Origin of the sequence: Schaalia odontolytica, assembly GCF_002847525.1 — a bacterium.
In the GTDB taxonomy this organism is placed as follows: domain Bacteria; phylum Actinomycetota; class Actinomycetes; order Actinomycetales; family Actinomycetaceae; genus Pauljensenia; species Pauljensenia odontolytica_B.
The window spans coordinates 1-115,343 of sequence record NZ_PKKM01000003.1; the positions used below are offsets into that span (position 1 = coordinate 1).

General features: G+C 65.9%; 110 protein-coding genes. 26 read left to right on the top strand and 84 right to left on the bottom strand.

The genetic code is table 11. The features are described from left to right. Positions 1-19 precede the first annotated feature (19 nt). From CYJ22_RS10225 to CYJ22_RS02200, 6 genes are all read left to right on the top strand, one after another. A complete protein-coding gene (locus tag CYJ22_RS10225; RefSeq protein WP_243390441.1) occupies positions 20-445 on the top strand; it encodes a hypothetical protein in 426 nt (141 codons plus the stop codon). A 113-nt stretch (positions 446-558) separates the two neighbouring features. Next, positions 559-1,098: a hypothetical protein gene (locus CYJ22_RS10150; RefSeq protein ID WP_165782116.1), complete on the top strand. Its 540-nt coding sequence runs from the start codon at positions 559-561 to the stop codon at positions 1,096-1,098. A gap of 3 nt (positions 1,099-1,101) precedes the next feature. Beyond that, positions 1,102-1,551 (top strand): hypothetical protein, encoded by a 450-nt coding sequence (locus CYJ22_RS02185; protein WP_243390438.1) that lies wholly within the window; start codon positions 1,102-1,104, stop codon positions 1,549-1,551. Between the two features lie 69 nt (positions 1,552-1,620). Then, positions 1,621-2,073 carry a hypothetical protein gene (locus CYJ22_RS02190; protein ID WP_101600762.1) on the top strand — a complete coding sequence of 151 codons (453 nt, stop codon included), beginning with the start codon at positions 1,621-1,623 and terminating at the stop codon, positions 2,071-2,073. 46 nt (positions 2,074-2,119) lie between these two features. Then, positions 2,120-2,584 carry a hypothetical protein gene (locus CYJ22_RS02195; protein ID WP_101600764.1) on the top strand — a complete coding sequence of 155 codons (465 nt, stop codon included), beginning with the start codon at positions 2,120-2,122 and terminating at the stop codon, positions 2,582-2,584. Positions 2,585-2,677: 93 nt separating this feature from the next. Continuing rightward, positions 2,678-3,232 carry a hypothetical protein gene (locus CYJ22_RS02200; protein ID WP_101600766.1) on the top strand — a complete coding sequence of 185 codons (555 nt, stop codon included), beginning with the start codon at positions 2,678-2,680 and terminating at the stop codon, positions 3,230-3,232. 157 nt (positions 3,233-3,389) lie between these two features. On the opposite strand, the gene pgi is transcribed toward CYJ22_RS02200, so the two are convergent. The 4 genes from pgi to CYJ22_RS02220 all read right to left on the bottom strand — a co-directional run bounded on the left by pgi (position 3,390) and on the right by CYJ22_RS02220 (position 9,436). Then, a complete protein-coding gene (gene pgi, locus CYJ22_RS02205; protein ID WP_101600768.1) occupies positions 3,390-5,069 on the bottom strand; it encodes a glucose-6-phosphate isomerase in 1,680 nt (559 codons plus the stop codon). 150 nt (positions 5,070-5,219) lie between these two features. Then, entirely contained in the window at positions 5,220-7,475 is a 2,256-nt protein-coding gene (locus CYJ22_RS02210) for a 6-phosphofructokinase (protein WP_101600770.1), read from the bottom strand. Between the two features lie 171 nt (positions 7,476-7,646). Beyond that, complete coding sequence (locus CYJ22_RS02215; protein WP_101600772.1) at positions 7,647-8,978, bottom strand: dicarboxylate/amino acid:cation symporter; 1,332 nt, start codon at positions 8,976-8,978, stop codon at positions 7,647-7,649. 167 nt (positions 8,979-9,145) lie between these two features. Beyond that, entirely contained in the window at positions 9,146-9,436 is a 291-nt protein-coding gene (locus CYJ22_RS02220) for a hypothetical protein (protein WP_034497225.1), read from the bottom strand. Positions 9,437-9,621: 185 nt separating this feature from the next. Between CYJ22_RS02220 and pta the strand changes: the two genes are divergently transcribed. The 3 genes from pta (at position 9,622) to CYJ22_RS02235 (ending at position 13,240) form a co-directional block, all read left to right on the top strand. Next, on the top strand, positions 9,622-11,100 hold the full coding sequence (gene pta, locus CYJ22_RS02225; RefSeq protein WP_101600775.1) for a phosphate acetyltransferase: 1,479 nt from the start codon (positions 9,622-9,624) through the stop codon (positions 11,098-11,100). A gap of 96 nt (positions 11,101-11,196) precedes the next feature. Then, positions 11,197-12,396 (top strand): acetate/propionate family kinase, encoded by a 1,200-nt coding sequence (locus tag CYJ22_RS02230; protein ID WP_101600778.1) that lies wholly within the window; start codon positions 11,197-11,199, stop codon positions 12,394-12,396. A gap of 88 nt (positions 12,397-12,484) precedes the next feature. Then, positions 12,485-13,240 carry an NAD-dependent protein deacylase gene (locus CYJ22_RS02235; protein WP_101600780.1) on the top strand — a complete coding sequence of 252 codons (756 nt, stop codon included), beginning with the start codon at positions 12,485-12,487 and terminating at the stop codon, positions 13,238-13,240. Between the two features lie 482 nt (positions 13,241-13,722). Here CYJ22_RS02235 and CYJ22_RS02240 read toward each other — a convergent pair whose 3' ends face one another. Beyond that, on the bottom strand, positions 13,723-14,628 hold the full coding sequence (locus CYJ22_RS02240) for a hypothetical protein (protein WP_101600782.1): 906 nt from the start codon (positions 14,626-14,628) through the stop codon (positions 13,723-13,725). A gap of 2 nt (positions 14,629-14,630) precedes the next feature. After that, a complete protein-coding gene (locus CYJ22_RS02245) occupies positions 14,631-15,641 on the bottom strand; it encodes an SPFH domain-containing protein (RefSeq protein ID WP_101600784.1) in 1,011 nt (336 codons plus the stop codon). 104 nt (positions 15,642-15,745) lie between these two features. On the opposite strand from CYJ22_RS02245, the gene CYJ22_RS02250 reads away from it, so the two are divergent. From CYJ22_RS02250 to CYJ22_RS02285, 8 genes are all read left to right on the top strand, one after another. After that, positions 15,746-16,501 carry an NUDIX hydrolase gene (locus tag CYJ22_RS02250; protein WP_101600785.1) on the top strand — a complete coding sequence of 252 codons (756 nt, stop codon included), beginning with the start codon at positions 15,746-15,748 and terminating at the stop codon, positions 16,499-16,501. Positions 16,502-16,521: 20 nt separating this feature from the next. Then, complete coding sequence (locus CYJ22_RS02255; RefSeq protein ID WP_101600787.1) at positions 16,522-18,603, top strand: NAD(+) synthase; 2,082 nt, start codon at positions 16,522-16,524, stop codon at positions 18,601-18,603. A 178-nt stretch (positions 18,604-18,781) separates the two neighbouring features. Then, complete coding sequence (locus CYJ22_RS02260) at positions 18,782-19,657, top strand: hypothetical protein (RefSeq protein ID WP_101600789.1); 876 nt, start codon at positions 18,782-18,784, stop codon at positions 19,655-19,657. 297 nt (positions 19,658-19,954) lie between these two features. After that, the gene (locus CYJ22_RS02265) at positions 19,955-20,980 is read left to right on the top strand and encodes a siderophore ABC transporter substrate-binding protein (RefSeq protein ID WP_101601017.1); all 1,026 of its coding nucleotides are present in this window, start codon (positions 19,955-19,957) and stop codon (positions 20,978-20,980) included. A 58-nt stretch (positions 20,981-21,038) separates the two neighbouring features. Further along, positions 21,039-22,064, top strand: a complete 1,026-nt coding sequence (locus CYJ22_RS02270; RefSeq protein ID WP_101600791.1) for an ABC transporter permease — start codon at positions 21,039-21,041, stop codon at positions 22,062-22,064. Beyond that, entirely contained in the window at positions 22,061-23,146 is a 1,086-nt protein-coding gene (locus CYJ22_RS02275) for an iron chelate uptake ABC transporter family permease subunit (protein ID WP_101600793.1), read from the top strand. The genes CYJ22_RS02270 and CYJ22_RS02275 overlap by 4 nt, the downstream gene beginning before the upstream one ends. Continuing rightward, positions 23,143-23,898 (top strand): iron ABC transporter ATP-binding protein, encoded by a 756-nt coding sequence (locus CYJ22_RS02280; RefSeq protein ID WP_101600796.1) that lies wholly within the window; start codon positions 23,143-23,145, stop codon positions 23,896-23,898. Before CYJ22_RS02275 ends, CYJ22_RS02280 begins: the two co-directional genes overlap by 4 nt. Before the next feature lie 134 nt (positions 23,899-24,032). Beyond that, positions 24,033-24,389: a permease gene (locus CYJ22_RS02285; protein WP_101600799.1), complete on the top strand. Its 357-nt coding sequence runs from the start codon at positions 24,033-24,035 to the stop codon at positions 24,387-24,389. A 109-nt stretch (positions 24,390-24,498) separates the two neighbouring features. On the opposite strand, the gene CYJ22_RS02290 is transcribed toward CYJ22_RS02285, so the two are convergent. From CYJ22_RS02290 to CYJ22_RS02360, 15 genes are all read right to left on the bottom strand, one after another. Next, complete coding sequence (locus CYJ22_RS02290; protein WP_060565730.1) at positions 24,499-24,870, bottom strand: cupin domain-containing protein; 372 nt, start codon at positions 24,868-24,870, stop codon at positions 24,499-24,501. Then, on the bottom strand, positions 24,867-25,688 hold the full coding sequence (locus CYJ22_RS02295) for a class I SAM-dependent methyltransferase (protein ID WP_101600801.1): 822 nt from the start codon (positions 25,686-25,688) through the stop codon (positions 24,867-24,869). Before CYJ22_RS02295 ends, CYJ22_RS02290 begins: the two co-directional genes overlap by 4 nt. Positions 25,689-25,769: 81 nt before the next feature. Next, complete coding sequence (locus CYJ22_RS02300) at positions 25,770-27,443, bottom strand: phospho-sugar mutase (RefSeq protein ID WP_101600804.1); 1,674 nt, start codon at positions 27,441-27,443, stop codon at positions 25,770-25,772. 4 nt (positions 27,444-27,447) lie between these two features. Beyond that, a complete protein-coding gene (deoC, locus tag CYJ22_RS02305; protein ID WP_007590280.1) occupies positions 27,448-28,101 on the bottom strand; it encodes a deoxyribose-phosphate aldolase in 654 nt (217 codons plus the stop codon). A 20-nt stretch (positions 28,102-28,121) separates the two neighbouring features. Next, entirely contained in the window at positions 28,122-28,829 is a 708-nt protein-coding gene (gene deoD, locus CYJ22_RS02310) for a purine-nucleoside phosphorylase (RefSeq protein ID WP_007590289.1), read from the bottom strand. Positions 28,830-28,941: 112 nt separating this feature from the next. Beyond that, positions 28,942-29,925, bottom strand: a complete 984-nt coding sequence (locus CYJ22_RS02315; protein WP_101600806.1) for a sugar-binding transcriptional regulator — start codon at positions 29,923-29,925, stop codon at positions 28,942-28,944. Between the two features lie 36 nt (positions 29,926-29,961). Then, positions 29,962-31,248, bottom strand: a complete 1,287-nt coding sequence (locus CYJ22_RS02320) for a thymidine phosphorylase (RefSeq protein WP_007590310.1) — start codon at positions 31,246-31,248, stop codon at positions 29,962-29,964. Beyond that, the gene (locus tag CYJ22_RS02325) at positions 31,235-31,690 is read right to left on the bottom strand and encodes a cytidine deaminase (RefSeq protein WP_007590313.1); all 456 of its coding nucleotides are present in this window, start codon (positions 31,688-31,690) and stop codon (positions 31,235-31,237) included. The genes CYJ22_RS02320 and CYJ22_RS02325 overlap by 14 nt, the downstream gene beginning before the upstream one ends. Before the next feature lie 8 nt (positions 31,691-31,698). Then, the gene (locus tag CYJ22_RS02330; protein ID WP_034497217.1) at positions 31,699-32,979 is read right to left on the bottom strand and encodes an ABC transporter permease; all 1,281 of its coding nucleotides are present in this window, start codon (positions 32,977-32,979) and stop codon (positions 31,699-31,701) included. Further along, positions 32,966-34,105 (bottom strand): ABC transporter permease, encoded by a 1,140-nt coding sequence (locus CYJ22_RS02335; RefSeq protein ID WP_101600809.1) that lies wholly within the window; start codon positions 34,103-34,105, stop codon positions 32,966-32,968. Before CYJ22_RS02335 ends, CYJ22_RS02330 begins: the two co-directional genes overlap by 14 nt. Then, complete coding sequence (locus CYJ22_RS02340; protein WP_101600812.1) at positions 34,102-35,667, bottom strand: ABC transporter ATP-binding protein; 1,566 nt, start codon at positions 35,665-35,667, stop codon at positions 34,102-34,104. Before CYJ22_RS02340 ends, CYJ22_RS02335 begins: the two co-directional genes overlap by 4 nt. 92 nt (positions 35,668-35,759) lie before the next feature. Beyond that, the gene (locus CYJ22_RS02345) at positions 35,760-36,854 is read right to left on the bottom strand and encodes a BMP family lipoprotein (RefSeq protein ID WP_101600814.1); all 1,095 of its coding nucleotides are present in this window, start codon (positions 36,852-36,854) and stop codon (positions 35,760-35,762) included. A gap of 151 nt (positions 36,855-37,005) precedes the next feature. Beyond that, complete coding sequence (locus CYJ22_RS02350; protein ID WP_101600816.1) at positions 37,006-39,309, bottom strand: bifunctional metallophosphatase/5'-nucleotidase; 2,304 nt, start codon at positions 39,307-39,309, stop codon at positions 37,006-37,008. A 68-nt stretch (positions 39,310-39,377) separates the two neighbouring features. After that, the gene (locus CYJ22_RS02355) at positions 39,378-41,624 is read right to left on the bottom strand and encodes an ExeM/NucH family extracellular endonuclease (RefSeq protein ID WP_101600819.1); all 2,247 of its coding nucleotides are present in this window, start codon (positions 41,622-41,624) and stop codon (positions 39,378-39,380) included. A 256-nt stretch (positions 41,625-41,880) separates the two neighbouring features. After that, positions 41,881-43,005, bottom strand: a complete 1,125-nt coding sequence (locus tag CYJ22_RS02360) for a GuaB3 family IMP dehydrogenase-related protein (RefSeq protein ID WP_034465977.1) — start codon at positions 43,003-43,005, stop codon at positions 41,881-41,883. Between the two features lie 100 nt (positions 43,006-43,105). Here CYJ22_RS02360 and CYJ22_RS02365 point away from each other — a divergent pair, with 100 nt between their 5' ends. Continuing rightward, a complete protein-coding gene (locus CYJ22_RS02365) occupies positions 43,106-43,858 on the top strand; it encodes an exonuclease domain-containing protein (protein ID WP_007590269.1) in 753 nt (250 codons plus the stop codon). A 787-nt stretch (positions 43,859-44,645) separates the two neighbouring features. Here the strand turns inward: CYJ22_RS02365 and CYJ22_RS02370 are convergent. From CYJ22_RS02370 to CYJ22_RS02385, 4 genes are all read right to left on the bottom strand, one after another. Next, positions 44,646-45,335, bottom strand: a complete 690-nt coding sequence (locus CYJ22_RS02370) for a transaldolase family protein (protein WP_003790462.1) — start codon at positions 45,333-45,335, stop codon at positions 44,646-44,648. Positions 45,336-45,440: 105 nt separating this feature from the next. Next, positions 45,441-46,964, bottom strand: coding sequence for an IMP dehydrogenase (gene guaB, locus CYJ22_RS02375; RefSeq protein ID WP_007587911.1), 1,524 nt, complete (start codon positions 46,962-46,964; stop codon positions 45,441-45,443). 100 nt (positions 46,965-47,064) lie between these two features. Continuing rightward, positions 47,065-48,339: an AGE family epimerase/isomerase gene (locus tag CYJ22_RS02380; RefSeq protein WP_007587910.1), complete on the bottom strand. Its 1,275-nt coding sequence runs from the start codon at positions 48,337-48,339 to the stop codon at positions 47,065-47,067. A 117-nt stretch (positions 48,340-48,456) separates the two neighbouring features. Next, positions 48,457-49,377: a MerR family transcriptional regulator gene (locus CYJ22_RS02385; protein ID WP_101600822.1), complete on the bottom strand. Its 921-nt coding sequence runs from the start codon at positions 49,375-49,377 to the stop codon at positions 48,457-48,459. Between the two features lie 292 nt (positions 49,378-49,669). Between CYJ22_RS02385 and CYJ22_RS02390 the strand changes: the two genes are divergently transcribed. Both CYJ22_RS02390 and CYJ22_RS02395 read left to right on the top strand, forming a co-directional pair. Continuing rightward, positions 49,670-49,966: a WhiB family transcriptional regulator gene (locus CYJ22_RS02390; RefSeq protein WP_003790481.1), complete on the top strand. Its 297-nt coding sequence runs from the start codon at positions 49,670-49,672 to the stop codon at positions 49,964-49,966. Between the two features lie 90 nt (positions 49,967-50,056). Next, positions 50,057-50,869, top strand: coding sequence for a DsbA family protein (locus CYJ22_RS02395; protein WP_101600824.1), 813 nt, complete (start codon positions 50,057-50,059; stop codon positions 50,867-50,869). Between the two features lie 108 nt (positions 50,870-50,977). Here the strand turns inward: CYJ22_RS02395 and groES are convergent, their stop codons facing one another. Continuing rightward, the gene (gene groES / locus CYJ22_RS02400; RefSeq protein ID WP_003790486.1) at positions 50,978-51,274 is read right to left on the bottom strand and encodes a co-chaperone GroES; all 297 of its coding nucleotides are present in this window, start codon (positions 51,272-51,274) and stop codon (positions 50,978-50,980) included. A 233-nt stretch (positions 51,275-51,507) separates the two neighbouring features. Here groES and CYJ22_RS02405 point away from each other — a divergent pair, with 233 nt between their 5' ends. From CYJ22_RS02405 to CYJ22_RS02420, 4 genes are all read left to right on the top strand, one after another. After that, positions 51,508-52,749, top strand: coding sequence for a class I SAM-dependent methyltransferase (locus tag CYJ22_RS02405; protein ID WP_101600826.1), 1,242 nt, complete (start codon positions 51,508-51,510; stop codon positions 52,747-52,749). Positions 52,750-52,814: 65 nt separating this feature from the next. Further along, complete coding sequence (locus CYJ22_RS02410) at positions 52,815-53,984, top strand: glutamate--cysteine ligase (RefSeq protein WP_009053857.1); 1,170 nt, start codon at positions 52,815-52,817, stop codon at positions 53,982-53,984. A gap of 145 nt (positions 53,985-54,129) precedes the next feature. After that, positions 54,130-56,793, top strand: a complete 2,664-nt coding sequence (locus CYJ22_RS02415) for a bifunctional lysylphosphatidylglycerol flippase/synthetase MprF (protein ID WP_101600828.1) — start codon at positions 54,130-54,132, stop codon at positions 56,791-56,793. After that, positions 56,790-58,361 carry an alpha/beta hydrolase gene (locus CYJ22_RS02420; RefSeq protein WP_101600830.1) on the top strand — a complete coding sequence of 524 codons (1,572 nt, stop codon included), beginning with the start codon at positions 56,790-56,792 and terminating at the stop codon, positions 58,359-58,361. The genes CYJ22_RS02415 and CYJ22_RS02420 overlap by 4 nt, the downstream gene beginning before the upstream one ends. Positions 58,362-58,376: 15 nt before the next feature. On the opposite strand, the gene tsaD is transcribed toward CYJ22_RS02420, so the two are convergent. The 12 genes from tsaD to glmS all read right to left on the bottom strand — a co-directional run bounded on the left by tsaD (position 58,377) and on the right by glmS (position 71,681). After that, on the bottom strand, positions 58,377-59,432 hold the full coding sequence (gene tsaD, locus CYJ22_RS02425; RefSeq protein ID WP_101600833.1) for a tRNA (adenosine(37)-N6)-threonylcarbamoyltransferase complex transferase subunit TsaD: 1,056 nt from the start codon (positions 59,430-59,432) through the stop codon (positions 58,377-58,379). A 65-nt stretch (positions 59,433-59,497) separates the two neighbouring features. After that, positions 59,498-59,752 carry a hypothetical protein gene (locus tag CYJ22_RS02430; protein ID WP_101600835.1) on the bottom strand — a complete coding sequence of 85 codons (255 nt, stop codon included), beginning with the start codon at positions 59,750-59,752 and terminating at the stop codon, positions 59,498-59,500. 205 nt (positions 59,753-59,957) lie between these two features. Next, positions 59,958-60,701, bottom strand: a complete 744-nt coding sequence (locus CYJ22_RS02435) for a succinate dehydrogenase/fumarate reductase iron-sulfur subunit (protein ID WP_003790501.1) — start codon at positions 60,699-60,701, stop codon at positions 59,958-59,960. After that, positions 60,698-62,677, bottom strand: a complete 1,980-nt coding sequence (locus CYJ22_RS02440; protein ID WP_009053913.1) for a fumarate reductase/succinate dehydrogenase flavoprotein subunit — start codon at positions 62,675-62,677, stop codon at positions 60,698-60,700. The genes CYJ22_RS02435 and CYJ22_RS02440 overlap by 4 nt, the downstream gene beginning before the upstream one ends. A gap of 16 nt (positions 62,678-62,693) precedes the next feature. Further along, positions 62,694-63,407, bottom strand: coding sequence for a succinate dehydrogenase cytochrome b subunit (locus CYJ22_RS02445; protein ID WP_009053897.1), 714 nt, complete (start codon positions 63,405-63,407; stop codon positions 62,694-62,696). Positions 63,408-63,638: 231 nt separating this feature from the next. Then, positions 63,639-64,088 carry a ribosomal protein S18-alanine N-acetyltransferase gene (gene rimI, locus CYJ22_RS02450; protein WP_101600837.1) on the bottom strand — a complete coding sequence of 150 codons (450 nt, stop codon included), beginning with the start codon at positions 64,086-64,088 and terminating at the stop codon, positions 63,639-63,641. After that, complete coding sequence (gene tsaB / locus CYJ22_RS02455) at positions 64,085-64,780, bottom strand: tRNA (adenosine(37)-N6)-threonylcarbamoyltransferase complex dimerization subunit type 1 TsaB (protein ID WP_009053895.1); 696 nt, start codon at positions 64,778-64,780, stop codon at positions 64,085-64,087. Before tsaB ends, rimI begins: the two co-directional genes overlap by 4 nt. Positions 64,781-64,789: 9 nt before the next feature. Further along, on the bottom strand, positions 64,790-65,365 hold the full coding sequence (gene tsaE / locus CYJ22_RS02460; RefSeq protein ID WP_101600839.1) for a tRNA (adenosine(37)-N6)-threonylcarbamoyltransferase complex ATPase subunit type 1 TsaE: 576 nt from the start codon (positions 65,363-65,365) through the stop codon (positions 64,790-64,792). After that, positions 65,358-66,632 (bottom strand): alanine racemase, encoded by a 1,275-nt coding sequence (gene alr / locus CYJ22_RS02465; protein WP_101600842.1) that lies wholly within the window; start codon positions 66,630-66,632, stop codon positions 65,358-65,360. Before alr ends, tsaE begins: the two co-directional genes overlap by 8 nt. Before the next feature lie 67 nt (positions 66,633-66,699). After that, positions 66,700-68,481 carry a bifunctional ADP-dependent NAD(P)H-hydrate dehydratase/NAD(P)H-hydrate epimerase gene (locus CYJ22_RS02470; protein WP_101600844.1) on the bottom strand — a complete coding sequence of 594 codons (1,782 nt, stop codon included), beginning with the start codon at positions 68,479-68,481 and terminating at the stop codon, positions 66,700-66,702. Positions 68,482-68,550: 69 nt separating this feature from the next. Beyond that, positions 68,551-69,450, bottom strand: coding sequence for a GRP family sugar transporter (locus CYJ22_RS02475; RefSeq protein ID WP_101600847.1), 900 nt, complete (start codon positions 69,448-69,450; stop codon positions 68,551-68,553). Between the two features lie 317 nt (positions 69,451-69,767). Then, positions 69,768-71,681 (bottom strand): glutamine--fructose-6-phosphate transaminase (isomerizing), encoded by a 1,914-nt coding sequence (glmS, locus tag CYJ22_RS02480; RefSeq protein WP_101600849.1) that lies wholly within the window; start codon positions 71,679-71,681, stop codon positions 69,768-69,770. An 87-nt stretch (positions 71,682-71,768) separates the two neighbouring features. Here glmS and coaA point away from each other — a divergent pair, with 87 nt between their 5' ends. Then, positions 71,769-72,809 carry a type I pantothenate kinase gene (gene coaA, locus CYJ22_RS02485; protein ID WP_101600851.1) on the top strand — a complete coding sequence of 347 codons (1,041 nt, stop codon included), beginning with the start codon at positions 71,769-71,771 and terminating at the stop codon, positions 72,807-72,809. Positions 72,810-72,880: 71 nt separating this feature from the next. On the opposite strand, the gene CYJ22_RS02490 is transcribed toward coaA, so the two are convergent. From CYJ22_RS02490 to CYJ22_RS02510, 5 genes are all read right to left on the bottom strand, one after another. Beyond that, positions 72,881-76,597, bottom strand: coding sequence for a cadherin-like beta sandwich domain-containing protein (locus tag CYJ22_RS02490; RefSeq protein WP_101600853.1), 3,717 nt, complete (start codon positions 76,595-76,597; stop codon positions 72,881-72,883). A gap of 159 nt (positions 76,598-76,756) precedes the next feature. Beyond that, entirely contained in the window at positions 76,757-77,686 is a 930-nt protein-coding gene (locus tag CYJ22_RS02495) for a carbohydrate ABC transporter permease (RefSeq protein ID WP_009053898.1), read from the bottom strand. Next, on the bottom strand, positions 77,683-78,594 hold the full coding sequence (locus CYJ22_RS02500) for a carbohydrate ABC transporter permease (protein WP_009053917.1): 912 nt from the start codon (positions 78,592-78,594) through the stop codon (positions 77,683-77,685). The genes CYJ22_RS02495 and CYJ22_RS02500 overlap by 4 nt, the downstream gene beginning before the upstream one ends. Positions 78,595-78,700: 106 nt before the next feature. Then, a complete protein-coding gene (locus CYJ22_RS02505; protein WP_101600856.1) occupies positions 78,701-80,113 on the bottom strand; it encodes an extracellular solute-binding protein in 1,413 nt (470 codons plus the stop codon). Positions 80,114-80,277: 164 nt separating this feature from the next. Continuing rightward, positions 80,278-83,001 carry a glycoside hydrolase family 2 TIM barrel-domain containing protein gene (locus CYJ22_RS02510; RefSeq protein WP_101600858.1) on the bottom strand — a complete coding sequence of 908 codons (2,724 nt, stop codon included), beginning with the start codon at positions 82,999-83,001 and terminating at the stop codon, positions 80,278-80,280. Positions 83,002-83,212: 211 nt separating this feature from the next. On the opposite strand from CYJ22_RS02510, the gene CYJ22_RS02515 reads away from it, so the two are divergent. After that, positions 83,213-84,295 (top strand): LacI family DNA-binding transcriptional regulator, encoded by a 1,083-nt coding sequence (locus CYJ22_RS02515; RefSeq protein ID WP_009053860.1) that lies wholly within the window; start codon positions 83,213-83,215, stop codon positions 84,293-84,295. 130 nt (positions 84,296-84,425) lie between these two features. Here the strand turns inward: CYJ22_RS02515 and CYJ22_RS02520 are convergent, their stop codons facing one another. From CYJ22_RS02520 to CYJ22_RS02720, 41 genes are all read right to left on the bottom strand, one after another. After that, entirely contained in the window at positions 84,426-85,328 is a 903-nt protein-coding gene (locus CYJ22_RS02520; RefSeq protein WP_101600860.1) for a DUF4862 family protein, read from the bottom strand. Positions 85,329-85,500: 172 nt separating this feature from the next. After that, a complete protein-coding gene (gene glmM, locus CYJ22_RS02525) occupies positions 85,501-86,853 on the bottom strand; it encodes a phosphoglucosamine mutase (protein WP_101600862.1) in 1,353 nt (450 codons plus the stop codon). Positions 86,854-87,034: 181 nt separating this feature from the next. Then, the gene (gene rpsI, locus CYJ22_RS02530; protein ID WP_009054763.1) at positions 87,035-87,526 is read right to left on the bottom strand and encodes a 30S ribosomal protein S9; all 492 of its coding nucleotides are present in this window, start codon (positions 87,524-87,526) and stop codon (positions 87,035-87,037) included. Between the two features lie 38 nt (positions 87,527-87,564). After that, a complete protein-coding gene (rplM, locus tag CYJ22_RS02535) occupies positions 87,565-88,008 on the bottom strand; it encodes a 50S ribosomal protein L13 (protein ID WP_009054754.1) in 444 nt (147 codons plus the stop codon). A 203-nt stretch (positions 88,009-88,211) separates the two neighbouring features. Continuing rightward, positions 88,212-89,120, bottom strand: coding sequence for a tRNA pseudouridine synthase A (locus CYJ22_RS02540; RefSeq protein WP_101600864.1), 909 nt, complete (start codon positions 89,118-89,120; stop codon positions 88,212-88,214). Next, positions 89,117-89,866 carry an ROK family protein gene (locus tag CYJ22_RS02545; protein WP_060565770.1) on the bottom strand — a complete coding sequence of 250 codons (750 nt, stop codon included), beginning with the start codon at positions 89,864-89,866 and terminating at the stop codon, positions 89,117-89,119. The genes CYJ22_RS02540 and CYJ22_RS02545 overlap by 4 nt, the downstream gene beginning before the upstream one ends. Positions 89,867-89,951: 85 nt before the next feature. Further along, entirely contained in the window at positions 89,952-90,521 is a 570-nt protein-coding gene (gene rplQ, locus CYJ22_RS02550) for a 50S ribosomal protein L17 (protein WP_101600867.1), read from the bottom strand. Between the two features lie 43 nt (positions 90,522-90,564). Next, a complete protein-coding gene (locus tag CYJ22_RS02555; protein WP_009054765.1) occupies positions 90,565-91,560 on the bottom strand; it encodes a DNA-directed RNA polymerase subunit alpha in 996 nt (331 codons plus the stop codon). Positions 91,561-91,684: 124 nt separating this feature from the next. Further along, positions 91,685-92,095, bottom strand: coding sequence for a 30S ribosomal protein S11 (gene rpsK / locus CYJ22_RS02560; RefSeq protein ID WP_003790556.1), 411 nt, complete (start codon positions 92,093-92,095; stop codon positions 91,685-91,687). Between the two features lie 61 nt (positions 92,096-92,156). After that, positions 92,157-92,531 carry a 30S ribosomal protein S13 gene (gene rpsM / locus CYJ22_RS02565; RefSeq protein ID WP_005872704.1) on the bottom strand — a complete coding sequence of 125 codons (375 nt, stop codon included), beginning with the start codon at positions 92,529-92,531 and terminating at the stop codon, positions 92,157-92,159. Between the two features lie 148 nt (positions 92,532-92,679). Then, entirely contained in the window at positions 92,680-92,793 is a 114-nt protein-coding gene (gene rpmJ / locus CYJ22_RS02570) for a 50S ribosomal protein L36 (protein ID WP_003790577.1), read from the bottom strand. 40 nt (positions 92,794-92,833) lie between these two features. Further along, entirely contained in the window at positions 92,834-93,055 is a 222-nt protein-coding gene (infA, locus tag CYJ22_RS02575; RefSeq protein ID WP_003790580.1) for a translation initiation factor IF-1, read from the bottom strand. Positions 93,056-93,942: 887 nt separating this feature from the next. Beyond that, a complete protein-coding gene (locus CYJ22_RS02580) occupies positions 93,943-94,851 on the bottom strand; it encodes a type I methionyl aminopeptidase (RefSeq protein WP_034497653.1) in 909 nt (302 codons plus the stop codon). Positions 94,852-94,854: 3 nt separating this feature from the next. Continuing rightward, positions 94,855-95,433 (bottom strand): adenylate kinase, encoded by a 579-nt coding sequence (locus tag CYJ22_RS02585; protein WP_009054742.1) that lies wholly within the window; start codon positions 95,431-95,433, stop codon positions 94,855-94,857. Next, the gene (gene secY, locus CYJ22_RS02590) at positions 95,430-96,722 is read right to left on the bottom strand and encodes a preprotein translocase subunit SecY (protein WP_009054737.1); all 1,293 of its coding nucleotides are present in this window, start codon (positions 96,720-96,722) and stop codon (positions 95,430-95,432) included. The genes CYJ22_RS02585 and secY overlap by 4 nt, the downstream gene beginning before the upstream one ends. 256 nt (positions 96,723-96,978) lie before the next feature. Beyond that, positions 96,979-97,443, bottom strand: coding sequence for a 50S ribosomal protein L15 (rplO, locus tag CYJ22_RS02595; protein ID WP_003790587.1), 465 nt, complete (start codon positions 97,441-97,443; stop codon positions 96,979-96,981). 2 nt (positions 97,444-97,445) lie between these two features. Then, entirely contained in the window at positions 97,446-97,631 is a 186-nt protein-coding gene (gene rpmD, locus CYJ22_RS02600) for a 50S ribosomal protein L30 (protein ID WP_101600869.1), read from the bottom strand. After that, positions 97,631-98,320, bottom strand: coding sequence for a 30S ribosomal protein S5 (gene rpsE / locus CYJ22_RS02605; protein WP_009054680.1), 690 nt, complete (start codon positions 98,318-98,320; stop codon positions 97,631-97,633). Before rpsE ends, rpmD begins: the two co-directional genes overlap by 1 nt. A 28-nt stretch (positions 98,321-98,348) precedes the next feature. After that, entirely contained in the window at positions 98,349-98,720 is a 372-nt protein-coding gene (gene rplR, locus CYJ22_RS02610) for a 50S ribosomal protein L18 (RefSeq protein WP_101600872.1), read from the bottom strand. Further along, on the bottom strand, positions 98,720-99,262 hold the full coding sequence (gene rplF, locus CYJ22_RS02615) for a 50S ribosomal protein L6 (protein ID WP_009054657.1): 543 nt from the start codon (positions 99,260-99,262) through the stop codon (positions 98,720-98,722). The genes rplR and rplF overlap by 1 nt, the downstream gene beginning before the upstream one ends. Before the next feature lie 15 nt (positions 99,263-99,277). After that, the gene (gene rpsH, locus CYJ22_RS02620; RefSeq protein WP_009054660.1) at positions 99,278-99,676 is read right to left on the bottom strand and encodes a 30S ribosomal protein S8; all 399 of its coding nucleotides are present in this window, start codon (positions 99,674-99,676) and stop codon (positions 99,278-99,280) included. A 62-nt stretch (positions 99,677-99,738) separates the two neighbouring features. Next, entirely contained in the window at positions 99,739-99,924 is a 186-nt protein-coding gene (locus CYJ22_RS02625; protein WP_003790603.1) for a type Z 30S ribosomal protein S14, read from the bottom strand. A 3-nt stretch (positions 99,925-99,927) separates the two neighbouring features. Then, entirely contained in the window at positions 99,928-100,473 is a 546-nt protein-coding gene (gene rplE, locus CYJ22_RS02630; RefSeq protein ID WP_101600874.1) for a 50S ribosomal protein L5, read from the bottom strand. 2 nt (positions 100,474-100,475) lie between these two features. Next, positions 100,476-100,907, bottom strand: coding sequence for a 50S ribosomal protein L24 (gene rplX / locus CYJ22_RS02635; protein ID WP_009054686.1), 432 nt, complete (start codon positions 100,905-100,907; stop codon positions 100,476-100,478). Positions 100,908-100,910: 3 nt separating this feature from the next. Next, a complete protein-coding gene (gene rplN, locus CYJ22_RS02640; protein ID WP_003790609.1) occupies positions 100,911-101,279 on the bottom strand; it encodes a 50S ribosomal protein L14 in 369 nt (122 codons plus the stop codon). An 88-nt stretch (positions 101,280-101,367) separates the two neighbouring features. After that, positions 101,368-101,634: a 30S ribosomal protein S17 gene (gene rpsQ, locus CYJ22_RS02645; RefSeq protein ID WP_003790611.1), complete on the bottom strand. Its 267-nt coding sequence runs from the start codon at positions 101,632-101,634 to the stop codon at positions 101,368-101,370. Between the two features lie 5 nt (positions 101,635-101,639). Beyond that, positions 101,640-101,873, bottom strand: a complete 234-nt coding sequence (gene rpmC / locus CYJ22_RS02650; RefSeq protein WP_003790613.1) for a 50S ribosomal protein L29 — start codon at positions 101,871-101,873, stop codon at positions 101,640-101,642. Next, positions 101,873-102,292, bottom strand: coding sequence for a 50S ribosomal protein L16 (rplP, locus tag CYJ22_RS02655; RefSeq protein WP_003790615.1), 420 nt, complete (start codon positions 102,290-102,292; stop codon positions 101,873-101,875). The genes rpmC and rplP overlap by 1 nt, the downstream gene beginning before the upstream one ends. Positions 102,293-102,297: 5 nt before the next feature. Continuing rightward, positions 102,298-103,110 carry a 30S ribosomal protein S3 gene (gene rpsC, locus CYJ22_RS02660; RefSeq protein ID WP_009054672.1) on the bottom strand — a complete coding sequence of 271 codons (813 nt, stop codon included), beginning with the start codon at positions 103,108-103,110 and terminating at the stop codon, positions 102,298-102,300. 1 nt (position 103,111) lies between these two features. Beyond that, positions 103,112-103,483, bottom strand: coding sequence for a 50S ribosomal protein L22 (gene rplV, locus CYJ22_RS02665; protein WP_003790620.1), 372 nt, complete (start codon positions 103,481-103,483; stop codon positions 103,112-103,114). Positions 103,484-103,512: 29 nt separating this feature from the next. After that, entirely contained in the window at positions 103,513-103,794 is a 282-nt protein-coding gene (gene rpsS, locus CYJ22_RS02670) for a 30S ribosomal protein S19 (protein WP_003790621.1), read from the bottom strand. 16 nt (positions 103,795-103,810) lie between these two features. Continuing rightward, positions 103,811-104,647 carry a 50S ribosomal protein L2 gene (gene rplB / locus CYJ22_RS02675; protein ID WP_009054709.1) on the bottom strand — a complete coding sequence of 279 codons (837 nt, stop codon included), beginning with the start codon at positions 104,645-104,647 and terminating at the stop codon, positions 103,811-103,813. A gap of 22 nt (positions 104,648-104,669) precedes the next feature. Next, entirely contained in the window at positions 104,670-104,975 is a 306-nt protein-coding gene (gene rplW / locus CYJ22_RS02680) for a 50S ribosomal protein L23 (RefSeq protein WP_003790626.1), read from the bottom strand. Then, on the bottom strand, positions 104,972-105,616 hold the full coding sequence (gene rplD, locus CYJ22_RS02685) for a 50S ribosomal protein L4 (RefSeq protein WP_009054699.1): 645 nt from the start codon (positions 105,614-105,616) through the stop codon (positions 104,972-104,974). Before rplD ends, rplW begins: the two co-directional genes overlap by 4 nt. Before the next feature lie 2 nt (positions 105,617-105,618). After that, positions 105,619-106,284, bottom strand: coding sequence for a 50S ribosomal protein L3 (rplC, locus tag CYJ22_RS02690; RefSeq protein ID WP_009054692.1), 666 nt, complete (start codon positions 106,282-106,284; stop codon positions 105,619-105,621). 11 nt (positions 106,285-106,295) lie between these two features. Next, positions 106,296-106,604: a 30S ribosomal protein S10 gene (gene rpsJ / locus CYJ22_RS02695; protein ID WP_003790631.1), complete on the bottom strand. Its 309-nt coding sequence runs from the start codon at positions 106,602-106,604 to the stop codon at positions 106,296-106,298. A 607-nt stretch (positions 106,605-107,211) separates the two neighbouring features. Continuing rightward, positions 107,212-108,399 (bottom strand): elongation factor Tu, encoded by a 1,188-nt coding sequence (tuf, locus tag CYJ22_RS02700; protein ID WP_003790633.1) that lies wholly within the window; start codon positions 108,397-108,399, stop codon positions 107,212-107,214. 147 nt (positions 108,400-108,546) lie between these two features. Then, positions 108,547-110,670, bottom strand: coding sequence for an elongation factor G (gene fusA, locus CYJ22_RS02705; protein ID WP_101600876.1), 2,124 nt, complete (start codon positions 110,668-110,670; stop codon positions 108,547-108,549). Positions 110,671-110,750: 80 nt separating this feature from the next. After that, positions 110,751-111,221, bottom strand: coding sequence for a 30S ribosomal protein S7 (gene rpsG / locus CYJ22_RS02710; RefSeq protein WP_003790637.1), 471 nt, complete (start codon positions 111,219-111,221; stop codon positions 110,751-110,753). Then, a complete protein-coding gene (gene rpsL / locus CYJ22_RS02715) occupies positions 111,221-111,595 on the bottom strand; it encodes a 30S ribosomal protein S12 (RefSeq protein WP_003790639.1) in 375 nt (124 codons plus the stop codon). The genes rpsG and rpsL overlap by 1 nt, the downstream gene beginning before the upstream one ends. Before the next feature lie 507 nt (positions 111,596-112,102). Then, a complete protein-coding gene (locus tag CYJ22_RS02720; RefSeq protein WP_101600879.1) occupies positions 112,103-115,054 on the bottom strand; it encodes a glycoside hydrolase family 3 C-terminal domain-containing protein in 2,952 nt (983 codons plus the stop codon). Positions 115,055-115,343 lie beyond the last annotated feature (289 nt).

The following is a 115,343-nucleotide window of genomic DNA, read 5'->3' on the forward strand; positions in this document are numbered from 1 at the left end:
CGGTGTCGCAACCCCCATCATCGGAAGACCTCGACCTCTACCCGGCCACGACACGCCCAACCCCGCATACCACCCCCACACCCTCAATTATGAAGAGCCGGATAAGGACGGAAGCACGTTCTTCTCCTGGTCGGAGAGACAGCCATCGACGGGTTTCGACCTTGATACTGATTGCGATTCTGTCGCTGCCTACGTATTAACGACGCAGCTGGGAGCGAAGCGTGCCATGGCACTGCATTTCGACTTACCGAGATTCCCTAGAAAGATCGATCAACTCCACCCGTCATGGGTAGCTGAGAAGACTCAGTGGCCACAGACCTTCCTGTACCACCGCATTGAAGATCCGAGCGTCCGCTTTTATTCGAACACTCCATCCATTGCCGTTCCCACCACCCACGCGATGCAATACGACCTCGAAGACCTCCTCAAGAAATACATGGCCTAAGCCAACAGTCGGAGCGCTTCGGAGTTCTCTCCCTCCAGTGCACACGCTTTGTCGGGCCAGCCAGCCTCAAGTCCTCGACAAACGACTCAGGAAAGCATGAGACACTACAGACTATGACAACAATCAGCGACGACGAGTTCATCAATACCCTAACCTCACTCATGAACAGGCCTGTGAAGGCACTGAGCGAGGAACACGTCTACTTCCACGGTTCAGATCCTCAAATCATGATGCACGTCTGGCGTGAGGACGGCTTTTATTTCGGAGGCACAAGCGAGCGATCATACGATCCGGGAGCTGATGTTCGCGCCAACGACCTCATCCCAGTTAAACAATGGCTCGTGATGGAATTGTTTGACTTTCTCCGAATCAGCCAGCACCTGGAAGACATCGGGATCGCATTCAGGCGCCTATCTCCCGCCCCAAAGTGGTCTCAAAATCTCGAGACTGGGGAGCTATTTTACGAGGAGACACCCACGGGAATCGTCACGAATGACTTATCACGTGCGGCTGCGAATCTTCCTTGGTTCCTCAACCACTCGTCCGAACGAATCCTCGAGATCGCCCACATCGAAAGCACCAAGGAAGCCTGCCAGGCCCTGTTCGGCATGCCACGCGTCCCCTTCGCTAAGCCCACGGACAGACGGAAGTAACACATGCTGTGGGAACAGTTTCATAGCCACGCACTAGCGCTCCTCGGCCAGCACTTTCCCCCGAATCTCGTCAAAGATAACGGTGACAGTCTCGTCTTTATCGATAGGCGTAGTCTGGCAAGCTTTTTCGTCACCGAGAACGCACGAGGACTTACCATCGGCCGCCACGAAGAACGCAATACCGTCGGTATTATCTTCACGAGCCCTTCCATTGAGTTGGCGACCATAGCACTGACACTCCTCGCACGCGAGGGGCTCGGCAAGCTCGTCGATATGCACTATCCTACGGACGAGCTTCTAGGCCCCGTACCAGGCACCGACTACAGCATCGCTGATGAAGGTACCGATGGTTATTATCTGACGCACAAAACTGACAGCACACTGAGCGCAGATTGCGACTATTTTACATACGCCCGCGCAATTGCAGTCGCTGCTTCAGCACGCGGTGCCTAGGTAGGATGAGGGTAGCCTGCCTCGATGGCACAATCGGAGCAGGCCCCAACTGATCGAAGGGAGCCAGTCATGTGGGAAGAGTTTCGTAGCCTCGCGCTCCCACTCCTCGGCGAGCACTTTCCCCCGGAGCTCATCGAAGACAACAGTGACAGCATTGTCTTTACCGATAGGCGTAGTTGGGCAAGCTACCTCCTCACCGAGAACGCACGAGGAATTACCATCGGCTACTACGGTGAACGCAACACCATCGAGACCTTCTGCTCAACGCCCTCAATTGAGCTTGCTACCGTGTGCCTCGAGCTTCTTGTACGCGACGGCATGGATAAGTTTGTGGATATTACGTATACGCCGCACGAGCTCTTGGGCCCAGTGCCCAACACGGTATTCACCATTTCGAAGAATTCCCTACCGTTCTTCGATCTCACCTCGACTACCGATCCCACCCTATCTGCGCAGTGTGAATCATTCGCATGCGCTCGTGCTCTCGCCGAGGCCTACTGCCTGCAACACCCACAAGCGTAAACTTCTCAACCACGGTGCTAGACGACACCCAGGAAGGACCGCCACCATGCTCGACCAGCACACCGACCTCATCGAACGCCTCCTGCGTGGCTCATCGACCAGGACACGGGAGTTCAACCAGGGTTGGTCTTTCACGAATGACGGCACCCTCTATTTCTCCGTCTGGGACAAGGACGGAACCACGTTCTTCTCATGGTCGGAGAGACAGCCATCGACTGCTTTCAGTCTTGATACTGATTGCGATTCCGTCGCTGCCTACGTATTAACGACGGAGCTGGGAGCGAAGCGCGCCATGGCACTGCATTTCGACCTGCCGAGATTCCCTGAAAGGCTCGAACAACTTCACCCGTCATGGGTAGCCGACGAGACCCCATGGCCACAGACCTTCCTGTACCACCGCATCGACGATCCGAGCGTCCGCTTTTATTCAAACAGCCCATCCGATGCCGTGCCCGTCACTCACGCGATGCAATACGATCTCGAAGACCTCCTGAAGAAATACATGGCCTAGGCCCACGACTACACTGACGAGGCCCTCAGCCTCGCGACACGCAACTTCGAATGCACTTCCGACTAGCCGAGAAACAGCGAGGCGCTCCCAGCTATGACGACATCAATTGCCCGAGACACATTCATCCAGTCTCTCGTGACTTCGCTGAAGAGAGAGCTGTATATAGAAACCGAGGACCACATCCGCTTCCCGAGCTACGACCCTCTCATCCAGCTTCACGTGTGGCGCGAGGGCGGGGAGTACTTAAGCGGGTTCAGCGAACGACTCAGTGGCCCTAGCACCGAGATCTGGGCGAACTCTCTAACACCGATTAAGCAGTGGCTCGTCATGGATAACATCGATCTGTTGCGCTGGCACCTAGGCCTTGAACGATTCGGAATCCGATTCCGAAATCTGCTTGTCGCGCCGCATTGGTCTCACCGTCCCGGCACGACCGACTACTCCGTCGAGCTGCGCCACAACGACGAGCCCACCGGCATCTACGCGGGCAAGAACTCGCCCGAAGCTACCACGCTCACCTGGTTCCTCAACCACCCGCCCGAACGACTCCTCGAGATCGCCCACATCGAAAGCACCAAGGAAGCCTGCCAGGCCCTGTTCGGCATGCCACGCATCCCCTTCGCTAAGCCCACGGACACACGGCAGTAACACCTGCCGTGGGAAGAATTGGCGGCACAGGCCATACCCCGGCCTCGTCCCCACAAACAGCGAGGCGGCGGGGGCTACACGCTCCCACCGCCTCACCCAGATACACGTCGGGGGCCGCACCAAGCCAGCGCGGCCCCCGAGCACAGCTCAGATGCGATTACTTCGTGCGATTCGCACGGTAGTACTCGATGAGAGCGCGGGTGGACTGATCCTGCGCGTCCAGGGCCTCGGACGAGCCCTCGATGGCGGGGAGGATCTGCTTGGCCAGGACCTTACCCAGCTCGACGCCCCACTGGTCGAAGGAGTCGATGCCCCACACGGCACCCTCAACGAAGGTGATGTGCTCGTACAGGGCGATCAGCTGGCCCAGAACCGACGGGGTCAGGGACGGAGCCATGATCGAGGTCGTGGGACGGTTGCCAGTGAACACGCGGGCGGAGACGATGGCCTCGGGCGTACCCTCGGCGCGCACCTCCTCGCTGGTCTTACCGAAGGCCAGGGCCTTGGTCTGGGCGAAGAAGTTCGACAGGAACAGCTCGTGCATGTCGGCGTCGCCGTCACCCAGCGCCCACGTCGGGTTCGCAAACGCGATGAAGTCGGCGGGAACCATGCGGGTGCCCTGGTGGATCAGCTGGTAGAAGGCGTGCTGACCGTTGGTGCCAGGCTCGCCCCAGAAGACCTCGCCGGTCTCGTAGGTGACGGGGCTGCCGTCGCGGCGCACGGACTTGCCGTTGGACTCCATGGTCAGCTGCTGCAGGTACGCGGGGAAGCGGTGCAGGTACTGGGAGTAGGGCAGGACGGCGTGCGTGTCGGCGCCCAGGAAGTTCGAGTACCACACGTTGAGCAGGCCCATCAGCAGGGGCACGTTCTTCTCGGGCGCGGCCTCGGCGAAGTGGCGGTCCATCGCGTGGAAGCCGGCGAGGAAGTCGGCGAAGCCCTCGGGGCCGATCGCGACGGCCAGGGAGGTACCCACGGCGGAATCCACGGAGTAGCGGCCGCCCACCCAGCTCCAGAAGCCGAAGGCGTTGGCGGGGTCGATGCCGAACTCGGCGACCTTGTCCAGGGCAGTGGACACGGCGACGAAGTGCTTGGCGATGGCCTCCTTCTCGGAGGCCTCGTCGGTGACGATGCCGCGCTCACGCAGGCCGTCCAGCAGCCAGGCGCGCACGACCTTGGCGTTCGTGATGGTCTCAAGCGTCGTAAAGGTCTTGGAGGCGACGATCACGAGGGTCGTCTCGGGGTCCAGGTCCTTCGTGGTCTCGCCCGCGTCGGTGGGGTCGATGTTGGAGATGAAGCGGCACTCCAGGCCCTCCTGGACGTAGGGCTTGAGGGCCTCGTACGCCATGACGGGGCCCAGGTCGGAGCCGCCGATGCCGACGTTGACGACGGTCTTGACGGGCTTACCGGTGATACCGACCCACTCGCCGGAGCGGACGCGACGGGCGAAGGCATAGACCTTCTCGAGGACCTCGTGCACGTCGGCGATCGCATCCTGGCCGTCGACCGTCAGGGAGTCGGTCGCGGGGCGGCGCAGCGCGGTGTGCAGGACGGCGCGGTCCTCGGTGACGTTGATGTGCTCGCCCGCGTACATGCGGTCGCGCAGCTCCAGGACGCCGGTCTGCTCAGCGAGGGCGAGGAGGTGGCCCACCAGCGTGGGGCACACGAGGTTCTTCGACAGGTCGACGTGCAGGTCGGCAGCGTCGAAGGTGAAGGTCTGGGTGCGGTTGGGGTCGTCCGCGAACAGCTTGCGCAGGTCGGGATCGAAGTTGTCGGCCAGCTGGTCGAGCGTGTCCCACGCGGGGGTCATCGTCGGGTCGATCACGGGGATATCACTCATGGGGTCTCCTGACAGTAGAGATTGGTTCGCACTTTAGTTTAGCGGGGTCTGCGCCCCCGGTCACCCTCGTTTCTCGCTTCTGAAACGACGAGGCCGTGGCCCGCAAGTGCTCACGGAACCACGGCCTCGTACGGCGTCGGGAGAACCCGGTCAGGCGACCGGATCGTCGATGGGGATGGGAGTGGCTTCGATGCCCGGGTTCTGCAGCGACACGATGCGCTGGACGGGGACGAGGTCACGCCACCACTGGACGAAGGGACGACGATTCTCGATGTCGAGGTCGTCGAACATGTTCTTGACCGGCCGCGCCTCGACGGCGTTGCCGACCTGGCCGATGTAGTAGGCGCCGCGGTCGCCGCGATCGAACTGGTCGAGGAGCTGCTCGAAGGCGCGCGCTACGAGGCGCGTGGCGAGCAGGCGGTCGTACGGCGAGGGCGAGCCGCCCTGCTGCATGTGGCCGAGGGCCTGGTGCCGCACGTCGTAGATCCCCTCGGACTCGGCGTTGAACACGTCGGCCAGGAAATCGCGGTCGTAGTACTGGGACGCCGACTCGTTGAGCAGCGTGAGGAACAGGCGTCGGCCGGACTTGAAGGAGGCGACCATCCGATCGGCGTCCGCGGCGATCTGCTCGAGTGAGGGGGACTCCTCGTTGATGTACATGTACTCCGCGCCGCTCGACAGGGCGCTCATGAGAGTCAGGTAGCCGCAGCGGCGCCCCATCGTCTCGGCGATGAAGCAGCGCTTGGAGGCCGCCGCGCTCTCCTTGATGCGGTCGATCGCCCACGTCGCGTTGTTGATCGCCGTGTCCGTGCCGATCGCGAGCTCGCAGCCCGGCAGGTTGTTGTCGATCGAGGCGGGGATGAGCAGCATCGGGATCTGGAACGCCGGGTAGCGGTCCTTCTCCGAGGTGATCGCGTGGACACCCAGGTAGGCGTTCATGCCGCCGATAATCAGGAGGGCGTCGATCTCGTTGCGCTCGATGGCGCGACCCAGCGCGTAGAACTGCTCGACCGGCGGAATGTCGCGCTTCGTCCCAAGCTCTGCGCCACCCTTGAAGGCCCAGCCTTCCACGTCGGACCAGCTCAGTTCACGCACGCGGTCATCCGCAAGCCCGCTCCACGAGCCTTCGACACCGAGCATCGTCCAGCCGCGCGCGATACCCAGGCGCACGGCCACGCGCGCCGCCGTGTTCATGCCGGGGGCCAGACCGCCCGCGTGCAGGATCGCGACGCGCTTGATCTCGCCCGTCGGCTCGGGGGTGAGCTGCGGGGGCGTGGACAGGATCTGGTTGATGCCCACCATCGACGAGAAGGACGAGCCGCGCGAGGCCTGGGCTGCGGCGTAGTCTCCGGCCGCGATGAGGTCCTTGACCGCGCGCGTGTCATGCACGGCCTTCATGAGGGGGATGCGGGTGATGCGGTTGCGGCGCACGCCCAGGATGACGGGTTCATCCTCAGCCGAGGACGCCAGGATCTCCTGGACGGCGGCGTAGCCCAGCAGCGTGGACATCCAGCGGTCGTAGGCCGACGGAGTGCCGCCGCGCTGCACGTGGCCGAGGATCGTCACGCGGGCATCCTCGCCCGTGCGCTCCTCGATCGTGTCTGCAATCAGCTGCGTGGACAGCTCGTTGCCGTCGCGGTCGTGGGCGCCCTCAGCCACCAGGACGATAGACTCGCGACGGCCGGCCTCGCGGCCGAGGCGCAGGTGCTCCGCCAGCTCGTCCTGCCAACCCGGGCCCGCCGGATCCTCGGGCGTGAACACGTAGTCGGCGCCGCCCGCGACAGCCGCCATGAGGGGCAGGTAGCCGCAGTGGCGGCCCATGACCTCGACGACGAACGTGCGCTGGTGCGAGGCCGCCGTACTGGTCAGCTGGTCGATGGCATCCAGGATGCGGTGCAGCGCGGTATCCGCGCCGATCGTCATGTCCGTGCCCACGAGGTCGTTGTCAATCGAGCCGACGAGGCCGACGATGATGAGAGCCGGGTGCTCGGCGGCGGTCTCGGGCGAAATCACGCCCTCGGCAGCCAGCTCAGCGACGTGCTGCGCCCACTCGCCGCGGAACTCGTTCGTACCCGACAGGGAGCCGTCGCCACCGATCACGACGAGGTGATCGATGCCGTGCTCGAGCAGGTTTGCGGCCGCGCGGTGGCGCCCCTCGTACGTGCGGAAGTCAGCACTGCGAGCCGTGCCGATCACCGTGCCGCCTTCGGCCAGGATCGAGGACACGTCCGACCACTCCATCTTCTTAATGGAATCGCCACCCACGCAGGCGCCCTGCCAGCCTTCGTAGATCGCATAGGGCTGTGCGCCACGCGCCAGCGCCGTACGCACGACGGCTCGAACAGCCGCGTTCATTCCCTGGGCGTCACCGCCCGACGTGAGGACACCGATACGAACTGTGCTCATTTTTCTGCCATCTTTCGTTGACGGAGCGGGCCACGAGGCCCAGTGTGCCTATCGTTTCCTATTCTACGTGACCTGTGCCTCCGCTACTAGGGCCTTACTCCCATTTACTGAGCAAACGACAAGCGCGCGCCCGCCACAATGGCGGGCGCGCGCTCACGCAGTCTGAAGAGACTAGGCGACAGTTTCGGCACCGTTAAGCGCCGCGGACTCGGCCAGCTCCTCGGGGCTCACGACACCCTCAACGGAGACGCGGTCCAGGTAGGCCATACCGTCAAACGCCAGCTCGCGAGCGTTCTCCGGGTCACCCTCGTTGCCGATGGAGCCGTGGGCCATGCGGTCCACGATGAGCGCGATCGCACCGTCGCCCGTCACGTTCGTGGCGGTACCGAAGGAGTCCAGGGCGATGTAGGTGGCGATCATGAGCGCGACCTGGGCATCGTTGAAGCCCAGCATGGAGCTCAGCAGGCCGGTGGCGGCCATGATGGCGCCGCCGGGAACGCCGGGGGCGGCGACCATCGTGATGCCGAGCATGAAGATGAAGCCCACCCACTGTAGGGACGAGACCGTCAGGCCCTGGGTCAGGACGATGGCGAACGCGAAGGAGAAGATCTTCGAGGTCGAGCCAGCCAGGTGGATCGTCGCGCACAGCGGAATCGTGAAGGAAGCAACCGCGTCGGACACTCCATTCTTCTTCGTCTGACGCAGCGTCACCGGGATGGTGGCCGCGGACGAGGAGGTGCCCAGAGCCGTCAGGTAGGCCGGCATCATGGTGAGCAGGGCCTTGATGGGGTTGCGACGCGCGACGACGCCAGCGAAGCAGAACTGGGTCAGCAGGATGACGACCTCGAGGAGGATCACCACGACGACGACACGCAGCAGCGTGCGGATAACCGAGGCAGCCTCGCCCGTGTAGGTCAGGTTCAGGAAGATGCCGAAGATGTGCAGCGGCAGCAGCGGGATGATGATCGTCTCAATAAGGCGCGTGATGATGGCGCGGAACTCGATGAAGCCCTTGCGCAGCACGCCGCGCGGAACCATCGACAGGCCCAGGCCCACGACGAAGGACAGGAGCAGCGCCGTCATGACCTGAAGCGGCGCGGGCATCTCGATCGTGAAGTAGGACTCCAGGGCGCTACCCGGCTCAGCCACATCGCCCAGCTGGGTCGAGGCGAGGATGCGCGGGAAGAGCGTGGCGCACACCAGGTAGGTGAGGAAGCCCGAGAACAGCGTCGACGCGTAGGCAATTGCCGTCGTGATGCCCAGCCACTTGCCCGCGCCTCGGCCCAGGTCCGCAATAGCGGGGGTCACGAGGCCGATGATGATCAGCGGGATCGAGAAGGACAGGAACTGGCTGAAGATCGCCGAGAAGGTCGCAAAAATACGGCCGATCTCGACGGGAACCAGGTGGTCGCCGCCAATACGGACGGATCCGAGGACGGTCGCGAGGATGATCGCAGCGATCACCCACACGAGGATTCCGGATTTACGCAGGAACTCGCGCATGTGTTTCACCTTGATAATAGGGATGATGGGTCACGCATAGCATGCCCGAACTTTACGAATACTTGAAGCGGTGGCCATGATTCGGGATAGATGCGGCAAAAATCACGTGATAAATAAAGCGCGGTAGCGAGGACGTTATCCCCGTTCAACGGCCATTTTCCGGGGATTTAACGCACCGCAAGCGTCGACACGTACGGGGCAAACCACCAAATTATCGCGGCGAGGATCACGTACACCGCAACATCCATGAGGCGAGCACGCGACGCGAACCAGGGGCGTCCCGGCGTCCACAGGCGCAGCGCCGCCATGCCGACGAGCACAGCAACCATCAACATGACCGCTCGGTGGCGATGATCGGTCACAGCCAGCGCAATCACACCGAGAACACCACCCGCGCTGAGGGCGCCGCCGAGCCAGCCGCCCAGCCGGGCGCGCACGGTCCTCTCCTCAATATTCACGCCCCTACCCTATCGCACGAGCACGCGCGACCATACGATCGTACGCGCCCACACCACCACCCCAGCCCCATCCTCGTCCATACAAAGGAACGCAAACGAATAGGAATAAGAGGCATGCGGGTTTAATATTGGTCCAAAGGTCCCTGAGACCCGCAACATATTTCTCGCACCAAAGGAGCATTCGAGTGTCCCGCTTTATTGTCGTCGCCCCCGGTTCGTCGGAGGCAGCCACCCTCGCTACTGACGAGCTGGCCCGCGTTCTCGGCGTCGCCACCGTCGACGCCCTGGCTGGCACGACGGCCACCGACGCCGCCCTCCGTCCCGCCTCCGCTCTGCCCGCCGCGGTCGAAGCCGTCCGCGCCGTCGGCGACGACGCGCTCATCGCCCCCGCCCGTGAGGCCTCGAACCGTGCCTTCGACCACGTGGCCTGGAACCTGAACCTCGCCGCCTCCACCCGCGCCGGCGTGATCCTCGCCTTCGACGCCGAGGGTGCCAGCGCCGAGCTCCTCGCCGAAGAGATCGCCGCCGCCCGCCTGCGCGCCGAGGCCGCTGCCGCCTCCGTCGTCGCCGTCGTCCTGACCGGTGGTGCCCCCGCGCTCGAGGCCGACGTCCCCGTCCTGACCCTGCCGCTGGGCGAGGAGGCCGCCGCCACCCTGCGCGGTACCGCTGCCCCCACCGCGGTCACCCCCCTGGCCTTCCAGGCGGACCTCATCGAGCGCGCCCGCGCCGACCGCAAGCGCATCGTCCTGCCTGAGCCCGACGACGACCGCGTCCTGCAGGCCGCCGCCCAGGTTCTCGCCGCCGGCATCGCCGACATCACCTTCGTGGGCGACGCCGACTACGTCGCCAAGCGCGCCGGCGAGCTCGGCCTCGACCTGAGCGCCGCCCAGGTCGTCTCCGTGAACGACCCCGCCTACCTCGAGCGCTACGCCGAGGAGTTCGCGCGCCTGCGCGCCAAGAAGGGCGTCACCCTCGAGCAGGCCCGCGAGAAGGTCACCGACGTGTCCTACTTCGGCACCATGATGGTCCACATGGGCGACGCCGACGGCATGGTCTCGGGCGCTGCCCACACGACCGCGCACACGATCGTTCCCTCCTTCCAGATCATCAAGACCGCTCCCGGCGTCTCCGTCGTCTCCTCCATCTTCCTCATGGCGATGAAGGACCGCGTGTGGGCCTTCGGCGACTGCGCCGTCAACCCCAACCCCACCGCCGAGCAGCTGGCCGACATCGCTGTGACCTCCGCGCGCACCGCCGCCCAGTTCGGCGTCACCCCGCGCGTCGCCATGCTCTCCTACTCCACCGGCACCTCCGGCTCCGGCCCCGACGTTGACGTCGTCGTCGAGGCCACCCGCCTCGCCCACGAGAAGGCCCCCGAGCTGGCCATCGAAGGCCCCATCCAGTTCGACGCAGCCGTCGACGAAGCCGTCGCCTCCAAGAAGCTGCCCGGCTCCGAGGTCGCCGGCAAGGCCACCGTCTTCGTCTTCCCCTCGCTGGAAGCCGGAAACATCGGCTACAAGGCGGTCCAGCGCTCCTCCGGCGCCGTCGCCGTCGGCCCCGTCCTCCAGGGCCTCAACAAGCCCGTCAACGACCTGTCGCGCGGCGCCCTCGTCGAAGACATCGTCAACACCGTCGCCCTGACCGCCGTCCAGGCCCAGGGCTGAACGGGACCGAGGTCCCGGGGTCCGGTTACCATTGAACGTAAACGGGCCCCGGCCTCGTTCTTTTACTCCCAACCCCACAACACGAAAGGCGAACGCGTGTCCTCGTCCTCCGTCCTCGTCATTAACTCCGGCTCCTCCTCCATCAAGTACCAGCTCGTCGACCCCGAAACCGGCGACGCCATCGCCAAGGGCATCGTCGAGCGCATCGGCGACACCACCGGTCTCATCAAGCATGAGCATGGCGACGCCGTCACCCAGGAAGAGCTCCCGGTTCCCGACCACACCGTCGGCATGCGTGAGGTCCTGCGCCTCTTCGACACGGAGGGCCCGTCCCTGGCCGAGGCCAACATCCTCGCCGTCGGCCACCGCGTCGTTCAGGGCGGCCGCTACTTCGACGGCCCGGCCCTCATCACCGACGAGGTCCGCAACCTGATCGAAGAGCTGTGCCCGCTGGCTCCTCTGCACAACCCCGCCCACCTCAAGGGCATCGACGTGGCGCGCGAGCTCATGCCCGACGTCCCCCACGTCGCCGTCTTCGACACCGCGTTCTTCCAGCAGCTGCCCGACAAGGCCGCCCTGTACGCCCTCGAGACCGAGACCGCCGAGAAGTACTCGGTGCGCCGCTACGGTGCCCACGGCACCTCCCACCAGTTCGTCTCCCAGGAAATCTCGAAGATGCTGGGCCGCGACGACCTCAAGCAAATCGTCCTGCACCTGGGCAACGGCGCGTCCGCCTCGGCCGTCAAGAACGGCAAGCCGATCGACACCTCCATGGGCCTGACCCCCCTCGAGGGCCTCATGATGGGCACCCGCACCGGCGACATCGACCCCGCCGTCGTGTTCCACCTGCAGCGCGTCGCCGGAATGACCGTCGACGAGGTCGACACCCTCTTCAACAAGAAGTCCGGCATGAAGGGCATGACCGGCGAGTCCGACATGCGCTCCGTGTGGGAGGTCATCAACAACACCTCCGACCCCGAGGCCTCCAAGCGCGCCCGTACCGCCATGGACGTGTACATCAACCGCCTGCTGAAGTACGTGGGTTCCTACGCCGCTGAGCTGGGCGGCCTGGACGTCATCACCTTCACCGCCGGCATCGGCGAGAACGACGACGACGTGCGCCGCGAGCTGGCCGAGGCCCTCGCCCCCTTCGGCGTCAAGATCGACGTCGAGGCCAACAAGGGCCGCATCAAGGAACCGCGCATCGTGTCCGCTCCCGACTCGGCCGTCACCCTCGTCGTCTACCCGACCAACGAGGAGCTGGCGATCGCCCGCCAGGCGCTGACCTTCGCCTGATTCTCAGGTAATCACGAGGCCGGGGTTCCCACGTGGGGCCCCGGCCTCGGGCGTATCCTGAGAGAGTAGCGCGAGCGAGGAGGGCCTCATGAACGACGATGTTTCTACCCTGGCGGAATGGATCGCCACGTCACCGTCGACCGTGTTTTTCGGCGGCGCGGGCGTGTCTACCGAGTCGGGGATCCCCGATTTTCGCGGGGCAAACGGCTTCTACTTTCAGGAGCGCGAGATTCCCCTGGAGACGGTGCTGAGCATCGACTTCTTTGAGCGGCATCCGCAGGCCTACTGGGAGTGGTTCCACGAGATCTACCGTCCCGTAGAACCCAACGGCGCGCACAGGGCACTGGCGTCTCTGGAGGCCGCGGGGCGCCTGGACGCGGTCATCACGCAGAATATCGACGGCCTGCACCAGCGGGCCGGGTCGCGCACCGTCTGGGAGCTGCACGGCAACTGGGAGCGGCTCGTGTGCACGAGCTGCGGGACCGTCGCCCCGTTGGGTGACGCCGTCACGGTTGACGGGGATCCCGTGCCCGCGTGTCCCTCGTGCGCCTCGCAGATGCGCCCGGACATCGTCATGTACGGGGAGGGCCTCGACCAGGGCGTCATCGAAGCCGCCATCACCGCTATTTCTCGGGCGTCCGTTCTCATCGTCGCCGGGACGTCCCTCGTGGTGTATCCGGCGGCGGGCCTCATCGACTACTTCTCCGGGGACCACCTGGTGCTCATGAACGCCACCCCAACCTCGGCGGATGCGCACGCCGACCTGATCATCCGCGAGCCGGTGGGCGCGACCCTCGACCGCGTCATGGACCAGCTACGCGTGCGGGGCGTCGTTCCCGCGTAGGGCTTGCGGCACGCGGGCGTTCACTCACGGGACCCAACGCCCAGGTGCCCCTGCCCTGCGCACATCCGGATAGGTTGTGCGCATATGGATAGGTTATGCACATCCGGATAGCTTATTTTCCTATCCACATCTTCATAACCTATCCGGATGTTCGTAACCTATCCGCGTATGCGCGCCTTGCGCCACCCCGCTGCCCTGCGCGATGTCATCAACCCCATCGGCACGCTCTCAGACATCCCCCGACACAGTGAACGAGGTGTGCGCGCGAGTAGCACGTAGTCTCAGCGCGATTATGCATACCCCAACTGTTTCGACGAGAAACAGAGATGACTTTGGGCGGCCCCCTGTTCCACAGCAGCATACAAGTAAGAGAACTGGATAGGAAACATTGTTCTGGATAGGAAGAACTCTTCTGGATAGCTTAGTAACCTATCCAGAAATCCATAACCTATCCAGAAAACGCCGCACGCACGCCCACAGGATCACCCCTCCCCCAGGCCGGCGGGGTCGACGAGGGACAGGGCACGCGGGGCGCGCGAAATCCGCACACTTTGGCCCCACGTCAGGGTCAGGCGGTCGGACTCCATGCCATCGCCGAACAGGACGAGGGATTCGGAAGCAACGACGAGGCCGAGGTCTTCGCCCTCGTCCAGGATGCCCTCGGTGTACTCGACGCCGGTGAAGGGCGAGGGCCATGCCTCGCGCACGAACCACGCGAGCGAGCGCGAGGTCGGAGCGGGCAGGTCCCCCATGCGGCGGCCACGCTTGAGGGATGCTCCCCACCCGGTCGCCCCGGTCCCGGTGGAGACAACGACGCCCGAGGAGGACTGCCGCTCGACGGTGGCCCCCAGGGCCAGCTCGTAGCGGGCGCTCTGGTGGCTCGGGTGCCCAACAAATACCTCGTTGAGGGCGGTGAGCGTGCGCGAGTCGTCGGCGGTTGCCCGGACCATCGTCAGCTGATCCACTCGCAGGTCGGTGCCCGCCTCGATGCGCCCGAGGGCCGCGACCCCCTGGTCGGGAGTGCATCGGACAAGGACGCCGGCGTTCGACTGAGGGACGGAGTTGACGCCGACCACGGTCTGGTCGCCCGCATACTTGGCGACGTTGGCGACCAGACCGTCGGGTCCCACGACGACGATGACGTCCTCGGGGGCGAAGAGGAAGCGCGACAGGGAGTCGCGCTCCACGTCGGCGCTCGCCCACCCGTCCGGGATGCCCGCACGCACGCGAGCCAGGGCAGCCACGTGAGACTCGTGCGCACGCTCGACGGACTCGAGGGTGCGACCGCGGCTGCGCAGGACGAATTCGACCTGGCCGCGCGTGGAGTAGCGGTCCATGAGCTCGTCGAACTCGGTGGGGCGTCGGACGATGACGGCGCGGCGGCGCATGACTACTGTCCCGCCTTTGCGGAGCCGGTGAAGGCTGCCACGAGATCACTGAGCACGTCGGCGGTGATGGTGATGTTCCCGAAGGAGGGCATGTTCTTCGCCATTTCCTTGAGTGCGAGGGCACGCGCCACTTCGGGCCCGGCCTCAGCGAGCGCCTGGATGTATGCGGCGTCGTTCGCGATCCTGGCGCGCCCCGCAGTGTTCCAGTCTGCCTCGTATGCCTTGCCTTTTTCGACGATGCGGCGAACTTCCGCTTCCACCTCGATCGCGTCTGCCGCAGCCTTCTCTTCGGCCTCACGCCGGGCGTTGTGGCCCTCCTGATCGACCAGGTCAGCGCGTTTACGGGCCAGGTCGAGCTTGGACTGCATCTCGTTTTCGGAGATCTGAGATTCACGCTCGACGGCGAGGGCACGGCGCTCGTAGAGGGCGCGGTCGGCCTCGGCCTGAAGCTGCTCGAGGAGCGGGGCGCGCAGGGAGGACTCGACCCCCTCGTCCGGGCGCAGGCTCAGCAGGCGCGCATCGACGACGGCAACGCCGGTGGTGCGCAGCTGATGATCATCCGCGAAGGCTTGGGCCAGCACGCTTCCGACCCGTTCGAGGGATCCGGAAATGGCGTCGGTCAGCGTCATCTCGCCAATTGCCGAGGCCAGGGCGGAGAACGCGATGCGGGTGACGGTCTCGTCGATCTGCCACAGTCCCTGGGCGTCGGCTCCCGCTTCGCGCGGGTACAGGCCGAAGTCGTAGTGCGCGGCGGCGGCTTCTGCATCCTCGATGTGGTAGGTGACGGCAACCTGCGCGTTGATGTTCTGCTGGTCGGCGGTGGTCGCCTGCACGAGGAAGCTGTGGGCGCGGTTGGCGGTGGGAACCTCCGCGAGCGCGCAGCGGCCGGCTCGCAGCCAGAAGGACTGGCCAACTCCGGATCGGATCGTGCGTCCGGATCGGATCTGGACGACGTGGTCACCGGCGCCGCCCTGGTAGCGGATGACGAAGGGGTGGTGGTGAAGCGTTCCCATGATGACTCCTTGGTTGGGTGATGAACCACTTGTTTATGTTAGACTGACGATAACTCCATATTGCATTTAATGTCAACTCGACACAAATAGGCTAGGCTTGCACCATGACCTCACCCCTGACCATTCCCGTCGCGGTCGACATCGTCGCCCTGACGGTCATCGACCACACGCTCCACGCCCTCGTCGTGCGGCGCGGAATTGAGCCTTTCAAGGACCATCTGGCACTCCCCGGCGGCTTCCTGCGCGAGGGCGAGCAGACCGAGGAGGCAGCAGCACGCGAGCTTGAGGAAGAAACGGGCATTACACCCCCAGGACATCTCGAACAGCTGCGTTCCTACGGACCGGAAGGCCGCGACCCGCGCGGGCCAATTCTCTCCGTCGCCTACCTCCTCCTCGCCCCCTCGTTCTCACCAACCGAAGCGGGAGGTGACGCCGCGGGTACCCTGTGGCATCCCGTCGACGCGCTCCTTGCACCCTCCTCACCCCTCGCCTTCGACCACGCACGGATCCTCGCGGACGGCGTGGAGCGCGCCCGTTCCAAGATCGAATACTCACCCCTGGCCACATCCTTCTGCGGCCCCGAGTTCACGATCACACAGCTGCGCACCACATACGAAGCCATCTGGGGATCGGCGCTCGACCCGCGCAATTTTCATCGCAAAGCAACAAAAACCGCATCTTTCATCGAGCCAACGGGAGGCACGGTGCGCGAGGGTGCCGGGCGCCCGGCCGCCCTCTACCGCCTCGTCCCGGGCGTCGATGCTACGGCCTTCGTCCTCGACCCACCCCTGCGCCGCCCACCCGCTCCAGCCCCGGCCTCGTCAATGAAGAGCACGAGCGCTCCGAGTGCGCAAGAATAGCCCAGTACCAAAGGAGAACCATGAACTTCCATTCCCTCTACGACCAGGGCTTCGCGCGCGTTGCCGCCGTGACCCTGCCCGTGCACCCCGCCCGCCCGTTCGAGAACGCGCGCGAGATCATCGACGCCGCCCGCGAGCTTGATACCCGCGGCGTCGCGATGGGCGTTTTCCCCGAACTGTGCATCTCCGGCTACGCCATCGACGACCTTTTCCTGCAGGACGTGCTGCTCGATAACGTCGAAAAGGCCCTCGCCAACATCGTCGAGGCCAGTGCCGACCTGCTGCCCCTCCTCGTCGTGGGTGCGCCCCTGCGCAAGGACAACGCCCTGTACAACTGCGCCGTCGCCATCCACCGCGGCCGCGTGCTGGCGATCGTCCCCAAGTCCCACCTGCCCAACTACCGCGAGTTCTACGAGAAGCGCCACTTCGTCACCATGCCCCCGCGCGCCAGCGAGCGCATCGAAGTGCCGTGGGGCGGCGTCGAGGAATTCAGTGGCGGCCCCGTGTGGGTTCCCTTCGGCCAGGTCCTCCTGTCCGCCGACGACGTGCCCGGCCTGACCATCGGCATCGAGATCTGCGAAGACATGTGGGTCCCCGTCACCCCGTCGACGGAGCTGGCGCTCGCGGGCGCGACCGTCCTGGCCAACCTGTCGGCCTCCCCCATCACCGTGGGACGCGGCGCCGACCGCGAGCTCATGGTGCGCTCGGTGTCCGCGCGCTGCTGCGCGGCCTACGTGTACACGGCCGCCGGCATCGGCGAGTCCAGCACGGACCTCGCCTGGGACGGCGAAACCATGATTTACGAGGCCGGGGAACGCCTCGCAATCGGCGAACGCTTCCAGGAGGGCACCCACATCACGATCGCCGACGTGGACCTGGAGCGCCTGCGCACCGAGCGCAAGCGCCAGAACTCGTTCACGGACAACGCACAGCGCTACTTCGCGGGCGATGAGCGCATGGCCCCACAGGAGGTCGAGTTCACGCTCGACCCGCCGCGCACCGACCTGGGCCTGGAGCGAGCAGTCAACCGCTTCCCCTTCGTCCCCAACGATCCCACGCGCCTGGAGCAGGACTGCTACGAGGCCTACAATATTCAGGTGGCCGGCCTGGTCCAGCGCCTGCGCGCGATCGGCAACCCGAAGATCGTCATCGGCGTCTCGGGCGGCCTGGATTCGACGCACGCGCTGGTCGTCGCCGCGCACGCGATGGACCTGCTGGGCCGTCCGCGCACGGACATCCTGTGCTACACGCTACCCGGCTTCGCCACCTCCGAGCGCACGAAGAAGAACGCGACCCTGCTGTGCCAGTACCTGGGCACGTCCTTCGAGGAGATCGACATCCGCCCGGCGGCCACGCAGATGCTGGCCGACATCGGTCACCCCTACGGCGAGGGCGAGGCCACCTACGACGTGACCTTTGAGAACGTCCAGGCGGGCCTGCGCACCGACTACCTGTTCCGCCTGGCCAACCACCTTGGCGGCATCGTGCTGGGCACGGGCGACCTGTCCGAGCTGGCGCTGGGCTGGTGCACGTACGGCGTGGGCGACCAGATGAGCCACTACGCGGTCAACACGGGCGTGCCCAAGACCCTCATGCAGCACCTGATCCGCTGGGTCGTGGCCTCCAAGCAGTTCGACGACCGCGTCGGCGAGGTCCTCCTGTCGATCCTGCACACGGAGATCTCCCCCGAGCTGGTTCCCGCCAAGCCGGGCGAGAAAATGCAGTCCACGCAGGACAAGATCGGCCCCTACAACCTGCAGGACTTCACGCTCTACCACGTACTGCGTCGCGGCGCGCGCCCCTCGAAGATCGCGTTCCTGGCGGAGAAGGCCTGGTCGGACGCCTCGGTCGGCTCCTGGCCGGTCGGCTTCCCCGAGGAGGACAAGGTCGCGTACTCGCTCGAGGAGATCGTCAAGTGGGAGCGCCTGTTCCTCTGGCGTTTCTTCAGCCAGCAGTTCAAACGCAGCGCCCTGCCCAACGGCCCGAAGGTCATGGCCGGCGGCTCCCTGTCCCCGCGCGGGGATTGGCGCATGCCCTCCGACGTGTCGGGGGCGGATTGGGTCGCCGAACTCGACGAGGCCGTGAAGGGCCTGGTCGACTAAAGCACCGCGTCGCTCGGGCCGATTGCCCAGGCGCGAGCGAATGCGATCATCACACATGCCGTCGAGGTCCTTGGGAACAACGGAGACAGCGATCCGTTGCGTCCCGAGGGCCTCGACTCACACCTCCGTCATATCCCTCTCAGCCATAGCACTCGCCCATTAGTCAGGAGGCGACACGATGCCCATCGCTATCAACGGAAACGTCAACGGAACTCAGATTTGGATACCCGACCACCACTGGTGGGATAACCCGTTCCTCTGGCCTCTCCCCAAGCGGCCCGAGGACGGGCAGCTCGACTGGGAGCGCCTCTTCCCCCATCAACGCGACGTTGTCCGTCGTTTTTCGTCGATCTTGCGCACGCTGTGGGGACTGCCCCCGGAGCTGCCGCCGGTTCCCTACCAGCCCTTCGGCACGCCGAGTCCGCAGGGGTGGGTGATGCCCCTGCGCATGAGCGCCCAAGCCTACCTACAGATTGGCGGGATGAACTGCGGCGGCTTTATCCGATCCCATCACCCCGTTCGAGGAACGGGCACATTTGCGCTGCTCATCGACTTCGGGGGCGGTTATCCTTGGTTCGTTCTGCGCGCGGATGGCCGTCCCTGGCACGACAATCCGCGCGCTAATCACACACGAGCAGCCTCCGTACAAGTGAACGTTCTCGCGTGGCAGGCCACCACAAAACGGGTCTTGCCTGATAGCACGATCGACATCATCCCCCAGACCCTCCCTACGTGGGTGCGCACCATCTACCCAGAGCGGAACCGCGACGACTCATCTCTCTACGGCACTCTCGAGTCTCTGCCTGCACCGGTCGAGGAGCGTATCGAGGTTCAGGATGTCCCCGTGTGGTGGAAGGGATTGCACAACCAGCTCTGGAAGCACTTCCTGCGACCAGATCCCCAGAAACCAGAGAGCCTCCCCTACGGAGCAAACTCGATCGAGGAGGAGAATGCCTTCCAATGCATCACCCAGTACGGGTACCTCGTCAAGGACTGGACGGAACCCTACGAACCCCATCCTCGTTTGGCGGCGCGCTTCGAGGAGCAGGATTAATAATGAGCCAATAACCCGTCATGGCATATAACGGGCCTGGTCGACTGACCTGACACACGCTCGGCAAGCCGAGCTGTTTCCTGAGGGGCGGTGCTCACGCGAGCACCGCCCCTTGGCATACTCGCAGCGCTCAGTTCCGGGCCTCATCAGGCCATACACTCCTGCACCTCATCCTCGAAACTATGCAGGTTTTCACACGCACGGAGCTCAAAACATCTGTAAGGTTGGTTTTGGCAGTTAGGTAAGCCTAGCTTTTCCTATTTCAGCCCCAGCACAGCTAACCTCTACGGAGAAATGATGTCTCGTACGACCACCTCCCTGGCCGCAATCGCCGCCGTTGCCGCCCTCGGTCTGGCCGCATGCTCTTCCGGCGCCACCACCTCGTCCTCTCAGTCCTCCTCCGAGCCCTCCGCTGCCGCGAGCGAGACCATGCAGGCCACTCAGCCCTCGTCCGTGACGGTCGAGGCGAACGATGGCACGGTGGAGATCAAGCTGCCCGTGACCCGCGCGGCCTCCCTTGACAACCGCACCTTCGAGGTGCTCCAGCAGTGGGACGTGCAGCTCGTCGCCGCCCCCAAGAAGCTGATCCCCACGACCGTCACCGCGTTCAACGGTGAGGGCGTCGCCGACGTGGGCATGCACCGCGACCCCAACCTGGAGGCCCTGGTCGCTGCCGAACCCGACCTCATCATCTCCGGTCAGCGCTTCTACAAGTTCGACGCGCAGATCAAGGAGCTGGCGCCCGACGTCCCGCTCATCAACCTCGAGCCGCGCGATGGCAAGCCCTTCAACGAGGAGCTTATCCGCGAGGTCACCACCCTCGGTGAGATTTTCGGCAAGCAGGACGAGGCCAAGAAGCTCGTCGACGACTTCAACGCCTCGATCGAGCGCGCGAAGAAGGCCTACGACGGCTCCTCGACCGTCATGGCGGTTGACGTCTCCGGCGGCAACATCGGCTACGTGGCGCCCGGCAAGGGCCGCACGTGGGGCCCGGTCTTCGACCTGCTCGGCCTGAAGCCGGCCCTCGAGGTCGAGGGTGCGACCGACTCGCACACCGGTGACGACATCTCCGTCGAGGCTATTGCCGAGGCGAACCCGGCGTGGATCTTCGTCCTCGACCGCGACGCCGCCATCACCAAGGACGGTTCCAACACCCCGGCCGAGACCGTGATCTCCGGCAACGCCGCCCTGCAGAACGTCGCCGCGCTGCAGAACAAGCACGTCGTGTACGCGCCCAACGATACGTACACCAACGAGTCCATCATCACCTACACGGAGATCTTCAACTCCATCGCGGACGCCTTCGAATCCGCAAAGAAGTGACCCTCTGACACATAAGCGGGTGCCGCCTTTCGGGGCGGCACCCGCGCCCCGTTTTGTTATGACGCACTCCCCCACCACCGCCACGCCCGCAGACGCGGCGCTCGAGCGAGAGGCCGCCCCGGCCTCGTCGAAGCGCCGTCCCCTGGCGCTCGCCCTGGCCACGCTCGCCGTGGCTGCGCTCCTCGTCCTGTCGCTCTCGACCGGCGAATACTCGATCCTCTCCCAGGACGACGGTTGGCAGATCTTCCTCGCCGTGCGCGTCCCGCGCACGATCGCGCTCGTCCTGTCAGGCGCCGCGATGTCGATGAGCGGCCTCGTCATGCAGCTCGTCACCCAAAACCGCTTCGCAGAGCCCTCCACGACGGGCACGACCGAGTGGGCGGGTCTGGGCCTGCTCGTCATCATGATCGTGTGGCCCGGCGCCCCGATCCTGGTGCGCATGACCTGCGCGATCGTCTTCGCGTTCGTGGGCACGATGGTGTTTTTCGCGCTGCTGCGCCGCGTCTCCCTGCGCTCCTCGCTGCTGGTGCCGATCATGGGCATGATGCTCGGCGCGGTCGTCTCCGCGATCTCGACGTTCCTGGCGCTCGAGACGAACACCCTGCAGAGCGTCTCCGTGTGGTTCCAGGGGTCCTTCACCTCGGTGTACGAGGGCCAGTACGAGGTCCTGTGGATCGTCACCATCGTCGTGGCCATCGTGTTCATCATGGCGGATCGCCTGACGGCCGTGTCCCTCGGCGAGGACATCGCAATCTCCCTCGGCGTCAACTACCACCGCATGGTCCTCATTGCGACGGGGCTCGTAGCCGTGGCGACCGGCGTCGTCACTGTCGTCGTCGGTTCCCTGCCATTCCTGGGCCTCATCGTCCCCAACCTCGTGTCCCTGTCGATGGGTGACAACCTGCGCACGAACCTCCCCTGGGTATGCCTGGCGGGCATCTCCCTCGTGACGGTCACGGACCTGCTGGCACGCACGATCATCTCCCCCTTCGAGATGCCCGTGTCGGTCATCCTGGGCGTCCTCGGCGCCTTCGTCTTTATCGCGCTCGTGCTGCGCCAGGCCAAGAAGGGAGCCGTCCTATGAGCGTCCTGACTTCCCCCGCGCACCGCGAGGCCTCCTCCCCGACACCCGCCCCGGCCTCGTCCGCGCGCACGAAGCGCCCCGCCCGGCGTACCGGTACCTTCACGTCCTCGGCCGCCCGTCGACGCTGGTGGATCCTCTTCGGGGTCGTGTGCGCGGTGGCGATCCTCGCCTGCATCGGCCTCATCGCCTGGAAGAATCCCGCGGAGTTTGGAAGCCCGGTGTTCTGGAGGCTGGCCCGTCGGCGTGCCTTCGCGGTCCTCGCGATCGCCATCGTCGCGGTGTGTCAGGGCATGGCGACGGTCGCTTTCCAGACGGTGGCGAACAACCGCATCATCACGCCCTCGATCCTTGGTTTCGAGTCCCTGTACCGGGCCATCCACACCTCGACGATCTTCTTCCTGGGCGTCGCCGGCCTCAACGCGTCGGCGACGGTTGGCAACTTTGTCGGGCAGCTCGCCCTCATGATCGCCCTGACCCTCGTGCTGTATTCGTGGCTGCTCACCTCGCAGCGCGCCTCGATGCACGCGATGCTCCTCATCGGCGTCATGCTGGGCGCGGGCCTCGGGTCGATCTCCACCTTCATGCAGAGGCTGCTCACGCCCTCGGAGTTCGACGTGCTGACCGCGCGCCTTTTCGGGTCGATCGCGAACGCCCAGAAGGAGTATTTCCCCATCGCGGTTCCCCTCGTCGCGGCCGCGGCCATCGCCCTCGTGTTGCTCACGCGCCAGCTGTCGGTGCTCTCCCTCGGCCGCGAGACAGCCACCAACCTGGGACTCAATCACCGTCGCACCTCCGTGCTCGTCCTCGTCCTGGTATCGATCCTCATGGCCACGTCGACCGCTCTCGTGGGTCCCATGACGTTCCTCGGGTTCCTCGTCGCGACGCTGGCCTACCAGTTCTCGGACACGCACGATCACCGCTACATCTTCGCGATGTCCGTCGCCCTGGGCACCGCGATCCTGGCCAGCGCATACTTCGCCATGAATCACGTGTTCAACACGCAGGGCGTCGTCTCCATCATCATCGAGTTCGTCGGCGGACTCGCGTTCATCGTCACTATTTTGCGGAAGGGCCGCCTGTGATCTCCATCGATTCCGTCGTCAAGCAGTACTCGCCGTCGGTGCGCATCGGCGAGGTCTCCCTCGACATCCCCACGGGCGGCATCACGGCGCTCGTGGGCCCCAACGGCGCGGGCAAGTCCACAATCCTCACCATGATCGGGCGCCTCCTCGGCATCGACGAGGGCACGATCGAGGTCGGCGGCCTCAACGTGGCCACAACGAAGTCCTCCGAGCTGGCGCGCACCCTGTCAATCCTGCGCCAGGAGAACCACTTCATTTCACGCCTCACGGTGCGTCAGCTGGTAGGTTTCGGACGCTTCCCCCACTCGAAGGGACGCCTGAGCGCCGAGGACGAGGCGATCATCGACCGCTACATCGGCTTCCTCGACCTGGAGCAACTCGAAGGGCGCTACCTGGACCAGCTGTCGGGTGGCCAGCGTCAGCGCGCCTACGTCGCCATGGTGCTCGCCCAGGAGACGGAGTACGTCCTGCTGGACGAGCCCCTCAACAACCTGGACATCGCGCGCAGCGTCGAGATGATGCGCATGCTGGAGCGAGCGGCCCGCGAGTTTTCGCGCACGATCGTCATCGTCCTGCACGACATCAACTTCGCGGCGCGCTACGCCTCGCAGATCTGCGCGCTCAAGGACGGGAAGCTCGCCTTCATGGGCACGCCCGAGGAGATCATGCGCGACGAGGTCCTCACCAACATCTTCGACACCCCCGTCACCGTCGTGCCGGGCCCCAACGGCCCGATCGCCTGCTACTTCTGAGCGGGGCTGGGTCGGGCGCTCGGCTTGGCCGCCGCTCGTCGCTGCCTTCGCGGTGACGAGGCCCGGGCCGGGTAGAATGGGCGCGCGGCCCTTCGTGAAACGGCCGTGAAACGCTTATCTTTCGAGGGGTTCCCGTGCACGTCGGACTGATCGCCGTCTTCCTGATTCTCGCCGTCGCTCTCATCGCGGGCGGGCTCTACCTGTTCGCATCGGGCCTGACCGCGCGCGTCGGCGTGTGCCGTCCTCCCCTGGGGCTGCGCCTTCAGGGCGTTGAGCCCGGATCGCAGGAATGGGAGCGCGCGCACCGCGCCGCCTGGCCCATCCTCTTCGGCGGCGGCGTCCTGGGCACCGCCCACGGCATCGCCCTGGCCGCCACCACTCTCATGGACGCGCGCATCTCCGTGCCCATCGTCTTCATCGTCTCGGGGATCATCGTCGAGGCCGGCCTCTGGCTGGTCGCGAAGGGCGCCGGCAGGGCGTCGCTGAAGTAACGCTTCGTGGGGCGCCGATGCCCCGACCACCCCGCGCGGATACGACAAACGGGCCCCGGCCTCGTGCATCACCTCACGAGGACGGGGCCCGCCGCACAGTGTCGGAGCCTCAGGCCTTGGGGCGCTCGCGACGATCCAGCATGTACAGGGCCATCTTCGAGGGCTCGAGCGCGCGCACGGCGTGCGGCAGGCGCGTACCGAAGTGGATGACGTCGCCGGGCTTCAGGACAACGGTGCGACCGTCGGCCTCGATCTCGAGGGCACCCTCGAGGGTGTGCAGGATGACGGGCATCGCGGCGGTGTGCTCGCTGAGGATCTCGTCCTTGTCGAAGCTGAAGAGGACCAGGCGCACGCCCTCAGCGTGCATGACGGTGCGCGAGACCGTGGCTTCCTCGTTGATCTGGATCATCGAGGCGATGTCCTGCAGGTCCGTCATGATGGGCGTGGGGACCTCGGTGTTCGATTCGGGCGACAGGCTCATTGGCTCTCCTTGGGTTTGCGCGCGACGATGGCGACGCCGCACAGGTGTCGATCATATTTCTTAAACGTGCGCGCCATCGTCGTGACGCGTTCACGCAGGTCTTTGTCCCGCGCGACGTTGCGCATGATGCGCAGCGCTCCGAGCACGCCCTCGTCGGCGATCATGCGGCCGGGCTTGAGGAGCGCCATGGGGGCCGTGCGTGTTTCTTCCACGACGAGTCCGACCTCTTCGAGCGCGCGCCTCCAGTCGGCGACCGTGAGGGGGCGGGCGTTGACGTTGATGGCGCGGGCGAGCGCGCGGCGAATCTCGGTGGCAGGCTCTTCCGCGATCGCATCGGGGCGCATTGCCAGCTCGTGGATGACGTAGCGGCCGCCGGGGCGCAGGATGCGCGCGGCCTCGCCCATGATGGCGCGCTTGGCTTTCTCGCCCTGCATGGAGAGCATGGCTTCGCCGACGACGACGTCCGCGCTCTCGTCCGGCAGGCCGGTCTCGGCGGCATCAGTATTCACGCAGCGCCCCACGCCCGAGGCGATGGCATCCACGCGCGCGGAGGCGTTCGGATCACGCTCCACGCCGACGTAGGAGGCGGGGCCTACCTCAATAATCGCCGAGGCCGTGACGCCCAGGCCGGGCGCGAACTCGACGACGTCCGAGCCGGGCAACACGGCGCGCTTGAGCGCCCACGTACTGAGTGCGAGGCCTCCGGGGCGCAGCACCGTCTTTCCGGCGCGCGCGAGAACCCAGTGGCCGGGCGCCTTCTCGACGGGCCGGTCGGCGAAGGGTAGGGTCTCCGCCAGCGATTCACTGTGAGTTGCCATATACGCAAGTATAGCGTTATCTATTTCTTCACGCAGGGCTTTACCCGCACAAAATGCGCCGACGGAGTCCCCGATTCGCTTCTACAGGCCGATAATCTCGGCGAAAGCTCCCTTAATTGCATCGAGGCGCTCGTGTGCCTGCTCCCAGGGCAGCGGCTCCCCCTCGGCGACCGGCAGGATCACCTCGAGGTAGCACTTGAGCTTGGGCTCTGTGCCCGAGGGGCGCGCGATGACGCGGTCCCCCGCCTCGGTGAGCACGAGGACGCCGTCCGTGGGCGGCAGGCCACGGTACCCCTGCGACAGGTCCGAGACCTCGACGACGGGAGAACCAGCCAGGACACTCGGCGGCTGGGCGCGCAGGCGTGCCATGCCGCTGGCGATCTGCTCGATCTCCTCGACGCGGAAGGTCAGCGGTGAGCTCACGTGCAGCCCGTGCAGCCGTGCCAGGCGCTCCAGCTCGTCCCACACGCTGCGCCCCTGCGCCTTGAGGGCGGCCACCAGGGAGGCTGCGACGACCGACGTCGCGATGCCGTCCTTGTCGCGCACGTGGGCCGGGTCGGGGCAAAAACCGATGGCCTCCTCGTAGCCGAAGCCGAGGCCCGGGGCACGGGCGATCCACTTAAAGCCCGTAAGCGTCGTGTGATGCTCCAGGCCATGCACGTGAGCGATGCGCGAGAGCAGGCGCGAGGACACGATCGAATTCGCGAGCGAGCCCGTCAGACCGCGCGCAGCCAGGAACTCGCCCAGCAGCGAGCCGGTCTGGTCACCGCTCAGCGGACTCCATCCCCTCTCCGAGGAGGGGTCGGGCACCGCGAGCGCGCAGCGGTCCGCGTCGGGGTCGACCGCGATGATGAGGTCGGCCCCCTGCTCGCGCGCCTGCTCGATCGCCATGTCGAGGGCGCCGGCCTCTTCGGGGTTGGGGAAGGGAACGGTCGGGAAGTCCGGATCGGGCTGGGCCTGTGCCTCCACAAGGGAGACGTTGGAGAAACCAGCCTCAGCCAGGACACGCGAGGTGATCGCGGCGCCCACGCCGTGCATGGCGGTCAGGACGATGCGCAGATCCTCACGCGCAGAGGCCTCGCCCGAGGCCAGGGCGGATGCGCAGGCCACGTACTCCTCGCGAGGATCCACGGCCTCGACGAGATCGTCGTTCATCGGGACCTCGTCCGCGGGCGGCGCGGCCTCGATGGCGGCCGCGATCTCCGCGTCGAAGGGCGGGACGATCTGGACGCCGCGCCCGTCGCCCTGCGCGACGGTGCCGCCCAGGTAGACCTTGTAGCCGTTGTCCGGGGCAGGATTGTGGGAGGCGGTCACCATGACGCCCGCGTCTGCGTCGAAGTGCAGCATCGAGAAGGCGGTGAGCGGGGTCGGGTTGGCCTGCGGCAGGGCGAGAACGCGCACTCCGGCGGCCGAGGCGACGCGGCATGCGGCGGCGGCGAACTCGGAGGACCCGTAGCGGGCATCGCAGCCGACGACCAGCGTGGGCGTGCCCGTCGCGTGGCGCTTGACGACCTCGCACAGGCCGGCAGTCGCGCGGATAACGACCGCGAGGTTCATGCGTGACTCGCCCGGACCCACGACGCCTCGCAGGCCGGCGGTGCCGAACTGGAGGGGGCCGTTCATGGCCGCACCCACGCGAGCCGCAGCCTCCTCGTCGCCGCGCTCCGCCGCCTCGATGTCGGCGCTCAGGGCCGAGGCCGTGGCGGGGTCCGGGTCGTGGCTCGCCCACTGGCAGGCGCGCTCGAGCAGCTCCATCGTCTCAGTCCTCCAGTCCTGCCAGGATGGCATTCGTTGCGGACACTCCCAGGCGAGAGGCTCCGGCCTCGATCATGGCCAGGGCGGTCTGCGCGTCTCGAATGCCGCCCGAGGCCTTGACTCCCAGGGCATCGCCGACCGTGGCGCGCATGAGCGCGACCGCGTGGGTCGAGGCGCCGCCCGCGGGGTGGAATCCGGTGGAGGTCTTGACGAAGTCCGCGCCCGCCGCCATCGAGGCCGTGCAGGCGGCGACGATCTCGTCGTCCGTCAGCGCGGCGGACTCGATGATGACTTTGAGGATACGCGGGGGAGGGACGACGCGGCGCACGGCCGCGATCTCCTCCTCGAGCTCGTGGAGGCGCGCGTCCTTCACCAGCTCGATGTTGATGACCATGTCGATCTCGTCCGCGCCGTCGGCGACGGCCTGGGCGGCCTCGAAGGCCTTGACCTGGGGCTTGACCGCGCCCGAGGGGAAGCCGACCACGCAGGCGACCTTCAATCCCTCGGGAACGTCCAGGGGCAGCATCGAGGGGGACACGCACACCGAGAAGGTGCCGGCCGCGGCGCCCTCCTCGACGATGCGGGCCACGTCCGCCTGGGTGGCCTCGGGCTTGAGGATCGTGTGGTCAATCATCGCGGCCACGTCACGCTTGTTCATGGAACTACTTTCTTGTCGCATCACAGCTGGGCCAGGGGCAGGGCCAGCTCCATCATGGTGGTAAAGGACGTCTGACGCGCCTGAGCGTCGGTGGCCTCGCCCGTCACCAGGGAGTCCGAGACCGTAAAGATACCCACGGCCTCGACGCCCGCATGGGCGGCGGTCGCGTACAGGCCGGCGGACTCCATCTCGACCGCGAGCACGCCCATGCGCTGCCACGCCTCGTTGAAGGTCGGGTTCGCGTTGTAGAACGTGTCGGAAGAGAGGATGTTGCCCACGTGGATCGGCACGTCAGCCTCGCGGGCGCGGCGCACGACGTCGTCGATGAGACGGAAAGAGCCGATCGGGGCGTAGGAGCCGGGGATCTGGTACTGATCGAGGAACGCCGAGTTCGAGCACGCGGCCTGGGCGACCACGACGTCGTACAGGTTGACGCCGGGCTGCAGGGCGCCGCACGTGCCCACGCGCACGAGGCGCGTGCAGCCGAACTCGTGGATCAGCTCGTGGGCGTACAGCGAAATCGAGGGGATGCCCATGCCCGAGCCCATGACGGACACCGGGGTGCCGCGATACGTGCCGGTGTAGCCCAGCATGTTGCGCACGGCGTTGAACTGCTGGGCGTCCTCCAGGTAGGTCTCGGCGATGAATTTCGCGCGCAGCGGGTCTCCGGGCAGGAGGATCGTCGGCGCGATGGGAGCGGTGGGATTGATGTGCGGTGTCGAGCGCATGTGTCCTCCTGTGGTGTCGAGGAGCTCGGGGCTCCGTCGAGGCTTCTGTACCCTTGTCGCAAGGCTATGCCGTGCAATTGAAATGTGTCAACGAGTGGTTTGACAAATGTTCTCATCCGCGTGGGGTGCCATCACGCACCCCGCGCGGGGTTGCCCCACGTGGCCGTTCCAGCAGCGCGAGGGCCAGGTCCTGGTCGACCACCAGGTGCGTGGCCAACCCCATGTGAAGCGCCGTGTCCAGCGCCTCCGCTTTCACACGCCCGCCAGCAACGAGCACCCGCACGGGGCGAGAGCGCAGCTCGTCGAGCGTGATGCCAACCGTCCTGCGGTCGACCGACGCCAGGGCGACGCCGCCCTCGCGCGTGAAAAATCGCGAGCATGCGTCCCCGACTGCGTCGCGCAGGAGCGCCTCCACCTCGTTGTCCTCGAGCTGGCCGAGGTTGAGCGAGAGGGCCTCGCGCCCCAGGGAACCAACGGTAAACACCGCCACGTCCACGCCGCGCCCCTCCTCCAGGATCCGCTCGATCGACCGGTCGCGGCGCACTATCGAGAGCATCGCGGTGTCCTGGAAAATGACGGGAAGCGGCAGGTACCGCGGCTCCGCACCGAAGGCCTCGCAGAAGGACCGCATGATCTCGAAATCGTGCGTCGCACGCTCGGAGAAGGACGCCCCGCCCTTGAGTTGAACGACGCGCACACCCACGCGAGGGGCGCGGGTCAGGTGGGCCGCGAGCGCACTCATCGTGCGCCCCCAAGAAATCCCCACGCTCATGCCGTCGCGCACGAGCTGGGTAACCACATCGGCACCGACGCGACCGACCTGCTCGATGGCCTCGTCCTCAGTCGCGCCCGTGCCGTGGGCGACACGCGCGCAGGCCAGTCCAAAGTGCTGCTCCAGCCGCAGGGCAATCTCCGAGGCATCCTCGCGCGGATCGTGGATCTCGATGGTCACGAAGCCGCGCTCGCGGCCGTGCGCGAGGAGTTTGGCGACCGTGGGGCGCGACAGACCCATGCGAGTGGCGACCTCGGCCTGGCTGAGGCCCTGCTGGTAGTAGAGCTTGACCGCCTCGATCGACTGTTCGTCGCGCCGTTCCACGACTCCTCCTCCCTGTTCGCTCGCGCCGCTCCGCCGTTAGGACACCGTCTCCAGGACGACGCTGCGCAGCTCGGGGGTGACCCCGTCGGCGATCTCGATGGCGCCGGAGAGGGACTCCAGGGCGCGCTCGATGCGCCACTCGTCGTCGGTGTGGAGCGTGAGCAGGGGCTGGCCCGCCGCAACGCGCTCGCCCGGCTTGGCGTGGATCTCGATGCCGGCGCCCGCCTGCACGGGATCCTCCTTGACTGCGCGGCCAGCGCCCAGCCTCCACGAGGCCACGCCCACGGACAGGGCGTCCATGCCGACCACGGTTCCCCCGGCCTCGGCGAGGACCTGGTGGGTGTGCGCGGCGCGGGGCAGCGGCGCATCCGGGTCTCCGCCCTGCTCGCGGATCATCGCGCGCCAGCGGTCCATCGCGCGCCCATCCGCCAGCGCGGCCTCCACGTCGGCATCGCGCACCCCCGCGAGGTCGAGCATGTTGCGCGCGAGCTCGCACGTCAGCTCAACAACGTCGGAGGGGCCACCACCGGCGAGGACCTCGACGGATTCCTCCACCTCGAGGGCGTTGCCGATCTTGCGCCCCAGTGGCACAGACATGTCGGTGAGGAGGGCGCGCGTGGCAACACCCGCGTCGCGTCCAAGGTCGACCATCGTGCGGGCGAGCTCGCGCGCGGCGTCCAGGTCCTTCATGAAGGCACCCGACCCGACCTTGACGTCCAGGACGAGGGCTCCCGTGCCCTCGGCGATCTTCTTACTCATGATGGAACTAGCGATCAGCGCGATCGACTCGACGGTCGAGGTGATGTCGCGCAGGGCGTAGAGCTTCTTATCCGCGGGTGCCAGGCCCGAGCCCGCCGCGCAGATGACGGCGCCGCAGCCGGAGCCCAGCTGAGTCATGATCTCGTCGTTACTCAGCTGCGCGCGCCACCCGGGGATCGCCTCGAGCTTGTCGAGGGTACCGCCCGTGTGCCCCAGGCCTCGGCCCGACAGCTGCGGGACGGCCACGCCGAAGCACGCGACCAGCGGGGCCAGGGGCAGCGTGATCTTGTCACCGACGCCGCCCGTGGAGTGCTTGTCGGCGGTCGGCTTGCCGATGCCGGAGAAGTCCATGCGCGCGCCCGAGCGGATCATCGCGTCCGTCCAGCGGGCGATCTCGCCCCGGTCCATGCCGCGCAGGAAAATCGCCATGGCCAGGGCGGCCATCTGCTCGTCCTTGATGACGCCCTTCGTGTAGGCGTCGATCGTCCAGTCGATCTGGTCGGGGGTCAGTACTCCCCCGTCTCGCTTGACGCGAATGATGTCAACGGCATCAAAGAGAGCCATCGTGTCCTTCTTTCTCTTCCGACGAGGCCGGGGTCGCCTGGGCGAGGCTCGACAGGTCATGGGGTCCGAACGCGCCGGGCAGCACCTCGGTCATGGGCGCGACGCCGTCAGGCATGAGGACCAGGCAGGAGGGCCCGCCGTGCTCGTAGATGAGCTGACGGCAGCGCCCGCACGGGGCCACCGGCTCCTCGTTGCCGTTGACGGCGACGACCGCGACGAGGGTGCCTCCGCCGGAGCGGATGAGGTCGGAGACCATGCCGCACTCGGCGCACAGGGTGACGCCGTATCCGGCGTTTTCGACGTTGCAGCCGCTGACGAGCCAGCCGTCTGCCGTCAAGCCCGCGGCCCCCACGGGGAAGTTCGAGTAGGGGCAGTACGCGTGCTTCATCGCGTCGATGGCCTCAGCCAGCAGGGCATCCCAGTCAATTTCTGTTGGATCCATGCGGGTTCTCACTTCACGTAGGGGATATTTTCAGCGGCCGGTGCACGCGACTTGCCGACAAATCCAGCGACGGCCACAATCGTGACCACGTAGGGGATCATCGAGACGAGGTCGGCGGGGATCGCGGGCTCGATATTGGGCAACATGCGGGCCAAGGCCTGCGCGAAGCCGAACATGACGGCCGCACCCATGGCTCCCAGCGGGTTCCACTTGCCCAGGATCATGGCGGCCAAGGCGATGTAGCCGTTGCCCGCCGAAATGTTGTCCGTGAAAGCCAGGCCGGAACCGATCGTGAAGAACGCGCCACCCAGGCCGGCGAAGGACGACCCCAGGATCGTGTTGAGGGTGCGCGTACGCCCCACGTTGATGCCCACCGTGTCAGCGGCGCGCGGGTGCTCGCCGCAGGCCCTCAGCCGCAGGCCCCACCGGGAGCGGAACAGGAAGAAGGCCAGGGCGATGACGGCCGCGTACATCAAGTACACGAGGATCGACTGGTTGAACAGAACCGGGCCGATGACCGGGATCTCGGCGAGGCCGGGAATCTTGATGTCGGACAGCGAGAACTGGTTGGTGTTCAGGCTCCCGGGAGCATCCTTCATGATCGTCCCGTAGAAGAACGTCGTCAGGCCCAAAGCCAGGACGTTCAGGACGACGCCGACGATGATCTGATCCACCCCGTACTTGACGGAGAAGAGGGCCAGGAGGGATCCCAGGAGGGCACCCGCGAGGGGAGCCGCGACGAGGCCCGCGTAGGGGGTCTGGAAGTACGAGGCCGCCATGACGCCCGCGAAGGCACCGACCAGGAGATCGCCCTCGATCGCGATGTTGACGACGCCCACACGCTCCGAGATAACACCCGAAAGGGAGCCGAAGATCAGCGGCGTCGAGATCGCCACGGTGGACACCAGGGTCGAGGTCAGCGTGACGACGCCCGACGACCCGGAGCCCGCGTAGAACAGGAACCCCAGGATCGTGGACAGCCCGACGACCGCCATGCCGCCGACGCGTGCCCACTCGGGCTGGGTGATGCGCCGCAGGGTCGCCACGACCGTCCATGCGGTGATGGCGATCGTCAGGGCGGCGAGCACCCACACGATGGGCGCGCCCGCGGTGACGATGTCGGGAATTGAGTAGGACTGCGACTTGTCGTTCAGGCGCAGGGTCATGTCACCTCGCGCAGCGGCCGCGAAGACCACGAGCAGCACGCATGCAGCCGCGTAGATGCCGGGAAGCTTCCAGGAGCGCTTGGCCTCGACCTGAGCGACCATGCCGGACTCACTTGTGCTCATCGGCGTTCCCCTTTCGCGTGTTAGCCGCGAACGCGCGGACATCGGGCAGACGGAACAGCCAGCGCACGAGCGCAGGCGCTGCGATCAGCAGAACGATGACCGACTGCAGGATGAGGATCATGTCGATCGGCACGCCCTTGGCCTGCATCGTGTAACCGCCCGCCTTGAAGGCGCCGAAGAGGAGCCCCGCACCGAAAGTTCCCCACGTCTTATTACGGCCCAGGAGTGCCACCGTGATCGCATCGAAGCCAATCGAACCGGCCACGTCACGCGAGACGTACCCGATGGTCCCCAATGCCTCGTTCGCCCCGGCCAGGCCGAGGAACGCACCCGAGAGAACCATCGTGATCGCCGTGATGCGCTCGACCGAAATACCGGCCGTGCGGGCGGCGGCCGCGTTGGCACCGACCGCGCGGATCTGGAATCCCAGCGTGGATCGCTCGATCAGCCACCAGAAGGCGACGAGGGCGACCAGGGCAACCAGGAAACCGACGTGCAGCTTGAAGGGGGCGGGAAGCAGCCGCGCGAACGCCGCACTGTCCGCGACCTTGGGAGTCACCGGCTGATTCGTTCCGGGCACCTGCCATGCCTTCTGCGCGAGCGTGTATCCCAAGCCCAGCGTCGCAATCGCGTTGAGCATGATCGTCACGATCACCTCGTTCGCGCCCGTCTTCGCCTTCAGCACGCCCGCGATGCCGCCGTAGAGGCCGCCCGCAATCACCGCGACGAGGAGGGCCACCAGCGTGTGCACAACCGGCGGCAGGCTCACCGCGAAGCCCACCCACACGGCAGCGAGCGCTCCAACGATGATCTGGCCCTTGCCGCCAATGTTGAACAGGCCGGCCCGGAAGCCGAGCGCCAGGCCCAGGCCCGAAATAATCAGCGGGATCGAATAGAAGAGAGAGTCCGTCAACGGCTTGATCATGCGAACAGCGTTCGCCGCGTTCGGATCCACGATAGAGCCGCGGAACATCGCATAGTAGGCATCCACCACGGACGCCCCCGACAGCGCGATGAGGATCGCTCCGATCACGAATGCGATGAGGACGGCCAGCACCGACACAAACCACTGGGAGCCAAAGACCCGGGTCGCGATGCCCGGCCCGTTACTCGAACGTGCGCTCATTGCTCCTCCTTTCCAGGCACCCCGGCGTCCCCAGCGGATCCGGAGGAAGCCGCCACGGCCTCGTCCAGGGGGACGCCGGCCATCATGAGGCCGAGGACGTCGCGTCCCGTGTCCGCCGGAACGATGCCAACGATGCGGCCGCGGTACATGACGGCGATACGGTCTGCGAGCGAAACCACCTCGTCGAGCTCCGAGGAGATGAGCAGGACCGCGCAGCCCTGGTCCCGCACGTCCACAATCCTGCGGTGAATGAACTCAATCGAACCGACGTCGACGCCTCGCGTCGGCTGATTCGCGACCAGCAGCGTCAGGTCACGCGACATCTCGCGGGCGACGACGACCTTCTGCTGGTTGCCGCCCGACAGGGAGGAGACCGGGTCCTCGATCGACGTCAGGCGAATGTCGTATTCCTTTTCCTTGTCGCGGGCATTGCGCGCGATCGCGCCGCGCTTGAGGGAGCCCGCGGCCGAGAAAGACGAAGAGCGGAACTGGTCGAGCACCAGGTTGTCCGCAATCGAAAACGAGGCGATGATGCCGTCCGTCGACCGGTCCTCGGGGATAAATCCGACGCCCGCATCCAGGGACTCGCGAGGCTTCGCGCGGGTAATGTCCGTGTCCTCGAGTCGGATGACCCCGCTGTCGGGCGTCTGCAGGCCCAGGATCACCTCGGCGAGCTCCGTCTGCCCGTTGCCCTGCACGCCTGCGACCGCGAGGATCTCGCCGCGGGGAACGTCGAAAGACACGTGATCAAGCAGCGGGACGCCGCCCGCACCCAGCAGCGACACATCCTCGAAGGACAGGCCGCCGCCAGCGGGACGCGCGGGATCCTTCTCGACGCGCATCAGCACCTCGCGCCCGACCATCTGCGTGGCCAGCGAGGCCTCGGAATCACTCGGGGACGCATGCCCCACGACCCGACCACGGCGAATGACCGTGATCTCGTCGGCCACCGCGCGCACCTCGCGCAGCTTGTGGGTGATAAACACGATCGAGGTCCCGGCGTCGGCGAGCTGACGCATGATCGTCATCAGCTCATCCGTTTCCTGCGGGGTGAGCACCGCAGTCGGCTCATCGAGAATGAGGACCTTCGCCTGACGCGACAGCGCTTTGACGATCTCCACGCGCTGCTGGGCGCCCACCGGCAGGTCTTCGATGAGGGCGTCGGGGTCCAGGTCGAAGCCGAAACGCGCCGAGACCTCGCGCACCGTCTGGCGGGCGCGCTCGCGGCTGATGATTCCGGCCGGGCCCGTCGGCTCGAAGCCCAGGGCGATCGACTCGGCGACCGTGAAGACGGGGATGAGCATGAAGTGCTGGTGCACCATGCCAATGCCCGCCGCGACCGCGTCGCCGGGGCCCTTGAACGTCACGGGCTCGCCGTCGATGAGGATCTGTCCCTCGTCGGGGGCGTGCATCCCATACAGGACGTTCATGAGCGTGGACTTACCCGCTCCGTTCTCTCCCAGCAGGGCATGAATATGCCCTTCCTCGATCGTTAAATCAATCGAGTCGTTGGCGATGAGGGGACCAAACCTCTTCGTGATCCCCCGCAACTCTAATTTCATACCTTCGACCTTCCCCAGCAGGTGGGCTCACCCCGCCCCGATGCCCGTGTGGGGCTGGCAGCGTCACCGCCACCAGCCCCACACGCATCGCATCACTTCGGGGCGTTCTGCGATTCGATGACGAGCTTGCCGGACTTGATGTCGTCCGTCAGCTTGGTCAGGTCCGCCTTGAGCTCGGCGGACACCTTGTCGTCGAAATCGTGGAACGGGGCAATCGAGACACCGCCGTTGGCCAGCGTGCCCACGTACGGGGTCGGGCTGAACTTGCCGTTCACCGAGTCCTGGATTGCCTGCTCGACAGAGGCGCCGATCTCCTTCATGACCGAGGTCAGCACGATCGAGGAGTAGTCGGGGTTGGCCTCGTACCAGTCGGAGTCAACGCCGATGATCCAAGTGTTGCCATCCGCCTTGGCCGCCGCGGCAGCGCCCAGGCCGACCGGGCCCGCGACGGGCATGATGATGTCCGCGCCCTGCGAGATGAACTGCTGGGCCTGCTCCTTGCCGAGCGTCTGATCGTCGAAGGACTGCGTGAAGGAGCCGTTCTGCGAAGCCTTGTCCCAACCGATCAGCTGCACGTTCGTGCCCTTGGCCTTGTTGTAGGCCGCGACGCCGTCAGCGAAGCCATCCATGAACACCGTCACCGAGGGGATCTGGATACCGCCGAAGGTCGCAACCTTGCCGGTCTTGGTCATGCCCGCGGCCACGTAGCCGGCCAGGTAGGCGGCCTCAGCGGTGTTGAACAGCAGCGGACGCGCATTGTCCAGCGTCACCGTGTTGTTGTTACCGTCGTTGAAGCTGGAGTCGATGAGGGCGTAGTGCACGTCCTTGTTCTCGTCGGCGGAGGTGTGGACGGCCTTCTCCAGGTTGAAGCCCACGCCAATGATCAGGTTGCAGCCGTCGGAGACCATGGACTCCACGTTCGGGTTGAAGTCCGCATCCGAGTTGGACTCGGCCGTGTTGATCTGGATTCCGAGGCTGGACTGGGAGGCCTTGAGGCCGTCGTAGGCGGACTCGTTGAAGGACTTGTCGTCCCAGCCGCCGGCGTCAGAGACCGCGCAGGCCTTGAACGAGGTGGCATCCTTCGCCCCGCCGGACTGGCTGGTGGCGGTTCCTCCGCCGCCGCCACAGCCGGCCAAGGCGAGCGTTGCAACCCCCGCCGCGGCGAGGAGCTTCGTGAGGTGCTTCATGAGTGTTTTCCTCCGTTGATGTGAATTCTTCCTTGAACCGGTGGCGGCGCGGGCCGCGGATCATGTCCACGCAGCCGCTGCGCGAACATTTGTCATGATCGACTTTTACGTCTGATCCGAGTCTCCCGCGCCACCCCTCCCCTGTCAAGGTCTACTTGTTTTCGCTTTGGTAACGATTGAAGCGGCGCCGGGCGAACACCCCGGCAACGCCGATCGCTCCGACAAACATCGCCCCGACCAGGCCACCGAAGTCTGCGCCCGTACGAGCCAGGGAACCCTTGGGTGCCTTCGTGTTCTTACGGGGAGTCTGAGCTGCCGCCTGGTTGCCGGATTGTGTGTCACCCGCCGCGTCGGCCGACGGACTCGGGTCGGGCGCCGCCGTGCCCGCGCAGGTCACGGGGATCGTCAGGCCATCCCCGGCCTCGACGACCGTCGCGAAGTCAGTGGCGACCGTGACGGGGACGTTCACGACCTCGCCGGTCGCCTTGCCCTCGCAGGCACCGACGACCGTCACGTCCACGCTCGCCTGTCCCGCGCCATCCGTCGTAATCACCGAGGCAGCGTCGGAGGCGTGCGCGTCCACGAGAGAGTTGTCAACCTCGGCCACGGCCTGCGCTCCCCCGGCGCTCACGCGCACCTTCGAGGTGATGGAGGGACCTTCGGAGAAGGACAGGCCGCGCAGCGGGATCGTCACCGTCGAGCCGTCAGCAACGGGATCCGTGGGTAGGGTCAGGCCGATGGAGGACTTGGCCTCACGCGGCGTCAGGCCACCCGCAGCCTGGATCGAGCGGGCCGCCGCACCCGAGTGCGCACCCAGGTAGGCGTTGAAGGAGTCGCGGTCCAGGTTTCCGTTCGTCGTGGCCGCTCCCCCACGGGTCAGGGCCTCGAAGGAGTCGCCGCCGGCCAGCAGGAAGGTCACGGATCCGACCGTGTACGTCGCGTCGGCCTTCAGCGGCTCACCATTGATCGTCACCGACGTGATGCGCTCCCCGTAGGGCCTCGCCGGATCGTAGGTGTAACGCACGTTCGAGGAGAGGCCGAGCTTGAGCATGGGCCGAGAGTTCTGCGAGTTCAGGTCCGTCTTCCACTGCTGCTCGAGCGCGTCCTTGACGTCCGATCCCTTCAGGGTCACGTACCCCAGCTCGTTGGAGAAGGGCTCGACCTCGTAGGTCTGCGCGTAGGTGATCGTCCCATCCTCGTTCGGCACCAGGTCGGCGCGCAGGCCGCCCGCGTTAATCATGCCGATGTCGACGCTCTTTCCGTCCGGGGTGAGGATAGTTTCGCGCAGCGAGTCAGCCACCAGGTCCCCCAGTGAGGATTCGATGCCTCGGTTCGACCCGGGGTCCGTCGCCCCCTCGGGCGTCGTGAAGACGCCGCGCCTGAAGGGCTCCGTGTACCCGGTGGCGACGACGCGCTTGCCAGCTTCCTTCGAGTCAGCCTCGGCCTTATCGACAATCGCCTGGGTATCGGGATCCGCGCCGCACTGGGCGACCTCGGCGGCCGGGATGAGAATCGAGTCGGCGCTGGTCACCTGACGCGTGGCCGGGTCGATCGTCAGGCGGATGAGGCCCAGGTTGTCCGTGTAGGAGCCCGAGGCGATGCCCGCCAGGCGCGGGTTCGCGGAGTTGAAGGCCTCGACCGAGTTGACGTGGTCGAACTCGTAGGGCACGTGCGTGTCCCCACCCATGAGGCCGTCGACGTCCTTACCGACCTTCGTGTAGTTGTTCTTCACGTCGTCGTCCAGCATGGCAATAACGACGTCCGCCTTGCCACTACTCTTAAGCTCCGCGGCTAGGGAGTTGATGCGCGCAATCGGGTCCGTGAAGGTCAGGCCCGCCGTAGTTCCGGGGCTCAGCTTGTAGGGCACGTCCTGAGCAATTGCGCCGATAAAGGCGACCTTCATGCCCGAGGGCGACGTCCACACCTTGTAGTCCCCCAGGTAGGGGGTGCCGTCCCCGTAGGTACCCATGCCCTCGATGTTGGCCCCCAGGTACGGGAAGGTCGCCCGCACAAACTCGCTCGGGTTGGATCCGTCGACGCGCTGCTTGAAGACGGCCTGACCCATGTCCAGCTCATGGTTGCCGATCGTGGAGGCCAGCGGATCCATCGTGTTGAGGGCCGCGATGGTCGGGTTGTCCTTGAGCGCGCCGGAGATGTAGGGGGACGCGCCGATGTTGTCTCCCAGCAGGGTGAACGAGGAGTTGGGGTTCGTCGCGCGCGCCTTCTTCAGGTAGCAGTTCATCGCGGGCAACCCGGCCTCGCGCACGACGCCCTTCTTGGCGACCTGCTGGATGTGTCCGTGCACGTCCGTGAGGGTGTAGAGGTCCAGGGTGATGGGCGTGGCCTCGTTCCGTGAGGCTTCATCCTGCGGTGCCGCGAGCGCTGTGGCTGGCAGGGACGCCAGGGAGAGTGCGGCCGCCGAGGCGAGCGCGAGTCGAGTCCATGGTCTGCGCATGGGTGTGTTCCTTTCATCGGGGCGGCACCGAAGCCGCGTCCTGCGTGGTGAGTGTGGAGTTCGTGGTGTCAGCCGCGGCGGCGAAGCCGGCGCGAGAGGAGGATGAGTCCGCCGCCCGCTGCGGCGAGGAGAATGCCGATGCCAATTGCCGGGCCGGCGTCCGCACCGGTGCGCGCCAGGCCGCTGACCGTGGCAGCGCGCGCGGGCGCCTTACGGGACGAGGCCGTGGCCGCCCTCGAGGGAACCGGCGCGGCTGACGCGGACGGAGCCGCTGAGGGTTCAGCGCTCGGCGATGGGGCCGCGCTGGGGGCGGCGGACGGCTCGGCGGACGGCGTCGGGGCCGGGGCGTCCCCACCGAGCAAAGTGAGGCCAATCAGCTCCGGGTTGTGGTCCGAGGAGCGGTAGGGGTTGTCGGCCTCGACGGACAGGTGGGCGTTCATACCGGCCCTCGAGTATTCGAAGGCGATGGACTCCTGGGCGTTGACGGCCCAGCTGGTGACCCCCGCGAGGAGTGGCTTCGCAGCCGCATTGGCGAAAACGTGGTCGAGGGATCCGGAGCGTCCCGCGTAGACGTAGGAGGCCTCGCCCGCGCCGGAGACGCGCTCCCAGCCCGCGGCCTCGAGGGCCTTGATCGGGTCCTCCTGCGAGTAGGAGTTGAAGTCACCCACGAGCAGGGTCGGCTTAGCCGCGAATCGGGCAGCGAAGGATGCCAGGGCGGACGCCTGGGCGACTCGGATCGCGTTCGCGTTGCCCTGACCGTCCCCGCTGTCAACGTTGCCGGTGGGCGCGCCCTCGGGCACGGATCCCTTCGACTTGAAGTGATTGGCGATGACGACGAAGTAGGCGGGCGCGGCCCTCTCGGCGCTCACCCGCGCGAACTCTTGGGCGAGGGGCTGGCGCGCCAGGCCCGTAAACGCCGGGTCGTCGTGGATCAGCGAGGGGCCGACCGGGGCGACGGTCGCAGGCTTGTAGATGAAGGCGACGCGGATAACATCCTCGGCCTCGGGCACGGCCACGGGCGATGGCACGTACGCCCACGTTCCGGCGCCCGCATCCTTATTAAGGGCATCGACGAGGCGCGCGAGGGACGCGTCGCGATCCGTCCCAACCCCTACGGCGACGGGATTTTCGATCTCCTCGAGGGCAACCACATCGGCCCCCAGAGCGTTGATCGCAGAGACGATCTTGGCCTCCTGGTTGGCGAAGGCCTCGCGCGAGAATGCGCCACGCACCTTGCACTTCTTGGCCGTCACGAAGGCGCCCGTGCGGTCCGGGTAGCCCGCGCATCCGACCTCGTCGACGCCCAGGTCGGAAAAGTAGTTGAGGACGTTGAACGTCGCCACGCGGGTGTCGCCACCGACCGTGGGGGCGCTCGGGCGCTCCCCGGTGATGGTCACGGGAGAGCGGTCGGGGTGCCCGGCGACCATGGAGGTCGGCTGGAATACGAAGGACCCGTGCCGGGGCTCGAGGACCACGGGCTTGGTGAAGGCCACGTGGTAGCCGACGCGGGCGGGTGAGCCGTTCGCCAGGTAGGCGTAGGCGACCTCGGTGGCAGTCCCCTTCTGCAGGTTCGTGTTGGTGCCATCGTCGAGCGCGATCGCGCGGGCCGCGTTGGCGGCCTCGTAGTCGCGGGCGGCCTGCCCGGGAGCCACCACGTCCGTGGCCGAGCGCAGCGGGCTCTCACCCGGGGTGAGGGTCAGGGTGCCGTACTGGTTCGCCTGGTAGTTGTCGGTGATGGTCCACGTGCCCTGGGGCGCGAGGAGCATAGACTCGAGGGCCTCGGCCTCGTCGGGGGTGGGGACGCGGGGCGCCGGGATGGGCGTCGGTGCCTGGCATCCCTCGACCATGCTGACGGAGGTCGCGGCCAGCTGGGTGAGGCTCTGGGGGTTGTCCTTCGCGCTCGTCGCTGGGAACTCGCCGACCGTGCCGGTCACGCGCACGCAGGTACCCGGGGCCGGGATCTCGCCCTTCTTGCCCGCGTAGATGAAGAGGCCGTCGGAGCGTGTGCGCCCCGGCTCCCACGCGCCGCCCGATCCGGGGGTCTGGATCGTGTAGCCGTCGAGGGTCGCGCCCAGCCCAGATTCGGCGGCCGGGTAGGCGGCCGTCACGACGCCGAGAGTCGTCACGGTGGCCCCCACCATCGCGGAATCGTCCCCCTCGCCCACGGCCTGGATGTCGGGGATCGGCGTATCGACGAGGCCGGGGCTGGCCTCGCCCGATTGGCCCACATCAGCCGCCCAAGCGGCAGGCACAAGCCCCATCGCAGACAGCGCGAGCGCGCCGAGTACAGCTAGTGATCGTGTCCCGCACTTCATCGGGATGTCCTCTCAACCTCACCTCACCGTGAGGGGCCGGCGAGCCCCGTGCCGCAGGCGTCTTTACCAACGGCAACACGCGTTATGACAAGTGTAACCTCACGCACAAACGTGCGGAAGCTATTGAGAATATTCCCGAAAATACAAGGTGCAAGCGGGCGGGCGTGCACCCGCGAGCGCGCGGGCACCCCGGCCTCGTCAAACTCAACCCAACCCCGCTGCGTTCCCCAGCCTCGTCAAACTGGGTAAGCGAAGCTCAGGACGCCGAGTACGGGGAGACGACCACCTGGGCGCGCTGCAGGTCCTTGACCTCCGAGTATCCCGTCGAGGCCATGGTTCGCTTGAGGGCACCCACGAAGTTCAAGGAGCCGTCCGCGCGCGTCGAGGGGCCGTAGAGGATCTGCTCGAGCGTGCCCGTCGTGCCAACGTGGACGCGCTGGCCGCGCGGCATGTCCGGGTGGGTCGCCTCCGACCCCCAGTGCCAGCCGCGCCCCGGAGCCTCCTCCGCACGGGCGATGGCGGCGCCAAGCATGACGGCGTCCGCGCCGCACGCGATCGCGCGCGACAGGTCTCCGCTGCGACCGATGCCGCCGTCGGCGATGACATGCACGTAGCGGCCGCCGGACTCGTCCATGTAGTCGCGCCGGGCCGCGGCCACGTCCGCAATCGCCGTCGCCATGGGCGCGTGCACGCCCAGGGACTGGCGCGTCGAGTGGGCCGCTCCCCCACCAAAGCCGACGAGGACACCCGCCGCACCCGTGCGCATCAGGTGCAGGGCCGCTGTGTCCGTGCAGACGCCGCCCACGATGACGGGGACGTCCAGCTCGTAGATGAAGCGCTTGAGGTTGAGGGGCTCGCGGCGCGAGGACACGTGCTCGGCGGACACGGTCGAGCCACGAATGATGAACAGATCGACGCCCGCGTCCACGACCGCGCGCCAGTACTTCTGCACGCGCTGGGGCGAGAGCTTGCCGGCGACAACCACGCCAGCCTCGCGCAGCTGCTTGAGACGCGCGGTGATCAGCGAGGGCTTGATCGGCTCGGAGTAGACGCGCTGGAGGGTCGCGATCGACTCCTCCTCGCCCAGGTGAGCGATGTGGTCGAGGATGGGCGTGGGGTCCTCGTAGCGGGTCCACAGGCCGTCCAGGTCAAGCACGCCGATGCCGCCGAGGCGGCCGAAAGCGATCGCGGTCTCCGGGCTCATCACCGAGTCCATCGGGGCCGCCATCAAGGGGATATCGACGTGGTAGGCGTCGATCTGCCAGCCGACGTTGACATCCTCGGGGTCACGGGTGCGCCGCGAGGGCACGAGGGCGATATCGTCCAGCGTGTAGGCGCGGCGTCCGCGCTTGCCACGACCGATTTCCACTTCGTCGCTCATGACCCAATTCTACTGCCTACTTCCCGCTTCTACCGCCTCCGGGACGCAGATGTGCCCACCCTCTGCCACACTGGAGTCACCGGCAAGGCTAGGAGCAATCATGAGCTGGATCGATGACCCGTGGATGGGTTTTGACACCGAGACGACGGGCGTGCGCGCACTCAAGGATCGCCTCGTCACCGCCGCGCTGGTGCTGCGCATCGACGGCGCGTCCTACCGCAGCGGTGTCAGCTCCCCCGACCAGGTGGCCACCTGGCTGACCGACCCGGGCGTCGAAATCCCCGAGCAGGCCACGGCCGTCCACGGCATCACGACCGAGCAGGCGCGCCGCGACGGACGCCCCATCGAGGAGGTCCTCCACGAGCTGGCCGGCTCCATCGTCGAGCACTGGCTGCGCGGCTACCCGGTCGTCGCCTTCAACGCGACCTACGACATCACGCTGGTCAACCAGGAGCTGCGCCGCCACCGCCTGGGGTCTTTCGAGGAGCGCCTGGAGGGCGCACCGATGCTGGTCGTCGACCCGTTGGTGTTGGACCGCAAGCTCGACCGCTTCCGCAAGGGCAAGAAGACGCTGACGGAGATGGCGCCGGTCTACGGGGCGGTCGCTTCCCCCGACGCTCACACGGCCGAGGTCGACGTGGCCATGACGCTCGACGTGCTCGCCGGCATGGTGGACAAGTACCCGCAGCTGGCGTCCATGAGCGCCCTGGAGCTCATGGACTACCAGCTCCAGGCTCACCAGGATTGGGCTGAGGACTTCGAGAAGTACCTGCGCAAGCAGGGCAAGGACGCGAACATCGATCGCGAATGGCCGCAGATCACGCCGCGAGGCCGCGGCGACGACCAGGAGTAAGAACGCTTCGGGCGGGGGCCGGCGGCCGGCGGCCGTTTTCGTTGCGCCTGAGATGTCCTCCGCGCACAGCGGGCCCGAATGAGCTGTGTGGAGAGGCCTGTATGAGGCAGTGGCGGGGTTCCGGTAGATTCCTGGGGCGCCGGCGGGGCCGCGGCCTGGCCGGGCTTCGAGCCGACAACGCAGCCACCCAATCAGGACAAGTACCACTGGGCAATTTCGCGACTGAATCCTACAGGTCATGCACCAGTTAGGGAGCATTACACCAGTTAGGGAGCATTGCACCACCTCCGAAGTAGTGTAATACCTACCTAAGTGGTGTCACACCACTTAGCAACAAGCCTAAATGCGGCACGGTCAGGGGGAAAGGGAGCCGAGGCCCCACGGATACCATCACACACGCGGATAGGTAACGAACATCCGGATAGGTAACGAACATCCGGATAGGTAAGCAACATCCGGATAGGTAACGAACATCCGGATAGGTAAGCAACATCCGGATAGCTTAATAACCTATCCAGATACGCATAACCTATCCGGATGCGCACAACCTATCCGGATAGCACTGAGACAGGCAGCTAGCAAGGGCCCGGATAAACATCTGCCGCGCCGGGGGCGCGGTAAGGGCAGGACAGACACCAGCCACCACACACCACCCGTGTGGAGGGCGCCGGCGGGGCCGCAGGGCCTGGCCGGGCTTCGAGCCGACGCGCCGAGCGAAGCTCGTGGCGCGGACGGCGAGCGGGCGGGCGGGCCCGACGGTGCCCGGAACACTGGTGGCGCTACAGCCTCACTTTTCCTTGATGAGATCCAGCCACGTGCGGCGCTCGCCCACGAGGAAGCCGAAGTCGCGGTTCTGGTCTGCGATAGCGGCGTCGGTCGCCGGGTTCTTGATGAGCGCGGCCAGCACGTCGGGGGCGGCAGTGATGGCACCTACGCCCTGGCGGACCAGCTCAAGGACCTGCTCGGAGTTCTTGAAAGACGCGGCCAGGACGTCGGCCTTCAGGTCGTAGGAGCGCAGGGTGCGGTGGATTTCCGAGGCGACGCGCACGCCGTCGATGCCGTAGTTGTCCATACGGTTCACGTAGGGGGCGACGTAGCGGGCACCGGCCTTGGCGGCCATGAAGCCCTGCATGGAGGAGTGAATACCGGTCGCGGTCACCTGCATGCCTTCGCGCACGATGCGCGGGATGGCGGCGAAGCCCTCGCGCGTGACGGGAAGCTTGATGAAGAGGTTGCCGCCAATCTCGCCGCGCAGCGCGCGGGCCTCGGCGACCATGTCGTCGGCGCGCTGGGAGACGATCTGGACGTGCAGCTGAGCGCCGTCGGGCAGGAGCTGCTTGATGGCGTGGAGAACCTCGAGAGGCTCCTTGCCCTCGCGGTACAGGATCGTCGGGTTGGTCGTCACGCCGTCGATGGGCAGGTATTCCAGGGTCTTGGCGATGGAATCGACGTTCGCGTGATCGATGAGGATGAGCATGTGAGCAGCTCCTTTGCGCTGTTGTGAGTTTTCGCACCCCTAGGATAGCGCGGGCGGGAGCAGCCCACCGACTGCTCCCGCCCATTCCGAATGCTCTGTCTGCGATTACCTCGCCGAAGAGGAGTGGTAGTTCGGCGCTTCCGTCGTCATCTGCACGTCGTGCGGGTGCGACTCGCGCAGGCCCGCGCTCGTGATGCGCACGAAACGGCCGTTGGCCTTGACCTGGGAGATCGTGGAGGCACCCAGGTAGAACATGGTCTGGTGTAGGCCGCCGACGAGCTGGTAGATGACCTGGGCAAGGGAACCGGTGTAGGGCACCTGGCCCTCGATGCCCTCGGGGACGATCTTGTCGTCGGAGGTGACGTCGGCCTGGAAGTAGCGGTCCTTGGAGTAGGACTTGCGCCCGCGCGAGCTCATTGCTCCGAGCGAGCCCATGCCGCGGTAGCGCTTGAACTGCTTGCCGTTGGTGAAGACGACTTCGCCCGGGGACTCCTCGCAGCCGGCGAGGAGGGAGCCGAGCATGACGGTGTCGGCGCCGGCCACGAGGGCCTTGCCGATGTCGCCGGAGTACTGCAGGCCGCCGTCCGCGATGAGCGGGACGCCGGCGGGGCCGCAGGCCTTGGCGGCCAGGTGGATCGCGGTGATCTGGGGGACGCCGACGCCGGCGACGACGCGGGTCGTGCAGATCGATCCGGGGCCCACGCCGACCTTGACGGCGTCGACGCCCGCGTCGATGAGCGCCTGTGCGCCCTCGGTCGTGGCGACGTTACCACCGATGATGTCGATGCCCTCAAACGTCGGATCGGCCTTGATACGGCGGATCATGTCGAGAGCGAGCTGGGCACCGCCGTTCGCGGTATCGACGACGAGGACGTCCACACCGGCCTCGGCCAGCGCGGTGGCGCGCTCCCAGGTGTCGCCCCAGTAGCCGACGGCCGCGCCGACGACGAGACGTCCGCGCGAGTCCTTCGTAGCGTTGGGGTACTGCTCGGTCTTGACGAAGTCCTTGACGGTGATGAGGCCGGTCAGGTGGTCGTTGTCGTCGACGATGGGCAGCTTTTCGACGCGGTGCTCGGCCAACAGGTGCTTGGCGTGTTCGCGGGAGATGCCGACCTGGCCGACGACCAGCTGGTCGCGCGGAGTCATGCAGTCGCGCACGCGCAGGGTAGCCCACTCGTCCTGGGGGACGAAGCGCAGGTCGCGGTTCGTGATGATGCCCAGGAGGGTGCCGTCCTCGTTCACGACGGGCAGGCCGGAGACGCGGTAGTGGCCGCAGAGGCTGTCGAGTTCGTCGATGGTGGCGTCGGGACCGACGGTCACCGGGTCCTCGACCATGCCAGATTCGCTGCGCTTGACCTGGCGGACCTGCGCGGCCTGTTCCTCGATGGAGAGGTTGCGGTGAAGGATGCCGATGCCGCCCTGGCGGGCCATGGCGATGGCCATGCGCGCCTCGGTGACGGTGTCCATGGCGGCGGACAGGAGCGGGATGCGCAGCGAAATGTTCTTCGTCAGGCGACTGCTCGTGTCAACGGATGAAGGAACGACGTCCGTGAGCTCGGGTAGGAGCAGGACGTCGTCGTAGGTGAGGCCGGTCAGGCCGAAAGGATCATGTGTAGCGAGTTCTCCCATGGGCCAATTGTAGGCGGTCGGTGGTGCTTTCGCGTAGTCGCTTCCACGCACGCCTCGAAGCCGGGCATCGTGGGACGAGGCCGGAGCCCCTCAGGGACCGTCAGGAGGACGCGCTGCGGCTGGCCTGGGAGGCGTAGCGGGCGGCGGTCGCTCCGGTGACTGTGAGATGGATCGGGGCGGCGCCGCGTGCCAGCATACGGGCGGCGGTAAGGGCGTCGGGGCGCCCCTCCCACACGAGCATGGAGACGGAGCCGTCAGGGGCGACCTCGTGGATCCAGCGGCCCATGCCGGCGCGGGCGTGGGAGTCGGCCCAGGCGATGGCGCGGGCGTAATCGACGGCGAGGTCCGCGGCGCGCGAGGGGTCCACGACCTCGGCGAGGACGCGGGCAGCGCTGGCTGCCTCGCACACGACCCAGTGCATGCGCTGGGGGGCGGCGACACTGCCGGCGGGGTCGAGGGTGTAGACGATGCCGCCCACGCCCTCGTCCGTCCATCCGTCGGCGAGGGCGCGGTCGTAGAGGGCGGTCGCGGTGTCGATCATCCAGGGGCCGGGTTTTTCGCCCATGTGGGTGATGATCGCGTAGGTCTGCCCGATGAGGCGGGCGGCCTTGAAGCCGAGGCCGGGGAGCGTATCTCCGGGTCGGATGAGCTCAACGGGAGCCTGATCGGAGGAGGCGGGCAGGGGGCGCCATTCCTCGTCGTAGAGGTCGGGCAGGGCGAAGGCACAGCGCGCAGCGATCTCTCCGACGAGGCGCAGGATCGAGCGCGCACGGTCGAACCAGACGCGCTCCCCCGTCGCCTCCCAGGCGGCCAGGTAGGCCTGCGCGGTATCGAGGTTGGTGGAGAGGCGACGCAGGGGCGAACGAGCGCCGGTCGCGGCATCAATCTCTTCGCGCACGGCTCCGGCGCACGGGTCCCACCAGCGCTGATCTTGGTCGGCTTCGAGGTCAGCGAGGAGGTCACGCGCCTCCTCGTGCCCGACCATGGCGGCAGCGGCGGCCGCACCGATCATCGCGGACTGCGCGCGCTGGGAGAAAACCGCTCGGGGAACGGGGGTGGCGCTGTTCTCTGACGTGGGAACGACCTCGGCGTACCAGGAGCCATTCGGAGCGCGCAGGGGGCCTGCGAGGGCGGCCAGGCCGTGGCTGACGAGGTGCGCGGCGCCCTCAATGCCCCGCATCTGCGCGAGAGCAAAGACGTGGGTCATTCGGGCGCTGATGCGCGCGTCGAGGGGACGCCCGAGGTCGACCTGACCGTCGGCGCGCAGGAAGGCGAAACCGACCCGCGCCTTCGACCGGGAAGCGAAGGCGACGAGCGCGTCAAAATCAGCGTCAAAAGCGCGGCGCAGATCTTCGTTGTTCCAGGGGGCGTTCATGACTGTTCTCCTGCCGGTACGTGCCTTCACGGTATCACCTGTCCAGGTGCTGCGGGCGGAGGTGGGGGCCGCGTGCGCGCAGTTGAGGGCACAATTGCGCGTCAGCCGCCAAGGGCGTCAGGAGCGGCCGACGAGCTCCAGGTCGGCCTGGGGCGCGAGGAGGGCGAGGGCCTCCTCGACGCAGGCGCTGTTGGTGCGCACGCGCTGTACCTGGGGCGAGAGGATCTCGGGGGCGTCCGCTCCCACCATGATCGTGGGCACTCCGTAGCGCGCGACGAGGTTTTCCACCGTTTGCGCGCACTCGGAACCGCATCCGAGGACGACGGTGAGGGCGGGGACGCCTCCGCGCACGTACTCGCGGAAGCGTTCGGTGGTGCTGACGCCGCCGTAGTTTTCGCTGGAGAGCATGCGCACGTCGCAGCCGTACCAGGCCAGGGCGATGCCGATGACCTGGGCGGCGGTCTCGTGGAGCGAGTCGGAGATGAGTGCGACGCGGTCCCCTCCGACGAGGGAGCGGGCGGGGCGGGACTGATAGACAGAGCGGCACACGCGCTGGAAGGCGTTGATCAGCATGAGGGCGGGCGCGCTGCCGATGGGCTCACCGCCCGGAGCGGAGCGCAGGGATTTGAGTGTCGGTTCGACGAATCGCGACCAGGTGTGGACGAGGCCGTGGCTTGCGACGGCGGCCTCGATCACTTCTTCGAGGCGATGGTAGTCGTCGGAGAGGGCGACGGAGCGCAGCTGGGCGGCGTTCGCCGGGCCTCGACGAGGCAGGAGCGTACTTTCTGCGAGGGCGCGCTTGGCGGCCTCGGCGGCGGACATACCGGCACGCACGTGGTGGATCATGGCGCGCAGACGGTCAACGTCCTCGGGCTGGTAGCGGCGTCGCTCACCGGCTTCACGCTGCGCGGGACCGAGGCCGTAGCGCCGTTCCCACGTGCGCAGAGTGGAGGGGGATACTCCCAGCTCATCGGACACCGAGGACATGGTGCGGGAGCGGTCAGCGTGCGCCGACTGCGCCAGTATGGCTCGTGGCATGTCCGCTCCCTCCGGTCCTTGTCCGTGCCCTGCTCTGATTCTTGCGTGTTCGCAGCGCGCACGCCACAGGAAGGGATAAGACGCTCACCCCCAAGTTGTTCAAAAAGTTATTCACAATCTGTTCACTCTGCGCACCATACGTTTCTCCACGTTTTCACAGCACGGGCACGCTCAATCTGAGAACTGGCTCATAATTCGAGAAAGATCCTTGAATAACTACCGCACAAGTGTCTATTCTTGCCGACATCGTGTGCCGAAAGTGTCGGCACGACAGACATGAAGGAGGCACCCAATGACTGACGTCTCCCGTCTGCCCGGACCCATGATCGACGCGTGGGAATGGCAGTACGAAGCGGCGTGCCGAGACCTGGACACCGAGCTGTTCTTCCACCCCGAGGGTGAGCGCGGCTCCACGCGCCGTCGCCGCGCGGCAAACGCCAAGGCGATCTGCGCGACCTGCCCGGTTATCGAGCAGTGCCGGTCCTACGCTCTGGCCGCTCAGGAGCCTTACGGCATCTGGGGTGGAATGACTGAAGAAGAACGACGCGAAGAGATCCGCTCCTCTGGACGCGGTCGCCGCGTCTCCTAACGCGCATCCATTTTTCCGGTGCGGCATCGCCACCGCGGTGCCGCACCTTTTTACTGCCCGCCACAACGCCCATCCTCTCCGGGAGCTCGCATGACCAGCAACGACACCAAGGCCTCGCAGAAAAAGGCTGAGGACACCTCCACCAACCTGTACAAGACCCTGTTCTTCGTCACCGCACCGATCACCGCGGTCCTCGCGGGCGTGTGCGTGTGGATGGGTGTTCAGCTCTCCTCCACCTCTCCGGCGAGCCAGGCAACCCCGGCGGCCTCGCCGACCGCGGCCGAACAGATGCCGCAGAACACCGAGACCGCGGCCCCCAGCCAGACGAATCCGAAGAACCTGGAGATCATGAAGTCTTTCATGCGCCACCAGGCTGACGACCCGCAGGCGAAGGGCGACGTGAACGCTCCCGTGACGATGGTTCTTTTCTCTGACTTTGCGTGCCCCTACTGCACGAAGTACGCCCAGGACGTCGACCCGGCACTCGCCGATCTCATCGCGGATGGCACCCTGCGCGTGGAGTGGTACGACCTGGCTCAGATCACCGAGACCTCGCCCCTGGCCGCGCAGGCGGGTATCGCCGCTGGCGAGCAGGGCAAGTTCTGGGAGTTCCACGACGTGGTGTACGCGGCGGCCGACCCGACCGGTCACCCCCAGTACTCCGAGCAGGCGCTTGTCGACTTCGCGGCCAAGGCGGGCGTACCCGACCTGGACAAGTTCCGCGAGACGATGCTCGCCGACCACACCGCCTCCAAGGTGAAGGCAGCCAAGGAGCAGGCCCACCAGTCCGGCATCACGGGCACGCCCACGATGTTCATCAACAAGGCGTTCGTCAGCGGCTACCGCGACGTCTCCTACATCCGCAACACCATCCTCGAACAGGCGGCGCAGTCCGCGTCCTGACGTGAGGACCCGCACCGCAAGGAGGCTCGGCGCGGGAGAGACGAACAAAAGGGGCGGCCCGGAAGGATTCCTTCCGGGCCGCCCCTGTAGCTTTCAGGTGCGAAGCGCTCAGCGCTCCACGACCGCCAGCACGTCACGCGAGGACAGGATCTGGAACTCCTGACCGTCGTACTTGACCTCGGTGCCGCCGTAGCGCGAGTAGATGACGACGTCGCCGACCTTGACGTCGACGGGGATACGGTTACCGTTGTCGTCCACGCGGCCGGGGCCCACGGCGATAACTTCGCCTTCCTGCGGCTTCTCCTTGGCGGTGTCCGGAATAACCAGGCCGGAGGCGGTGGTCTGCTCGGCCTCAACCTGGCGGATGACGATGCGGTCCTCGAGGGGCTTGATGGAGATCGACATTGTCGCTCCCTTTCTTCTTTGTCACGAAGGTGCTCGTCCTTTCCCTGCCGTCGCGGGGGTCAGGTGCAGGACCGGTCGCGGGTGTTCCCGCGCTTCCTCCACGAGTGTAGGCGCGGTCCTGGCACTCGGGCAAGCTGAGTGCCAGGCGCGTTCACCCTGGGCGAGATGCCGCCCGCGCCTCGCACCGCAGGCCCCGCACGGCCTCGTCCCTGAAGAGATGGGACAATGAGCGGGTGAGCGCCCTGACCCCCATTCTGTCCTCCCCCGGCTGGGAGCTGCTGGAGTCCCTGCAAGCGAAGCAGGCCACCAACCCCATCCCGCTGCCCGAGCTCGGATCGGCACTGCGCGCCGCCGGCCTCGACGCAGACCTCGTGGTCGCAGTCCTCACCCAGCTGGCCCTGCGCCAGGCAGCGCGCTCAAAATTTGGCCCGTTTGCCTCCCACATGGTGTTCACGCGCGACGGCCTCGAGCAGGCGACGCGCCTCGTCGTGGCAGCCCGCCACGCCCAACGATTCAGGGATTGCGGCGCGACACGCGTCGCCGACCTGGGCTGCGGCATCGGGTCGGACGCCATGGCGATCGCTGGCCTGGGCATGAACGTGCTGGCGGTCGACATCGATCCCGATACCGCCGGCGCCGTGGCCGCGAACCTGCGAGCCTTCGAGGGGGCGGAGGTGCGCCTGGGGGACGTCACGGACCTCGACATGGACGAGCTGGCCGCCGAGGGCGTCGACGCGATCTTCGCCGACCCGGCCCGTCGCACGGGAGCCTCGCGCGGGTCGGCGCGCATCACGGACCCGGAGCAGTGGTCCCCTCCCCTCTCGCTCGCCCTCGGCTGGGCCTCCACGATCGACCGTGTCGGCATCAAGGTGGCGCCGGGCATCGCGTACGAGCACATCCCCTCCTCCTGGCACGCGCAGTGGGTAAGCGTGGGCGGCGACCTTGTCGAGGCCTCCCTCTGGTCCCCCGCGCTGTCCCCCGAGGGTCGCGGGCGCTCGTGCCTCCTCTTGGACGAGGCCGGGGCCGCCCATTCGCTCTCCACACCCGAGGGGTACGCGCCCAACGCTCCCGCGCCTCGCGTGGAGGTCGCGCCCCTGGGTGCGATAATCGCCGAGCCCGACAGCGCGGTCATCCGATCGGGTCTCCTGGGACGCCTCGCGGACGAGGTCGGCGCGGGCATCGTGTCCGAGAAGATCGCCTACCTGACGGGGGATGACCTGCCCGATTCCCCCTTCTACGACCGCTTCGAGGTCCTCGCGGTGACCAACCTGCGGGCAAAGGCGATTTCCGCCGAGCTGCGCGCCCGAGACGCGGGCAGCGTCGAGATCAAGAAGCGCGGAGCGGACATCAGCCCCGACGACCTGCGTAAATCGTTGAAACTGGGCGGAGGCGACGAGCAGCTGACCATCATCGCGACGCGCGTGGACGGGCGCCATCGCGCGATCATCTGCCGACGGTTGGCTAAAAACCTGTAAGGAAGCTCTCCGCCGACACCGCTCGCTGCCCTGCCACAATGGAGGAAGCCAGCGAAAGGATCGACATGTCTTTGCCCTTCGGTTCCTCCCAGCGTTCCACGATCGGTGTCGAGTGGGAGCTCCAGCTCGTTGACCGCGACTCCCACGACCTGCGCCAGAGCGCGGACGCGATCATCGACCGCGCCACGACTGATGGCAAGCTCTACCCGGGCGTCCACCGCGAGATGCTGCTGAACACGATCGAGGTCGTCTCCAAGCCGCGTTCAACCGTCGCCGAGTGCATGGCCGACCTGATGGACTGCGTCGACTACCTGACTCCCCTGGCCTCGGACCTGCGCATTGACCTGGCGACCGCCGGCACGCACCCCTTCGCGCGCCCCGGCCGCCAGCGCGTCACCGATTCCGAGCGCTACGCGCAGCTGGTGGAGCGCACCGCCTACTGGGGGCATCAGATGCTCTTGTACGGCGTCCACGTGCACGTCGGCGTCGAAGACCGCGCGAAGATCCTCCCGATCCAGGCAGCCCTGACCGCCCATCTGGGCCACCTGCAGGCCATCTCCGCATCCTCCCCCTTCTGGGCGGGCGAGGACACCGGCTACGCATCCAACCGTGCGATGGTCTTCCAGCAGCTGCCCACCGCCGGCATCCCTCGCCAGTTCGCGACGTGGGAGGATCTCGAGGCCTACACGGACGACATGATCCGTACGGGCGTCATTGAGGGCTTCGACGAGGTCCGCTGGGACATCCGCCCCTCGCCTGCCTTCGGCACGATCGAGAACCGCGTGTATGACGCTGCGACCAACGCGACCGAGGTCGCCACCTTCGCGGCCTTCACCCACGTCCTCGTCGAGCACTTCTCGCGCCTGTACGACGCGGGCGAGCCCCTTCCCTCCCTGCCGGATTGGTTCGTCGCCGAGAACAAGTGGCGCTCGGCGCGCTACGGCATGGACGCGACGCTGATCGTGTCTCGTGACGGCGCCACCGAGAGCGCGCGCGACGGCATCGCGCGACTGAAGGAAGAGCTGGCTCCCGTGGCCGCCGACCTGAACTGCGCGCGCGAGTTCGCAGGCCTGGAGACGATCCTGACGATCGGTGCCTCCTACGAGCGCCAGCGGGCCGTCGCGGCAGCCGCGCGACCCGGCCAGGGCCTCGACGCGGTGGTGGACCTCATGCGCGCGGAGATGAGCGCGGGGCGCCCCCTGGCTCTCGCCGAGTTCGCGACCCTGAACGTCTGACGCTTTTAAACCGTTGCCCCGCGTCTTCACCGGCGCGGGGCACTGTCGTCACCACCACACACTCACAGATAGCATTCAGGCGACTCTCAGAACGCCGCCGTATCCTTGAGGTGGCTCGAAACTGACGCTGAGAGGACACTCGCCCGTGGTACAGGAAGCAACACAGACACCCGATACCGGCGGCGCACCATCGACGCTCGTCAGGATCATGTCCCCCATCGGGGCGACCCTGCAGACCATCTGGCTTCTCCTCTCCTCGCTGACACGCCTCACCATCCGCTGGCTGTCACGATGCCCGGCTACCGCCGTCCTTACGGTCGCCCTGACGATCGTGTCGGCGACCTACTGGGTGTGGCGCGATCAATTCACGGCCCTCGAGGCCGACCCGTCCAGCCCGCACTGGTGGTCGATTCTCTCCTCCGTCGGCGCGGTTCCCGGCAATTTCATCGCCACAGCCGTGCTTGGCATCGCCACTATGATCATTGCGGGCGGCGCCGCCGAGAGGCACCTCGGTACACGCGCGTGGGTAGCCGCTGCGGCCGCGGGACAGATCGTCGGTGTCGCAGCCACCTGGTTGACGCTCCCGCTGCTCACCAAGGTGTTCTCCATGTGGGGGCAAACGATCGACGAGGGCAGCCTGTGGGGTACAAGCCTCATCCTCGTCGCCCTCGTGGGCGCCGCAGCGCAGTCGCTGGCCTCTCACTGGCGTTGGCGCGCCCATTTCCTCCTCATCGGAATCCTCCTCCTGTCGGCGGCTATCCTCGGATCGGCGATCTCGTATGCGCGCGTGTGGGCCCTCCTCGCGGGCATCGTGGCCGCGCGGCTGGCGGGGGTTCGCGGGGCGCGCAGCGGGTCCGGAAACGACATCACGATCGGACGCCAGCTCGCCTCCGTCGCCGCCCTGTGCTGGGCCTGCGCTGCCGCGCTGACCGTCGTCTCCTCGGCCCCCGAGGGACCACTCGCGCAGATGCGCTGGTCGCTGGGCCCCGCGTGGTGGCTCGAGGGCCGCACCGGCGTCATCACGACTCTGCTGTGCCTGGCCCCCATCACTCTTCAATTGATCTTCGCCTACGGGCTGCGCAAGGGCAGGCGCGCCGCCTACTTCGGCACTCTTATCCTCCAGCTGGTCCTCGGTCTGTCAACGGTCGCGGCGACGGGTGTCGCTCTCGCCCAGGGCACCGACGAGAACGGGATGGCCAGGCCCGAGCTCGTCACCACGGCCTCGCTCCTCCTCGTTCCGGTGATCCTTAACGCCGCCCTGTGCGTCATCACGTGGTGGGTGCGCCGTTCCTTCACGATTCACGCGGAGCCCTCCACGACCTCGACCCTGGTGCGGCGCTGGCTGCTCCTCATGGTCGGCTGCGCGGGCGCGGTCCTCGTCCTCGGGTTCCTCACGAAAGACTCGTTCATCCCCCTCGAGGCCCTCAATTCCGGCGACGACCTGACCGTCACCGACTATGCGACTCCCCTGCAGATCCTCCACGACTACACCCTCGCGCTGCTCCCCACGGCGACGGCTTCGATCTTCGAGCCGTCCCTGGTTCCGATGACCCTCTTCGCCGAGGCGCCCGTCCTGTGGGTGCCACTCGTCGCCTGGGTCGGCACCCTCGCCATCATCCTGAGCGCTCTGCTCGCTCGGCCTCGTATCCCGCTGTCCTCGCCGCTCGAGAGCCTCACGTCGCTCCTGCGCGCCCACGGTGCAGGCACCCTCGGGTGGATGCAGACCTGGGAGGGCAACCAGGTGTGGGTGTCCCCTACCGGCGAGGCCGGGGTCGCCTATCGCGGGTCGGGCGGCGTCGCGCTGACGGTCACGGACCTGGCGTACGAGCCAGGCAAGGCCTCCGAGGCGATCGCGCTGTTCTCAGCCTTCGCATCCGACTCGGGCCTGACCCCCGCGCTCTACTCGGTCCACGAGGAACTCGCGCAGGCCGCGCGCGAGGAGGGCTGGACGATCATGCAGGTCGCCGAGGAGTCGCTGCTGGACCTGCCCGGCCTCGCTTTCAAGGGCAAGGCCTACCAGGACGTGCGCACCGCGATGAACCACGCGTCCCGCGAGGGCGTTGAGGCCGTGTGGACTACCTGGGAGGAGTGCCCGGCGGGCTGGCGCGATCAGATCACCGTCATCTCCGATTCCTGGAGCGCCGACAAGGCCCTGCCTGAGATGAGCTTTACGCTCGGCAGTGTTCGAGAGCTTGCAGTCCCTGAGACGCGCATCCTGGTCGCCATCGATGAGGAGTCGACGATCCATGCCGTGACCTCGTGGTTGCCGATCTACCGCGACGGAACAGTCGTCGGCCTGACCCTGGATGTCATGCGTCGGCGCACTACCGGGTGGCGTCCCGCGATCGAGTTCCTCATCGGCAAGGCCGCCCTGGCGGCGCAGGAAGAGGGGCTAGAGATCCTGTCACTGTCGGGCGCTCCCCTGTCGCGCTCTGCCGATGACACCTCGGCCTTTGGCCCCCTCACCGACGCGCTGGCCGCCATCATGGAGCCGCTCTACGGCTTCACCTCGCTGCACGCGTTCAAGCGCAAGTTCAAGCCCCGCACGCAGTCCCTGTACCTGGCGGTGCCGGATCCGTCATCCCTCGCAACAGTCGGACTGGCCATCTCGCACGCGTACGTGCCCCGTGTGTCCCCCGCGCAGACCCTCACGCTCGTCGCCTCGGTCGCCGGGGGCCTCGCCAAACTCGCCGCAAAGGGCGTCGGAGACCTGCGCTCGACGCGAGCTGCTTCCCGGGAGAGCAGCCCCGACACGGATGCGCTCGCTGCCACGGCCTCGTCCGATGGTGGCGGAAAGGAGCGCCGATGAGCGCCCTGGGAAGCATCCCCCTCACCTCGCTCAAGACCCTCGTGGTGGTCGCCGTCCTGGCGATCCTCTCTCTGCTGGCGGGGGCGGTCCTTCTCGCCCGATCTGCCCCCTCGCGATGCCCGGGACGCACGAGGCGGTGGCTCGGTCGCACGGTCGTCCTCCTCGTGCCCACAATCCTTATCGCGTCCGCGGGGGCACTCGTTTTCAACCGCTCGCTCGGCCTCGTGAAAACCAGCGGGGATCTAGCAAAACTCGCCTTGTCGTCCGTCGTCGGCACGACCGCCCAGTCCGGCGGCGAGGCCAACATCAACGCGCAGTCCGCCGCCACATCCGAACTCGACGCGACCTTCACGAAGACCGAAGACGGCATGCTCCAGACCACATGGACCGGCCCCTCGAGCGGGATCACCCTGCCCGTCTTCGTCATCACCCCGAGCAACTACTCCCCCACTGACGGTAAGACCTACGCGGTCATCGAGCTTCTGCACGGCTTCCCGGGCGGCCCCGATGGCATCCTTCAAAACCTCAGCATTCAAGAGGAACTCGACAAGGCCATCGCAGCAGGCATCATTCCCCCCACAATCGTCGTCGCCCCTGATCTCAACGTCGACGAGGAGGCCCACGACTGCGCCAACATCGAGGGACGTCCCGCCGTCTACACGTGGGTGTCCCACGACGTCCCCGAGATGATCCGACACAACTTCCCCAATACGACGTCCAATCGCGACGCCTGGATGATCGGAGGCTTCTCCGCGGGAGCCTACTGCGCGATCTGGACGGCCCTGCGCACGCCCGAGACCTACGGCGCCGCCGCCTCGCTGTCCGGTTATGACACGCAGATCGAGGGGCAGATGACCAACCAGGGCGACCAGTACTTGGCCGACAACACGCTGTCGACCATGCTGGCAAATCGCACGCCGGATGGGCTGCGCATCTACGCGATGGCCGCCGGCGACGACGCCGTTGGCGGCGCCTACACCGCCCTCAAAATGGCCTCCGCCGTCAAGGAACCCGACACGGTGACGACGGATGTGCCACCGACCGGCGGACACACGGGCCCGCTGTGGCGCGACCACATTCCGACGATGCTGGCGTGGTGGGGGTCCTCTGATCGGGTAGCCCACGCCGTCGGGGCCGCATCGACGGCGGCCACCGCTCAGTCATCCGAGGCCAGCTCGTCCATTGTGCCGGTGACCACCGTGACCCACGAGGTGCCGCCGACAGCTCCGAACGGCTACCTGACGCTGGGGCTCCTGATTGCCGGCTTACTCGTCTCGCTCGTGCTCACGTGGCTTGTCGCGCCGCACTGGCAGTTGCGCCGCCACGAAGACGAGCGCGATCAGGCCGACCATCGACACCGGGCGCGTCACCGCGCGCAGCACTCGGACCTGTTCGCCTCTGTGCCGCGCCCCGTGCTCCGGGTACTCGGATACCTGGCGCGTCTGACGTTACTCGGGGCCACCACGGTAAGCGCCGCGATGCTCATCGGCATCGCCGCCAACATGTCGGGCGGCTTCTACACCTCGTGGGGATCGGTCGCGCAGAGCTTCATGGACGGCCTGCGCTAGTCTCGACCCGCGTTCTCAGGCGCGCGGCGGCATGTAGGTCGTCGTCAGCTCCATGCCGGAGTCCGGAGAGAAGTCCCAATCCGACGGCGGCAGTCCTGCCGCGACCAGTTCTGAACCAATCGCGGCGATCTGGGCGCCGTTGTCCGTGCAGAAACGCAGCGGAGGCATGCGTACCGTGACACCCGCGGCCTCGGCGCGCTGCGCGAGCAGGGTGCGCAGCCGCGAGTTCGCGGAAAAACCGCCGCCGACGACGATCATGTCGCAGCCGGTGTCCAGTGCCGCACGGACGGCCTTAGCCGTCAGAGAGTCGTTCACGGCCTCGGAGAACGCCGCGCAGACGTTCTCCTTGCTGACGACCTCACCTCGGGAAGTAGCGCCCTCGATATAGCGGGCAACGGCGGTCTTGAGGCCCGAGAACGAGAAGTCGTACTTGTGGCGTTCCTTGTCCTTGCCAGCAGCCAGGCCACGCGGGAAACGGATCGCCTCACGATCACCCTGCTGGGACAGCCGATCGACGTGTGGGCCGCCCGGGTAGGGCAGGTCGAGGAGGCGCCCGACCTTGTCGAAGGCCTCGCCCGCGGCGTCATCCAGGGTTCCACCCAGCTCGACGACGTCGGTCGCGATGTTGCGGATTTCGAGGATGTTCGAGTGGCCACCGGAGACAACCAGGCCGATGAAGTGCTCCGGAAGCGGCCCGTCGGCGAGCTTATCGACGGCCAGGTGACCAATCACATGGTTGACGCCGTACAGGGGCTTGCCCAGGGACGAGGCCAGGGCCTTCGCCGCGCAGATACCGACGGTCAGCGATCCGACAAGGCCGGGTCCTGCCGCGACCGCAATCGCGTCCACGTCGGCGAGGGTCACGCCCGCTTCGTCCAGCGCCGCATTGAGCGTCGGCAGGAAAGACTCCAGGTGGGCGCGCGACGCGATCTCGGGAATGATGCCGCCGTAGCGGGCATACTCATCCATCGACGTGGCCGTGCGGTCGACCAGCAGCTGCGTTCCACGCACGAGGCCGACGCCGGTCTCGTCGCAGGTTGACTCAATACCAAGGACCAGGGGTTCACTCACGTCCCCTAGTTTAAGCCGCGCTCAACTCTGCCGCCGCGTGCGCAGGCGGATTCGAGCGCGAATCCTCAGGAGTCGGCGTCTACCTGCGTGTGGGGGCGCAAGTTTGCAACGAACATTGCTGCTCCGGCTACCACCAGCACCAGCAGCGACCACGGGAAGAGCGAGTCGGCAATAGGCTTGATAGACGGCGATCCGAAGAGGACTCCCAGGAGCAGAATGACCGACAGGATCGCAAAGACAAGCATCGCGCCGATTCCAATCGTCGCGCTGACCCAGTAGCGTCGCGTGTGCGTGTTCGGGCCGCTCTCATCGAATTGCATGGCAGAACTCCTCTCTGAGCCGATGATGCTTTCATGATACGCCGCACATGCCACCGCGATGGGCTATTTGACGCCCTCCACCGCAGCTGCCTCGCCGTGTCGACGCACCGTGTCTCGCCGCCGAGCCAACGCGCTTGTGCATCGAACATGCGGGAGGGCCCGACGCTTTCGCGCCGGGCCCTCCCAACAGGCCACTCCAGTCGAATCAGACGCCCTTGAAGGCGGCCTTGCCGAGCTGGCGGTTGAGGTTTGCGATCACGTCGAGCGGGATCTGCTTGGGGCAGACCTCAGCACACTCGCCGATGTTCGAGCAAGAGCCGAAGCCCTCCTCGTCCATCTGGTTGAGCATGTTGACGACACGCTTGTAGTTCTCGGGCTTGCCCTGCGGGAGCAGGCCGAGGTGCGTGACCTTCGCCGAGGTGAAGAGCATCGCGGAGGCGTTCGGGCAGGCAGCCACGCACGCACCACAGCCGATGCAAGCGGCGGCCTCGAACGCACGATCCGCGTCCTGCTTCGGGACCGGGGTCGCGTGCGCGTCGGGGGCTGCACCCGTGTTCACGGAAATGTAGCCGCCGGCCTGGATGATGCGATCCAGGGCGCTGCGGTTGACCACGAGGTCCTTGATGATCGGGAAGCCCGATGCGCGCCACGGCTCGATCGTGATGACGTCACCATCGTTGAAGGAACGCATGTGCAGCTGGCAGGTCGTGGTGACCTCCGGGCCGTGAGCGATACCGTTGATGACGATGCCACACTGACCGCAGATGCCCTCGCGGCAGTCGGAGTCGAAGGCGATGGGTTCCTCGCCGCGTGCGAAGAGCTCTTCGTTCAGGACGTCGAGCATCTCCAGGAACGAGGACTCTTCCGAGATTCCCTTCACCTGGTATTCATGAATTGCGCCCTTGTCTTCGGGACCGTTTTGGCGCCAGATCCTCAGTGTCAGGTTCACTTGTAGCTCCGCTGCTTCAGCTCGATGTCGTTGTAAATCAGGTCTTCCTTGTGGAGGATCGGGGGCTCGCCTTCGCCAGCGTATTCCCAAGCCGCCACGTACAGGAACTTATCGTCGTGACGCAGGGCCTCACCCTCGGGAGTCTGGGACTCCGCGCGGAAGTGGCCGCCACACGACTCTTCGCGGTGCAGCGCGTCGATGCACATGAGCTCGCCCAGCTCCATGAAGTCGGCGACGCGGCCGGCCTTCTCGAGGGACTGGTTGAGTTCACCGATCGACTTGCCGGGAACGCGAACGTTCTTCCAGTAGTCGGCGCGCAGCTCGCGGATCAAACCGATGGCCTTCTTGAGGCCTTCCTCGGTACGCTCCATGCCGCAGTACTCCCACATGATCTTGCCGAGCTCCTTGTGGAACGAGTCCACGGAGCGGGTGCCGTTGATCGACATGAGGGTGTCGATACGGCCCTGAGCCGACTCGAGAGCTTCCTTCACCGAAGGCGAGTTCTCGTCCAGCTTGGGCAGGTGGAAGCAGTGCGCCAGGTAGTCGTTGATCGTGTTGGGCAGGACGAAGTAGCCGTCCGACAGGCCCTGCATGAGCGCCGAGGCACCCAGGCGGTTCGCGCCGTGGTCGGAGAAGTTCGCCTCGCCGGCCACGTACAGACCGGGCAGGTTCGACTCGAGGTCGTAGTCAACCCACAGGCCACCCATGGTGTAGTGGACGGCCGGGTAGATGCGCATCGGCACCTCGTAGGGGTTGTCTCCCGTGATGCGCTCGTACATGTCGAAGAGGTTGCCGTACTTGGCAGACACGGCAGCCAGGCCCATGCGGTTGATCGCGTCGGAGAAGTCGAGGTAGACGCCGCGGGCGACACCGTCGATCTTCGGGCCGACGCCGCGGCCCTCGTCGCACATGTTCTTGGCCTGACGCGACGCGATGTCGCGGGGCACGAGGTTACCGAACGAGGGGTAGATGCGCTCCAGGTAGTAGTCGCGATCCTCTTCGGGGATCTGACGCGGGTCCTTCTCACAGTCCTCAGCGCGCTTGGGAACCCAGATGCGGCCGTCGTTACGCAGCGACTCCGACATGAGGGTCAGCTTCGACTGCTGGTCGCCGTGCTGGGGGATGCACGTGGGGTGGATCTGCGTGAAGCAGGGGTTGCCGAAGTAGGCGCCCTTGCGGTACGCACGCCAGATGGCGGTCGCGTTGCAGCCCATCGCGTTGGTGGACAGGAAGAACACGTTGCCGTAGCCGCCGGTGGCGAGGACGACCGCGTCGGCGATAAAGGTCTCGAGCTTGCCGGTGGACATGTCGCGGGCGACGATGCCGCGGGCCTTGCCCTCGTCGACGATGAGCTCGACCATCTCGTGACGTGAGTGCTCGGTGACGGTACCCGCTGCGACCTGACGCTCGAGCGCCTGGTAGGCGCCGATCAGCAGCTGCTGACCCGTCTGGCCACGCGCGTAGAACGTACGGGACACCTGCACGCCACCGAAGGAGCGGTTGTCGAGGAGGCCGCCGTACTCGCGGGCGAAGGGGACACCCTGCGCGACGCACTGGTCGATGATGTTGGCGCTGACCTCGGCGAGGCGGTAGACGTTGTCCTCGCGGGCGCGGTAGTCGCCGCCCTTGACCGTGTCGTAGAAGAGACGGTAGACGGAGTCGTTGTCGTTGCGGTAGTTCTTCGCGGCGTTGATACCACCCTGCGCGGCGATGGAGTGCGCGCGGCGGGCGGAGTCCTGGTAGAAGAAGCAGTCGACGTTGTAGCCCATTTCGCCGAGCGAGGCGGCGGCAGCGCCGCCCGCGAGGCCGGAGCCGACGATGATGACGCGCAGCTTGCGGCGGTTGGCGGGGTTGACGAGCGCGGCGCTGAACTTACGCTGTTCCCAGCGCTGAGCGATCGGGACGTCGTGGGGCGCCTTCGTGTCGGCGATCTTCTCGCCTTCACGGTAGAGGCCGTGGATGAGTGTATCGGTCATGATTGCGTGCCCTTCCTCAGTGGATCAAGCCGGTGACGATGGCGACGGGCGGGGCCATGAACATCACGAAGATGATCAGACCGACCACGCCCGAGAGGAGAACCAGGGGCTTGCGGGTCGCGTTACGCACCCAACCGAGCGACTGGAACATGGACCAGAAGCCGTGGGAGACGTGGATGCAGGCGCAGCCGACGAACACGGCGTACAGGATCACGAGGACCGGCGACTGGAAAGAGGCGACCATGCGGGCGTAGGGCGTGGTGACGTCAGCGCCGAAGTTCGCGAGCTTCGCGGGCAGGCTCACGGTGGTGAAGTGAGCGATGTGGAAGATCAGGATCAGCAGGATGAGGACACCGCTCATACGCATGGTGCGAGCCGCGTAGGAGGCCGAAGCGGACTTCTTCACGACGTAGCGCGTGGAGCGAGCGCGACGCGAACGCTTCCACGTGTAGGCGGCGGCCCACAGGTGGATGATGAGCATCAGCGCCATGGCGGCGCGGAAGACCCAGATGAATCCGCCGTGCGGGAAGATCGGCACGAAAGCCTCTTCATGCAGCCAGTGCGCGTAGTCGTTGTAGACCTCCGCGCCCAGGAACATCTTGAGGTTGCCGTAGGAGTGGAACAGCAAGAAGAAAACGAAAACGAAGCCCGAGACGGCCATCAGCTGCTTAATAAAGACGCTGGTGGTCCACGCGCGGCGCTTCTTCGTTGCGACATTTTGAGTGGCCATGGCATGAGCATATCGACGCTTTTCGTCCGCTTCGTAGGACCATGGCACGACGCCCCGCGCGCCGCGTGGCGACATGCTGTCATTTTCCGCTATTTTCCGCGGCTATTGAGACCTCTCATGCCCGCAGCCGCAAGGGAAACATGTGGGACCAATGGTCCCGTCAACGGGGCTCGAATGACACGATTTTTGATACACCGACCATACCTATTTGGTGGCGGTCGTCGCACTGCCTCAGATGAGGGAAGCCCTCATCTCGACGGCCTCTTCGACGGGGTTGCGAAAGTAGCGCGGTCGGCGGCCAATTTCGACGAATCCCCGTGTCTCGTACAGGTGGATGGCACTCTCGTTCGAGGGTCGCACATCGAGGAAGATCTCGCGTGCTCCGGCCTCGCGGGACCATGCCAGGAGGGCGTCGAGAATCGTCGCTCCGATGCCTTGTCCGCGGGCGTGGGCGCGCACGCCGATCGTCATGACGTCGGCCTGATCTCCACCTACCTTGGCGCCGCCGTATCCGACGACGTCTCCGGAGTCATCCGTGGCGATCCAGTACCGCGAGGCCGGGGAGGAGAGCTCCTCGGCGATCATGTAGGGGGTCCAGGGGTCCTCGGAGAACACCTCGGCCTCGAGGGCGGCGAAGAGTTCGAGGTCGCCCGGCCCTGCGGCGCGCAGCGTAGCGTTCACAGGCGCGCGGTGGGCTGACCCTGAATGTCGGGGCGACGCAGGTAGAGGGGATCGGTGTGCAGGCGGTCCTCCTCGCCGCGCGATAGGCGCGTGGCGACGATACGGCTCATAACGGCGGGATCGAGGCTCACCTGGGGGCCGATGTCCGCGTGCGCGAGCGCGTCAGCGCTGTGGGCGGGAATCGGGGCTCCAGCGACGACGAGGCCGGGGGCGGCGCGCATAGCGCCCAGCAGTGTAGACACGTCCCCCACCTCGAGACGCCCTTCGAGAGTCACATCGTCGGGACCGGCGGCCAGGTAGGAACCCCAGTAGAGTTCGCGGCGGCGCGCGTCGGCAATCGCGTAGACGCGAGCGTCGGGGGCCAGGAGGTCGAGGCCCTGGCGGGCGATGACGTCGAGCGCGGACACACCGTAGGCGGGCACGCCCGCGACGGCGGCAAGAACGCGGGCTGAGACGAGGCCGGCACGCAGTCCGGTGAAGGGTGCAGGGCCGGTACCCACGAGGACTCGGTCAATGCCAGCATCCGCGAGCTGCGCGGGCAGGCCGGCGGCCTCGAGGGCCTCACGCACGAGCGGGGTGATCGATTCGGCGTGGTGGCGCCCGGAATCGTTGTGGGCGCGGGCAATGACGCGGCCGTCATCGACGATGGCGACGGTGGTGGCTGCTTGGGTGTCCAGGGCTATCTCTCGCACGGTGTGATCCTACTCGTCGGCGTCGGCCTCGTCGATGCGTGTGCCGCCGTGGGCAGCGACGACGCCGTCGAGCAGACCGTCCCATCGGTGACCGTAGGCGCGCAGGATGATGCGCCTACGACCGTCATCCATGTGCTCCAGGTCGATGACATCGCCATCGTGGTCGGCCTCGCCACCCGACGCGCGGCGCACCTCGATGGAGAGGCGCTCAGCGCTCATGGCCTCGGTCTTGCCTTCGCCCCACTCGACGACGGTGACGGCCTCGTCAAGGGAAGAGTCCAGGTCGAGGGTCTCCAGGTCACTGAGGTCCGTGATGCGGTAGGCGTCTGCGTGGATAAGGTCCGGACCGCCGTGGAGCGAGGGGTGCACGCGGGCGACGATGAAGGTCGGGGAGGCAACGCGTCCGCGCACGCCCATGCCGACGCCGATTCCCTGGGTGAGGGTGGTCTTGCCCGCTCCGAGTCCGCCCGAGAGCATGAGGAGGTCACCGGCCGCCAGGATGCGACCGAGATCTTCGCCGAGCGCCCGCGTCTGGTCTGCGTCACGGGTTGCTACCTCGAACGTGGCGGTGATGGTCTCACTCATGCGTGTTCCTCTCCTGCGCGAGCGCTGCGTGCCCCCGGTAGGTGCGGGGGATGTGGGTACCCAGGTGGGTGACGATTTCGTAGTTGATCGTAGACGCGGCTTCGGCCCAGTCGTCGGCCAGGGCCTCACCGCCTGCTCCCGAGCCGAACAGGATGGCGATGTCGCCGGGGGCAGCAGGGGCATCCCCGCTGCGTGCGGTCGGCGTTCCGGGGCTTGCCTGTGCAGGGCCCAAGTCAACCATGAACTGGTCCATGCACACGCGTCCGATGAGGGGCGCGTTGAGGGGGCCGGAGGCGGTGTGGACGACGACGCGCGCCTTGTTGGAGGCAGCGCGCAAGATACCGTCGCCGTAGCCGAGGGGAACGAGGCCGATCCATCGGCGCGTGGGCGCGACCCAGGTTCCGCCGTACGAGACGGGGGTCCCCTCTTCGATGACCTTGACGGAGGTGAGGGGCGCGCACAGCTCGAGGGCGGGGATGAGGCCGAGCTGCTCAGACGTGGCCACCGCGGGGTCGGGACTCAGCCCGTACAGGCCGATGCCGGCGCGGACCATGTCGTAGTGGGCCTCAGGGTGCCACAGGATGCCCGAGGTTGCGGCCAGGTGCCGGATGCGCGGCGTGATGCCGGCATCGGCGAGGATCGCTAGGCCCTCCTCGAAGATGCGCACGTGGCTGGCGGTCGAGGCATTGCCCGCCTCGCTGGGGTCGTCCGCGCGGGACATGTGACTCCACGCACCCACGACATCGACGAGGCCGTCATCGGTGGCCATCCGCAGGGCCGAGGCCAGGGCCGGCAGGTCGGCAAGGGTGGAACCCGCGCGGGACATACCGGTGTCGATTTTGACGTGGACACGCGCGGGGCGGCCAACCTCTCGGGCGGCGGCACAGATATCCGCGAGAACCCAGGTCCACGACACAGACACGTCGATATCGGCCTCGATGGCGGCCGCGAAGTCTGAGGAAGAGGTGGAAATCCACGCGAGGAGAGGCGCGTCGGCTCGGGGCACCCCGGCCTCGTCGAGGCCTCGGCGCAGCGTGAAGGCCTCGGCCAGCTGGGCGACACCCAGCCAGTCGGCACCACCGTCGAGGGCCGCGAGCGCGACGGGAACGAGCCCGTGCCCGTAGGCGTTCGCCTTGACGGTGGCGAGCTGGAGCGCTCCCGGGGCAGCGGCCCGCAGGACGCTGAGGTTGTGCGTGATGGCGGCCAGGTCGACGGCCGCGCACGACGGGTATCCCCGTCCCTCGCTTTGAATGTCTGTGACAGTCACTCCCCTAGTATCTCACGGTCGCGGGTCCACGCCGGGCCTGCGGCGTCACAGGGCCTCCCCCGCGCAGTCAGCGGGCGGAGTCTGCGAGTGCGAGAGGAATCGCCTCTGCGATGTCCGCGGCCTGGATGGGCGCGAATCCACCGGCAGCCTCGGCGGCGACCTGAGCAGCGCGCCCATGGAGGGCGACGGCAGCGGACAGGCGCGCGGGGGTAACGGCCTGCGCTTTGCCGTCCGGACCGGGCACTGTCTCCGCGTCCGCAAGCGGTCGCGCGAGGATGCCGGCGAGGAATCCCGCGAGCACGTCCCCGTTTCCCGCGACGCCCGCCCAGGAGGTCGTCACCTGGCCCACAGTCGGCATGTAAGAGCGCACGAGACGACCCTGCGGCAGCGTGTCTACGTCGGGCCACGCCTCCGCGGCGTTGAGCGCACGTTGGAAGGCCTCCTGCACTTCCGTGTCCACGTATTCGAAGGAGTACACGATCGTGACGGGCCCTTTGAGAATCACGTGACAGCCGGTCGCCTCGTGGAGCGCGCGGGCGTAGCGCAGAGGAGAAGCAGCAACCTCGGTCCGCGTCACCGGAGTGCCGAGGCGTCCCAGGAGTCGCGCGGCCTCGCCGTAGTGAGGGGTAAGGACGGTGGCGTCGGGCTTGATGGAACTCGCCAGCTCGGGGACGAGGTCGAGTGCCCACGCGTCGATGACGAGGGGCATGCCCGATTGCCCACAGAATTGCGCGAGCTCGAGCGCGTCCTCGCGGCGCTCCTCGTCGAGGCCGGGGCCGATGAGGGCGGACTGGATGCGCCCGCCGACGGTGACGACGCCGGGTTGGTCGGCGAGCACGAGGTCCTGGACGCGCCTCGTGGAGTTCAGGCGCACCATGCCCACGCCCGCGGCCAGTGCGCCGCGCGTCGCGAGGAGGCCCGCGCCCGGGTAGGTGTCGGATCCGGCGACGAGCCCGACGACACCGCGGGCGTACTTGTCGTCGGAGAAAGCGGGGACGGGGACGACTTCGTGGGCGGAGAAGGCCTCGTCGACGACGTAGAGGTCGTCCGCGCCGATCACCCCGTCATCGCCCTGGGTGCGGCCCATCCCGTTGCTATCCCAGTCCATCGTCACGAGGCTGATGTCCCCGGTGAACTCAACGGCGGGGGGCAGGACCTGCGCACGCTTGTAGGTGCCGACGGCAAGCGTGTGGGTGGCGCGCAGGATCGGACCCGTGATCGCGCCGTCGTCGTCGGTCAGGCCCGAGGGGACGTCGATCGCGATGACGGGGCGCGGTTTGATGGCGGAGAGCCTGTTGAGGACCTCCACGGATTCCGCGAGCACACCCGTGAGCGGGCCATGGGCGCCGGTGCCCACGATGCCGTCGATCCAGGCGTGCGCGAGGAACACTTCGGACCACGCGGGCGTGTTCTCAATGGAGCGCAACGACTGGCCGTCCAGGTCGACGATGCGCACGCCCGCTTCCTGGGCGGCGGCGAGGGCGCGGCGATGGCAGCGCTTCTTCAGGAGGTAGGCGGTCGCCCCGATTCCTCCGCGCGCGAGGATCGCGCAGGCGTAGAGGGCGTCCCCGCCGTTGTCTCCGCCTCCAACGAAGGCTGTGACACGGCTAGCGATCCAGTCGACCCCGTCATCGTCGCCGCTTTCCTCAGCATCCACGCCCGGTTCACTGTCCTCGCCGTTCCAGCTCACGGGCAGGTCTGCGTAGCGCACGACCGCGGCCGCGACCTCGCCCGCGACATCGAGCATGTAGCGGTCCGGATCGCCCTCGGACACCGCCTGGTCAACGCACTTTTTCTCCAGTTCCCGCGCGTCGGCGAAGGACAGGGCAGCTCCATCAATCGTGAACATGGGCCATATTGTGTCACAGCGCGCACTCCCCGGGCGGGCACTTGCGCGACGACGGCGCCGTCGCGCTGGTCAGGCGACGTCGAGTGTCTTGGCGACTCCCGCCAGGACCGCGCCCACGATAACGAGGGCGACGCCGATGATGGTCCAGCGCAGTTCCTTGCGCGAGCGCGTCTCATGAAGCCACAGAATGCCCAGCGGCGTGGAAATCAGGATTCCCAGCTGCGAGAGGGTGAAGCCGGTGCCCGCGCCCAGCTTGTTGGAGTTGAGCTGGAGCAGCAGGATGGCGGTGCCCCACAGGACGCCGTTGACAATCGAGGGGATCATGCGGCGGTGGCGCAGCGAGTCCTCGGGGTCGACGCCTCCGCGACCCTGGATCGCGAAGAAGATCGCGCAGTAGACGGTGTAGCCAACCGCCTGGGGCAGGAGGAACTCGGCGGGCTGAATCTCAAAGAACTTGATGATGAGCGGGAAGGCGACGAGGCCCAGCGTGGAGGTGGTCAGCAGGACGGCGCCGCGCTTCCAGTCGAGGGAAGCAGCGTCGGAGCCGGACTCGGAGCGCGACAGGAACCAGATGCCGACAATGAGGACGGCGATGGCGGCGAGGCCGTAGGGCAGCGCGCCGCCGTGGAGCCACTCACCGAAGATCGCGATGCCCGCCAGGGACATGAGGACCAGCTGGCCGCCGGTGGACAGGGGCATCGTGCGGCTCATGCCCAGGACGGAGTAAGAACGCAGCTGATCGCACACGCCGACACCCAGGAGCAGGCCGGTCAGGAAAGACACACCCAGGTTCAGCGGCGTCCACGCGGGGTGCAGGAAGGGGGTGGCGACGGCGGCCATGAGCAGGCCGCCGAGGACGGCGCCCATGACTCGCTGGCGGTCTGATCCGCCGGTCTTTCCCATCAGCGTCGTGGCGACGCCGAAGAAGACAGAGGGCAGGATTCCGATAAGGATCATGGACAGGGTCATGTGCGCACCTCCTGGGGTGGTCGCGGCCGTCGTTTCACGAGGCCGGGGTTGACTTGCGTTGTTGGGGACGGCGCACGCGGCACCGCCCTTTCCACGCTAGTCGCCCCCTCCACCACCCTCGCACGCTCGATCGCCGTTTTGGCTAGTGTTTCACAGCGTTTTCGTGAATGCCTTCACGCTTTATGGACCATTCGATGACGCAGCGCACCTGGGCGCATTTCTATCTGACAGGGCGTCATAAACACAGCACGGGCCTCGTCCCGGATGAGGAACGAGGCCCGTGAGCGCTCACGAGGCACCAGCCCCGCGCCGGTGGATCACTCCACCGTCACGGACTTGGCGAGGTTGCGCGGCTGGTCGACGTCAAGGCCCTTCACGGCGGCGAGCTCGCAGGCGAAAATCTGCAGCGGCACGACGGTCAGGAGCGGCGCGTACAGGGTCGGAACGGCGGGCACGCGGAAGACGACCTCGGCGAACTCGTCCACGGAGGAGTCCCCCTCCTCGGCAATGATGATCGTGCGGGCGCCGCGGGCGCGGACCTCGGCGATGTTGGCCAGGACCTTGCCGTGCAGCTCGGGGCGGCGCGGGGTCGGCACGATGACGATGACCGGCTGGCTCTCATCCACGAGCGCGATCGGGCCGTGCTTCAGCTCGCCGGCGGCGAAGCCCTCGGCGTGGATGTAGCAGATTTCCTTGAGCTTGAGCGCGCCTTCGAGGGCGACGGGGAAGCCGACGTGGCGGCCCAGGTAGATCACCGAGGTCGCATCCTGCATCGTGCGGGCGAACTGGCGCACACTCTCCCCGTTCTCAAGAACGCGGGAGATAGCGGCGGGGATGGCCGCGAGCTTATCCATGTAGTCGGCGATCTCGTCGGCGTACTTGTTGCCGCGCACCTGCGCCAGGTACAGGCCCAGGATGTAGCAGGCGGTGACCTGCGCGGTGAACGCCTTGGTGGAGGCGACCGCGATCTCGGGGCCTGCGTGCGTGAGGATCACGGCGTCGGACTCGCGGGAGATCGTCGAGCCCGGCGTGTTGACGATGGCGACGACCTTCGCGCCCTGCTCGCGGGCGTGGCGGATCGCCTGGATCGTATCCATGGTCTCGCCGCTCTGGGAAATGGCGACGACCAGCGTCTTCTCGCCGACGACCGGGTCGCGGTAGCGGAACTCGCTGGAGAGCTCGACCTCGACGGGGATGCGGCACCAGTGCTCGATCGCGTAGCGGGCGACCTGTCCGGCGTAGGAGGCGGTGCCGCAGCCGATCATGATGACCTTGTCGACGGAGCGCAGGACGTGCTCGGGGATGCGTACCTCGTCCAGGGCCAGGTGCCCCTGGGAGTCGATACGGTCGGCCAGGGTGGCGCCCACGGCGTCCGGCTGCTCGTGAATCTCCTTCTCCATGAAGGTCGGCCAGCCGTTCTTGGTGGCGCGGTCGGAAGAGAAGTCGACCTCGTACGCCTCGCGCTCGACGGGGTTACCCGCGGGGTCGATGACGGTCACGCCGGTCGCGGAGACGACCACGACCTCGTCCTGGTCGACCTCGACGGCGCGGTTCGTGTGCTCGACGAAGGCCAGGACGTCGGAGCCCAGGAAGTTCTCCCCGTCCCCCAGGCCGATGACCAGCGGGGAGGAGCGTCGGGCCGCGACGATGACGTTCGGAGACTCGGTGCTCAGCACCAGCAGGGTGAAGGTGCCGTGGAGCTGGGCGGTGACGGCGCGCATGGCGACGACCAGTCGGCGCGCCACCTCCTCGTCTGCTCCGGTCAGTCCGGCGACCGCTCCCTGGTACGAGGCCGCCTCCGCCTGGTCGTAAGCGCGGGCCAGCAGGTGGACGACCACCTCGGTGTCGGTCTCCGAGGCGAAGGTCTCGCCGTCGGCGATGAGGGCGGCGCGCAGAGCATCCGCGTTTTCGATGATGCCGTTATGGACGAGGGCGAAACGCCCGTCCGGGCTGGAGTGAGGGTGGGCGTTCGCGACCGTCGGGCGGCCGTGGGTCGCCCAGCGGGTGTGTCCGATGCCCGCGTACGCATCGACCGGGGGCTGGGCGTCGAGCTCTTCGGAGAGGTTAACGAGCTTGCCGAGCGCGCGGCGCACGTCCAGGCGATCCGGGGACGCCAGGGCGATGCCCGCCGAGTCGTATCCACGATATTCGAGGCGCGCCAGGCCGCCGAGGACAACCTCGCGACTACGCTGGGACGCCTTGCATGCAATATGTCCAACAATTCCGCACATAGCACCCATTGCAACACACCAAACCCCCTACCGGTCAGTAACGTGTGTCGCTTCACGCGGCGAACAAGTGCGCACGACCACAAACATGTGGGGCACAATGGGTGCGTGAGCATCACCGAGAGCCCCTCGCCCATCCCATCCCCGGCCTCGCCGACCGTCTCGCCTGACGAGCAAAACCCGGCCGCCGCGCGCAACGCCCCCAACCCCTACGCGCGCTTCGACCGCCGCGAGTGGGACCGCCTCGCCGATCGCACTCCCCTGCCCCTCACGCAGGAGGACATCGACCGCATCGCCTCACTCGGCGACCCCATCGACATGACCGAGGTCGACACGATCTACCGGCCCCTGAGCGCACTGCTGCAGCTCTACATCGACGGGCGCCGCCGCACCGCCGCCGAGCGCCACGCCTTCCTCGGAGAGCCCGAAGGCCATTCGACCCCCTTCGTCATCGGCATCGCCGGCTCGGTCGCCGTCGGAAAGTCAACGGTCGCACGCCTCCTCCAGCTGCTGCTCTCCCGCTGGGACTCCACCCCGCGCGTGGACCTGGTGACCACCGACGGCTTCCTCTACCCGAACCGGATCCTGCAGGAACGCTCCCTCATCGCCCGCAAGGGATTCCCCGAGTCCTACGACCGTTCGGCCCTCATTTCGTTCCTCGCCTCGGTGAAGGCCGGCAACCCGCACGCGAAGGCCCCCGTGTACTCGCACGTCACCTACGACATCGTGCCCGACACCTACATCGACGTGGATCGCCCCGACATCCTCATCGTCGAGGGCCTCAACGTGCTCCAGCCTCCCCGCTCGGCGCCCGGATCCATCTCGGTGGCCGTCTCGGACTACTTCGATTTTTCTATCTACGTCGACGCCGACGAGAAGCTCATCGAGCAGTGGTACGTCGATCGTTTCCTCAAGCTGCGCGCGACCGCATTCTCCCGCGAAGACTCCTACTTCAAGACCTACGCATCCCTCACCGACGACGAGGCCGCCTCGACCGCCCACGTCGTCTGGAACGCGATCAACCTGCCGAACCTGCGCGAGAACATCCGCCCCACCCGCGAGCGCGCGACCCTCATCTTCACGAAGGGCCCCGACCACCGCGTCGAATCGCTGTCGATCCGCAAGGACTGATCCCATCCACACACAAACGAGGCCGCAGCCGGAAAACCCGGCCACGGCCTCGTCTCATGTGGAGCTAACGATTAGCCGATCCACGCGCCCGAGGGCGTGAAGTGATACCACGACCAACCGATGAGTTCCCAACCGGTGGCCATGGAGCCGTTCGAGCGCAGGTAGAACCAGACGGGTCCTTCCTGGTACCAGCCGGTGGTCATCGCGCCATTGGCACCCAGGTGGTACCAAGTGCCACCGAGGAGCTGCCAGCCGGTGACCATGGAACCGGAGGGCGACAGGTAGTACCAGGCGCCGCCGTCCTTGACCCAACCGGTGCGCATGACGCCGGAGGAGGACAGGTAGAACCAGGTCCCGTCGATCTGGGTCCAGCCGGTCGCCATCTGGCCGGTCGCGGGTGCGAGGTAGTACCAGGAGCCGCGGTCCATGATCCAGCCGTACTGCTGGGCGCCGCTGGAGCCGTGGTAGTACCAGTGTCCACCGTCGTAGACCCAGCCCATCTTCAGGTAGCCGCTCGCGTCGAAGCGGTAGGTCTGCCCGTCGATGACGAGGGTCTCGTTGGCCGCGTAGGTGCCGTCAGAGTAGCTGTACCACCAACCGAAGTAGCCGGACTTCCACTGGCCGGTACGAGGCTGGGGCGCGGGATCCGGGGTCGGAGCCGGGGTGGGATCAACGGTCGGCTCGGGGGCCGGGGTCGGGTCCACGGTGGGCTGCGGGTCCGGAGTGGGCTGCGGGTCGGGCGTCGGCTGCGGGTCCGGAGTCGGAGCCGGGTTCTCGATCGTCACCCAGTACAGGAAGCGCGAATCGCCACCACCAACAGCGTGGAGCACAACCTGCGAGGTCTCGCCCTCACCGAGCTCGACTTCCTGCGTCGTCTTGTCGGCCGGGTTGACGAGCATCAGGTGCGCGTTTGCGCTCGGCTTCTTGACGGTCAGGGTGATGTCCTGAGCGGTCTCGGCCAGCGAACCGTTGTCGGTGCGCGGGTCGAGGAGGTAGGACGGGTAGCGGGTCTGGCCGGTCAGGGCGTTGACAACCATGAAGCCCTTGGGGGCCGTGGTGGAGTCACCGAAGATTTCGGCGGACTTGACGGTCTCCAGGCCCTTCAGCTGCTCGAAGTAGCCGACGACGACGTCGCCGGGCAGGCCGTCATTGACGGAGCCGACGTTGGTCACCGACATGTCAACCAGGCCGACGGCCTCGTTGGCGGCCTTGGCCTCGTCGCCGGAGGCGAAGTCACCGTACTTGTAGCCGCTCAGCGAGGGGGCGGTGCCGCGAGCCGCGTACTGGCCGGGCTTGTAGGCGACGAACGTGGAGTTCATGGCCTTCGTGTAGTTACCGATGTAGGTGACGTTGCCGAAGATGTTGGAGAACTCGTAGAACGAACGCGTCGGCGCACCATCGTGGTCGATGATCGAGGAGCGGTCGTAGCCGTTGTACTCCATGCGGAACAGGCCGAACCACTTCTGGCCGGTCGCCAGGCCCAGGGAGGGAACGATCGACTTCTCGGAGGCGGACACGTTGGCGTCCCAGTTGTAGTCCAGGTACTGGCCGTACAGGATCGGGCTGGAGCCGTCACCGGTGAGGCCCTTGAGGCCGTATTCGCGCTGCTTCTTCCAGGTGTTGGTGTTCAGCAGGTCCATGACGACTCGGCTCGGAGCCGGGCCACCGTTGGCGCCCCAGTAGTACTTGTCCCAGCTGAGCAGGTCAGGCTTGGCGTTCTCAACGTAGTAGCTCAGGTTCGCGTCGCGGTACCAGGAGGGGTCGTCCCAGGAGTTGGCGTGGACGACGGCGCCGGGGATGTTCTGCTTGGACCAGGAGAACCAGTTCTTGAAGCACTCCGACTCGACGCGGTTGAATCCGCCCTCATCGCCGTACTGAATGTCGACCAGCGTGGACGCGTAGGGCTTCATGTAATCGTTCATGAAGTCGCGAGGTTCGCCCGCGTTGCACATGCTGTTCTTGCCGGTGGGGGCCTTGGCGAGGGCCCACGGCGCACCCTTGCCCAGGGACTCCATCATGGCGGTGTTGAACATGGGCAGGTCGTAGAACATCGGGAATGCGCCACCCGTGAGGTCGCGCTCGTTGGCGTCGAAGCCACCGCGGCCGTAGCCCTCGGAGGGAACCCACGCGGGCATCATGACGCCGTACTGCAGCGCGAGGGCCTGGGCGCGGTTGACGCCCCACTTGCCCTCCCCGGGGTTGAAGCCGGAGTAGCGCTCGTACATGGAGTTGTCGACTGCCGGAGCGACCGGGGTCTTGCCGGCGGGTAGGCCCCACACCTCGACGTCGTTAAAGGTCACGGCGGTGGCGATATTCTGCGGGGTCTGGGGCTCGGTCTCGTCATTCATCCAGATGCGAATGTTCTTGGCGAGGTGGTAGCTGTTGAAGTCCCAGTACCACAGGCCGCGCGCGTCGCGCGTGAGCGAGCCGTGGGTGACGATGGTCTTCCATTCGCCGCCGTCGGCCTCCTGAACGGCGATGGCCACGGAGTTACCGCCGTGCCAGCCCTGCACGCCGGCGGGCAGGGTCGGTGTGCCCCATCCGTTGACGCGGTGCACGTAGCGGGCCTCGCCCAGGTGCAGCTCAATGCCGGTGACACTGTTCGACCATTCATTCGCGCGAACGAGCGGATCGGAGGTCCACGTCGTCGTGGGATCGAGGTCGGTCAGGGCCGCGTTGTCGGCCTCGGTGCCGCCGTTGGCGGTCGCCGTCACGGGAACCATGACGTTGCCGCGGAAGTCGGTGTCCACCTTGGTGATGTTGACGACGTAGGTGGCTTCCTTGCCGTCCTTGGTCACGGTGGCGGTGATGACGTTCAGGCCGGTGGTGAGGTCGAGGTTGGACACGCGTCCGTCGGCATCCGGGGTCGCGCCGTTGATGGTGACGGTGGCACCGTCAACCGCGCGGATACGGGCCGAGACGGTCTTCGCGTGGTAGTAGCCAGTGGCCGTGTAGGTGTGGGTCCCGGGGGCGAAGTCGACGGGCTTGCCGGGCTCGCCGTAGGGCAGCTGATCGATGACGAAGTCAACGACGAGGTCGGATGCGCCCGATCCCTGCTCGGGGGCATCGGGGTGGGGTACGACGGGGCGGGCTGCTTCGTGGTTACCGCCGGTGTCCTCGTTGCCGTAGGAGGTGATGGCGTTACCGTCAGCGTCGCAGGGCAGGAGCTTGATGTCGGACAGCGCCATGTCCTTCTTGCCGGGGGCGAGGGAGCGCAGGCCGGTCAGAGCGAAGACTCGCTTCGTGGTCGCCGGGAAGGTGACGTACTGTTCCTTGTTCCCGAACTGAAGGTCGCTTCCGTGCTTGACCTCGGTGCCGCCTTCCCACTTCCCCGCTGCGACGTTGGTCTTCCAGTCGGCGAAGGAGGCTTCGGCGGCCGGGTTACCGGGGTCCTCGTCAAAGGCGAAGACTCGGTACTCGCCCGGGAATTGGTCGTTGCCCAGGGTCGAATCGTAGGTGGGGCGCGGGGTCAGGCCGAGGCCGCAGACCTTGGTGCCGGGCGTGGGGTTCTGGACAGCGAGGGCGTGCGGGTATTCATCGAGGCCGCCCTTCCACTTGGTGGTCCAGAAGGTCTTGGTCGCGTCGGTACGGGTCGTGTCGTCGTCGACGAGGGCTGCGATCGTGCCGTTGGGTGCGCTTTCACCGACCTTTTCTTCGGAGGTCGCCCACAGGACGGTCGGGTGATACGGGGTTTCGGTGGCGGCGACGGCCGCGGCTGGTGCGAGGCCAAGCATGGTGGCCGCAAGAATCGGGGCTCCGAGTGCACCGATGATGGGTCTAGTCCCCATGAGTTTAACTCCTTCGTCAGTATGGGGGTGGTGGCTGGGATCGGCCGTTAGACGACCGAAAATCCACAATACCTAACACGTGTTAGTTTTTTGAGAAAGAACCTCCTTTTAGGTAGAGAAGATCCCCGCGGGTGCGAGGGGCACCCGCGGGGATGAGGATCAGAACTTCAGACCGCCGTCTTCGATGCCGCGGAAGAAGAACTTCTGGCTGAAGGCGAAGACCAGGACGACGGGGATCATCGCCACGACGGCGCCGGCCAGCACGAGCTGGTAGGTCACACCCTGGGGCGAGTTCTGGATGGCCGTCAGCGTCAGCATCAACGTCTGCTTATTCGGGTCGGGCAGCATGAGCAGCGGGAAGATGAAGTCGGACCAGGCCCCGATGAACGAGGTCAGGCCGACGACAGTCAGCGTACCGCGCACCTGAGGCAGGAAGATCGACCAGAAGCGGCGCAGCTCGCCCGCACCATCGATGAGGGCTGCATCCTCAATCTCGTCGGGAATGCCCATGAACGCAGCACGCATCATGAGGATCTGGAACGGGCCGATCATGGCCACCATCCACACGCCGGGGAGCGTGTTGTACAAGTCCAGCTGCACCATCATCTTGAACAGCGAGAGCATGATCGACTCGAAGGGGAAGATCATGGCGGACAGGACCACGAAGTACATGATGTTGCGGCCGGTCCACCCGCGCCTCGACAGCATGTAGCCGCCAATGCACGACAGGATGACGTTCGAGGAGACAGTCAGGGCCGCAAGAATCGCGGAGTTCTTGATGGATAGCAGGATGTTGGTCCGCTCGAAGAGGACGTAGAAGGAGTCGAGCGACCACTGCTGCGGCAGCATGGTCGCGCCCTGACCGAAGACGGATTCGCCGGGTGCCTTGAAGGCCGCCATAAGGGGCAGCACGAGGGGGCCGACCAGGATGAGGGCGACGACGACGAGGAGGGCGTAGCGGGCGACGAGGGCGCCACCGCGCATCTGACGCGAGGCAACGTTGCGCCCCTGGCGCTCGAGTCGGCGTTCCTTGCGCCACTCGGCGAAGCGCTCACCGAAGGTCGCGGTGCTCGAAGTTGCGGTGCTCATGAGTCTTCAGCCTTCCTCTGCAGGCTCTGCGAAGCGATGATGAAGCCGAACGTGATGAGGAACAGGCACACCGAGGCGGCATCGCCCTGTCCCAGCGATCCGAAGGTCGGGTCGACGATTCGGTCTCGGATGTACATCGTGAGTGTCTTCGTGGGCGAGGCGGATCCACCCAGCAGGTAGACCTCGGTGAAGATCTTCAGACAGCCGATCGTCGTCAGGGTGGCGACGAGGAACATCATGACCTTGACGCCCGGAACGGTGACGGTCAGGAAGCGGCGGATCGGCCCGGCGCCGTCGAGTTCGGCGGCTTCGTACAGCGACTTGTCGACGTTCGCGAGGGCCGACAAGTACAGAATCATGTAGTAGGGCAGGCCCTGCCACAGGGTAATGATCATGGCGCAGAAGAGGATCAGCCACTGATTCGACAGGAATGGAATCGGGTCGAGGCCCCACGACGCCAGCATGTTGTTGATGGGTCCGCGCTGGTCCAGGAGGTAGCGCCACGCGAGCGAGATGACGACCAGGGAGGAGATGGCCGGCAGGTAGTAGAGGGCGCGGAAGAAGCCGATGCCGGGCACGTGCGACTTGACGAGGAGAGCCAACAGCAGCGGCAGGAGCACCATGAGCGGGACGACGCAGACCGCGTAGATGAGGGAGTTCGTCAGCGACTGCCAGAACTCGGGATCCGACAGCACCGCGGTGTAGTTGTCGATGCCAACGAAGCGACCGATGCGTCCCATCGGCTTGGTCTTCGTGAACGACACGTAGACGGTCGTGATGAAGGGGTAGATGTAGAAGGAGATGACCGCGAGGACCGGGAGGGTCACCCACAGCCAGGGAACCCAGCCCGGGCGGAATCGGGCGGCGCCATTGAGGGAGCGCGCCTGTGCGCTCTTACGTATCGGCATACCAAAGTCCTTTTTCAGGGGTGCGCGGGGTCGTGAGCCGGCGGCCCGACGCTGGGCGAGGAATGCGTCGGGGGCCGAGGCCTAGCCTCGGCCCCCGAGCGTTCAATCAGTCTCCGAGAGCCTTGAGCTTCTCGTTCATCTGATCCTGAGCGGTCTTGAGGGCGGTCTTGGGATCGACCTCACCGCGGATGGCCTTGTTGACGTTCTCAATGAGGGCGTCCTTCACGGCGCCGGTCGCGTAGAAGACGTCGGTGTAGGCCTCGGCGTCCTTGGCGGCCTTAGCGGCCTCCTCGTAGGCGGCCTTGAAGACCGGGTCGTCGGCGATCTCCGGCGGGTTGGCGACGAGCTTGTCGAGGGCGTCGGTGGCAGCCGGGAAGATGATGGCGCCGCCGTCGTGCGTCCAGGCGTACTCGTTCTCAGCGTTGGTGATCCACTCGGCGAACTTCATGGCCAGGGGGGCGTTCTGCGTGGTGACGGAGACGCCGATGTACTGGCCTTCGAAGACGGGCTTGATGCCGGGGTTGGTCGGGAACGGGCCGACGCCGGTGTTCTGGTAGACCGTCTCGTTGTTCTTCTTGACGGACTTGAGGAACGAAGCGTTGGGCGTGCCGAAGGCGAGGTTGCCGTCGGTGTAGGCCTTGCCCGGGTCGGGCTCGCCGGTCAGGGAGTCCTTCGGGATGGCGCCGGAGGCGTAGAGCTCGGAGAGCTTGGTGACGTAGTTGATCGCAGCCTCGTTGTCGGCGAAGTCGAAGGCGGTCTTGTCGGCGTTGAGCAGGTTGACGCCCATGCCGTGCAGCTGAGCGATCATGTACCACTCGGGCGAGCCGTAGATGCCGTAGTCTCCCTGTCCGTCGGCGCCGACCTTGGCGGCATCATCGAACAGCTCATCCATGGTCTTGGGCGGCATGTTCTCGTCGAGACCAGCGCGCTTGAAGACTTCCTTGTTGTAGGTGGTGATGTAGGGGCCGAAGTACCAGGGCAGAGCCGTGTGGTGGTCGTTGGCGCCCAGGGCGGTGGAGTCCCAAATGGACTTCACGAACTTGTCACCAATGCCGGGGGCCTTGACGTCGTAGTCCATGAGGAGGTTGGACTTGGACAGGGCGAGGATGGTGGAGGAGGGAACGTTGATGACGTCCGCCATCTTGCAGTTCGAGGCCTGAGCGGTCACGGTCTGGTCGAACTCGGCGCCGCCGCCCTGATCGGTCCAGTTGATCTTGACGCCGGGGTTGGCGTCCTCGAATTCCTTGATCTTGGCCTTGAAGAAGTCGCCGAAGTCGTTCTGCAGACCCTGGGTCTGGAACGTGATCTCGCCTTCGACCTTCGAGGTGTCGATCTTCGAGTCGTCAAGGTTGCCCGCGGGGATGTCGCACGCGACATCGGGCTCAGGGATGGAACCGGCGGCGGTCGAACCGCCGCTCGAGCTGTCGGAGCTGGAGCCACCAGGGTTGCAGGCGGCCAGGCCGAGGGTGCTGAACATGGCGAGGGCGACAACGCCTGCGGCCATCTTCTTCTTCAACATGCGAAACCTCCATTGGTCCGTTCTTGTTGGTCGATCGATGGGATCGAGTCACTAACTATCTCGTGTTAGTTGATGTCTGAATCATAGCGGCCTGTGACGCTTCGCGCATCATTTGCCAACAACTTTGCACATCGTTATCAAGCCGCAACATAACAGGTTGGGGCTTAATCACCCCCAACCTGGGCAATTACGAATGTCATGTCCGTATCGCGCATCATGCCAGCGAACTCGGGACGAGAGTCAGGCCCGCATGAGCGCGTGCCGATGCCATCCTGGAAGGCGTCCAGCCACAGGAACGTCCGCTCACTGTCAGGCAGATCCTCCCAGTGCGAGGCCTCGGCCAATTCACGCTCGCTCCACGGCGACACGCTCCACCCCAGTGGCGAGGTGGGGAGGATGAGGAACTCCCCAACCTCGCCTCGCAGGGAGAGGGCCTCCAGGTCGAGTCGCTGGCCGCCCTCCTGGGGACGCACGCACACGTCCCACAGCTTCGAGACCTCGGCATGCCCGCACCCACGAGCGCCGGGCACACGCATGTCGGAGTATCCAATGAGGGTGTCGCCGAGCCACGAGGCTTCCCACTGCGAGCCGGGCATCTCGATGCGCACGCCGAGGCGCGGGACACGCTCGGGCCAGGCCCCGTAGGGGGCGACACGAGCCGAGATTGAGAGCGCGGAGATGTCACCCACGCGTACCGGGCGGTACTCCCACGTGAGTGTCGCGCCGAATTGCGCGGCGGGCGGCGACCAGCGCTCGACGACGCGCTGGCACTGCTCGTCCCCCTCGATGGATACGAGGCGTCGACGCAGCAGGTGCAGACGGGCCTGTTCCCAGCGGGCCGCGTGCGAAGTACCGTGCTCGCCGCGCCCGACCCCGAGGGGACCGAGGTCGTCCTCGTCAATCCCCCAGTAGTCGACGGGGCCGCGCCCGCGGTCATTATCGGTGGGCGCGCGGAAGACGCTCAGCTCGACGGACACGGGCAGGTCACCGACCCGCACCAGGCGCCCGCGCGAGTCGAGCGCGTAGGGACGGTCGACCTCGTCGATGGGACGCACGGGTTCGACGGGGGCCGAGGTGAGGGACCGCAGGCGGGCATCGTCGCGTCCACTGCCCGCACGTTCCAGGGCCTGAGCAAGGGCTGGCGCATCGGGGGCCATCGCCTGAACCCACGCCCAGGTGCCTGCGTAGGGTCGAGACAGCGCGTCGACGAGGCCGTCGCACACGAAGCTGCCGTCGTGGACCTCCTCGCCGAAGTCGCCGCCGTAGGACAGGGCTCGTCGCCCGTCGGGCAGGGTGCGCCACAGGGCATGGTCACGCCATTCCCACACGAATCCGCCAGCGTGTCGGGGGTGACTCATCTGTGCGGCGTAGCCGGAGGCGTTTCCGGGGCCTGTTCCCATCGCGTGCAAGTATTCGCACATGAGGTAGGGGGCGCGGCGGATACGCTCGCGCGCGGCGTCGTCAACCCGCGCGGCGACATGCGTGGGGACGGCAACCTCGGCATGGGGATCGCTCTCGTCGAGGACGGCGGCGACTTCCTCCAGGGTCGGGTACATGCGCGAGTAGATGTCCGTGTATTCGAGGGCATGGTCGCCCTCGTAGTGGACGATCGCCCGGGAACCCGTGCGCTCATGGACCCAGCGCGCACAGGCGACCAGGTTCGCACCGGTGCCGGACTCGTTCCCCAGGCTCCAGCTCATGATCGAGGGATGGTTCTTGTCGCGCTCGAAGGCGCGGACCGTGCGATCCATGTAGGCATCGGCCCAGCGCGGGTCGTCGGAGGGATTATCGATCCACTCCCCCACACCCTCGAACCCATGCGTTTCGATGTCACCTTCGAGCATGACCCACAGGCCAATCTCGTCGGCCAGGTCGAGCACGCGGGGGTGGGGCGGGTAGTGAGAGGTGCGGATCGCGTTGATTCCCATGGACTTCATGAGGGCCAGGTCCTCGCGCACCCACTGCGCATCAAAGACGCGCCCCTCGTCGGCGCGCACCTCGTGACGATTAACGCCGTTGAGGGTCAGGGGCTCGCCGTTGGCCATGAGGACGCCGCCTTCGATGGACACGCGACGGAAGCCGATGCGCAGGCACCGCTCCCCCGCGTCGAGGCCTTCCGAGCCCTGGACGCTGACGCGCGCCTCGTAGAGGGCTGGGTCCTGCGCACTCCACGGGCGCACGCTGCCCACTTCGATGCGGCCGCTGCGGTAGCGACCGTCCTCGCCGCGTTCGAGCGAGCAGGCGAACGACCAGAGGCCGTCGATGCTGAGATGCCCGGACAGATGAGCTTCCTGGGCACCGCGCACCCGGGCTTCGATGGTCACATAACCCACCCCGGCCTCGTAGTCGGTGTCGATCCACAGGTCTTCGATGGCGCCGGGAGCGAGGCGGCGCAGGCTCACCGAGCGGAAGATGCCAGGCAGCCACCACTGGTCCTGATCCTCGAGGTAGGAGCCGGGGCTGAACTGGTGCACGCGCACGGTGATCGCATTGACGCCGGGGTGCACGGCCTCGGTCACGTCGAACTCGTGGGCGAGGCGCGAACCGCGCGCCATACCGATCCACGTGCCGTTCACCCACACGGTGGCCTGACTTTCAACGCCGTCAAAACGCAGACGAATGTGGCCACCCTGCCAGTCAGCGGGGAGCTCGAAGGTGCGACGGTAGTCGCCGACCGGGTTATCGTCGGGCGGGAACGGCGGGTCGACCGGGAAGGGGAAGTCGACGTTGGTGTAGGCGGGGCGACCCCAGGCGCCATCGCCGCGCAGGACCCAGTGGCTAGGCACGTCGATCTCGGACGCGTCACCGGCGGGAGCGGGCTCATCCCAGGGCTGCTCGACGTTGACGAAGGGGGCGGGGTCGGTGCGGTGATAGGCGAAGCTCCACATGCCATCGAGGCTGAGAACCCCACAGTCGTCAGCGAGGTGCGCGCGCGGAGGCACAAGCGCGCCCGCGCCGGGAGCATAGGAAGGTAGTATCGATATCACGTCTCTGTGCCTTTCGGATGTCATCATCGAAACTCCGATCGTCAGAGATAAGACTAACACGTTATAGTTGTTGTGTTTCAACGAAACGCAACCGAGGATTGGGAGCCGCAGCATGGAGCGCGCAACCCGGGCCGACGTCGCCCGCGCAGCAGGCGTCGCACCGTCGACCGTCTCGCTCGTCCTCAACGGACGAGGCCGCGACGTGAAGATCGCGCCCGCCACCATCGACCGCGTCAAGCAGGCCGCACGCGAACTCAACTACATCCCCAACGCAGCCGCCCGGTCGCTGCGCCGCGGCAAGTCCCACCTCATCGCTCTCCTCATGGCCGAGCTCCCGGACGACCCCTTCGTGCCCGTCGTCCACACGGTCCTCACGACCGCGATGATCGATATCCAGCGCCACGGCTACCTGCTCCTCCCCCTCTTCCAGTCCGGCGACGGCGCTTCAGATGCCGAGGTCATCCGCGGAGTCCTGGGCGACACCCAGCTGGCGGGCATCATCCGCGAGACCACGTCGGCCGAGGCCTTCACCTCGCGCCTGCTCGCCAATCTCGGCATCCCCGTCGTCGCCATGTCGATGATCGAGGCCAACCCGACCGGCTCGGAATCCTCCCTCATTCGCATCGACGAGGGGGCCGGCGTGCGCGACGTTCTCTCTGACTGCGCACTCGTGGATCCGGCAACCGGCACGGGTCAGGGGCGTGCCGTCTTCTTGGCGGGACCAAACACTAATCACGCGCGCCAGAACCCAATCGCGAGCGCGTTCGGCACGAAGTTCACCCTCTACTCGCTACCCGACTGGGAGCCCACCACTGCCTACCAGGCCGCGCTGCGCCTCCTCGACGAGGACCCGTCGATCTCACTGATCGCCCTGGCCGACGACTCGCAGGCCCCCGGCGTCTTCCAGGCCGCCGCAGACCTGGATCTGTCCGTGCCCGACGACCTGTCGATCCTCGGCTTCGGCAACCAAGACCACCGGAGCGCCTCCGCGCTCGGCCTCACGACGGTCGAGTGGCCCCTCAAAGACATGACCGAGGCCGCCGTCGCCTCGATCATCAACGTCATCGAGGGGCGCTCCCCCATGACCGATGTTCACCCCAGCGCATCCATCGACGAGGAGGCCACGGACGGCACCCCGATCGCGACGATCCCGACGCGCCCGGTGTGGCGTTCGTCGGTCGCCAGGCGCGCGTAGACGACACGTGACAGAACGCTGGGAGGGGCGGATGCCAGTTGGCATCCGCCTCTCCCGCTTGCATGCACCTCGCGCCGGGCGCCTCCCGCACGCTCACAAAATGCGGGAGTGACGCCCAGCGACGACGCCGTTACTCACCGAGGCCGCAGGCCCGGTAGATGTTGGTCAGCATGGCCAGGCGCTGCTCGAGGGACGCATCCTTGGGGACGCAGACCTTCGCGCCGAGGTACTTGGCTCCGCCCTCGACGGCGGCCTGTGCACAGCGGGCAATCTCGGCCTCGTCCATGAGCGAGGTCGGCTCGTCGGCCTGCGCGGGCAGGTGTCCGTCGATCCAGGAGTAGCCGTACTGGGTTTCCTCCGGGCCTGCGCCCGAGAAGATGATGCCGTCCAGGACGCCGCGCTTGCCAGCCTCGAGCACGTGCTCGTAGGCGGTGTCCGCGCTTCGGCCCTCCACGGCGGAGCGGCCCCAGTTGAGGTGGATGCCGATGCCGGCCTCGGAGACGATGTCAATCTCGGATTCGAGGGAGAGGAAGCCCTTTTCGGGGTTCTGCTCGGGAATGTACTTGTCGCAGTGCTCGATGACGAGCGTGGCCCCGCACCAGTCCCAGGTGGCCACCTCGGCGAGCGAACGCTTGAAGGCGTCCACCTGCGCCAGGCGCGTGGGAGCCGAGTGCAGCTGCACGCGGGCGACCAGCTGACGACCCGCCCGCTCACACAGGGCGGCAAGGTCGTCACGCAGCGCGCGGGTGAAGTCAAGAGCGGCGGCGCGTCCAGCCTCGTCGGGCGAGGCCAGGCCGAACTTCTCGTTCTTCCATACGTTCTGCATGGTGCCGGGGATCGCGGTGATCGTATTGAAGTCCCAGTGAGCCGCCAGGTGGCTGGCCAGGACCTCACCCTGGGTGGCGAGCTGCCCCGGGTAGGGCATCTCAACGCCGCTCACCCACGGCTGATCTGCGAGGAGTCGGTAGTAGTCAGCTTCCAGCTCCGGTGCCGGATGCGACGCGTACGCGCCAAGGATGAATGGGAGTGCCATGATAGTTGCCCTTCTACAAGGAAATTGTCGTACGAATCACTAGAACGAACATACTCCTATTTCGCGCACGTGCGCAGCGAAGTAACACGACACCCTGCGATTACCCCATCTACATACGCGTGAGGGCGGGCACCAGCCGGTGCCCGCCCTCACGCGTATGTCTCTCAGACGCTCACAGCGCCAGGTTCTCCTTGACGACGTCCGCCAGCGAAGCGGCGACCGAGTCGGCCTCTTCCTGCGTGGCAGCCTCGACCATGACGCGCACGAGCGGCTCAGTGCCCGAGGGTCGCAGGAGCACGCGGCCGGTATCGCCCAGGCGAGCCTCGGCGGCCGCCACGGCCTCGGCGACGGCCTCGTTCGTCGAGGCGGCCGCGCGGTCCACGCCGCCCACGTTGATGAGGGTCTGCGGCAGGCGCGCAATGAAGGACGTGAGGTCGGCCAGCGAACGGCCGGACTCCTTCACCATGCGGGAGATGAGCAGCGAGGACAGGATGCCGTCGCCCGTGGTCGCGTGGTCGCGGGCGATGATGTGGCCGGACTGCTCGCCACCGAGCGAGTAGCCGGACGCCAGCATCTCCTCAAGCACGTAGCGGTCGCCCACGCCGGTCTGCACAGTCTTGATGCCGGCCTCGCGCATGGCGATCAGCAGGCCCAGGTTGCTCATGACGGTCACGACGAGGGTGTCCTTGGCGAGAGTGCCGCGCTGCTGCGCGTTGACGGCCAGAGAGCCCATGATCTTGTCACCATCGATGAGGTTACCCTCGTGGTCGACGGCGAGGCAGCGATCCGCGTCTCCGTCATAAGCGACGCCGAAGTCGCAGCCGGCCTCAACGACGGCGGCCTGCAGGGACTCGGGGTGCGTGGAACCCGCGTTCAGGTTGATGTTGCGCCCATCCGGGGACGCGTTGATGACGGTGATATCCGCACCAAGCTCCCGGAACACGGCCGGACCCAGCTCGGAAGCCGCGCCATTCGCGCAGTCGATCGCGATCTTCATGCCGCGCAGATCGGTGCCGATTGCCTCGACGAGGTGCGCAATGTAGGAGTCCTTCGCCCACGCGTGGTCGGCGTTGATCTCGCCGACGGCGTCGCCGGTGGGACGATCCCACTCGGTGTTGACAAGCGCCTCGATCTGGTCCTCCACAGAGTCGGCCAGCTTGTAGCCGCCGTGCGCAAAAAACTTGATGCCGTTGTCGGGCATCGGGTTGTGCGACGCGGAAATCATGACGCCGAGGTCAACGGTGTCCTCGGTGGCCGTCAAATGCGCGACCGTGGGCGTGGTGACGACGCCGATGCGGGTCACATCCATGCCGGCGCTCGCCAGGCCCGCCGCAAGAGCGTGGTCGAGGAACTCGCCCGAAATACGGGTGTCGCGGCCGATGATCGCGCGGGGCTTAGAGCCGTCCGCACGCAGGGAGCCGCCGAACTGGCGGGCTGCCGCCTCGCCGAGCTGCAGCGCGAGGTCCGCAGTGATGTCAACGTTCGCCAGTCCTCGCACGCCGTCCGTGCCGAACATCCTGGGCATAGTCTCTCCGTTCAGTGGGTCATACGACTGCACTAAGCCTACCGCGCCCGCGCCTTCTCCTTGGCACGAGGCCGGGGCACGGACAGCGGAGACGCTCACATCCTGACACGTGCTGATGGGTAAACGAAGGCCGCGCCCCGCAGAAGCGGGACGCGGCCAACAGAAAATGTGCTGAGTGAAATCAGCGCTTCGAGAACTGCGAAGCCTTGCGGGCCTTCTTGAGGCCTGCCTTCTTACGCTCGGTGGCGCGGGCATCGCGGGTCAGGAAGCCAGCCTTCTTGAGGGCCGGACGGTTCGCGTCGCGGTCGATCTCGTTGAGGGCGCGCGACACGCCGAGGCGCAGGGCGCCGGCCTGGCCGGAAACGCCGCCGCCGTTGATGCGGGCGATGACGTCGAAGCGGCCGTCAATGTCGAGCAGCACGAAGGGGGACTTCACCAGCTGCTGGTGCAGCTTGTTGGGGAAGTAGTCCTCAAGGGTGCGACCGTTGATGGTCCACTTGCCGGAGCCGGGGACCAGGCGAACGCGGGCGACGGCCTCCTTGCGGCGGCCCAGGCCCGCGCCGGGCGCGGTGATGGACTGACCGGCGCCGGCGGGAGCCGACTCGGTCTCGGACGTGTAGGAGCTGGGGACGACTTCCTCGTCCAGCTCAGCGGAAACGATGGTCTCAGCCACGGTTCTCCTCAGGGTCAAAGGCGTTCAGCGACCAGAGGTCACTGAGCCACCTGGGTCAGTTCGTAGGGAACCGGCGACTGGCCGGCGTGGGGGTGCTCCGGGCCAGCGTAAACGTGCAGCTTCTTGAACTGCGCGCGGCCGAGGGAGTTGTGAGGAAGCATGCCCTTAACGGCCTTCTCGACGGCGCGCTCAGGCGTCGCGGCGAGGAGGTCACGGTAAGCGGTCGCGGTCAGGCCACCGGGACGACCGGAGTGACGGTAGGCCATCTTCTGGTCCAGCTTCTTGCCGGTCAGAGCGACCTTGTCCGCGTTGATGATGATGACGTAGTCGCCCATGTCCATGTGAGGGGCGAACGTCGGCTTGTGCTTCCCACGGAGGAGGGCAGCGGTCTGGGCTGCCAGGCGACCGAGGACGACGTCGGTGGCGTCAATGACGTACCACTTCTTGTCCGCGTCCCCAGGCTTGGGTGAATAGGTGCGCACGGGCGTAACCTTCAATTCTTCTTGGTCATGGGACGCCGCGCCGGTTTTTCCGGGGGCATCCGCGATGAAACGGTTCGCGCGAGGCGTCGGCGAGCGCTCCTAGCGAGTGGGAGACACTAGGTACTCTGCTGACGCACAGCACTAGCCATATTATCTGTGCGCAGCCCGGTGGTCAAAGCGCGGCGAATACTGTGTCACATTCCTCAGCCGTCGTCACCACAGCATCTGTCGCGCCTGGCCCGGGCCTGCTCGGCTCGCGCACCCCACTGCGAAGGATCGGGATACTCGACCCCTTCGAGGGTGAGTCCGTGCGCGGGGGCGATCGGCGCAGCCTCGGAGCGTGAACGAGCCCGCAGAATCTGCGCCGGATAGTCGGCGTCGCGCGCGCCCGAGCCCACGAGGAGGAGAGCCCCCACCAGGGAGCGGACCATCGAGTGGCAGAACGCGTCCGCCTCGACTCGGAAGACGAGGGTTCCCTCGGCGTCACGCGCGGAGCGCAGGGTACGCAGCGTACGGATCGTCGTAGCCCCCTCGCGCGGGCGGCAGAATCCGAGAAAGTCGTGTTCTCCGAGGAGGGCGGCCCCGGCCTCGTTCATGGCCGCCTCGTCGAGGGCCTCCTCAACCCACAGGCGATCCCAGCGCCCGAGAGGCTCGGGCCGGTCGGACACCCGGTATGCGTAGGAGCGGCCGAGGGCAGAAAAGCGCGCGTCGAAACTGCGGTCAACGATGACGGCCGAGTAGATGCGCACGTCGCAGGTCCCGCGCGCAGCAGCAAGGTCGCGGCCACGAGCGCGTTCGCCGTAGCGGCCGGAGAGAATCTTGTTGAGTCGGCGGACAATCGCCGAGGCCACGGCCTGTTCGTCGGACTCCCCTCCCCTGGGCGACAGTCGCGCCCAGGCGGCCTCGGAAATGTCCGCGTGACAGACCTGGTGACGCGCATGAACCCCCGCGTCGGTACGACCGGCGACCGTCGTCACGATCTCTTCGCGCGAGGCCATGGCGAGCGCCGCTTCAATCTCACCTTGGACGGTGCGCAGGCCCGGCTGAGCGGCCCAGCCTCGAAAGTCAGTGCCGTCGTAGCCCAGGTCGAGGCGCAAGCGCCGCGCGCTCACAGCTCCCACGCCCGAACGCCGCCAATGATGCCAGCGTCGTTGGGCACGACGATGACGTCATCGCCCATGAGGCGCAGGTTCGAGGCCGTGATGCGCTTGGAGTTGCCGCCGCCCAAGTAGAGGCGGTCCCACATGTACATGGGGCGCAGGCCATCCACGACGCGACGGACACGGCGCGACCAATGAACGTCGCCCAGACGCAGGCGCTCGTGCTCGCCGATGTAGTCGTCGTATGTCAGGCCCCAGCGAACAGGTCCCTGAGAGACCTCGACGTGGGGTGCCAGCTGGCCGCCGTCAAACACCGCGTTACCGAGGCCCGTTCCCAGGGTGATGATCATTTCGAGGCCGCGGCCCGTGATCGCGCCGGCGCCAGCGACTTCGGCATCGTTCAAGACCTTGGTGGGCAGGCCGAGGGCCTCCTCAATCGCACGGCCCATGTCGAAGTGATCCCAGCGTTCCACCAGCTCGGGCAGCACGCGCGAGCGCGGCCCGTCGCGCGTGATGTAGTGAGGGGTCGCGATGACGACGCCGTGGCGGATCATTCCCGGCATACCCATCGTCACTCGCGTCGCAGTGGGAAGCTCACGCGCGAGGCCGATAACGGTTTCGACGAGGAGCTCGGGAGGTAGCGGGTAAGGAGTGGGCACCCTGCGAGGCGGGGCCATCATGGTGCCGCGCTCATCCACGACGGAGCCCTTAATGCCACCGCCGCCGCAGTCAATCGCCAACGTCATCTCACGAGTCATGGCTTCAGGCTACCGGATACGACAAGGGCCGGACACTCCTTGCGGAATGTCCGGCCCAGTGCTCGAGTTGATCAGTGACTCACGGTCACTTCTCGTCGGCGGCCTGCTCGGCGGCGTCTGCAGCCTTGCCGGCCTCCTCGGCGATTTCCTCGGCCTCGTTGGCCTTGGCGAGATCGCCTTCCTCGCGAGCCTCTTCGGCGCGCTCGGCGGCAGCCTCGGCAGCCTTCTCGGCCTCTTCGGCGACGGCCTTGGCGGCGGTCTTCTCAGCAGCCTTCACGACGGCCTTCTTCTCGACCTTCTCCATGACGAGCTCAATGCGCATCAGGGGAGCGTTGTCGCCCTTGCGGTTACCGACGCGGATGAGGCGGGTGTAGCCGCCGGCGCGCTCGGAATCCATCGCGGGAACGAGCTCCTCGAAGAGGATCGCGACGATGCCCTTGTTGGGGATCTTCTTCATGACCGTGCGGCGGGCGTGCTGGTCGCCACGCTTGGCCTTGGTGATGAGCTTCTCGACGTAGGGGCGCAGGGCCTTAGCCTTGGCCTCGGTCGTCGTGATCGCACGGTGTTCGATGAGCTGAGCTGCCAGGTTCGACAGGATCAGCTTCTGGTGTGCCGGGCTACCGCCCAGACGAGCACCCTTCTTGGGGGTGGGCATGAGTTTCTCCTACGGATTCAATGCGTCCATCGGACGCACGGGGTCAGATGGACTGGTCGTCCGAAAAGATCGCGGCGGACTCCGAGTCGCCGAAGCTCGGCATAACCGAGTCCTTCAGCGTCATACCAAGGGCCGCCAGGGACTCCTTGATCTCTTCGATCGACTTGGTGCCGAAGTTGCGGATGTCGAGCAGGTCGGCCTCCGAGTGAGCAACCAGCTCGCCGACGGTCAGAATGCCGCGGCGACGCAGCGCGTTGTAGGAACGCGACTGCAGGTTCAGGTTCTCGATCGGGAGAGCCAGATCGGCTGCGAGGGTGGCGTCGGTGGTGGACGGACCCACCTCGATGCCTTCTGCTTCCTCGTTCAGTTCACGCATGAGGCCGAACAGCTCCACCAGCGTCTTGCCGGCCGAGGCCAGGGCATCGCGCGGGGTGATCGCCGGCTTGGTCTCCACGTCGATGACGAGGCGATCGAAGTCGGTGCGCTGCTCAACACGCGTCGCTTCGACCTTGTAGGTCACCTTGACGACGGGCGAGTAGATCGAATCAATCGGAATGCGAGAGATCTCGGCCTGCGGATCCTTGTTCTGAGCGGCCGACACGTAGCCACGGCCACGCTCGACGGTCAGCTCGATCTCCAGCTTGCCCTTCTCGTTGAGGGTGGCAAGGTGCAGATCGGGGTTGTGGATCTCCACGCCGGCGGGAGGCGTGATGTCGCCGGCGAGAACCTCGCCGGGGCCAGCCTTCCGCAGGTACATGACGACAGGCTCGTCGTTCTCGCTGGACAGGACGATCTGCTTGATGTTCAGGATGATCTCAGCGACATCTTCCTTCACACCTTCGATCGTGCGGAACTCGTGGGGGACGCCATCAATACGGATGGACGTCACCGCTGCACCCGGGATCGAGGACAGGAGGGTACGACGCAGGGAGTTACCCAGCGTGTAGCCGAACCCGGGCTCGAGGGGCTCCAGGGTGAAACGGGAGCGCAGGTCGCTGACCTTTTCTTCGGTCAGGATGGGTCGCTCTGCAATGAGCACGTCTATTCCTTTCTGGCCGGTGCCCGCTATATGACACCGGATATGGGAACCTGCTGAAGCAGGCTAAGGGAGTAAGAACCCGAAGGTTCAGACGTGGGGAGGGCAAAGCCCTCCCGTCCACAAGTCAGCCGCGGCGGCGCTTCGGCGGGCGGGTGCCGTTGAAGGCCTGAGGCGTGACGTCCTGGATCGAACCGATCTCGAGGCCGGCGGCCTGGAGGGAACGGATCGCGGTCTCACGGCCGGAGCCGGGACCCTTCACGAAAACGTCAACCTTCTTCATGCCGTGCTCCTGGGCGCGACGAGCCGCAGCCTCGGCCGCGAGCTGCGCGGCGAAGGGGGTGGACTTACGCGAACCCTTGAAGCCAACCTGGCCGGAGGACGCCCAGGCGACAACCGCGCCCGTGGGGTCCGTGAGGGAAACGATGGTGTTGTTGAACGTCGACTTGATGTAGGCGTGGCCGTTGGTGACGTTCTTCGAAATCTTGCGACGCGGCTTGCGGGCACCGCCCGAGCGCGAGGTCTTTGCTGCTGCCATTTCTGGTTCAGTTCCTTCTTGTCGCGGAAAGCTATCCCGAGGGGATGCGCTCTCCTAGGCCTTACTTGGCCTTCTTCTTGCCTGCAACGGTGCGCTTGGGGCCCTTGCGGGTACGCGCGTTGGTCTTGGTGCGCTGACCGTGGACCGGCAGGCCACGACGGTGGCGAAGGCCCTGGTACGAACCGATTTCGATCTTGCGACGAATGTCGGCCTGAACCTCACGGCGGAGGTCACCCTCAACCTTGAAGTTTGCCTCAATGTAGTCACGAAGCTTAACGAGTTCCTCTTCCGTCGCGTCCTTCACGCGAGTGTCCGGGCTGACGCCGGTGGCGGCGAGGGTCTCTGCCGCGCGGGTGCGGCCGACTCCGTAGATGTATGTGAGCGCGATCTCGAGCCGCTTCTCGCGGGGGAGGTCGACGCCGGCAATACGTGCCATGGTGATGTTGCTCCAGTTGTTCATCGGAGGTCGTCATCGCTCAGTCCGGGCGAGCAGCCCGGCCTCGGCCTCCGAACCGAGGGTCACCCACGGGTGGGTGCTTAGAGTGATGCTGTGGGGCTTGGTGCCCCGCGGGTCGCAGCGGGTCTCAGCCCTGGCGCTGCTTGTGCCTGGGGTTGTCGCAGATGACCATGACGTTGCCGTGGCGACGAATCACCTTGCACTTGTCACAGATCTTCTTGACACTCGGCTTGACCTTCATGGTTGTTACCTCCACTGCCCGTCGGGCAGTTCGTGTCGGGTCACTTGTAGCGGTAGACGATACGGCCTCGGGAGAGGTCGTAGGGGCTCAGCTCGACGACAACTCGATCCTCGGGCAGGATGCGGATGTAGTGCTGACGCATCTTTCCCGCAATGTGGCCGAGAACCACGTGGCCATTCTTCAGTTCCACACGGAACATCGCGTTAGGCAGGGCCTCAACGACCGTGCCTTCCATCTCAATGACGCCGTCTTTCTTCGCCATATCCTCCGTTTATCCTCTACATGTCTCGGATAGGTTGCGGCGGATGCCGCTAGGCATAGTGCACCGACGAATGCCGGATGCAGATACGCCCAAGGAACTACTCTACGGCATTCACGCCCATCGGCGGTAGTCAGGGTCCCTGTCGGTTCGCTCACGTTTAATGCGTCACATTTCATCGAATCGCCGTTATCGTTCGCCCCATAACGACGAGGCCGGGGCGGCCCGCACCCCACCGCTTCCTCAGCGCAGCGCCAGATAAGCGCGCGCGGGGTACCGCCCACAGTCTCCAACACACATCCGGATAGGAAACGAACATCCGGATAGCTTAATAACCTATCCGGATGCGCATAACCTATCCAGATAAGTCCCAAACAGAGGGAACCATGGGCCTCACGACGCAAAAACGCTAGGGCGCAGCCGTACAGACTGACTGAGCAGAGTGCAGGTGGTTATGGTCTCTCGGCAGACCACAGGGCCCGACCACACAAATGTCGCATGCAATTCGATTGGACGAAGATTCAACTAAGCCAGAAACCGTTGCAATTCCAACGCCACATTTTCATGGTTTGAAATAGTCGCGGGGGAATTGCATGCGACATCGATTGCGTGCGCAGCGATGTGGCAGCGCAAAGGCTGAGGGCGAAGTGTGCCTGGTCGAGTAACGCGCAACGCACACCACGCGCCACCAGTGTGGAGGGCGCCGACGGGCCTGCAGGGCCTGGCCGGGCTTCGAGCCGACGCGCCGAGCAAAGCTCGCGGCGCGGAAGGCGAGCGGGCGGGCGGGCCCGACGGCGCCCGGAACACCGGTGGCGCAGCCACGACCTCGTCGACGAACAGATCGGGCCCGATACCTGCGTGAGGTACCGGGCCCGCATGCGTCTGTGATGTCAGTCCAGTGACACCGGGGTGACGCCGTAGGGCGCCAGTCCGGCCACTCCCCCGTCGCGCGCCGTCAGGACGGAAACACCATCCTCGGTGATCGCAATCGAGTGCTCCCAGTGAGCGGCGTCGCGGCCGTCGACTGTACGCACCGTCCACTCGTCATCATCCGTCTGCGAAGCAATATCCCCGCGGGTGAGCATCGGCTCGACCGCCAGGACCATGCCAGGCTTCAGGCGAGCCTGAATCCCACGAACGTTGTAGTTGAGAACGTCCGGCGGCATGTGCATCTTCGTCCCGATACCGTGGCCAACAAACTCCTCAATGATGCCAGCTTCCCAGCCGTTGATAAGAGCATTCTCTGCGACGACGGTCTCAACCGCGTTGCCGACCGCGCTAATGCGCTTGCCGGTCGCAAGCCCCGCGAGGGCAGCCCACAGGGACTCTCGCGTCACTGCGTCGAGCTGACGACGCTCGCGCAGCAGGTTCTCGTCCACTCCGGCGATAGCACCGGTGGCTCGCTCCCCCGCCGCGAAGTCAGCGTCCGACACGAAGGTTTCGCCAACGATGACGCTGAAGGCAGCGTCCCCGTGCCACTGGCGACCACCGCGTTCCACATACGCACCGCAGTCAAAAGACACGATGTCGCCAGGGGCCAGCTCATAGTCGCCCGGGATGCCGTGAACGATCACGTCGTTCACGGAAATGCACACCGTCGCCGGATAGCCGTAGTAGCCCTTGAAGTTGGAAGTCGCTCCCCCGTCGACAATCGCCTGGGCGCTAACCTCGTCCAGCTCACGCGTCGTGATGCCGGGGCGAATGGCACCGCGCAGGGCCTCGTGGATAGACGCGACGACCAGGCCGGCCTCGCGCATCCATCGAAGCTCCTGCGCGGACTTCAGTTCAATGCGTGGCATCGCTTAGTTCTTTGCCACCGAGTCGAGGATCGCAAAGATGCGAGCCGTGACGTCGTCGATCGAACCCGAGCCGTCCACGACCTCGAGGAGATCCTGATCGACGTAGTAGGTGGCGACGGGCAGCGTCTGCTGGTGGTAAACCTCCAGGCGGTGACGCATGACCGGCTCAGTGTCATCCGTGCGGTGCTGCTCCTGAGCACGCTTGAGCATACGCTCCACGACCTCATCCTCGTCCACCTGGATCTCCAGGACGACGTCGATGGCCTTACCCAGGTCGAGAAGCATGTCGCGCAGGACGTGCGCCTGCTCCAGCGAACGCGGGTAGCCGTCCAGCAGGAAGCCATTGGCAGCGTCGGGGGCTGCGAGGCGCGCCTTCACCATCGTGTTCGTGACCGAGTCCGGAACGAACTCGCCACGATCCATGTAGGCCTGCGCCTGCTTGCCAATCTCCGTACCTTCCGCCATGTTGGCACGGAAGATGTCGCCCGTCGAAATAGCCGGGATACCAAGGCGCTCAGCGATGCGCGAGGCCTGGGTGCCCTTACCAGCTCCGGGAGGGCCGAGGAGGATGACGACTGTCATTTCAGGAATCCTTCGTAGTGGTGCTGCTGCAGCTGCGTGTTGATTTCCTTCACCGTCTGCAGGCCGACACCGATGATGATGAGCAGCGTGGTGCCACCGAAGGGCATCTGCGAGCTCGACAGCTTCAGCGGGATGATCGCCAGAGACGGCAGGAGGGCAATGATCACCAGGTAAAGGGCACCGGCAGAGGTGATTCGGTTGATCACGTAGCGCAGGTACTCAGCCGTGGGGCGTCCCGCACGGTATCCGGGGATGAAGCCTCCGTACTTCTTCATGTTGTCCGCAACCTCATCCGGATTGAACGTAATCGCGGTGTAGAAGAAGGTGAAGAACAGTGTCATGAGGGCGTAAATCGTCAGGTAGAACGTGCTGCCCTGCGTGAAGTGCGCGGAGATCCACTGGACCCACTGATCATCAGGCTTGCCGAACTGCGCCGCCATCGGGGGCAGGGCAAGAATCGAGGACGCGAAGATGACGGGGATAACGCCCGACATATTGATCTTCAGCGGGATGTACGTCGTCGTGCCGCCGTACTGACGACGGCCGATCATGCGCTTGGCGTACTGGACGGGAATGCGGCGCTGCGCCTGCTCCACGTAGACGACAGCGATAGCGACGAGGAGGAGAAGCGCGACGATCGCAGCGACCGAACCCCACTTGCCGGCCTGGCCAATGGAGAGCAGCTGCTCCGGGAGGCGGGCGGCGATGGACGTGAAGATCAGTAGCGACATACCGTTACCGATGCCGCGCTCCGTGATGAGCTCGCCCAGCCACATGATGACGCCGGTGCCGGCCATCATGACGATGATCATCATGATGAAGGTCAGAACCGAGCGGTCCTTGATGATGTCGTACTGGCACGACTGGAAGAGCTGGCCGCTGCGGGCGAGAGAGATCGTCGTCGTCGCCTGCAGGATGCCCAGGAAGATCGTCAGGTAACGCGTGTACTGCGTCAGCTTGGCCTGGCCGGTCTGCCCCTCCTTGTGGAGGTCATCAAAACGAGGAATGACGACCCTCAGCAGCTGGATGATGATCGACGCGGTGATGTACGGCATGATGCCGAGCGCGAAGATCGACAGCTGAAGGAGCGCTCCACCCGAGAACAGGTTGACGAGGTCGAGCAGCGACGCCTGCGACTCCTGCGCCATGCAGCGCTGGACGGCCTGCGAGTCCACGCCGGGCGTCGGGATGAACGACCCCAGCCGGAATGCGGCCATGATGAACAGGGTAAAGAGCAGCTTCCGACGCAGGTCGGGGGTACGGAACGCCTGGGCGAATGCACCGAGCAAGGCTTCCTCCTACGGGTGATGGGCAAGCGGGGCAGAGCCCCTAGACTGATCCAGCTTACCCGACACGGGTAGCGGTTGGCGATATCCAATCATTAAAAAAGCGCATTGCCATGTATTTAACGAAACACGGGGCGCGTGATCTCCGAGGCGGAGATCGGTTGTTTTCGGGGGCAAAAGGCCATTTGACAGCCTGTCGCCCACCATGCGGCAGACACGTAACGGGGGTGGTCCTTCGCAGGACCACCCCCGTTCACCGTCAGCGAGCCGAGATAGACCCGCCGGCAGCCGTGATCTTAGCCTCGGCGGAGGACGACCAGGAGTCGACCTCGACCTCGAGCTTCACGCTGAGTTCGCCGGTACCGAGCACCTTGACGGGCGCGGAGTCGCGAACGGCGTGCTTGGCGATGAGGTCCTCGACCGTGACCTTGCCGCCCTCGGGGAAGAGCTCCCCGAGCTTGCCAACGTTCACGACCTGGTACTCAACGCGGAAGGGGTTCTTGAAGCCGCGAAGCTTCGGCAGACGCATGTGAATCGGCATCTGGCCACCCTCGAAGCCGGCAGCAACCTGGTAACGGGCCTTGGTGCCCTTGGTGCCACGGCCAGCGGTCTTACCCTTCGAACCCTCACCGCGACCCACGCGGGTCTTCGCGGTCTTGGCTCCGGGGGCAGGACGCAGGTGATGCAGCTTAACGATCTGCGTCTTATTCGTGGAGTCCGCCATTGTCAGTCGACCTCCTCAGCGGTCACCAGGTGACGCACGGTGCGAACGGCGCCCAGAACGGCATCCGTCTGCTCACGCACGACACTCTGGCCGATCTTGCGCAGCCCGAGGGTGCGCAGCGTGTCCTTCATGTTCTGCTTCGCGTGAGCAGAGGACTTGACCTGCGTGATCTTGATGTGCTTCGCCATCACTTAGCCTCCCCTGCAGCGGCCTTGTCGGCCTCGGCGGCCTCGGCAGCCGCGCGCTTCTCGGCCTCGCCCTCTGCGCGAGCGCGCAGCATGGACGCGGGAGCAACGCGCTCGAGGGGCAGGCCGCGGCGAGCGGCGACAGCCTCGGGCTGCTCGAGCTGCTTGAGTGCGTCAACCGTCGCGTGGACGATGTTGATCGCGTTGGACGAGCCCAGCGACTTGGTGAGCACGTCGTGGACGCCCGCGGCCTCCAGGACGGCGCGCACCGGGCCACCGGCGATAACACCGGTACCGGGGGCGGCCGGACGGAGCAGGACGATACCGGCGGTATCGCGGCCCTGCACCACGTGCGTGATCGTGCGGCGGATCATCGGGACGCGGAAGAAGTTCTTCTTCGCCTCCTCAACGCCCTTGGAAATGGCCTGAGGAACTTCCTTGGCCTTTCCGTAGCCGACACCCACCGTGCCTTCGCCGTCACCCACGACAACCAGGGCGGTGAAGGAGAAACGACGTCCACCCTTCACAACCTTGGAGACGCGGTTGATCGTCACGACGCGCTCGATGTACTCGTTCTTGTTCTCGTTGTTCCGGCGGTTATCGCGATCGTTGCCGCGGCCGGAGCGGCGCTCACGGCGATCGTTGTTCTCGCCCGCGCCCGAACCGTTCCTGTCTCGCTGCTGTGCAGCCATCAGATGATCTCTCTTTCTTTCGGCTCGTTCACAGCTCGAGTCCGCCCTCACGGGCGGCCTCGGCAACGGCCGCAACGCGACCTGCGTACTTGTTACCACCACGGTCGAAGACGACAGCGGCGATACCGGCAGCCTTCGCACGCTCGGCGATCAGAGCGCCAACCTTGCGAGCCTTGTCGGTCTTCGTGCCCTCGGAACCGGCGACCTCGGTCTCGATGTCGGAGGCCGACACCAGGGTGTGGCCGACCGTATCGTCGATGACCTGAGCCACCATGTGGCGGTTCGAACGGGTGACGACCAGACGGGGACGCTCGGGCGTGCCGTTGATCTTCTTGCGGAGGCGGAGGTGACGGCGCTTGCGAGCGACGAACTTGCCCTTGCCCTTGATCGAGTAAGCCATCACTTACCAGCCTTTCCGACCTTGCGACGGATGGTCTCGCCCACGTAGTGGATGCCCTTGCCCTTGTAGGGCTCCGGCTTCTTCAGCTTGCGGATGCGAGCAGCGGTCTCGCCGACGAGCTGCTTGTCGATTCCGGAGACCGTGAACAGCGTCTGGGACTTCGGAGCGATCGTGAACTCGATGCCCTCGGGCGGGGTGATGGTGATCGTGTGGGAGAAGCCCAGGGAGAACTCGAGGTCCTTACCCTTGGCGACCACGCGGTAACCGGTGCCCGTGATTTCGAGATCCTTCTTGTAGCCCTCGGTCACGCCAACAATCATGTTGGCGATCAGCGTGCGGGACAGTCCGTGGAGCGAACGCGAGGTGCGCTCGTCGTTCGGACGCTCAACGACAACCTGGCCGTCTTCAATCTTCGCGACGATGGGCTCGGCAACAACGTGAGAGAGGGTGCCCTTGGGGCCCTTCACGGTCACGTTCTGGCCGTCGATCGTCACGTCGACGCCGGCGGGGATAGCGATGGGGTTCTTACCAATTCGCGACATTGTTCAGCCTCCTCATCACCAGATGTAGGCGAGGACTTCCCCACCCACACCCTTCTCGGCTGCCTGGCGGTCGGTGAGCAGGCCGGAGGACGTGGACAGAATCGCCACGCCGAGGCCGCCGCGGACCTTGGGCAGGTTGGTGGACTTGGCGTACACGCGCAGACCGGGCTTGGACACGCGCTTGAGCCCCTGGATGGCGGCTTCGCGGTGCGAGCCGTACTTCAGGTTGATCGTCAGGGTCTTGCCCACGCGGGCATCCTCGACGGAGGTCGAGGCGATGTAGCCTTCCTCGACCAGGATGTTCGCAATCGCGTTCTTGAGCTTCGAGTACGGCATGGAAACCGCATCGTGGTGCGCACGATTCGCGTTGCGCAGACGCGTCAGCATATCTGCAATCGGGTCTGTCATTGTCATGGGGGTTTATTCCCCTTCCTCGTCGCGGTTTCTCCGGTTACCCGGGACCTGCGACGTTCGTTTTACCAGCTGCTCTTGGTGACACCGGGGAGCTCGCCACGGTGGGCAAGCTCGCGCAGGCACACGCGGCACAGTCCGAACTTGCGGTACACCGAGTGCGGACGACCGCAACGGTTGCACCGGGTGTAGGCACGCACGCCGAACTTCGGCTTGCGGGCAGCCTTGACCTTCAGGGATGTCTTGGCCATGGGTCAGTCCTCCTTGAACGGGAAGCCGAGGTGACGGAGAAGGGCGCGACCCTCTTCGTCGGTGGTGGCCGAGGTGACAACCGTGATGTCCATGCCGCGCACTCGGTCGATCGAGTCCTGGTCGATCTCGTGGAACATCGACTGTTCCGTGAGACCGAAGGTGTAGTTACCGTGACCGTCGAACTGCTTGGGGGACAGTCCGCGGAAGTCACGGATACGGGGAAGCGCCGTCGAGAGGAGGCGGTCCAGGAACTCCCACATGCGGTCGCCGCGAAGCGTCACGTGCGCACCAATCGCCTGGCCCTCACGCAGCTTGAACTGCGCGATGGACTTCTTGGCGCGGGTGGTCACGGGCTTCTGGCCGGTGATCGCGGTGAGGTCGCGGATAGCGCCCTCGAGTGCCTTCGAGTCGCGAGCGGCCTCGCCGACACCCATGTTGACGACAATCTTCGTCAGTCCGCCGACCTGCATGACGTTCTCGTGCTTGAACTCAGCACGGAGCGCCTCGCGGATCTCGGAGACGTACTTTTCCTTCAGACGCGGGGCCATGCTCAGATCTCCTTGCCCTGCTCAACGCCGCGCTGCGCGCCGCCACGAGTCACGCGGACTCGGACGGTGCGGGTGCGGCCGCCGCGCTCAACGGTGTCCTCGCGGAAACCGACGCGAACGCGCTTCTTGGTCTCGGGGTCGACCAGAGCGACCTTCGACAGGGCGATGGGGGCTTCGATGGTCTCGATGCCGCCGGCGCTGCCCTGCTGGCCCTGGCGCACGTGGCGCGTCTTCAGGTTGATGCCCTCGACGAGGACCTTGCCCTCAGCCGGGAACACCTGGATGACGCGGCCCTGCTTGCCCTTATCGCCGGGCTTCAAGGGCTCGAGGCCCTCCTCAGCGCGACGGGCGTTGCGCTTGGCCAGCGCCTTCTCGTCGGACGTGCGTCCGCGAACGACCTCGACGAGGTCATTCTTACGAATCTTGGCTGCCATGGATCAGATCACCTCCGGAGCGAGGGAGACGATACGCATGAACTTCTTGTCGCGCAGCTCGCGGCCCACGGGGCCGAAGATACGCGTGCCACGCGGCTCGCCATTGTTGTTGATGATGACGGCCGCATTCTCGTCGAAACGAATGTAGGAACCGTCGGGGCGGCGGGTTTCCTTACGCGTGCGAACGATCACTGCCTTGACGACTTCGCCCTTCTTGACGTTGCCGCCGGGGATGGCGTCCTTCACGGTAGCGACAATGGTGTCGCCGATACCCGCGTAGCGCCGACCCGAGCCACCGAGAACACGGATGGTCAGGATCTCCTTGGCCCCTGTGTTATCGGCGACCTTCAGTCGCGACTCCTGCTGGATCATTTTCTATTGACTCCTGTCGTCGTGCCGGTTCTCTTCCGGATTGTACCGGTCGAGCCTTGCCGAACGGATTTCGGTCTGTGAGCGAAGGTCACTTCGCCTTTTCGAGGATCTCCACAACGCGCCAGCGCTTGGTGGCCGACAGCGGGCGGGTCTCCATGATGAGGACGAGATCGCCGACACCGCACTCGTTGTGCTCGTCGTGAACCTTGACCTTCTTGTTCTTGCGCATGACCTTGCCGTAGAGGGCGTGCTTGACGCGGTCCTCGATCTGGACGACAACGGTCTTGTCCATCTTGTCGCTGACGACGTAGCCGCGACGGACCTTACGCTCGTTACGAGCGGTGGTTTCTGCCATCAGGCTCACTCCTCAGTGCTCGGGGCGGTGCGGTAGCCAAGCTCCCGCTCACGCGCGATGGTGTAGATCCGGGCAATGTCGCGACGCACGGTCTTCATGCGACCGTGATCCTCGAGGTTGCCAACGGCCTGCGCGAAACGCAGGTTGAACAGCTCAGCCTTCGCCTTCTCGAGCTCCTTGGACAGCTGGGAGTTGTCCATGGCGTCGAGCTGCTCGGTGGTCAGACCCTTATCTGCCATCAGATGTCACCACCCTCTCGGACCACGAAGCGGGTCTTGATAGGAAGCTTGTGCTGGGCACGGCTGAGGGCCTCGCGAGCGAGCTCCTCGGGGACGCCTGCCAGCTCGAACATGACACGTCCGGGCTTGACGGGGGCAACCCACCACTCCGGAGCACCCTTACCGGAACCCATTCGGGTTTCGGCGGGCTTCTTGGTCAGCGGGCGGTCCGGGAAGATGTTGATCCAGACCTTACCGCCACGCTTGATGTGACGGGTCACGGCAATACGAGCCGCCTCAATCTGACGGTTGGTGATGTACGCAGCCTCGAGAGCCTGGATGCCGTAGTCGCCGAACGCCAGTTCGGTGCCACCGGAGGCAAAGCCAGTGCGGTGAGGACGGTGCTGCTTGCGGTACTTAGTCCGACGGGGAATGAGCATTGGGCTCAGGCCTCCGTTCCGGTCGTGGGCGCAGCGGCCTCGGAGGCCGAAGCCTCGCGGGGAGCCTGCTGCGCAGCGGTCTCCTGGTTGGGGCGTCCACCGCGGCGCGGGCCACCACGGCGGCCATCGCGACGGCCGCCACGCTGGGCCTGCTCGGCCTGCTGGCGAGCGAACTCGCGCTCGGTGATGTCGCCCTTGTAGATCCACACCTTGACGCCGATGCGACCGAAGGTCGTACGAGCCTCGTGGAATCCGTAGTCGATGTTCGCGCGGAGGGTGTGCAGCGGCACGCGACCCTCACGGTAGAACTCGGAGCGGGACATTTCAGCGCCACCCAGACGGCCGGACACCTGGACACGAATGCCCTTGGCGCCAGCGCGCTGCGCGGACTGGATGCCCTTACGCATCGCACGACGGAAGGACACGCGGGCAGCGAGCTGCTCGGCAATGCCCTGCGCAACGAGCTGCGCTTCGAGGTCGGGGTTCTTGACCTCAAGGATGTTCAGCTGAACCTGCTTGCCCGTCAGCTTCTCGAGCTGAACGCGCAGGCGGTCGGCCTCTGCACCACGGCGACCGATGACGATGCCCGGGCGAGCGGTGTGCAGATCGACGCGAACGCGGTCACGCGTGCGCTCGATGCTCACCTCGGCGATGCCGGCGCGCTCGAGGTTGTCGGTCAGGAACTTGCGGATCGCGACGTCTTCGGCCACGTAATCCGCGTAGCGCTGTCCCTTGGTGGTGGAGTCGGAGAACCAGCGAGACCGGTGGTCAGTGGTGATTCCCAGACGGAACCCGCGGGGGTTGACCTTCTGACCCATATCAGCGGTCTCCCTTCTTCTTGTCTTCCTTGGTACCCACCACGATGGTGATGTGGGAGGTGCGCTTCAGGATACGACCGGCGCGCCCCTGTGCACGGGGACGAATGCGCTTCATGGTCGGACCCTCGTCCACGTATGCCTCCAGGACGAGCAGGTCGGCCTCGTTGAAGGTCTCGCCGGCGTTCTCAGCCTTGACCTTCGAGTTGGCGACGGCGCTCAGGAGCACCTTGCGGACATCGGTGGCGACGGCCTGCGGGGCGAACCGCAGAATGTCGGCGGCCTCCAGAACACGCTTGCCGCGAACCTCGTTCACAACACGGCGGGACTTCTGGGGCGTGACGCGGATGAATCGCGCCTGCGCCTTGGCTTCCATGTATCTGCCTCTTCTTCCGTGGGGCCGGCTCAGCGCCGACGTCCCTTACGATCGTCCTTGTCGTGGCTGCGGAAAGTACGCGTGGGAGCGAACTCGCCGAGCTTGTGGCCCACCATCGACTCGGTGACGAAAACGGGCACATGCTTACGGCCGTCGTGGACGGCGATGGTCAGACCCAGGAAGTCCGGGGTGATGACCGAGCGACGCGACCAGGTCTTGATGACGTTCTTAGAGCCGGATTCGTTCGCGGCGTCGACCTTCTTGAGCAGGTGGTCGTCGACGAACGGGCCCTTCTTCAAACTACGCGGCATTTCAATCGACTCCTACTCAGCGGTTCTTGCCGGTCTTGCGACGGCGGACGATCAGACGATCGGACGCCTTCTTCGGACGACGCGTACGGCCCTCGGGCTTGCCCCAAGGCGACACGGGGTGACGACCACCGGACGTGCGGCCTTCACCACCGCCGTGCGGGTGATCAACCGGGTTCATAACGACACCACGGACGTGCGGGCGCTTGCCCTTCCAGCGCATACGGCCGGCCTTGCCCCAGTTGATGTTCGACTGCTCGGCGTTACCGACCTCGCCGATGGTGGCGCGGCAGGTGGCCTCGACGTTGCGGATCTCGCCGGAGGGCATACGCAGCTGGGCGAAGCGGCCTTCCTTAGCGACGAGCTGCACGGAGGTGCCAGCGGAACGGGCGATCTTAGCGCCGCCACCCGGGTAGAGCTCAACGGCGTGCACAACGGTACCCAGGGGGATGTTGCGCAGCTGCAGCGAGTTGCCGGGCTTGATGTCAGCGCCAACGCCAGCCTCGATCTGATCGCCCTGCTTGAGGCCGGTCGGAGCGAGGATGTAGCGCTTCTCGCCATCCGCGTAGTGCAGGAGGGCGATGCGAGCGGTGCGGTTGGGGTCGTACTCGATGTGAGCGACCGTTGCCGGGACGCCGTCCTTGTCGTGACGACGGAAGTCGATCACGCGGTACTGGCGCTTGTGGCCGCCGCCGCGGTGGCGGGAGGTCACGCGGCCGTTGTTGTTACGGCCACCGGTCTTGTGCAGCGGGCGCAGCAGCGACTTCTCGGGGGTGTCGCGGGTGATCTCGACGAAGTCAGAGACGGACGAGAAGCGACGGCCCGGGGTCGTGGGCTTGTACTTGCGAATTCCCATTGTTCAAATGTCCCTTCGGTCCTCAGGCCTGATCGCCGAAGATGTCGATGGTGCCCTCACGCACGGTGACGATGGCACGCTTGACGTCCTTGCGCTTACCGATCCCGTTGCGGGTGCGGTAGGTCTTGCCCTTGCGGTTCTGGGTGGCGATGGAACCGATCTTGACGCCGAAGATACGCTCCAGGGCAATCTTGATCTCGGTCTTGTTCGCGCGGGGGTCAACCTCGAAGGTGTACTTGCCCAGGTCCATGAGGGCGAGCGACTTCTCGGTGGTGACCGGCTTCAGGATGATGTCGCGGGGGTTCTTGCCCGCTTCAATCGTGCTCACTTGGTCTCCTCCTTGGTACCGAGGAAGGACTCAAGGGCGGCCTGCGTGAAGACGATGTCATCGGCGTCCAAGACGTCGTACGTGTTCAGCTGGTCGGCCCACAGAACGTGAACCTCGGGAACGTTGCGCAGGGACAGCGCGGTCAGTTCGTTGCCACGCTCGAGGACGACGAGAGCCTGACGGTCCTCGACGATCGCGCGCAGAGCGGCGAGAGCAGCCTTGGTCGAGGGCTTGTCGCCTTCGAACAGGGCGGTGACAACGTGGATGCGGTCGGCGCGCGCACGATCGGACAGAGCGGAGCGCAGAGCGCCCTGCTTCATCTTCTTGGGGGTGCGCTGGTCGTAGTCACGCGGCTGAGGGCCGTGGACGATGCCGCCACCGGTGAAGTGAGGCGCACGGATGGAGCCCTGGCGAGCGTTACCGGTGCCCTTCTGGCGGAACGGCTTCTTGCCGCCACCAGCGACCTCACCGCGGGTCTTCGTCGCGTGCGTGCCCTGACGGGCGGCCGCAAGCTGAGCGACGACAACCTGGTGCATCAGCGGAATGTTGGTGGGGACGTCGAAAATAGACCCGGGGAGAACGACGGAGCCCGCCTTCTTGCCCTTGAGGTCGATGACGTCAACGTTACGATCGTCAGCCATGATCACGCACCCTTCACGGAGGAGCGAACCAGGACAACGCCGTTCTTGGGGCCGGGGATGGCACCGCTGATGAGCAGCAGGCCCTTCTCGGTGTCGACGGCCTGGATCGTCAGGTTCTCAACAGTACGACGGTTGCCACCCATGCGGCCGGCCATGCGCAGGCCCTTGAAGATGCGACCGGGCGTCGCGCAGGCGCCGATCGAACCGGGCTTGCGGTGGTTGCGGTGCGCACCGTGGGAGGCGGAAACGCCGGCGAAGCCGTGACGCTTCATAACGCCGGCAAAGCCCTTGCCCTTGGTGGTGCCGGAGACGTCGACAGCCTGGCCAGCCTCGAAGGTGGCGGCGTCGAGCTCCTGGCCGAGCTCGTAAGAGTCATGCTCGGAGGTGCGAACCTCAACGAGGTGACGGCGCGGAGCAACTCCGGCCTTCTCGAAGTGGCCCTGCAGGGGCTTGGTGACCTTACGGGAGTCAATCTCACCGAAGCCAAGCTGGATAGCGGAGTAGCCGTCGACCTCTTCGGTACGAACCTGGGTGACGACGTTGGTGCCGACCTGCACGACAGTCAGGGGCACGAGGTGGCCGTCGGCATCCCAAACCTGGGTCATGCCGAGCTTGCGGCCGAGCAGCGCCTTGATGGGCGCGGCAGCGTGCTGCTTCTTGTTAGTCATTGCAGATGTCCTCAGAGCTTGATCTCGATGTTGACGTCCGCAGGCAGGTCGAGGCGCATGAGCGAATCGACGGCCTTGGGGGTCGGGTCGATGATGTCGATGAGCCGCTTGTGCGTGCGCATTTCAAAGTGCTCGCGGCTGTCCTTGTACTTGTGGGGCGACCGAATGACGACGAAAACGTTCTTCTCGGTCGGCAGCGGCACCGGGCCCACGACCGTGGCGCCAGCACGCTGTACGGTGTCCACGATCTTGCGCGCGGAGCTGTCGATGACCTCGTGGTCATACGACTTGAGCCGGATGCGGATCTTCTGTCCCGCCATGCCGTCTTACCTCTTCTCGTACAGATTCGCCGCCGGTCCCCGCACTCGGGCGTGTCGCAGCCGTTGTGCGCGCGATTGCTCGCGCTGGACCGACGTCTTGTCCAAAGATCTTGGGCATATTGCCCGATCCATACGTGATGGCACGCATGGACCACCCCAGAGACGCTGAGGCAACCGTGCCATTCTGTCAGAGTTCCACCCGCGAGCACAAACCCTAAAGGGCGTTCTCGCATGTGAAACCACCGACAGATTGGCGTGGATGATGGCCTAAGCTGCGCAAAACAGCCCAGACCGTCACCAAGAAACTACCGTACCCCGCACTCGGGCGTGTCGCAACCGGTGATCGGTCACATTTCCATGAACGAGGCCGGGGCAGCCACGTGAATACGCCAAGTAGCGCCAAAGCACAGTATGCCCATATGCCTCTTGAGCCACGGATGTCACAGAAGACTGAGCGCAGAGCATTCACGTACACACAGTGACTCCACGAGCAGAAACATTCACTCACGAGCCGAATAGCGAAAGGCCCCGCCTCTGAAAAGAGGCGGGGCCTTCAATGCCGCTGGATCAGCAGCGAATCAGATCTGAGAAAGACTCAGAAGTCGATTCACTTGATGATCTTGGTGACACGACCGGAACCAACGGTGCGGCCACCCTCACGGATGGCGAAGCCGAGGCCGGGCTCCATAGCGATCGGCTGGATCAGCTGGACGGAGATCTCGGTGGTGTCGCCAGGCATGACCATGTCGGTGCCCTCGGGGAGGGTGATGACGCCGGTCACGTCCGTGGTACGGAAGTAGAACTGCGGACGGTAGTTCGAGAAGAACGGGTTGTGACGGCCGCCCTCTTCCTTCTTGAGGATGTAGACCTGGCCCTCGAAGTCGGTGTGAGGCGTGATGGAGCCGGGAACGGCCACAACCTGGCCACGCTCGACCTCGTCGCGCTTGGTGCCGCGGAGGAGCAGACCACAGTTCTCGCCAGCCCAGGCCTCGTCCATCGACTTGTGGAACATCTCGATGCCGGTAACCGTGGTCTTCTGGGGCTCACGGATACCGAGGATCTCGACCTCGGAGTTGATGGGCAGCTTGCCACGCTCAACACGACCGGTGACGACGGTGCCACGACCGGTGATCGTGAAGACGTCCTCGATCGGCATGAGGAAGGGCTTGTCCATGTCGCGCTCGGGGGTGGGGATGTAGGAATCCACAGCCTCCATGAGCTCCTCGACCTTGGCAACCCACTCCGGGTCGCCCTCGAGGGCCTTCAGAGCGGACACCTGGATGATCGGGGCGTCGCGGTCGAAGTCCTGGGACTCGAGCAGGTCGCGGCACTCTTCCTCAACCAGCTCCAGCATCTCCTCGTCGTCGACCATGTCGGCCTTGTTGAGGGCGATGAGGATGGTGGGGACGCCGACCTGACGGGCGAGCAGAACGTGCTCGCGGGTCTGGGCCATGGGGCCGTCGGTGGCGGCGACCACGAGGATCGCGCCGTCCATCTGGGCCGCGCCGGTGATCATGTTCTTGACGTAGTCGGCGTGGCCGGGGGCGTCAACGTGCGCGTAGTGACGCGCCTCGGTCTGGTACTCGACGTGGGAGACGTTGATCGTGATACCACGATCGCGCTCCTCGGGAGCGTTGTCGACCTGATCGAAGGGGGTGAACTCGTTCAGATCCGGGTACTTATCGTGCAGCACCTTGGTGATAGCTGCCGTCAGCGTCGTCTTGCCGTGGTCAACGTGACCAATCGTGCCGATGTTGACGTGCGGCTTGGTGCGCTCAAACTTGGCCTTCGCCACTTGTGTCCTCCTGGACTCGGGTAGATATTCTCAGCCTACGGCTAGGTGCCACTTTAACACCCCTGGGGCTTGAGACCTACTGGGTTTACTTGTGTGTGAGGCGGCTCGCAGGGCAGGTCACCCTGCCCCACGAGCCCCCGGTGGGACTCAGTTGCCCCGAGACTTGCCGACGATCTCGTCCGCGACGGCGCGCGGAACCTCGGCATAGCTGTCGAACTCCATGGAGTAGACAGCGCGGCCCTGCGTCTTGGAGCGCAGGTCGCCAACGTATCCGAACATCTCGGACAGCGGCACCTGAGCCTTGACGACGCGCACGCCGTGCTGCTCGTCCATCGACGAGATCTGACCACGACGAGAGTTGAGGTCGCCGATGACATCGCCCATGTACTCCTCGGGAGTACGAACCTCAACGGCCATGATCGGCTCGAGGAGGACGGGGTTAGCCTTCTTAGCAGCTTCCTTCAGCGCCATCGAGCCAGCAACCTTGAACGCCATTTCGGAGGAGTCAACCTCGTGGTAGGCGCCGTCGAGCAGCGTGGCCTTGATGTCGACCATCGGGTAGCCGGCGAGAACGCCGGACTGCATGGCGTCCTTGATGCCCGCGTCGACCGACGGGATGTACTCGCGAGGAACGCGGCCACCGGTGACCTTGTCCTCGAACATGTACTCTTCCTCGGAGTCGGCCGGGAGGGGCTCCAGGGCGATGATGACACGCGCGAACTGACCGGAACCACCGGTCTGCTTCTTGTGCGTGTATTCGTACTTCTCGACCGCCTTGCGGATGGTCTCGCGGTAGGCAACCATCGGGTTACCCACGTTGGCCTCGACCTTGAACTCGCGACGCATACGGTCGACGATGATGTCGAGGTGGAGCTCACCCATACCACCGATGATGGTCTGGCCGGTCTCAGCGTCGAGCTCGACGGTGAACGTCGGGTCCTCTTCCGCCAGCTTCTGGATGGCGACGCCCATCTTCTCCTGGTCGGCCTTCGACTTGGGCTCGACGGCGACCTGGATAACGGGGGCGGGGAACGTCATCGACTCGAGGACGATCGGCTTGTCCATCGCGGACAGGGTGTCGCCGGTCGTGGTGTCCTTGAGGCCGATCACCGCGTAGATGTGGCCAGCGTGCGCCACGTCGACGGGGTTCTCCTTGTTCGAGTGCATCTGGAAGATCTTGCCGATGCGCTCCTTCTTGCCCTTGGTCGAGTTGAGGACCTGGGCGCCGGACTCGACCTTACCGGAGTACACGCGGATGAAGGTGAGCTTGCCGTAGAAGGGGTGAGCGGCGATCTTGAACGCCAGAGCGGAGAAGGGCTCGTTCTCGTCGGGCTTACGAACCTCGGTCTCTTCCTCGGTCTCAGAACCGGGGAGGAAGCCGCGAACGTCGCCGATGTCGAGCGGGGAGGGCAGGAAGTCCACGACGGCGTCGAGGACGGGCTGCACGCCCATGTTGCGCAGAGCGGTACCGCAGTAGACGGGGAACGCGCGCGAGGAGATGGTCAGGAGGCGGATGCCTTCCTTGATCTGCTCGAGCGTGAGCTCGCCGTTCTCCAGGTAAGCCTCGGTCAGCTCGTCGGAGCCCTCAGCGGCGGCCTCAACGAGCGCCTCGCGGTACTCTTCAGCCTTTTCCTGGTACTCGGCGGGGATCGGGCCGCGCTCGACGACGGAGCCGAGCGTGTCGTTGCCCTTGTCGTCCTTGGCCGGGTAGGTCAGGGCCTCCATGGTCAGCAGGTCGATGTTGCCGACGAAGTCGTTCTCGGCGCCCATCGGGAGCTGCATGACGATCGGGGTCGCGTGCAGGCGGTCGCGGATGGTACCAACCGAGAAGTAGAAGTCGGCACCCATCTTGTCCATCTTGTTGATGAAGCAGATACGGGGGACGTCGTACTTGTCGGCCTGACGCCACACGGTCTCGGACTGGGGCTCAACGCCCTCCTTGCCGTCGAACACGGCGACGGCGCCGTCGAGGACGCGCAGGGAGCGCTCAACCTCGACGGTGAAGTCAACGTGACCGGGGGTGTCAATGATGTTGATCTGGTTACCGTTCCAGAAAGAGGTAACGGCGGCGGACGTAATCGTGATGCCGCGTTCCTTTTCCTGTTCCATCCAGTCGGTCGTCGAGGCGCCGTCGTGCGTCTCGCCGATCTTGTAGTTGATGCCCGTGTAGAACAGGATTCGTTCGGTCACGGTCGTCTTGCCGGCATCGATGTGAGCCATGATGCCAATGTTGCGGACCTTGTTGAGATCCGTCAGCACCTCTAGTGCCACGAGTGTGGTTCCTTCGTTCGAAGTAATGGGTGTTCTTGCTGCGTGAGACGAGGCCCGGTTGCCCAGGCCTCGTCTTTAAATCACCAGCGGTAGTGCGCGAAGGCGCGGTTGGACTCAGCCATCTTGTGCATGTCCTCACGGCGCTTCACAGCGGCACCGAGGCCGTTGGAGGCGTCGAGGATCTCGTTGGCGAGACGCTCGGTCATGGTCTTCTCGCGACGCTGACGCGAGAAGTCAACCAGCCAGCGCAGGGCCAGCGTCGTGGCGCGCGCGGGGCGAACCTCGACGGGGACCTGGTAGGTCGCGCCACCGACACGGCGGGAGCGGACCTCGAGGGCCGGACGAATGTTCTCGAGAGCGCGCTTGAGCACGGAGACGGGCTCCTGCTCGGTGCGCTCGCGAACGGTTTCAAGTGCGCCGTAGACGATGCGCTCGGCGACGGTCTTCTTGCCGTCGAGGAGAACGCGGTTGACCAGCTGGGTCACGACCTTGGAGCCGTAAACCGGGTCATCGACGAGGGGGCGACGGGGAGCGGGGCCCTTACGAGGCATTACTTCTTCTCCTTCTTCGCGCCGTAACGGGAACGAGCCTGCTGACGGCCGCGGACACCCTGGGTGTCGAGCGAGCCGCGGACGATGCGGTAACGCACGCCGGGCAGGTCCTTCACACGACCACCGCGCACGAGCACGATCGAGTGCTCCTGCAGGTTGTGGCCCTCACCGGGGATGTAGGCGGTGACTTCGATGCCGGACGAAAGGCGCACACGAGCGACCTTTCGCAGAGCCGAGTTCGGCTTCTTCGGCGTGGTGGTGTACACACGGGTGCACACGCCGCGACGCTGGGGGGAGCCCTTCAGCGCGGGGGTCTTCACCTTCGCGCGCTTCGAGACACGTCCCTTGCGGACGAGCTGCTGAATGGTAGGCACTGGGTCTCCAGTTTCTTTCCGTCGGCGGCCTCCCCTCACTTTAAGGGGCGGCCCTGATTGTCAGTCTTCCGCGACTGTTGTCACCCCCGTGTGGGCACACGTGTCCGCCTGGGGGCCGGCGCGCCATGATAACCACGTGGGTCAGAGAATGACGCCCGGAGCTCCGACGGACGGAGCCCGCTCCCGGTTTCCCGGGCACAGAGGTTCCACAGAAGCGGGAACCACCCTCAAGGATAGTGGGAAACGTCGCCGTTCGTCAAAGGGGGTGTTCTGTGGTTCCCCCCTCATCGACGAGGCCGGGGCGCGCATGCGGGGCACCGGTCGTTTGCACAGTGGCGCAGGCAGCCTCTGGAGCCACGTCGATGTTCCCACCGTGCGTCACATCTGCACACACGAACAAGCACACGGAGGGGCCCGCAGGCTCTTGCCTGCGGGCCCCTCCCCCACGGGTGAACGACACTCAATGTCACCCGGGGATCATACTCCGTCCGTCTGTTCCCAGATCGGTCACTCTTCCGCCTTCTCGGCCCCGGCCTCGTCGATCGACGCATTGGGCTCGACGGTGATCACGGCCTCGGCCTTGCGAGCGCGGTAGCGGCGGATCGCGACCACCTCAAGACCCAGCAGCGACAGGATCAGGAGCCCTGCCACGACCCACGTGATGTACTCCCACGCGTTGCGCGTGACCTCGGGCTGGCCGTTCTCGTACATCCACGAGTTCGCAACCGTGTAGAGGATGTTGTGCGAGGCGCGACGCAGAGAGCTGACGCCCGCCGCATCCTGCACGTTGACCGTGGCGATCGGCATGTCGATCGTCGCGAGCATCAGGTCACCGCCGTTGCGCGTGATCTGGTCCGCGTTCTGGTATCCCATGCCCGCGAAGTAGTCGGTGAGGACCATGCCGCGGAAGCCCCACTCGTCGCGCAGGACGTTATTGAGCAGCGCAGAGTTCGCACCCGCGTACTCGGGGCCGATGTAGTTGAACGCGCTCATGATCGCGTGTGCGCCGCCGTCCTTGACGCCGATCTCGAAGGAACGCAGGTAGATTTCGCGCATTGCCTGCTCGTTCGTCCAGGTCGCCAGCATGTGCGTGCGGTTCGTTTCCTGGTCGTTGAGGGCGAAGTGCTTGAGGAAGGCGTACACGCCCTTGGCCTGGGCGCCCTTGATCTCCTCGGCGACCTGCGAGTCGGCCAGGACCGGATCCTCCGAGAAGTACTCGAAGTTACGGCCCGCGTAGGCGTAGCGGTGCGTGTTCGTGGCCGGCGCGTACCAGCCCGAGACCTGCATGTCGTGCGCCATCGTGCCGATCGCATCACCGAAGGAACGTGCGAGCTCCTTGTTGAAGGTGGCCGCAACGGATACCGCGGAGGGCAGACCAATCGAGCCGACGCCCGTGAAGTTGTTGTTCAGCGAGGCGGGGCCGTCCACGTCGGAGACGCGCAGCTTGCCGATCGAGGAGATCGCCGGGGAGCCGTAGCCACCCTTGGAGATGAGGGTGTTCATTTCCTTGACGGTGAGCTGGTCGAGGAGCTGGTCCCACTTCGGGTCGTCGTAATCGAGGCCCGCGAGGTCACCCAGGACGAGGCCGTTCTTGGCGCCCGTGGTGGGCATCGTCGCACTGCTGTCAGCGTCGGCGGCTGCCGCGTCGTAGTTCGACGTCGCGAGGAACTTCGCCTTGCTGGCCTCGCTCATCTCGAAGTTCGTGGGAGCCGCGGTCGCCTCCGCGAGGTTGGCGAAGCGGCCTGCGCGCGACAGGTAGGTGACGTCACCCTTCGCGTCGTCGAACTGGTTGGTGGCCACGACCTTGTCACCGTCGTGCGTATTGTCGGCGGTGTTGAAGGTCTGCGTCGCATCCACCGTGTAGGTCTTCTCATCGATGACGTCGTGCGAGTTGGTGCGCGCGGAGATCTTGTAGTCGCCGGCCTCGAGCACGTAGGCCTTCGCATTCACCGAGTCGTAGGAGGCGAGCGAATCGCGGTTCCAGGTGACCGTCAGCGTCTCGGACTCATCGGGCTCCAACAGCTTGGTCTTCTCATAAGACAGCAGGTTCGCGGAAGCCTTTTCGATGCCACCGTCCGTGTAGGGCGGGTTGTCATAGATCTGGACGATGTCCTTACCGGCGACCTGGCCGGTGTTCGTGACGGTGACGTCCGCGGACATGGTTCCCGTGGCCTCGTCGACCGAGATGTCGCTCATCGACTGGGAGAACGTCGTGTAGGACAGGCCGAAACCGAAGGGGTAGACGACCTCGTTGCCGTAGTCGATGACGCCCTCAGCGGCGGCCGTCTCGTACCAGCGGTAGCCGACGTAGATCGAGTCGTTGTAGTTGACGAAGGACGGCTGCGTCTGGGTGCCCTTGTTGAAGGGGTCGTCCTGGGCGAACTCCGTCATGTTCGTGTACTGGAAGTCGCCGAAGTTGTTGGCTGCGGGGCCCGACTTGATGTCACGCGGGAACGTGTCGGGGGTCTTCGCCGAGGGGTTCACCTCGCCGTCCAGGATGCGGCCCAGCGCGTTGAATCCAACCTGGCCGCCGGGGATTGCCCACACGATCGCGTCGATCTCCGGGTCGTCCTGGAGGTCACCCAGCTGGAACGCGTTCGCAGCGTTGATAACGACGACCGTCTTCGTCGAGGTCTTCTTCGCCAGCTCGATCATGTCCTTCTCGGGACGTGTCAGCTCGAGGTAGCCCTGGCCATCCTCGAAGTCCGTGTACTCCTCGGAGTTGTTCGTGTAGCTGAAGTACGGGTTGTCAGCCATCTCCTTGTTGACGTCGCGGGGCAGGTCGAAGCCCTCGCCGCCCGAGCGGGCGATCGTCACGACCGCGGTGTCACCGAAGGCTGTTGCGTTGGAGAGCAGGTCGTCAGAGTACTTGTCCTGCGTGGGCTCGGGCAGCGACCAGTCAGCCTTGAACATGCCGACCTCGGGGCGCTCAGCGCGGTAGGCGGTGTACAGGTTCGTCAGCTCATCATTCGTGGTGAAGCCAGCGTTATGCAGGCCATCAAGCAGGGTCGTCGTCGGGTTGTCCTTCGACAGCGAGCCGGAGCCGGTGCCGCCGTAGATCGGGTTCGTAGAGCCCCAACCCCACACGTTGATCGCGGAGCCCTTGGCGAGAGGCAGGGCACCGCCGTGATTCTTCAGGAGGACCATGCCCTCGTCGGAAATGTCGTTGCCCAGATCCTCCACCTGAGTCTTCGACGCATCCGTCAGCGCGCCGGTGCCGGCCGCTAGGTCGAGCACCGTCTTGAAGCCGCCGTACAGCATCGACACGACAGCCAGGACGACCGCGACGAAAGCCGCAACCCAGGCCGTCGAGCGCATCAGCTTACGGGCAGGTTTGCCCATCTTGAAAACAGCGAGGGAGACGATGATGGCGAGCGCCAGCGCCACGCCGATGACGATCAAGGGGACCTTGATCGACTCAACCATCTTCCACACATCAGACCAGTTGATGGAAAGCATTGTTGATGTCCTCTTTCAGTTCCGAAACCCTGCATCCCAGAGCCAGATCAGCTCCCTTTCCATCCCCGTTTGTGTCTCCATAGACATGGGTCGCCGCAGACCAGAGGGCAGATGGGAACCGCCACCACCTATTCAACCGCACGGTCGGCCCCATGTGGTGGGGCCTCGTGCGTTCTGTCGGATTGGACGCACAATCTGTCAGGATGGACATCCTGGTGCCCCGCAGGCTTCGCCGCCTACGCGGAAAGCGACTCTCCCCGCCACCAACGAGAATAACCACAGGGGATGC

Coding starts and splice junctions, on each gene's coding strand:
- CYJ22_RS10150 (WP_165782116.1), top strand. CDS start 559: ATGACAACAATCAGCGACGACGAGTTCATCAATACCCTAACCTCACTC.
- CYJ22_RS02185 (WP_243390438.1), top strand. CDS start 1,102: ATGCTGTGGGAACAGTTTCATAGCCACGCACTAGCGCTCCTCGGCCAG.
- CYJ22_RS02190 (WP_101600762.1), top strand. CDS start 1,621: ATGTGGGAAGAGTTTCGTAGCCTCGCGCTCCCACTCCTCGGCGAGCAC.
- CYJ22_RS02195 (WP_101600764.1), top strand. CDS start 2,120: ATGCTCGACCAGCACACCGACCTCATCGAACGCCTCCTGCGTGGCTCA.
- CYJ22_RS02200 (WP_101600766.1), top strand. CDS start 2,678: ATGACGACATCAATTGCCCGAGACACATTCATCCAGTCTCTCGTGACT.
- pgi (WP_101600768.1), bottom strand. CDS start 5,069: ATGAGTGATATCCCCGTGATCGACCCGACGATGACCCCCGCGTGGGAC.
- CYJ22_RS02210 (WP_101600770.1), bottom strand. CDS start 7,475: ATGAGCACAGTTCGTATCGGTGTCCTCACGTCGGGCGGTGACGCCCAG.
- CYJ22_RS02215 (WP_101600772.1), bottom strand. CDS start 8,978: ATGCGCGAGTTCCTGCGTAAATCCGGAATCCTCGTGTGGGTGATCGCT.
- CYJ22_RS02235 (WP_101600780.1), top strand. CDS start 12,485: ATGAACGACGATGTTTCTACCCTGGCGGAATGGATCGCCACGTCACCG.
- CYJ22_RS02240 (WP_101600782.1), bottom strand. CDS start 14,628: ATGCGCCGCCGCGCCGTCATCGTCCGACGCCCCACCGAGTTCGACGAG.
- CYJ22_RS02245 (WP_101600784.1), bottom strand. CDS start 15,641: ATGGGAACGCTTCACCACCACCCCTTCGTCATCCGCTACCAGGGCGGC.
- CYJ22_RS02250 (WP_101600785.1), top strand. CDS start 15,746: ATGACCTCACCCCTGACCATTCCCGTCGCGGTCGACATCGTCGCCCTG.
- CYJ22_RS02255 (WP_101600787.1), top strand. CDS start 16,522: ATGAACTTCCATTCCCTCTACGACCAGGGCTTCGCGCGCGTTGCCGCC.
- CYJ22_RS02260 (WP_101600789.1), top strand. CDS start 18,782: ATGCCCATCGCTATCAACGGAAACGTCAACGGAACTCAGATTTGGATA.
- CYJ22_RS02265 (WP_101601017.1), top strand. CDS start 19,955: ATGTCTCGTACGACCACCTCCCTGGCCGCAATCGCCGCCGTTGCCGCC.
- CYJ22_RS02270 (WP_101600791.1), top strand. CDS start 21,039: ATGACGCACTCCCCCACCACCGCCACGCCCGCAGACGCGGCGCTCGAG.
- CYJ22_RS02275 (WP_101600793.1), top strand. CDS start 22,061: ATGAGCGTCCTGACTTCCCCCGCGCACCGCGAGGCCTCCTCCCCGACA.
- CYJ22_RS02290 (WP_060565730.1), bottom strand. CDS start 24,870: ATGAGCCTGTCGCCCGAATCGAACACCGAGGTCCCCACGCCCATCATG.
- CYJ22_RS02295 (WP_101600801.1), bottom strand. CDS start 25,688: ATGGCAACTCACAGTGAATCGCTGGCGGAGACCCTACCCTTCGCCGAC.
- CYJ22_RS02300 (WP_101600804.1), bottom strand. CDS start 27,443: ATGGAGCTGCTCGAGCGCGCCTGCCAGTGGGCGAGCCACGACCCGGAC.
- deoC (WP_007590280.1), bottom strand. CDS start 28,101: ATGAACAAGCGTGACGTGGCCGCGATGATTGACCACACGATCCTCAAG.
- deoD (WP_007590289.1), bottom strand. CDS start 28,829: ATGCGCTCGACACCGCACATCAATCCCACCGCTCCCATCGCGCCGACG.
- CYJ22_RS02320 (WP_007590310.1), bottom strand. CDS start 31,248: ATGGCTCTCTTTGATGCCGTTGACATCATTCGCGTCAAGCGAGACGGG.
- CYJ22_RS02325 (WP_007590313.1), bottom strand. CDS start 31,690: ATGGATCCAACAGAAATTGACTGGGATGCCCTGCTGGCTGAGGCCATC.
- CYJ22_RS02330 (WP_034497217.1), bottom strand. CDS start 32,979: ATGAGCACAAGTGAGTCCGGCATGGTCGCTCAGGTCGAGGCCAAGCGC.
- CYJ22_RS02335 (WP_101600809.1), bottom strand. CDS start 34,105: ATGAGCGCACGTTCGAGTAACGGGCCGGGCATCGCGACCCGGGTCTTT.
- CYJ22_RS02340 (WP_101600812.1), bottom strand. CDS start 35,667: ATGAAATTAGAGTTGCGGGGGATCACGAAGAGGTTTGGTCCCCTCATC.
- CYJ22_RS02345 (WP_101600814.1), bottom strand. CDS start 36,854: ATGAAGCACCTCACGAAGCTCCTCGCCGCGGCGGGGGTTGCAACGCTC.
- CYJ22_RS02350 (WP_101600816.1), bottom strand. CDS start 39,309: ATGCGCAGACCATGGACTCGACTCGCGCTCGCCTCGGCGGCCGCACTC.
- CYJ22_RS02355 (WP_101600819.1), bottom strand. CDS start 41,624: ATGAAGTGCGGGACACGATCACTAGCTGTACTCGGCGCGCTCGCGCTG.
- CYJ22_RS02360 (WP_034465977.1), bottom strand. CDS start 43,005: ATGAGCGACGAAGTGGAAATCGGTCGTGGCAAGCGCGGACGCCGCGCC.
- CYJ22_RS02365 (WP_007590269.1), top strand. CDS start 43,106: ATGAGCTGGATCGATGACCCGTGGATGGGTTTTGACACCGAGACGACG.
- CYJ22_RS02370 (WP_003790462.1), bottom strand. CDS start 45,335: ATGCTCATCCTCATCGATCACGCGAACGTCGATTCCATCGCCAAGACC.
- guaB (WP_007587911.1), bottom strand. CDS start 46,964: ATGGGAGAACTCGCTACACATGATCCTTTCGGCCTGACCGGCCTCACC.
- CYJ22_RS02380 (WP_007587910.1), bottom strand. CDS start 48,339: ATGAACGCCCCCTGGAACAACGAAGATCTGCGCCGCGCTTTTGACGCT.
- CYJ22_RS02385 (WP_101600822.1), bottom strand. CDS start 49,377: ATGCCACGAGCCATACTGGCGCAGTCGGCGCACGCTGACCGCTCCCGC.
- CYJ22_RS02390 (WP_003790481.1), top strand. CDS start 49,670: ATGACTGACGTCTCCCGTCTGCCCGGACCCATGATCGACGCGTGGGAA.
- CYJ22_RS02395 (WP_101600824.1), top strand. CDS start 50,057: ATGACCAGCAACGACACCAAGGCCTCGCAGAAAAAGGCTGAGGACACC.
- groES (WP_003790486.1), bottom strand. CDS start 51,274: ATGTCGATCTCCATCAAGCCCCTCGAGGACCGCATCGTCATCCGCCAG.
- CYJ22_RS02410 (WP_009053857.1), top strand. CDS start 52,815: ATGTCTTTGCCCTTCGGTTCCTCCCAGCGTTCCACGATCGGTGTCGAG.
- CYJ22_RS02420 (WP_101600830.1), top strand. CDS start 56,790: ATGAGCGCCCTGGGAAGCATCCCCCTCACCTCGCTCAAGACCCTCGTG.
- CYJ22_RS02430 (WP_101600835.1), bottom strand. CDS start 59,752: ATGCAATTCGATGAGAGCGGCCCGAACACGCACACGCGACGCTACTGG.
- CYJ22_RS02440 (WP_009053913.1), bottom strand. CDS start 62,677: ATGACCGATACACTCATCCACGGCCTCTACCGTGAAGGCGAGAAGATC.
- CYJ22_RS02445 (WP_009053897.1), bottom strand. CDS start 63,407: ATGGCCACTCAAAATGTCGCAACGAAGAAGCGCCGCGCGTGGACCACC.
- tsaE (WP_101600839.1), bottom strand. CDS start 65,365: ATGAGTGAGACCATCACCGCCACGTTCGAGGTAGCAACCCGTGACGCA.
- CYJ22_RS02470 (WP_101600844.1), bottom strand. CDS start 68,481: ATGTTCACGATTGATGGAGCTGCCCTGTCCTTCGCCGACGCGCGGGAA.
- CYJ22_RS02475 (WP_101600847.1), bottom strand. CDS start 69,450: ATGACCCTGTCCATGATCCTTATCGGAATCCTGCCCTCTGTCTTCTTC.
- glmS (WP_101600849.1), bottom strand. CDS start 71,681: ATGTGCGGAATTGTTGGACATATTGCATGCAAGGCGTCCCAGCGTAGT.
- CYJ22_RS02490 (WP_101600853.1), bottom strand. CDS start 76,597: ATGGGGACTAGACCCATCATCGGTGCACTCGGAGCCCCGATTCTTGCG.
- CYJ22_RS02495 (WP_009053898.1), bottom strand. CDS start 77,686: ATGAGCACCGCAACTTCGAGCACCGCGACCTTCGGTGAGCGCTTCGCC.
- CYJ22_RS02500 (WP_009053917.1), bottom strand. CDS start 78,594: ATGCCGATACGTAAGAGCGCACAGGCGCGCTCCCTCAATGGCGCCGCC.
- CYJ22_RS02505 (WP_101600856.1), bottom strand. CDS start 80,113: ATGTTGAAGAAGAAGATGGCCGCAGGCGTTGTCGCCCTCGCCATGTTC.
- CYJ22_RS02510 (WP_101600858.1), bottom strand. CDS start 83,001: ATGTGGAGCTTCGCCTATCACCGCACCGACCCCGCCCCCTTCGTCAAC.
- CYJ22_RS02515 (WP_009053860.1), top strand. CDS start 83,213: ATGGAGCGCGCAACCCGGGCCGACGTCGCCCGCGCAGCAGGCGTCGCA.
- CYJ22_RS02520 (WP_101600860.1), bottom strand. CDS start 85,328: ATGGCACTCCCATTCATCCTTGGCGCGTACGCGTCGCATCCGGCACCG.
- glmM (WP_101600862.1), bottom strand. CDS start 86,853: ATGCCCAGGATGTTCGGCACGGACGGCGTGCGAGGACTGGCGAACGTT.
- CYJ22_RS02545 (WP_060565770.1), bottom strand. CDS start 89,866: ATGACTCGTGAGATGACGTTGGCGATTGACTGCGGCGGCGGTGGCATT.
- rplQ (WP_101600867.1), bottom strand. CDS start 90,521: ATGCCCACCCCCAAGAAGGGTGCTCGTCTGGGCGGTAGCCCGGCACAC.
- rpsK (WP_003790556.1), bottom strand. CDS start 92,095: ATGGCAGCAGCAAAGACCTCGCGCTCGGGCGGTGCCCGCAAGCCGCGT.
- rpsM (WP_005872704.1), bottom strand. CDS start 92,531: ATGGCACGTATTGCCGGCGTCGACCTCCCCCGCGAGAAGCGGCTCGAG.
- rpmJ (WP_003790577.1), bottom strand. CDS start 92,793: ATGAAGGTCAAGCCGAGTGTCAAGAAGATCTGTGACAAGTGCAAGGTG.
- infA (WP_003790580.1), bottom strand. CDS start 93,055: ATGGCGAAGAAAGACGGCGTCATTGAGATGGAAGGCACGGTCGTTGAG.
- CYJ22_RS02580 (WP_034497653.1), bottom strand. CDS start 94,851: ATGCCACGCATTGAACTGAAGTCCGCGCAGGAGCTTCGATGGATGCGC.
- CYJ22_RS02585 (WP_009054742.1), bottom strand. CDS start 95,433: ATGACAGTCGTCATCCTCCTCGGCCCTCCCGGAGCTGGTAAGGGCACC.
- rplO (WP_003790587.1), bottom strand. CDS start 97,443: ATGGCGGACTCCACGAATAAGACGCAGATCGTTAAGCTGCATCACCTG.
- rpmD (WP_101600869.1), bottom strand. CDS start 97,631: ATGGCGAAGCACATCAAGATCACGCAGGTCAAGTCCTCTGCTCACGCG.
- rpsE (WP_009054680.1), bottom strand. CDS start 98,320: ATGGCTGCACAGCAGCGAGACAGGAACGGTTCGGGCGCGGGCGAGAAC.
- rplR (WP_101600872.1), bottom strand. CDS start 98,720: ATGGCTTACTCGATCAAGGGCAAGGGCAAGTTCGTCGCTCGCAAGCGC.
- rplF (WP_009054657.1), bottom strand. CDS start 99,262: ATGTCGCGAATTGGTAAGAACCCCATCGCTATCCCCGCCGGCGTCGAC.
- rpsH (WP_009054660.1), bottom strand. CDS start 99,676: ATGACAATGACAGACCCGATTGCAGATATGCTGACGCGTCTGCGCAAC.
- CYJ22_RS02625 (WP_003790603.1), bottom strand. CDS start 99,924: ATGGCCAAGACATCCCTGAAGGTCAAGGCTGCCCGCAAGCCGAAGTTC.
- rplE (WP_101600874.1), bottom strand. CDS start 100,473: ATGGCCCCGCGTCTGAAGGAAAAGTACGTCTCCGAGATCCGCGAGGCG.
- rplX (WP_009054686.1), bottom strand. CDS start 100,907: ATGGCAGCCAAGATTCGTAAGAATGACCTCGTCGAGGTCGTTCGCGGA.
- rplN (WP_003790609.1), bottom strand. CDS start 101,279: ATGATCCAGCAGGAGTCGCGACTGAAGGTCGCCGATAACACAGGGGCC.
- rpsQ (WP_003790611.1), bottom strand. CDS start 101,634: ATGGCAGAAACCACCGCTCGTAACGAGCGTAAGGTCCGTCGCGGCTAC.
- rpmC (WP_003790613.1), bottom strand. CDS start 101,873: ATGGCAGATAAGGGTCTGACCACCGAGCAGCTCGACGCCATGGACAAC.
- rplP (WP_003790615.1), bottom strand. CDS start 102,292: ATGCTCATTCCCCGTCGGACTAAGTACCGCAAGCAGCACCGTCCTCAC.
- rpsC (WP_009054672.1), bottom strand. CDS start 103,110: ATGGGTCAGAAGGTCAACCCCCGCGGGTTCCGTCTGGGAATCACCACT.
- rplV (WP_003790620.1), bottom strand. CDS start 103,483: ATGGAAGCCAAGGCGCAGGCGCGATTCATCCGCGTCACGCCCCAGAAG.
- rpsS (WP_003790621.1), bottom strand. CDS start 103,794: ATGCCGCGTAGTTTGAAGAAGGGCCCGTTCGTCGACGACCACCTGCTC.
- rplB (WP_009054709.1), bottom strand. CDS start 104,647: ATGGGAATTCGCAAGTACAAGCCCACGACCCCGGGCCGTCGCTTCTCG.
- rplD (WP_009054699.1), bottom strand. CDS start 105,616: ATGGCTGACGATCGTAACGTTGACGTCATCGACCTCAAGGGCAAGAAG.
- rplC (WP_009054692.1), bottom strand. CDS start 106,284: ATGACTAACAAGAAGCAGCACGCTGCCGCGCCCATCAAGGCGCTGCTC.
- rpsJ (WP_003790631.1), bottom strand. CDS start 106,604: ATGGCGGGACAGAAGATCCGCATCCGGCTCAAGTCGTATGACCACGAG.
- rpsG (WP_003790637.1), bottom strand. CDS start 111,221: ATGCCTCGTAAGGGCCCCGCTCCCCGTCGCCCCCTCGTCGATGACCCG.
- CYJ22_RS02720 (WP_101600879.1), bottom strand. CDS start 115,054: ATGCTTTCCATCAACTGGTCTGATGTGTGGAAGATGGTTGAGTCGATC.